The sequence below is a fragment of the Streptomyces sp. NPDC058619 genome (assembly GCF_042717785.1).
Taxonomy (GTDB): Bacteria; Actinomycetota; Actinomycetes; order Streptomycetales; family Streptomycetaceae; genus Streptomyces.
Genome location: NZ_JBHXQN010000005.1, coordinates 8,306 through 122,414, shown reverse-complemented (window position 1 = coordinate 122,414; position 114,109 = coordinate 8,306). Strand labels below are relative to the sequence as shown.

Sequence of the window (114,109 nt, the reverse complement as noted above, 5' to 3'; positions counted from 1 at the left end):
CGTGGCCGGCCGGATCGCCTTCCTGTCCGACCACGAGGGCGTCGGCAACCTGTACTCCTGCCTGCCCGACGGCACCGATCTGCGCCGCCACACCGACCACCGGGAGTTCTACGCCCGGCACGCCTCCAGTGACGGCTCCCGGATCGTCTACCAGTGCGCCGGGGACCTCTGGCTGGTGGAGTCGCTGGCCCCCGACGCGGTCCCGCGCAAGCTCCGGGTCCGGCTGGGGGGTCCCCGTGCGGGCCGGCGCAGCTACCAGGTGCCGGCCGCCAGCCACGTCGACTCGCTCTCGGTGGACGCCACCGGCCGGGCCAGCGCGGTCGTGGTGCGCGGCAGCCTGTACTGGCTGACCCACCGCGACGGGCCCGCCCGGACCATCGCCGACACCCCCGGCGTGCGGGTGCGGCTGCCGGAGATGCTCGGGAGCGGCGGGCAGGTCGCGTACGTCACCGACGCCGAGGGCGAGGACGCGGTCGAGATCGCCTACCTGCCGCGGGCCTCGGGGGAGCGGGAGCCGCGCCGGCTGGCCTCCGGAGAGCTGGGGCGCGTACTGGAGCTGCTGTCCGACCCGGACGGGGAGCGCCTCGCGATCGCCTCCAACGACGGGCGGCTGCTCCTCATCGACGCGACGGAGGAGTCCAACGGCGAGGTCACCGAGCTCATCCGGTCCGTCAACGGACCCGTCACCGACCTGGCGTTCTCCCCCGACGGGTGCTGGCTGACCTGGTCGCACCCGGGCATCGGCCGCTCGCTGCGGCAGATCAAGATGGCCCGGATCTCCGGTCCCGGCGCCCACACGGTCATCGACGTCACGAACGGCCGCTTCGAGGACGAGAGCCCGGTCTTCACCCGGGACGGCCGGTACCTCGCCTTCCTGTCGTGGCGCGGCTTCGACCCGGTGTACGACGTGCACACCGGGGACCTGTCCTTCCCCCTGGGCTGCCGCCCCTACCTGGTGCCGCTGTCCTCGGCGACCCCCTCGCCGTTCGCGTTCTCGCCCGACGGGCGGCCCGCGGCCGGCGGGCTCGACCCGCTCGACGGGGACTCGGACGCGGGCGACGGCGCGGTGACCGTGGAGGTGGAGGGGCTGGAGAGCCGGGTGACGCCGTTCCCGGTGTCGGCGTCGAAGTACTCGGCCCTGTACCCGGTCAGCGGCGGCGGGCTGGTGTGGCTGCGCTGGCCCATCTCCGGCGCGCTCGGCGAGACCTTCGCCAACCCGGCGGACACCAGCGGCAAGCCGACGCTGGAGCACTTCGACATGACGAAGGCCCGCAAGACCGAACTGGCTTCCGGGCTGGACTGGTTCGCGGTCAGCGGGGACGGCACGCGGCTCGTCGTGAACGACGACGGCGACCTGCGGGCGGTCCCGGCGACCGAGTCGGGCGACAGCGACTCGACCGTCTACCTGGACCTGCGGCGCATCCTGCACGAGGTCGACCCGGCGGCCGAGTGGCGCCAGGCCTTCGAGGAGGCCGGGCGGATCATCCGCGCGTACTTCTGGGAGCCGGGCATGTGCGGGATCGACTGGGACGGGGTGCTGCGCCAGTACCGCTCCCTGGTCGAACGGGTCGCCTCGCCCGACGAGTTCGCCGACCTGCTGCGCGAGGTCCTCGGCGAGCTGGGCACCTCGCACGCGTACGTCTCCCCCGCCCGCCGCAACGAGGGCCCCCCGCACTACCAGCGGGCGATCGGGCTGCTCGGCGCCAACCTGGTCCCCCGGGACGGCTCCTGGGTGGTCAGCCGCATCCTGCCCGGCGAGTCCTCGGACTCCAAGGCCCGCTCCCCGCTGGCCGGAACGGGCATCCGGGAGGGTGCGGAGCTCACCCACGTGGACGGCCGCCCGGTCGACCCGGTGACCGGGCCGTACCCGCTGCTCGGGGCGGCCGGCGGCACCACCGTGGAGCTGACGTTCCGGCCCGCGGAGGGCTCCGGCCGGGCCCGCCGGGTCGCCGTCGTCCCGCTCGTCGACGAGCGGCCGCTGCGCTACCAGGACTGGGTGTCCAAACGGCGCGCGGTGGTCCGGGAGATCAGCGGCGGCCGCTGCGGCTACCTCCACATCCCGGACATGGGCGGCTCGGGGTGGGCGCAGTTCAACCGCGACCTGCGGATGGAGATGTCCCGTCCGGCGCTGATCGTGGACGTGCGCGGCAACGCGGGCGGGCACATCAGCGAGTTGGTGGTGGAGAAGCTGACCCGCTCGATCCTCGGCTGGGACCTCCCGCGGGGCGCCCAGCCGGTGTCGTACGCCTCCAACGCGCCCCGCGGTCCGATCGTGGCGCTGGCCGACGAGGCGACCGCCTCGGACGGGGACATGATCACCGCGGCCGTCAAGCTGCTGGGGCTCGGCCCCGTGGTCGGCCAGCGGACCTGGGGCGGCGTGGTCGGGATGACCGGCCGGCACACCCTCGGCGACGGGACGGTGATCACGGTGCCGATGAACGCGGCGTGGTTCCCGGAGTACGGCTGGTCGGTGGAGAACCACGGCGTGGAGCCGGACCTCGCGGTCCTGCGAACCCCGCTCGACTGGGCCGAGGGCCGCCACGCGCAGCTCGACGACGCGGTGCACCTGGCGCTGGAGCTGCTGGAGCAGGACCCGGCGGCGGTGCCGCCCGGCTACACGGACGTACCGGACCTGCGCCGCCCGGAGCTGCCGCCGAGGCCGTAGGGGCGCGGGACGGCGGAGGGGACAGGCGGACACGGGGAAGGGGCGCGGCCCGCGGGCAGCGCCCCTTCCGTCGGTCGGTCCGGTCGCGCGCTACGCGCCGACGCCGTCGTCGACGGCCTCGGCGCGGCGGCGCCGCTCCGCCCGGGCGGGAATGCCCGGGGCGTCCGGCGCGCGCTGCGCCGAACCCTCCGGGGACTCGTCGCGCATCGGGACGGCTTCGGCGCCTGCGCGCTCGGCCAGTTGCCTCGCCTTCTCGTGGAACTGGTCTCTCAGGCCCATGGCGTACCTCCAGCGTGATGTCGGGGGGCTCGGGTGCGACCAGCCTGGCACGACCGGACGAACCTCGCACATCCGACATCTCACACTCAGGGGCGCGCGGCCCGCTCCTGCTCGTCCGCGGCCCCGCCGGCCCCGACGAGCCCCTTCGGGACGGAGGCCAGCCGCGGCTCGAACCGCTTCATCTCGCGCTGCCCGACAGCCGCGATGATCCCCGGCAGGTAGCCGCGCACGCCCTGCATCCCGCGCAGCCACCACTGCGCGTACACGTGCGCCGAGCGACGCTCGATGCCCGCCACGATCCGGTCGACGGCCGGCCCCAGCGGGTACGTGCGGTTCGACGGCCAGGGCAGCCGCTGGCGCAGCTCCCGCATCACGTCGTCCTGGTCGGCGCCGCGCACCATGTCGGTGTCGGTCCAAGAGAGGTAGCCGACGCCGACCTTGACGCCCTTGTAGCCGACTTCGGCGCGCAGGCAGTGGGCGAAGGCCTCGACGCCCGACTTGGAGGCGCAGTACGCCGTCATCATGGGCGCCGGGGTGATCGCGGCGAGCGAGGCGATCTGCAGGAAGTAGCCGCGGCTCTCCGTCAGGACGGGCAGGAAGGCCCGCCCGGTGACGGCCCCGCCGATCAGGTTGACCTCGATCACCCGGCGCCAGGCGTCGGGGTCGGAGTCGGCGAACGGCCCGCCGGAGGCCACGCCCGCGTTCGCGACGACGATGTCGACCTTGCCGAAGCGCTCCTTGACCTCCTGTGCGACGCGGGCCATCGCCTCGTGGTCGGTGACGTCCGCGTACCAGTGGGCGCTCTCGGTGTGCAGCCGTTCGGAGACCTCCTTGAGGGCCTCCGGCTCCAGTCCGACGAGCGCGATCTTCGCGCCGCGCGCCGAGAGCTTGCGGGCGAGGAGCTCGCCCACCCCGCGGGCGGCGCCGGTGACGACGGCGACCTGGCCTTCCAGACTCCTGCGGCTCACGGGGTCTTCTCCTTCTCTTCGGTGGGGAGGTACAGGGCGGCGAGTTCGCGCAGGGCGCGGGTGACGGCTTCCGGGGCCTCGATCGGGGTCATGTGCCCGATCCCGGTGAGCTCGGTCAGCCCCACGCAGTTCGGGAGCGCGGCGGCGAGCCCCCGGGCGTGCACCACGGGGGTGAGCCGGTCGCTCGTGCCGGCGACGACCGCGGTGGGCACGGTGAGCCGGGCGACGTCCGCGTCGAGGTCCAGCCCGGCCAGCACCTGGGACCAGTCCCGGCGGACCCCCGCGGGACAGGCGTGCACGATGCGGGCGCAGGCCTCGACCGCGTCGGGCGCGGAGCCGGGGGCCATGGTGGCGTACTTGAGGATCGCCCGGGCGACCGGCGTGACGGGCCCGAGCGGAACGCGCGAGCCCAGCACCGCGCCGGTGACACGAGTCCGCGCGCGCCCGGCGCCGAACGGCAGGACCCGCGCCTCGGCGACCAGCCGTCCGCTGCCCGTACTGCACAGCAGGGCGGCTGCGGCGTGCTCGGCGAACTCGGGCCGGCGGGCGGCCGCCATGACGGTCATCCCGCCCATGGAGTGCCCGGCGACGACCGCCCGCTCCCCGGCGGTCAGGGTGGCCTTCAGCACGGCCACCAGGTCGTCCGCGAGGGCGGTGGTGGTGCACGCGCGGGAGGCGGGACTGCGCCCGTGGCCGCGCTGGTCGTAGGCGATGACGCGGTGGTCCGTGGCCAGCTCGCGGATCTGCGCGGCCCAGAAGGCCGTGGAGCAGGTCCAGCCGTGCGCCAGCACCACGGCCGGCGCCCCCTCCTGCCCGTGCACCTCGACGTGGAGGCGGGCCCCGTCGGCGGAGACGGCCTCCAGCTCCCGCCGCGCGGCGGGCGGGGCATAGCGCCCGGTCGTGACGTGCGCCGCGCGGCTCACGCGGCCCCCTCCTCGGCGGCGGGCGCGGCGGCGGCGGGGGCGGCGGCCGGAGCCGGCGCTGGGGCCTCGGCGGCGGCCTCGGCCGCCCGGCCCGGCCGGGACGCGGCCACGCCCCCGGCCACGCCCACCGGCACCGCCATCCGCTCCCGCTCCCGCTCCCGGTCCTGGGCGCGGACGACCTCGTACTCCGCGACGTCCACGGTCCGCGTCTCCTTGCGGAACTCACCGGTCGTGCCCGGCCAGACGGTGGTGTTGCGGCCCTGGGCGTCCAGGTACCAGCTGGTGCAGCCGCCGGTGTTCCAGACCGTCCGCTCCATCCGCGCCTGGACGTGCCGGTTCCACGTGTTCACGGCGGAGGGCCGGGCCGCCAGCGCGACCTTGCCGCCCAGGCTGCTTCCGTCGAGGAGGGCAAGCTGGCGCAGGTAGTCCGCCATGTAGTTCAGCTGGGACTCGATCATCAGGATCATCGAGCTGTTCCCCAGCCCGGTGTTCGGACCGATGATCGTCATCCAGTTGGGGAAGCCCGCCGCCGTCGCACCGCGCAGCGACTGCATCCCGTCCTTCCACTCGTCCGCGAGGGTCTTGCCCTCCGCGCCGACCACCCGGTCGGCGATCGGCATGTCCGTGACGTGGAAGCCGGTGCCGAAGACGATCGCGTCGACCTCGGTCTCCGTCCCGTCGGCGGCGACCAGCACCGAGCCGCGGATCTCCTTGAGGCCGGAGGCGACCAGGTCCACGTTGGGCCGGGCCAGCGCCGGGTAGTACTCGCTGGACAGCAGGATCCGCTTGCAGCCGATCCGGTACGAGGGCGTCAGCTTGGCCCGCAGCGCCGGGTCCTTGATGGAGCGGGCCATGTTGGCCTTGGCCAGCGCCTCGACGAGCCCGAGCTGGTTCGGCCGCTTGGTGAAGGCGCTGACCTGGAGCTCCCGGATCCCCCACAGCAGCCCGCGCCGCGCCGCGCGGGTGAAGGGAAGCTGGCGGTGGAGCCACCGCTCCACGGTGGAGATCGCCCGGTCGGTGCGCGGCATCACCCACGGCGGGGTCCGCTGGAAGAGCGTGAGCCGCTCCACGTCGGGGGCGATGGCGGGCACGATCTGGATGGCGGAGGCGCCCGTGCCGATCATGGCGACGCGCTTGCCGACGAGGTCGTAGTCGTGGTCCCAGCGGGCCGAGTGGAAGACCTTCCCGGGGAACTCCGCGAGCCCCGGTATCTCCGGCATCTTCGGGTCGGACAGCGGCCCGGTGGCCGACACGACCACGTCGGCGGTCAGCTCCCCGGCGGCGGTCTCGATCTCCCAGTGCAGCTCCTCGGCGTCCCAGCGCATCATCCGCACCTCGGAGTCGAGGCGGATGTGCCGGCGCAGCCCGAAGGTGTCGGCGACGTGCTCCAGGTACTCCCGGATGGCGGGCTGCCCCGAGAAGGTCCGCGGCCAGTCCGGGTTGGGCGCGAAGGAGAAGGAGTACAGGTGCGACGGGACGTCGCACGCGCACCCCGGATAACTGTTGTCGCGCCACGTCCCGCCGACCGACCCCGCCCGTTCCAGGACGACGAAGTCCGTGATCCCCTCGCGCCGCAGCCGTACGGCGGCCCCGAGACCGCCGAAGCCCGACCCGATCACCGCCACCCGTACGTGCTCACGCCGCCCGTGCTCGCGCTCGCCCATGCCCGCCGCCTCCGCTTCATCCGCAGTGCCTTGCCAGACCATCGCAACACTGCCAGCAATCACTGGCACAATCGGGAGGGTAGAGCAGCCCCGTACTCATGGGTAGGGGTCGCGCCCGGAAAGTTACCGCCGGTACGCCATAGGCTGCGCCCGTGGCGAAGGACGAGACGGAAGCGAAGACAGTGCGCGAGTACCGCACGGAGGAACTGGCCGAGGCGGCCGGCATCCCCGTCCGCACCCTGCGCTTCTACCGCGAGCGCAAACTGCTCCCGCCGCCCCGCCGCGAGGGCCGCATCGCCTGGTACGACGAACACCACCTGGCCCGGCTGCGCACCGTCGCCGCCCTGCTGGAGCGCGGCCACACCCTCGGCGGCATCGCCGAGCTGACCGCCGCCTTCGAGAACGGCCGCGACGTCGGCCAGCTGGGTGAGCTGCTCGGCATCGGCTGGTCGGAGGAGACCCCCGTCCGCCTGACCCCCGAGGCCCTCGCCGACCACTTCGAGGGCGAGGTCACCCCGGAGAACCTGGCGGCCTCCCTCGACCTCGGCTACCTCGCGACCGACGGCGAGGAGATCGTGCACGTCAGCCGGCGGCTGCTGGACGTCTCCTCGGCCCTGGTCCGCGAGGGGATCCCGCTCTCGGCCGTCCTGGAGACCGGCCGCCGGGTCCGCGAGCACGCGGACGCGCTGGCCGCCCTGTTCACCGAGCTCATTTCGACCCACACCTCGCAGGATGCCCTCCCGCGCCTGCGCCCGCTGGCGAAGAGCGTGGTGGAGGCGGAGCTGACGATGGCGATGGACCGCCTCCTGGCCGCGTCACCGGCGCCACCGTCGTCCCCGCACCGGGATCAGACCCCGAGCTGATAGACCACGGTCACCGGCGCGTGGTCGGACCAGCGCTCCGGGTGCGTCTCGGCCCGCTCCACGAAGGCCTTCACCGCCTTCGCGGCCAGCCCCTCGGTCGCGACCTGGAGGTCGATCCGCCAGCCGGCGTCGTTGTCGAAGGCCCGGCCCCGGTAGGACCACCAGGAGTACGGCCCCTCGGCGTCGGGGTGCAGCCCGCGCACGACGTCGACGTAGCCGGCCTCCCCGTAGACCTTCCCCAGCCACTCCCGCTCCTCGGGGAGGAAACCGGCGTTCTTGCGGTTGGTCTTCCAGTTCTTGAGGTCGGCTTCCCGGTGGCAGATGTTCCAGTCGCCGCAGACGACGACCTCGCGCCCGTCGGCGGCGGCCCGCACCTTCAGCTCCTGGAGGTAGGCGAGGAACTCGCCCATGAACCGGTACTTCTCGTCCTGCTTCGCGGTCCCCGCCTCGCCCGACGGCAGGTAGAGGCTGGCGACCGTCACACCGGGGAAGTCCGCCTCGACGTACCGCCCGGAGGCGTCGAACTCGTCGCTGCCGAAGCCGACCCGCACCCGCTCCGGCTCTCGCCGGCTATAGAGCGCGACCCCGGCCCGGCCCTTGACCGCGGCGGGCGCGAAGACGGTGTGCCAGCCCTCGGGCTCCCTGGCCCCGGCGGGAATCTGCCCCTCCTCGGCCCGCACTTCCTGGAGGCAGACGACGTCGGCGTCGGAGCCGGCGAGCCACTCCACGAAGCCCTTCTTCGCGGCGGCGCGGATCCCATTCACATTCACGGAGGTCACAGTGAGCATCCCTGCACGATAGCGGGATGCTTCCGTACGATATTCGAATGTCTCACGGGATGATCCAGCTCCGCGCCGTGCCTTACGACCACCCTGACGCGGTCAAACTCAACGACCAGGTCCAGCTCGAGTACCAGGAGCGCTACCAGGGTGAGGGCGACGTCACGTTCCTCGACCCGGTGATGTTCGCCCCGCCCCGGGGCCTCTACCTCGTCGCCTACGACCTCGCGGACGCCCCGGTCGCGAGCGGCGGCTGGCGCAGCCAGGACGAGAACGACGAGGGGTACGCGGACGGCGACGCCGAGCTGAAGCGCATGTACGTCGTCCCCGAGGCCCGCGGCCTGGGCCTCGCCCGCCGCATCCTGACGGTCCTGGAGGAGGACGCCCGCGCGGCGGGCCGTACCCGGATGGTGCTGGAGACCGGCGACCAGCAGCCGGAGGCGATAGCCCTCTACCTCTCCTCGGACTACGCCCCGTCGGCGAAGTTCGGCCACTACCGCTTCCACGACTCCAGCCGCTGCATGACCAAACCGCTCACCACCCCGTCCTGACCCCCGCCAGGCCCGGCGCCGGCCCCGGCGCCTCCGCCACCGGCTCGGGGCTGGCCACAGCAGAAGGCCTGGTGCGCCCCTCCCGGCAATAAGAGCCGGGCATAACGGCGTTCGGCGCGCAAACGCCGAGATCCCGCCCGGTCTTTCGACCGGACGGGATCTCATGACGTTCCCGAGAGCTACTCGCGAACTGTCGTTTGTGGACCTGTGGGGATTTGAACCCCAGACCCCCTCGATGCGAACGAGGTGCGCTACCAGACTGCGCCACAGGCCCTTGCGACGTGTGAAACATTAGCATCCCCCCGCGGGTGCTCCAAAACCGGATTCCGGGAGCGTCCGCGCAGGTCCGCTCACTCGTTCGCGGCCCGCGGACGCTCGTCGCTCTCGTACTGGTCGAACAGTGGCGTGCGGCCCCGCTCGCGGCCGCGGGGGCGCGGGGTGGTGGGGGTCTGAGCCTGGGCCTGGGCCTGAGCCTGGGCCTGTGCCTGGGGCTTGGGCTCCGGTGCCGGGGCGGCGGGCTGGGCGCGCAGGCGCGGCTCCGTCGGTTCGGCGGTGCTGGAGCGGGTCGAGCTCCAGGCGTCCGGGGCCGCGGGGCCGGTGGCGCGCGGGGCGACCGGCGCAGTCACGTACGTCGGCAGCGGGACCGGGACCGGCTCCCAGCTGTCACCGCGGGCGGGGCCGCGCTCGCGCTCGCGCTGCTGGTCCACCCACTCGGCGTGGTCGGTCTGTTCGACGAGCGCCCTGCGGCCGGCTTCCTGCGGGGAGACCGGTGGCGCAGGGTCCGCATCGCCGCCGGCCGCGGCCTCGGGCTCGCGGCGGCGGGGGCGGTTCTCGCGCAGGTGCCGCGCCGCGGCCTCGGCGCGGCGCCGGTCCATCGTGAACTCGTAGCGGCGCCGCTCCTGGACCCGCAGGTGCACGATGTACGCGCTCAGCAGGAAGGCCGGGACGGCGGGAGCCCACAGCAGGCGCAGGCCGCCCACCGCGGCGACGATCGCGCCCAGGGTGAAGACGAGGAACAGGAGCGCGGTGGTGCGCCGGCGGCGGGCGAGGACCTGGAGGCGCTGCTCGCGCCGGGCCCGCTCGGCGCGCTGCTCGCGCTCGGCACGCTGCTCGCGCTCGGCCGCGGCGGCCGGTCTCGGCTCCGACCTGGTCGGGGGCACGACGAAGGCCCGGGCGTCGGCGTCCACGGATTCGACCTTTTCCGTGGCGGCGTCCGGGTCCGCGCGGGGCTCGGGCTCCGCCTCCTCGTCACCGCGCTCACGCAGCCCCTTGGCGTAACGGCGCTCCATTCCCGCCCGGCCGGAAAGCAGCCGAATGGCAGTGGAGAAGCGTTCCGTCGGACGGGCTTCGTTCAGCTCGTCCTGCCTCCGGAGCCACATGGGCACCAAGTAGGCGGCCCAGGCCCCGACAATGACTGCGTAGATGAGGCCGCTGCTGCTCACACCTCATACCGTAGAGGGGGCGGGCCGACGGGATCGGCCAATTGGGCCGGTGTGTCGCGCGATCTCGCTGATATCACGGACTTTTTTTGTGATTCTTCGGATCAGGTTATGGGCGAATCGGCTCAGCGACCCTTAATTCGAACAGCTATTCGGTTTTCGTGGGCGTTCGGGCCCGAGTCCCGGGGCCCGGTTCCGGGATATCTATTTCGACGGGCTCTCCGGATGGCGGGCCCGGTGCCAGCGGCGCAGCAGCCCGTCCGGAACCTCCTCCACGGTGACCGCGTACACGATGTGGTCGCGCCAGGCCCCGTCGATGTGCAGGTAGCGCGGGCGCAGCCCCTCCTCGCGCAGGCCGAGCTTCTCCACGACCCGGCGGCTCGGCCCGTTCTCCGGGCGGATGCACACCTCGATCCGGTGCAGCCCGACCCGGCCGAAGCAGTGGTCCACCGCGAGCGCGACCGCCGTCGGCATCACGCCGCGGCCCGCCACCTCGCGGTCCACCCAGTAGCCGACGTGGCCCGCGCACATCGAGCCCCAGGTGATCCCCGCGACCGTCAACTGCCCGACGAGCCGGCCCTGGTACTCGATGACGAAGGGCAGCATCCGGCCCGCGTTCGCCTCGGCCCGCAGGTGGCGCACCATCTGACGGTACGTCGGCCGCTGGACCACCGGCCCCCACGGGGCGGGCGGCGGGATGGTCGCCTCCCACGGCCGGAGCCACTCGCGGTTGCGCCGGTTGACCTCGCGCCAGGCCTTCTGGTCCCGCAGCTTTATCGGCCGGAGCGTGACGTCGCCGTCCGCCAGGACCACCGGCCAGGTCGGGCCGTTCAGCTCGTGCTCCCGGAGGGTCCCGCCGGTCTGGGGTGGTCGCCGCCGCGGATCTGGTCCACGGCGTGCAGGAGGATCCGGGACAGGACGGCGACGCCGTCCTTCACCCCGCCCGTCGAACCCGGGAGGTTGACGATCAGGGTGTGTCCGGCCACGCCCGCCAGGCCCCGCGACAGGGCCGCGGTCGGGACCTTCGCCAGGCCCTCGGCGCGGATGGCCTGCGGGATGCCCGGGATCTCGTAGTCCAGCACCCGGGCGGTGGCGTCCGGGGTGCGGTCGGTCGGCGAGATGCCGGTGCCGCCGGTGGTGAGGACGACGTCGTACCCGGCGGCCACGCCCTCGCGGAGCGCCTGCTCGACGGGGTCGCCGTCCGGGACGACGCGCGGGCCGTCCACCGCGAAGCCGAGCTCCTCCAGCGCCGCGGCGAGCAGCGGTCCGCCCCGGTCGGGGTAGACGCCCTGCGAGGCCCGGTTCGAGGCCGTGACCACCAGGGCCCGCAGCGGCGCCGGAGCGGTCTCGGGCTCGGTCTCCGCGGGCGCCTCGGGTACGGCGTGCAGGTGGCTGTGGACCTCGCCGCCGCGCGGGGCGTTCACGCGCGCGCCCAGTCGCCGGACTTGCCGCCGGTCTTCTCCTCCACCCGGACGTCCGTGATGACGGCGCCCTTGTCGACGGCCTTGACCATGTCGATGACGGTCAGCCCGGCGACCGCGACGGCGGTGAGCGCCTCCATCTCGACGCCCGTGCGGTCGGTCGTCTTCACGGTGGCCAGGATCTCGACGGCGTCGTCGGCGACCCTCAGGTCCACCGTCACGCCGGAGACGGCCAGCGGGTGGCAGAGCGGGATCAGGTCGGGGGTCTTCTTCGCGCCCATGATCCCGGCGATCCGCGCGGTGGCGAGCGCGTCGCCCTTGGGGACGCCCTCGCCGCGCAGCAGCTCGATCACCCGGGGGGAGACGAGCACCCGTCCACTGGCGCGGGCCGTCCGGGCGGTGACGTCCTTCCCGGAGACGTCGACCATCCGGGCCGCCCCGGCCTCGTCGATGTGGGTCAGCCTGCTCTGCGTACTCATAGCTCTGCGCGCCGCTTCCGTCCGGGCCCCCGGGGGGCCTGTGTGATGCAACACGCTACCCGCACCGGCCGGACTTCAGCCGAGCAGGACCACTTCCAGCTCGGCCCCGGGCTCCACCGAGGTGACGTCCTCCGGTACGACGATCAGGGAGTCGGCGTGCGCCAGCGCGGCGATCAGGTGGGAGCCCGATCCGCCGACCGGGCTGACCGTGCCGTTCTCGGCGTCGTAGGTGCCGCGCAGGAACTGGCGGCGGCCGGCCGGGGAGCCGATCGCCTTGTCGGCGGTGAGCACCGCGCGCACGCTGGGGCGGCTGACCCCGGCCTCCGGGAGGCCCATGAGCGTACGGATCGCGGGGCGCACGAACAGCTCGAAGGAGACGTAGGAGGAGACCGGGTTGCCGGGCAGCGCCAGGAGCGGGGTGTGGTCCGGGCCGATGACGCCGAAGCCCTGCGGCTTGCCGGGCTGCATGGCGAGCTTGCGGAAGTCGACGCCGGCGCCGTCGACGCCGTCCTCGCCGGTGGCGACGGAGGTCAGCGCCTCCTTCACCACGTCGTACGCGCCGACGCTGACCCCGCCGGTGGTGACGAGCAGGTCGGCGCGGATCAGCTGGTCCTCGATGGTGGAGCGCAGGGTGTCGGCGTCGTCCGCGACGGCACCGACCCGGTAGGCGATGGCGCCGGCGTCCCTGGCCGCGGCCGCGAGCGCGAAGCTGTTGGAGTCGTAGATCGTCCCGGCGGTCAGCGCCTCGCCGGGCTGGACGAGCTCGCTGCCGGTGGACAGGACGACCACGCGGGGGCGCGGCCGGACCCGGACGGTGCCCCGTCCGATCGCGGCCAGCAGGGCGATCTGCGGCGGGCCGAGGACCGTGCCGGACGCCAGGGCCAGGTCGCCGGCCTGTACGTCGCTGCCGCGCGCCCGGACGTGCGCCCGGGCCTCGGCGGCCCGGTGCACCCGTACCTCGCCGCCCGCGCCCTCGGGGGCGGAGCTGGCCGGGGTCATTCCGGAGGCGGCGCCGCCGCCCGTGCCGCCGTCGGTCCACTCGACCGGTACGACGGCTTCCGCGCCGGGCGGCAGCGGGGCGCCGGTCATGATCCGCGCGGCCTGGCCGGGGCCCACGGTGGGCAGCTCGCCGCTGCCCGCCGCGACGTCCCCGATGACCGTCAGCACCGCCGGGAACTCCTCGCTCGCACCCTGGACGTCGGCCGTGCGGACGGCGTAGCCGTCCATGGAGCTGTTGTCGAAGGGCGGGAGGGCGACGGGCACGGTGACGTCCTCGACCAGGACACAGCCCTGGGCGTCCAGCAGCTGGAGCTCGATGGGCTCCAGCGGCCGGACGGTGGCGAGGACGTCCGCGAGGTGCTCGTCCACCGACCAGAGGCGCTGCTCGCGCGGGGCCTGCCCGGTGTCCTGCGGTGCGGAACTGCTCAAGGTCCTACATCTCCTCCGTGACGTAACGGTGAAGCCAGGTGCGGAACTCCGGGCCCAGGTCCTCACGCTCGCACGCGAGGCGGACGATGGCCCGCAGGTAGTCCCCGCGGTCCCCGGTGTCGTAGCGGCGGCCCCGGAAGACCACGCCGTGCACCGGGCCGCCGATGGTCTCGTCGGCGGCCAGCTTCTGCAGGGCGTCGGTGAGCTGGATCTCCCCGCCGCGGCCCGGCTCGGTCTCCCGCAGTATGTCGAAGATCGCGGGGTTGAGGACATAGCGTCCGATGACCGCGTAGTTGCTGGGCGCGTCCGCGGCGTCCGGCTTCTCGACGAGGCCGGTGACGCGGACCACGTCCTCCTCGTCGGTGGCCTCGACGGCGGCGCAGCCGTAGAGGTGCACGTTGGCGGGGTCGACCTCCATCAGCGCGACGACGGTGCCGCCGGTGCGGCCGTAGATGTCGGCCATCTGACGGAGCAGCGGGTCGCGGGGGTCGATGAGGTCGTCGCCGAGCAGGACGGCGAAGGGCTCGCGGCCAACGTGCGGCTCGGCGCAGAGGACGGCGTGGCCGAGTCCGCGCGGGTCGCCCTGGCGGACGTAGTGCATGGTGGCCAGGTCGCTGGACTCCTGGACCTTCTTGAGCCGGTCGTCGTCACCCTTGGCGGTGAGGGCGGATTCCAGCTCGTAGTTCCGGTCGAAGTGGTCTTCCAGCGCGCGCTTGTTACGCCCCGTGATCATGAGGACGTCGTCCAGCCCGGCCGAGACGGCTTCCTCCACCACGTACTGGATGGCCGGCTTGTCCACGACCGGGAGCATTTCCTTCGGGGTCGCCTTGGTCGCCGGGAGGAACCGAGTACCGAGGCCCGCAGCCGGGATGACGGCCTTTTTGATCACGGGGTGCAACATAGTCATGGGCGGAACGATAGTGGGTCCAGCCGAACGTCAGGCCGGATCGCGGTCAGTATCATGATATATGTCCATCTTCACAAGGATATTTGAGTCACCAGTGGCAGAGAACCCACCCTCCCCCGCCGCGAAGGCCGTGCTGCGCCGAGAACTCCTCACCGCCCGCCGCGCCTTGTCCCCCGACGACCGCGCCGCCGCGGCCCGCGCGCTCGCCCGGTCCGCCCTCGCCCTGCCCGAACTGGCCGGTGCCCGTACGGTCGCGGCGTACGTCTCCGTCGGCGCCGAGCCCGGCACCCGCGAACTGCTCGACGCCCTGCGCGCCGCCGGCAAGCGGGTGCTGCTGCCCGTCCTGCTGCCCGACAACGACCTCGACTGGGGCGCGTACGGGGGCCCCGGCTCCCTCGCCGTGGCCGAGCACCCCGGGAAGATGCGGCTGCTGGAGCCGGCCGGGCCCCGGCTCGGCCCGGACGCCGTCACCGGGGCGGACGCCGTGCTGCTCCCCGGGCTGGCGGTGGACCGGCGCGGCATGCGGCTCGGCCGCGGCGGCGGCTCGTACGACCGGGTGCTGGAGCGGCTGGAGCACGCCGGGGCGCATCCCGCGCTGGTCGTGCTCCTCTACGACGACGAGGTGGTCGCGCGGGTCCCGGAGGAACCGCACGACCACCCCGTTCAGGCCGTCGCCACCCCGTCGGGGGTGCGCCGTTTCGGCTCGTGACCGCTAGGAGCCCGCGGGCTTCAGGGTCAGGGTGTCCACCGTCGCCTTGTCGACGGCGTCCTTGCCGTAGGGCCACTCCAGCAGCTCGCCCTTGGCCCACATCGTCGTCTGGTCGGTGTAGTTGCCGTTGTAGGCGTGCCCCGAGGCGCCGGTGAGGTTGATCCAGCGGGACTTGTCCAGGTCGTTGAGGTTCACGACCATCCGCATCGACGGCACCCAGGTGACCCCGTAACCGCCGGAGGCGTTCCAGCCGGTCGCGTTGACGGTGGCCTCGCCGCCGCCCAGGTTCCACGGGCCGCGGTTGAGGAGCCACTGCATGAAGCCGGGGCCCTCGGTGCCGATCGTCTGGTTCTTCAGCGTCAGCTGGTGCAGCCGGCCCCAGGTCCAGCTGGACTGGTCCTTGCCGAGCTTGGCGGTCAGCTCCCAGCGGGCGTCCTCCATGGCGCGTGCGAAGATCTCGTCGCGGTTGGTGGCCGCCGGCTCCCTGCGGGTCGCGGGCGCCGTCCACCACGGCGACTTCTCCTCCTTGACCAGCCGGCGGACCACCTCGAACCAGCGGTCGCCGCCGTCGGGCTGCGCCGATACGGCGTCCCGGGCGCCGCACTCGCGGACCGTCTCGGCCAGGTCGTCGGCCGGGCCGGTGCCGTCGCCGCGCACGTTCATGCAACTGCCCTCGATGCGCAGCTCCTTCGGCAGCTTGTCGCCGAAGGACAGCTTGAGGATGTTGCGCCAGACCGCGTTGAAGTAGGCGGCGGCCGCCGAGTCGGGCTCCTGGGTGTAGTTCCAGCCCTCCAGGAGCTTCTGGGCGGAGCGCACGTCCGGGTCGGACACCTCGATCTTGGCGAGCATCGGGGTCAGCAGCGCGGCGATCTCGCTGCTGTTGTCCATCTGCATGGTGCGCATGTCGTCGGTGGAGATCTTCCCGTTGTCCTTGATCTTCGCCTCGATGAGGTCGTTGATCCGCTGACTGCGGGCGCCGTAGCCCCAGTCCGTGGTCAGCAGGTTCGGGTACTTGCCGGCGCCGGTGCCGGTCTCCACGACGGCCTGGTTGGCGGTGACGATGTAGCCGCGGGACGGGTTGTAGTCCCAGGGCAGCTCGCCCTGCGGGATGTAGCCGGTGCCGCCGTCCTTGCCGCCCTTCCAGGCGTACTTGGAGTCCCAGCCGGCGGCGGGCATGCGGCCGTCGTTCTGGCCGCGGAGCGGGATGCGGCCCGGGGCCTGGTAGCCGATGTTGCCCTTGGTGTCGGCGTAGATCAGGTTCTGCGAGGGGACCTCGAAGTCGGCGGCCGCCTGCCGGAAGGAGGCGAAGTCCTTGGCCTTGTTGAGCTTGAAGACCGCGTCCATCGACTTGCCCGGGTCCAGGGCCGTCCAGCGCAGGGCGACGGCGTAGCCGTTGCCGCGGTCCGGGGCGGCGCTGCTGACCGGGGCGCGGGCGCCGACCGTGCCGATCTCGTCGCTGCGGTCGGAGATCAGCGGTCCGTTGTTGGTGGTGCGGACGGTGATCTTCTTGCTGGCGCCGCCGGCGACCTTGATGACCTCTTCACGGGTGGTGAAGGGGAGCACCTTGTTGTCGTAGACGTAGCCCTCGGGCTTGACCTGCTCCAGGTAGAGGTCGGTGACGTCCGCGCCGAGGTTGGTCATGCCCCAGGCGATGTCCGCGTTGTGGCCTATGACCACGCCGGGCATGCCCGAGAAGGTGTAGCCGGCCACGTCGTACTGGCACTGGGCCGAGGCCGTACGGCAGTGCAGGCCCATCTGGTACCAGACCGAGGGCAGCTGCGGGGACAGGTGCGGGTCGTTCGCGAGCAGCGGCTTGCCGGTGGTCGTGTGCGCGCCCGAGATGACCCAGGAGTTCGAGCCGATGCCGCTGCCGTTGGGGCCGAGGATCGCGGGGATCTGGTCCAGGGTCTTGGCGAGGGCGGTCAGCTGGGTGTTCAGGCCGGCGGTCGCGCCCTGGGCGGCGACGTTGCCGGAGAGGCCGGTGGCCGTGCCCGTACCGGCGCCCGCGCCCGGGGCCGTGGAGGCCTGCGAGCCGTTGGCGCCGGAGCCGCTGCCGCCGGTGCCCGAGCCGGAGCTGGCGGAGCCGCTGCCGGCGGCGCCCTGAGGGGTGTACTTGCCGTTGTCGGCCTTGCCGCCCTCGACGATCGGCTTGTTCCGGCCGAAGGGGTACGGCGGGTAGAGCTCGTCGATCTGCGCCTGCGAGAGCTTGCCGGACATCAGCGCGCGGTCGATCTCGTCCTGCATGTTGCCGCGCAGGTCCCAGGCCATCGCCTTGAGCCAGGCCACCGAGTCGACCGGCGTCCACTGCTCGGGGTGGTAGTCCCCGCTGAGCCCCAGGGCCGCGTGCTCGACGGAGAGGTCCTTGCCGGACTTCCCCTTCAGGTACGCGTTGACCCCGTCGGCGTAGGCTTGCAGGTTCTTCTTCGCCTCTTCCGAGAGCTTGGTCTCGTACTCGGCCTGCGCGACCTGGCGCCAGCCGAGCGTACGCAGGAAGGCGTCCGTCTCGACCTGGCCGGAGCCGAACATCTCCGACAGCCGGCCGGAGGTCATGTGACGGCGTACGTCCATCTCCCAGAACCGGTCCTGCGCGTGGACGAAGCCCTGCGCGCGGAAGAGGTCCGCGTCGCTGTCCGCGTAGAGCTGGGGGATGCCGTGGGCATCGCGTTTGACGTCGACGGTCCCGGCCAGGCCGGGCACGTCGAGGGAGCCGGTGGTCTGGGGGAAGGAGGCGCGCACGCTGTCCACGCCCCAGTACGCCCCGTAGCCGAGGCCCGCGAAGAGAGCCAGGACCAGAACGAGCACGATCAGACGGGCGCGTCGCCCCTTCTTCTTGGCGGGAGGAGCGGATTCGTTGGCGGGCATCGCTGTCCTTAGAGGGGCAGGGTGGTCCTGGGAGTGCTGGGAGCAACCATAGGCGCAGGACCCGGCTCGTTGATCCGCCAGGGGTCGGGCTGCCGAGGACAGGGGCGAACGGGCGTTTCACAATGTGGGTATCGCGTCAAGAGAATGTCAAAGATTAGGTAAGGTAACGAAGTACTTGCCGACGCGCCGCGGGAGTGACAATCCGCCGTGCGCTTTCAGGAAAGGGCCGCCCGCTGACTGTCCACGATCTCAATGAGCTCCTGCTGGTCTGCTCGCTCGTGCTGCTCGTCGCCGTCGCGGCGGTGCGCGTCTCCTCGCGCAGCGGCCTTCCCAGCCTGCTCATTTACCTCGGCATAGGCATCGCGATAGGCCAGGACGGCATCGGCAACGTCGTTTTCGACAACGCCGAGCTGACCCAGGTCATCGGCTATGCCGCGCTCGTCGTGATCCTCGCCGAGGGCGGTCTGGGCACCAAGTGGAAAGAGATCAAACCCGCCCTGCCGGCAGCGATCGTGCTTTCACTGGTGGGTGTCGCGGTCAGCGTGGGCGTGACCGCGGCGGGGGCGCACTATCTCGTCGGACTGGAATGGCGCCAGGCCCTGCTGATCGGCGCGGTCGTTTCCTCGACCGACGCGGCGGCCGTCTTCTCGGTCCTGCGCAAGGTCCCGCTGCCGTCGCGGATCACCGGCGTCCTGGAGGCCGAGTCCGGCTTCAACGACGCCCCCGTGGTGATCCTGGTGGTGGCCTTCGCCACCGTCGGCCCCGTGGACGAGTGGTACGTCCTCATCGGCAAGATCGCGCTGGAGCTGACGATCGGCGCGCTCATCGGCCTGACGGTCGGCTTCCTGGGCGCGTACTGCCTGCGGCACGTGGCACTGCCCGCCTCGGGCCTCTACCCGATCGCGGTGATGGCGATCGCGGTCGCGGCGTACGCGGCCGGCGCGATGGCGCACGGCTCCGGCTTCCTCGCCGTCTACCTGGCGGCCATGGTCCTGGGCAACGCCAAGCTCCCGCACTGGCCTGCCACCCGGGGCTTCGCGGACGGACTCGGCTGGATCGCTCAGATCGGCATGTTCGTCCTGCTGGGCCTGCTGGTCACCCCGCACGAACTGGTCCACGACTTCTGGCCCGCCGTGATCATCGGGCTGGTGCTCACGATGGTGGCGCGGCCGCTGGAGGTCTTCGTCAGCCTGCTGCCCTTCCGGGTGCCCTGGCAGGAGCAGGCCCTGATGTCGTGGGCCGGCCTGCGCGGCGCGGTCCCCATCATCCTGGCGACCATCCCCATGGTGTCCGGGATCGAGGGCAGCGACCGCGTCTTCAACATCGTCTTCGTGCTGGTCGTCGTCTACACCCTGGTGCAGGGGCCGACCCTGCCGTGGCTGGCGCGCGAGCTGGAGCTCGGCGACAGCGACGAGGCCGCCTCCGACCTCGGCATCGAGTCGGCGCCGCTGGAGAAGCTGCGCGGGCACCTGCTGTCGTTCGCGATCCCGCCGACCTCGCGGATGCACGGCGTCGAGGTGAGCGAGCTGCGGCTGCCGCCCGGGGCGTCGGTGACGCTGGTGGTCCGGGACGCGAAGAGCTTCGTACCGGCGCCGTCCACCGTGCTGCGGCGGGGGGACGAGCTGCTGGTGGTGGCCACCGATCCGGTCCGGGACGCGGCCGAGGCGCGGCTGCGGGCGGTGGCCAAGGGCGGCAAGCTGGCGGGCTGGCTCGGGACGGACGGCGGACCGGCGCGGCACTGAGGTCGTCCGGAACACGGCGTTCGCTGTCCGGATTCCGATGGATCCGCGTACGAGTTTGAATTAGAGCGACGTTCTAATTCGCCATTTCCGGGGGCGTGTGGGCTGTTTTGCCCGCGTTTTAGGGCCCTCTACGGGCAAAGTTTGCGTTAATCACAGGTGAAGGCCCACCCTGTCGCCGGAATCACAGGGCGTGGTAGCCGCATTCCCTGTACGATGAAGGCACACCACATCGAACCAACTCTGCCTGACGCAGAGCTGGCGCGACCGCAAAGCGGCCGTGGCACCCTCCCCGCAGTGGGCGCCCAGGTATCACTCGGTATTGCGCAAGAGGACAGCTCTCGGGGCTCCCACATGTACGGGTGCGGTCGCTCACGAGGCGGCGCATCGTCCGCAGACGGGGAGTTCTACCAGGCAGCGGAAAGGCCAGGCCGTGACATCCGCGGTCACGACCGACTCGTCCGCCCGCCCCGGCTACGGACAGCTCCTGCGCACACCCGGCGCCCTCAGCTTCCTGCTTCCCGGCTTCGCCGCCCGCCAGCCCTTCGCCATGCTGATCATCGGCATCGTCCTGCTGGTCCAGCACACCACCGGCTCGTACGGGGCCGCCGGCATCGTCGCCACCGTCACCGGTGTGTCCATGGCCCTCTTCGCCCCCCAGATGGGCAAGCTCGCCGACCGCCGCGGCCAGCGCGCCGTCCTGGTCCCCGTCGTCTTCGTGCACGCCACCGCCATCGGCGCCCTGACCGCGCTCGCCCTGCTGGGCGCGCCGATGTGGGCGCTCGCGCTGGCCGCCGTACCGGCGGGCGCCTCCGTACCGCAGGTCGGGCCGATGGTCCGGGCCCGCTGGGCCGCCAAGCTGGAGGGCTCCCCGCTGCTGCCGACCGCGGCCGCGTTCGAGTCCGTCACCGACGAGCTGACCTTCGTCGTCGGCCCGGTGCTCGCGACCTTCCTGTGCACCACGATCCACCCCTCCGCCGGCCTGATCGCCGAGGCGTCCCTGACGCTGCTCGGCGGCCTGCTGTTCGCCGCCCAGCGCGGCACCCAGCCCACGACCGCCCCGCGGCTCGCGAGCGGCCAGAAGCACGTCTCGGCGCTGTCCATCCCCGGTCTGCGCGTCCTGGTCATCGCCTTCGTGGGGATCGGCGCCGTGTTCGGCGGCATGCTGATCTCGCTCGCCGCGTTCTCCGACGAGATCGGCAACCCGGGCGCCAACGGCCTGCTGTACGGCGTCTTCGCCGGCGGCAACATGATCGCGGGCATCGCCTGCGGCACGATCGCCTGGAAGATCGGCCCGCGCCGCCGGCTGATCCTCGGCTACGTCGGCCTGACCGCCGCCGCGTCCGTCCTGTGGGCCGCGAACTCCGCGGTCCTGCTGGGCGCGCTCGGCCTGGTCGTCGGCCTGTGCATCGCCCCCGCCCTGATCACCGGCTACACGATGATCGAGCAGCTGGTCCCGGCCTCCGCCCGGACCGAGGCGTTCACCGCGCTGACCGGTGCGGTGGCCCTGGGCCAGGCCGCCGCCGTCACCGTCGCGGGCCGGCTGACCGACGCGTACGGCTCGACCGCCGGGTTCCTGGTGCCGATGGCCGCCACCGCGCTCGCGCTGGTCGTCCTGCTGTCCCTGCGGGGCAAGCTGGCGCCGAAGGCACCGAGCCGGATCGTGAACTCGTCGTCGGACGCGGCGTCCCCGAGCACGGGATCCCCGAGCGCGGCGCCGTCGAAGACGTCAGCGTCGAACACGGCGTCGTCCACGTCCCCGTCGGCCGCCCGGAACCGGGTGAACGAGCGTGGGATCGGTCACCGCGTGCCGGTGACGGTGGACTGATCGGCCGGAATACGTCACCATGGAGCGTCGTTAGCACTCATTGAGTCAGAGTGCCAGGAGGAAATTCGTGCCGACCTACCAGTACCAGTGCACCGAGTGCGGTGAGGGCCTTGAGGCCGTGCAGAAGTTCACCGATGACGCACTGACCGTGTGCCCGAGCTGTGACGGACGCCTGAAGAAGGTGTTCTCCGCGGTCGGCATCGTCTTCAAGGGCTCCGGTTTCTACCGGAACGACAGTCGCGGCTCTTCGTCGAGCAGCACCCCTGCCTCGAAGCCGGCCTCGACCCCGTCGTCCACGACGACGACCGCGGCGCCCGCTCCTGCCGCTTCGTCCTCCACGACGTCGTCAAGCTCGAGCAGCAGCTCCACCTCGGCCGCCTGACAGCTGTCGCGAGACCCCGCCGCCCACCGGGCAGCGGGGTCTTCCGCGTGCCCGGTTAGGGTGACTCCATGGTGAACGCAGAGATCGGTGTCATCGGCGGCTCGGGCTTCTACTCCTTCCTGGAGGACGTCTCCGAGGTCCGGGTGGAGACCCCGTACGGACCCCCCAGCGACTCCCTGTACGTCGGCGAGCTGGCCGGCCGCCAAGTCGCCTTCCTCCCCCGGCACGGCAGCGGCCACACCGTCCCGCCGCACAGGATCAACTACCGGGCCAACCTGTGGGCGCTGCGCTCGGTCGGCGTGCGCCAGGTGCTCGGCCCGTGCGCGGTCGGCGGCCTGCGGGCGGAGTACGGTCCGGGCACGCTGCTCGTTCCCGACCAGCTGGTCGACCGTACGAAGGCCCGGGCGCAGACGTTCTTCGACGGGGAGCCGCTGCCCGACGGCAGCGTGCCGAACGTCGTCCACACCACCTTCGCCGACCCGTACTGCCCCGTCGGCCGCTCGGTCGCCCTCGCGGCGGCCCGGGGGCGCGACTGGGAGCCGGTGGACGGCGGCACCATGGTCGTCGTCGAGGGGCCCCGCTTCTCCACGCGCGCCGAGTCCCGCTGGCACGCGGCGGCCGGCTGGTCCGTGGTCGGTATGACGGGCCACCCGGAGGCGGTCCTCGCCCGCGAGCTGGGGCTCTGCTACACCTCCATGGCGCTGGTCACGGACCTGGACGCGGGAGCCGAGACCGGGGAGGGCGTCTCCCACACGGAGGTCCTGAAGGTGTTCGGCGAGAACGTCGGCCGCCTGCGCGAGGTCCTCTTCGACGCGGTGGCGGCCATGCCGGCGACGGAGTCGCGGGCCTGCCTGTGCACGCACGCGCACGACGGCTGGGACCTGGGGATCGAGCTGCCGTAGCGGAGGGGCGGGGCCGGCCGGTTGGAGGGCGGGGCGGGGCGGTTGGAGGGCGGGGCGGGGCGGGGAGAGGCGGGACAGGGTGGGGAAACGTTTCCGCTCTCGCGGGCGGTGTCACATTCCGCGGGGCTGACCGGTCCCTCCGGGTGAAGGCCCATCGGGACCGTCCGTCCGCCCCAGGAGGCGACCGCCATGCCCCGCATCCCGCTCGCCCCGCCCCGCACCCCCGCCCTGCGCCTCGGCGCCTGGTACTCCCGTCGCACCTGCGGCAAGGTCCTCGACCCGGGCCTGGGCGTACGGGCACCACGCGCGCGTGCTGTCGGCGTACGTCGGCCTGGAGCGGCGGGCGGCGCGGTGGAACACCCTCGACTCCGGCCTCAGGCACCTCGCGGTGATGGCGGCGGCGGCCCGGATCAACTGCTCGTGGTGCATGGACTTCGGCTGCTGGGAGGGCCGGAAGCCGGGGCTCTCGCAGGAGAAGATCGAGGCGGTACCGCGGTGGCGGGAGGTCCCGGCGGTGTTCACCGGGCTGGAGCTGCTGGCCATGGGGTACGCCGAGGCCGTGACGGAGACCGAGCCGTCGGTCACCGACGAGCTGGCCGCGGATCTCATCGTCCGGCTCGGGGAGCCCGCGTTCGTCGAACTCACCGCGATGGTCGCCCTGGAGAACCGGCGCTCGCGCGTGAAGAGCGCCTTCGGCCTGACGAGCCGGGGCTTCGCGGAGGCCTGCCGGGTCCCCGGCGGACGCTGGCGCCGCCCGGGGCGCCGGGCGCCGCGTCACACCTGGGGGTGACACGGCTGTCCACAAGCCGGGGGCCGTCCACAGGCCGGAGCGGGATGCCGCCGGAGGCCGGATCGTGGGGTGGGTCCGGACGACCGGTCCGGACCCCGCAACCCACTCAGCTCGGTGGTGGTCCCCATGTCCCGTACGTCTTCGGCCTCTTCGGCCGCTTCGACTTCTCCTTCCGCGTCGGCCTCCTCGGCGGCTTCGCAGCGTTCCCCGCGTCCGGGGTTTCCGGAGCGGCTGGTGCTCTCCCCGTCGCCGGGTGCGCCGACGTGTCCCTCCACGTGTCCGCCGGCGCGCCCGGTTCCGGCCTTCCCGCCGCTGCGGGTGGGGCGGGGCGGGTACCGGCTGGGCCGGGCCGTGCGGCGCAGGCGGCGGGCCGCCGCGGCCGGGTTGGCCGTCGTCGCGGCGGCCCTGGCGGTGGGCGGCACCGAGGCACAGGCCTCGCGCGGGGCCGCGCCACCGGCGGTGAGGGCGGCGCCGGCGGCCGTGCGGCTGGTGTCGGCGCCGGTGCGCATCGCGGACGCGGCGACCGTGCGGCTCCTGCGGACCGGAGACCGGGTCGACGTGGTGGCGGCGGAGCGCGCGGGACCGCCCAGGGTGGTGGCCGCGGGGGCGCGGGTCGCCGAAGTGCCCGCCCTTGAGGAAGGTGCGGGGGACAGCGGGGCGCTGGTGGTCCTGTCCGTACCGCGGGACACGGCGCGGGCCCTCGTGGGGGCGGGCGCCACGGCGCGACTGGCGGTGACGTTGTGCTGAATCGCACAGGCGCACCGTCAAGTCGCCTTGGGGTACCACCCGATTGGACACGCCGGGCGCGGACTGCCGTAGCTTTCGGAACCGTTGGCTCCGAAATCGGCACATGTGAAGAAGGGCTCAGTCGTGAGCGAGAAGAAGAAGGAGAGCGTCCTGGCGGGCTTCAAGGCCTTCCTGATGCGCGGCAACGTGGTCGACCTGGCGGTCGCCGTGGTCATCGGCGCGGCGTTCACGAACATCGTGAACTCCATCGTCAAGGGGATCATCGGGCCGCTGGTGGGCGCGATCGGCACCAAGAACCTGGATGTCTACAAGTCGTGCCTCAAGGACCCGTGCGGCATCGACGCGAAGGGCCAGCCCACGGGTGTCGAGATCCTCTGGGGCTCGGTCCTCAACGCGGCGCTCACCTTCGTGATCACCGCGGCGGTCGTCTACTTCCTGATGGTGCTGCCGATGGCGAAGTACCTCGCCAAGGTGGAGGCGCGCCGCAAGGCCAAGGAGGGCGTCAAGGAGACCATGGAGATCACCGAGCTGGAGGTCCTCAAGGAGATCCGCGACACCCTGGTCGCCCAGCGCGCCAACGGCGGCGCCACCGGCCCCACGGAAACCGGTCCCACGGGGTCGCGCGACGCCTTCTAGGCGTACGGGCCGCCGCGGCGGCTCAGATGTGGTGCGGGGGCTTCTCGTCGAGGAAGCGGGCCAGGTCCGCCGCGCTTCCACCGGCGGGCGGCCGCTCACCCCAGCCGCGGTCGGTGTCGTCCGAGGACTGCTGGTCCAGCGGGTCCTCGAAGACAAGCCGGGGTTTCGGCCGGGGCGTGCCGCCGGTCGGCGAAGGCTCGGCCGGCTGGGGGGACTGCGGGTCGGAGACGGGGGCGGGGCTCATGCCTCCAGGGTACGGCCGCCCCCTCCCCCGGTCCCGGTCCCGGTCAGCTGGGGGCTTCGGCGCCCTTGCGGGCGTAGAACCACCAGCACACCGCGAGGCACGTGGCGTAGAAGGCGATGAAGATCCACAGGGCGTTGGTGACCGCCATCGCGGCGAACATCGCCGGGATGAAGAAGAAGCCGTAGGCCGCGATCGCCGAGGAGAAACCGGTGACGGCGCCGGACTCCATCTCCGACTGCTTGAGGGCGGCGGCCTGCGCCTCCGGTCCCTTGTCCTCGGCCTCCCGCATGTGCTGGTCCCGGAAGATCACCGGGATCTGCCGGAAGGTCGAGCCGTTGCCGAGGCCGGAGAAGGCGAAGGCCGCGAGGAAGCCGATGAAGAAGGCCCAGAAGCTGCCCTGGTCACCGCCGGACGGCAGGGCGAAGACCACCACGACCAGCGCGACGGCCATGCCCACGAAGGACAGCATGGTGACCCTGGCTCCGCCGATCTTGTCCGAGAGCCAGCCGCCGGCCCAGCGCATGAGCGCGCCGACGAACGGGCCGATCCAGGCATAGGTGGTGGCCTGGTAGCCCTGCGTCTCGAAGTTGTTCTTGATCAGCAGGGGCAGGCCCGCGGCGAAGCCGATGAAGGACCCGAAGGTGCCGACGTAGAGCCAGGTCATCAGCCAGTTGTGCTTGCGCTTGAAGATGATCTTCTGCTGGCTGAAGGGGGCCGCGGCCACCTTGAGGTCGTTCATCAGGAACCAGGCGAGCAGCGCCATGATGACCAGCAGCGGCACCCACAGGAAGGCGCCGTTCTGCAGCCAGATGTCGGTGTCCTTCTTTCCGTCGTGCTGCGGGCCGCCCGCCGGGGCGCCCAGGACGGCGGCGGTGACCACCAGCGGGGCGACCAGTTGGACCACGCTCACGCCGAGGTTGCCGAGGCCGCCGTTGAGGCCGTTGGCACTGCCCTTCTCCCGCTTGGGGAAGAAGAAGCCGATGTTCGCCATCGAGGAGGCGAAGTTCGCGCCGCCGATGCCGCAGACGGCTGCGATGAGGACCAGATCCCAGTACGGGGTGCCGGTGTCCTGGAGGGCGAAGCCGAGCCACAGCATGGGCACGACCAGGATGATCGTGCTGAACGCGGTGAACTTCCGCTCGCCGAAGATCGGCCCGATGAACGTGTACAGGATCCGGAAGGTGCCGCCGGTGATGCCGGGGATGGCGGTCAGCCAGAACAGCTGCGACTTGGAGAACCCGAAGCCGACGTCGTTCAGTTTGACCACGGTCACCGACCAGACCTGCCAGACCACGAAGCCGAGCATCAGTGCCGGGATCGAGACCCAGAGGTTGCGCTGGGCGACCTTGCGGCCGGTGGACTGCCAGAAGCCGTCGTGCTCGGGCCGCCAGTCGCCGATGGTGGCGCCGGGCTCGTAGGTCTCCGCGCGGTGCGAGCGCACCGGGTGCGGAGCGGGCGGGGGTATCGACATGGTCATCGGTCCTTCGGGTCGAGGAGCCACAGGGCGATCACGACGAGGAAGGACAGGACCAGGAATCCCGCTCCCCACCAGGCCGTGCCGGTGTTGCCCTCCATCCACTCGTTGACGGTCACGGTGAGCGCCCAGAGCTGGCCGACGACCACGGTGAGTGCCAGGACCAGACGGGCGTTGAGCTTGGAGGAACGCTCCGGCTCCTGTTCGGTGCCGGCGCCCGGGCCGGGGCCCGTGTGCCGGATCCGCGGGTCGCCGTAGCCGCTGGTGGGGCGGATCTGCGGATACCGCTCCCGCACCGGCCGGTTCAGCCGCGCCTGGGCACTGCCCGGGTGGTAGTCCGGGCGCGGAGGCAGCTGTGCGTCACTCACGTCCGCCCGCTTTCGGTCGACTTGGCGCGAGCCGCCCCGGGGCATTCCAGCTGTGCGGAGAACTCGGGGCGGGAATCGCCGAACTGCCGGCAGAGGGCGTCCTTCGCCGGCTCTCCCGACCGGGCGGTGGCGACGGCCCAGACACTGCCGTCGGCCTGCTCGGTCAGGAAGATCCTCGGGAGGGGGCGCGGCGGCGGCCCGGCCGTCACCTCGCCGGTGCGGGCGTTGAAGACGCCCTCGTGGCAGGGGCAGTACAGCTCCCCGTCCGGGCCCCGGTCCTCGCGCCAGAGCACGGCGCAGGCCAGGTGGGTGCAGACGGCGGAGTAGCCGACGAGGGAGCCGTCCTCCAGTCGTACGGCCAGGGCCCGGTCATCGTCGCCGGGGAACCGGAAGGCCACGGACTGGCCGGGCGGCAGGCGGTCGGCGACCTTCTTGGCCTCGGGCATCGACTCGCTGTCCCCGTGCCGGTGCAGGATGCCGGCGGCGACGCCGACGCCGCCGATGGCCAGGCCGCCGGAGACGGTGGCGACGATCCGCAGGTAGTCGCGGCGGGTGGTGAGGGAGTCCGCGCTGATGCGGTCGCGGAGCTGGTCGGCGGCGGCGTCGCCGTCGGGGCCCGGGCCGGTGTGCGGGGCGGGCCGTTCGGTGACGCTCATCGGACGTCCACTCCGTTGATCTCGACGACGGGCAGGCCGCCGGGGACGGGCCACTGGACCTTCTCGGCGGGGACGACCATCGCCACGCCGGTGCTGACCACCACGTCGCCGAAGACGAAGGAATCGGCGACCTGGACGCCGGGGCGTTCGGCCTGGAGCTCTTCGAGCGTTCCGTAGAAGAGGGCGCCGGTGGGGCAGACGGTGGCGCACATGGGGGCCAGGCCGTACGCGGTGCGGTCGTAGCAGAGGTTGCACTTCATCTGCAGCTTCGCCTGGAGATCGATCTTGGGGACGCCGAAGGGGCAGGCGTTGACGCAGTTGGCGCAGCCGATGCAGCGGGTGGTGTCGGCCTGCTGGACCACCCCGTCCGCGGTCACCAGGATCGCGTCGGCGGGACAGACCTCGGCGCAGGGCGCGACCGGGTCCTCGCAGTGCATGCAGACGGTCGGGAGGGAGGCGACGGACATGCCGGGATCGGTGTAGTCCAGATGGATCATCGACTTGCCGCGGTGCGAGTCGCACTCGCGGCAGGCCGAGACGCACGCCTGGCAGCCGATGCACCGACCCGGGTCGATGAAGATCGTGCGGCCCATCATGGCGGGTCAGCTCCTCTCCGCCGTGCCGCGGCCCTGGGGGGCCGTGGGCGGCAGGGGGTCGGTGCGGGAGACCTGGGTCTCCGGATAGGCCTCGTGTCCCGGGGCCGTGGGCGGCGCGGGGACCTCGTCGATCCGCTGGGCGGCCTCGATCCGGGCGGCGCAGACCTTGTACTCGGGGATCTTCGAGCGGGGGTCGAGGGCGTCGATGGTCAGGGCGTTCGCGGCCGTGGGAACGGGCCAGTGGTACGGGATGAACACGGTGTCGGGGCGGATGGCCTCGGTGACCAGCGCCGGGAAGACCTCGCTGCCGCGGCGGGTGACCACCCGGACCGGGTCGCCGTCGCGGAAGCCGTGCGAGGGGTGGACCTCAACCCACGGGCGGGGGGTCTGCTCGACGAGGGCGCCCAGGCGCCGGGTCTGGTTGCCGGAGAGGAAGTGCGCGACGGTACGGCCGGTGGTGAGGGAGAGGGGGTACTCCTCGGTGTAGGCGTCCATGGGCGGATGCCATTCCACGACCTGGAGGTGGATCTTCCCGTCGGGGTGGTAGGTCCGCCCGTCCTCGAACAGCCGCGGGGTGCCGGGGTGGTCGGTGGAGGGACAGGGCCAGGCGATCCCGCCGGTCTCCTCCAGCCGGTCGTAGGTGATGCCGTAGTAGTCGTTGACCGTGCCGGCGGAGGCGACCCGCAGCTCCTCGAAGACCTCGCGGGAGCCGGGGAAGTCGAAGTGGTGCCCGGCGCCGAGGCGCCGGGCGAGCTCGCAGATCACCCAGGTGTCGGTGCGGACCCCGGCGGGCGGCTCCTGCGCCTTGTTGTGCTTGACCACCCGGGCCTCGGCGTTCGCCATCACGCCCTCGTCCTCGGCCCAGGTCGTGACGGGGAAGACGACGTGGGCGTTGGCCGCGGTCTCGGAGAGGAAGAAGTCGAACTGGGCGTGGAACTCGGCGGTGTCGTAGCCGTCCTTGACCACCCCGTAGTTGGGGAGGGAGACGAACGGGTTGTTGCAGATGCCGATGAGGCCGCGGATCTCCCCCCGCTGCATCTGCCAGACCATCTCCATCATGGAGGTGCCGGCGCCGGGCAGTTCGGACTCCTCGATGCCCCAGATCTCGCAGATCTGGCGACGGTGCTCCGGGTTGGTGATGGAGCGGCCGCCGGGGAGGAGGTCGGACTTCTGGCCGTGTTCGCGGCCGCCCTGGCCGTTGCCCTGGCCGGTGATGGTGCCGTAGCCGGCGCCCGGTTTGCCGATGTTTCCGGTGGCCACGCACAGGTTGATGACGGAGAGGCAGTTCTCGACGCCCTGGGAGTGGTGCTCGATGCCGCGGGCGTGCCAGGCCATGGCCCGGTCGGCGGCGGCGAAGACCCGGGCGACCTGGACGATCTGCTCGGCGGGGATCCCGCAGATCTCGGCGGAGCGGGCGGGCGGGTAGGCGGCGACGGTCAGCTTGACCTCCTCCCAGCCGGTGGTGTGGGCGGCGAGGTACGCCTCGTCGGTGAGGCCTTCGGCGACGACCACGTGCAGGACGGCGTTGAAGAAGGCGGAGTCGGTGCCCGGCTTGAGGGCGACGTGGATGTCCGCGGTGCGGGCGACGGCCGTCTCGCGGGGGTCGATGACGATCAGCGAGGCGCCGTGGTCCCGCGCGCCCCACAGGTACTGGGTCATCACGGGGAAGCACTCCCCCACGTTCGACCCCGCGATGAGCAGGCAGTCGCTGAGGAGGATGTCGGAGAAGGGGTTGCCGGCCCGGTCGATGCCGAAGGCGAGCTTGTTCGCGCCGGCGGCGCTGACCATGCACAGCCGGCCGTTGTAGTCGACGTGCTTGGTCTTCAGCGCGACCCGCCCGAACTTGCCGACCAGGTAGGTCTTCTCGGAGAACAGGCTGGCGCCGCCGAGCAGGCCGAAGGCGTCGTTCCCGTACCGCTCCTGGATGCGCCGGATCTCCGAGACGGTGAAGTCGAGGGCCTCGTCCCAGGAAGCCTCCCGGAACTCCTCGTCGCGGGAGCGGCGCATCAGCGGAGCGGTCAGCCGGTCCGGGTGGTTGACCTGCTGGTAGGCGTTGATGCCCTTGGGGCACAGCCGCATCCGGTTGATGTCGTGGTTGCGGGGCTCGACGCCGAAGACCTTGCCGCCCTTGTCCACGCGCAGGTACATCCCGCACTGGACGCCGCAGAAACAGCAGTGGGTCGGGACGAGGGTCTCGCCGTTCTGGTCGGCGTGCCACCGGTCGGCGGGGATGCCGCCGGCGTCGCGGAAGTTGCGGGTGCCGGGCGGGGCGATGGAGGGGTCGATGGAGATCGGTACGGGCGCGGGCCGGGCGGCGGCCTCGGAGGGGTCCGTCGCGGTCACTTGAAGCCCTTCTTGACGTGAGTCAGGTAGGCGCTGCCGCGCAGCACCCGCTTGCAGCGGGGGCAGTACTCGGCCCAGGCGTCGAAGTCGAGCTTCAGGTCCTTCATCGTCCCGCGCAGGTTCTCGACGTACGGGGTGGTGTCGACCGGTTCGCCGCAGCGCTTGCAGGCGAAGACCTGCTCGTCCTGGCGGGCCGTGTACTTGAACAGCTGCATGCCGACGGCGGCCGGGCGCTGGACGATGTGGAAGAACTTCCCGAACGGGATGTAGATGAGGGTGAACACCACCGACACCATGTGCAGGATGGCGAGGAACTCGTATCCGCCGCCGTGCAGGAAGATCGACGAGAAGGTCAGCAGCAGCCCGGTCACCGAGATGACGATGAGGCAGATCAGCGGCAGCAGGTCGTAGGCGAAGCGCTGGCCGGTCATGGCCCCGCGGTCCTTCATCCGCCGCCACAGGAAGTACGAGGCTCCGGGGATGACGAGGACGGCGGCGACGTCCAGGCCGTGGAACATCAGCCAGCCCAGGATGCTCAGCGAGTCGAAGCCGAGGACCTTGATGCCCCAGATGCGCATCTCGTAGCCGGGCCCGGAGCCGCTCCCGGAGGTGAAGGTGAACCAGCCCCAGGTGAGCGGGAAGGTGATGAGGGCCGCGAGGATGCAGCCCCAGAAGATGAGCTGGTGGGCGGCCCAGCGGGCGCGCGAGCGGGCGCCGAGGAACTTCTGGAAGCCGAGGTAGGTGGCGATCATCTTCGGCAGGGCGGTGGGTGCCTTGCGGAAGTTGGCGGCCGAGAAGAAGCTGCCGAAGCCCTTTTTGAAGAGGCGGCGCGCGCCGGGCGCCGAGACCCAGACGGTGTACCGGTAGGCGACGCCGAAGGCCAGGAAGACGGTGGCCACGGCGTACGGCAGCAGTGCCGAGTCGAAGTCGCGCAGCAGCCGGCTGCCCAGCACGATCGCCACGACGAGCAGGAGCGAGACGACGGTGCCGGCCAGGGTGGCCCGAGCGGTGACGGACCGCCGGGGCGCGGGCGGCGCCTCGGGCGGCTCGGGCCGCTCCGGTGGCGGCGGGGCGGCGGCGAGGACTTCTGTGGGCTCGGACACAGGACCACGCTATGTGGTGCGTACAGTTTCAGCCCGTTATGCCCCTTTGAGGCTTACGCCGTACGGGGTCAGACGGCGGTCAGGCTCCGTGCCGCGAAGACGGCCTTGGCCGCGGCCACCTGCTCGGGGGTGGGCGACGGCGTGTCGTGGAGGGTGAAGGGCATGTCCAGGGCCTCCCACTTGCTCTCGCCCAGCTTGTGGAACGGCAGCACGTCGACCCGGGAGACGTTGCCGAGACCGGCCGCGAACGCGGCGACGCCCTCGACGTTCTCCCGGGCGTCCGTCAGCCCCGGCACCAGCACGAAGCGCAGGTGCACCTCCTTGCCGAGGCCAGCGAGGCGGCGGGCGAAGTCCAGCGTGGGCTCCAGCGGGCGGCCGGTCACCTTCACGTAGGTCTCCCGGTCCCAGGACTTGACGTCCAGCAGGACCAGGTCGACGTCGCGCAGCAGCGCGTCGGTGGCCCGCGCGCCGAGGAAGCCGGAGGTGTCGAGGGCGGTGTGCAGCCCGAGGTCGTTCTTCATCCGGTGCAGCAGTTCGCCCGCGAACACGGGCTGGAGCAGGGGTTCGCCGCCCGAGATGGTGGCGCCGCCGCCCGCGGCGGAGATGAAGCGGGTGTACTTGCGGGCCTCGGCGATGACGTCGTCCGCGGAGGTGCGCCTGCCGTTGCGCATCCGCAGGGTGTCGGGGTTGTGGCAGTACAGGCAGGCCAGCGGGCAGCCGGCCAGGAACGTCACGAAGCGGGTGCCGGGCCCGTCGACCCCGGTGGACAGGTCCCAGGAGTGCACCGAGCCCTCGCTCGGCCGCTGGGTCGCGGCGGCGGCCGGCGTCTGGGACGCACCGGCGGAAGCGGGTCCGGCGGCGGTCCCGGGACCGACGACGGCGGCGTTGGACTGGCCGACGGGGATGCTCGTACCGAAGAGGACGGTCATGGCAGGTGCTCCAGAGGTGATCTGGTGTCCGTTGGAATCGCGCGGCCCCGGGCCCGGCGGGGCTCTACAGGGAGCCGTGGAAGGTGCGGTTCAGCACGTCGAGCTGCTGGGCCCGCGTGAGCCGGACGAAGTTCACCGCGTAGCCGCTGACGCGGATGGTCAGCTGCGGGTGGTTCTCCGGGTGCTCCATGGCGTCCATGAGCGTGTCGCGGTTCAGCACGTTCACGTTCATGTGGAAGCCGTCGACCGCCATGTAGCCGTCCAGCACGCCCGCCAGGTTCTTGATCCGCTCCTCGGGGGTGCGGCCCAGGCCGTCGGGGGTGACGGTGTTGGTCAGCGAGATGCCGTCCTCGGCGTCCTCGTACGGGAGCTTCGCGACCGACAGCGCCGAGGTGACGTAGCCGTGGGTGTCGCGGCCGTTCATCGGGTTGGCGCCCGGGGAGAAGGGCTCGCCGGCGCGGCGTCCGTCCGGGGTGTTGCCGGTCTTCTTGCCGTAGACGACGTTCGAGGTGATGGTCAGCACCGACTGCGTGTGCTCGGCGCCGCGGTAGGTCCCGTGCTTCCGGATCTTCCTCATGAACTCCTCGACGAGCCACACCGCGATGCCGTCGACGCGGTCGTCGTTGTTGCCGTACGCCGGGTAGTCGCCCTCGACGGTGTAGTCGGTGACGAGCCCGGTCTCGTCGCGCAGGGCGCTGACCTTGGCGTACTTGATGGCGGACAGGGAGTCGGCGGCCACCGACAGGCCGGCGATGCCGCAGGCCATGGTGCGGCGCACGTCGCGGTCGTGGAGCGCCATCTCGATGCGCTCGTAGGCGTACCGGTCGTGCATGTAGTGGATGACGTTCAGGGCGTGGACGTAGGTTTCGGCGAGCCACTCCATCTGCTCGTCGAACTTCGCCATGACCTCGTCGTAGTCCAGCACCTCGGAGGTCAGGGCGCCGCTCTCGGGGCCGACCTGGGCGCCGGACTTCTCGTCCCGGCCGCCGTTGACCGCGTAGAGCAGGGTCTTGGCGAGGTTCACCCGGGCGCCGAAGAACTGCATCTGCTTGCCGACCGGCATCGCCGAGACGCAGCAGGCGATGGCGGTGTCGTCGCCGAAGCGCGGGCGCATCAGCTCGTCGGACTCGTACTGCACCGAGGAGGTGTCGACCGAGACGCGGGCGCAGAACTCCTTGAAGCCCTGCGGCAGCTGCGGCGACCAGAAGACCGTCATGTTCGGCTCGGGGGCGGGGCCGAGGTTGCAGAGGGTCTGGAGGTACCGGAAGGAGGTCCGGGTGACCAGCGGGCGGCCGTCCTCGCCCATGCCGGCGATCGACTCGGTGACCCAGGTCGGGTCGCCGGAGAACAGCTCGTCGTACTCGGGGGTGCGCAGGAAGCGGACGATGCGGAGCTTGATGATGAAGTCGTCGACCAGCTCCTGGGCCTGTTCCTCGGTGAGGAGCCCGGCCTCGATGTCGCGCTGGAGGTAGACGTCGATGAAGGTGGACGTCCGGCCCAGGGACATGGCCGCGCCGTTCTGCTCCTTCACGGCGGCCAGGTACGCGAAGTACATCCACTGGATGGCCTCGCCGCCGGTGGCGGCCGGCCCGGAGATGTCGTGGCCGTACGAGGCGGCCATCGCCTTCAGCTCGGCGAGCGCCCGGATCTGCTCCGAGAGTTCCTCGCGCAGCCGGATCGTCTCCTCCAGCGAACGGCCGCCCGCGGGAAGGGAGTTCAGGCCCTCCTTCTCCTCCTTCTTGACGGAGACGAGGCGGTCGACGCCGTAGAGGGCCACGCGGCGGTAGTCGCCGATGATCCGGCCGCGGCCGTAGGCGTCCGGCAGGCCGGTGACGACGCCGGCCTTGCGGGCGGCGCGGATCGCGGGGGTGTAGGCGTCGAAGACGCCGGGTTGTGGGTCTTGCGGTACTCGGTGAAGACCTTTTCCAGGTCCTCGGAGACCGGCTAGCCGTACGTCTCCAGGGCGCCGGCCACCATACGCCAGCCGCCGTACGGCATGATCGCGCGCTTCAGCGGGGCGTCGGTCTGGAGGCCGACGATGAGGTCCTTGTCGCGGTCGATGTAGCCGGGGGCGTGCGCGGTGATCGTCGACGGGATGTCGTGCGCGACGTCGTAGACGCCCTTCTCGCGCTCCTCCGGGAACTTGTCCTTGATCGCCTTCCACACGGCGGTGGTGCGCTCGGTGGGGCCGGCGAGGAAGGCGTCGTCACCCTCGTACGGCGTGTAGTTCTGCTGGATGAAGTCGCGGACGTCGACGGCGTCGCGCCACAGACCGCCCTTGAAGCCGTCCCAGGCCTCGCCGTTCTTCGTGGTCACCGCAGGGGTGGCAGTCATCGCCGGCACCTTCTTCAGTCGCCTCGTTGCTTGTATCCATTGCACGCCTTTTGATCGATCATTTGGCGTCGCGTTGGTCCCGAGCTGGGGCCCGAAGGTCCCGCGATTCCCGCCTTCCAGCCTCCCCTGACCGCTTGACCTGGCATTTCGGGCAGGTCAAAGGTCCCTCGTGCACTTGTGAAAGTATTCACAAGAATTCCCGGGCAGAGGTGGGGAGGACGGGAAGCCAGAACCCGGCCGCGCTCCCGCAGCGTCCAGCCGGCGCTCCCGCAGCGTCCAGCTGGGCGCTTCCGCGCCCTTGCGGGCGTAGAACCACCAGGCCACCACCACGCACGAGGCGTAGAAGGCCACGAAGCCCCACATCGCGCTCGTCACTGCGAAGTTCGCGAACATCGCCGGGATGAAGAAGAAGCCGTACGCGGCGATCGCGGCCGGGAGCTGGACGACCGAGACGCCGAGGTTGCCCAGGCCGCCGTTGATGCCGGTCGCGTTGCCCTTCTCCCGCTTCGGGTAGAAGAAGCCGATGTTCGCCAGCGAGGAGGAGAAGTTCGCGCCACCGATGCCGCACAGGGCCGCGATGGCGATCATCGTGCCGTACGGGGTGTCCGGGTTCTGCACCGCGAAGCCCAGCCACAGCAGCGGGACGATCAGCACGACCGTGGAGGCCGCCGTGAAGCGCCGCTGGCCGATCATCGGACCGATGAACGTGTAGAGGATCCGCGCGGTGCCGCCGGTGATGCCGGGGACCGCCGTCAGCCAGAACAGCTGGGACTGCGAGAAGCCGAATCCGACGTCCTTGAGGTTGGTCGCCGTGATGCTCCAGACCTGCCAGACCACGAAGGCCACGAGCAGGGCGGGCACCGCGATCCACAGGTTCCGGGTCGCGACCTTCTTACCCGTGGAGCGCCAGAAGGACGGATCCTCCGGCGTCCAGTCCGTGATGGTGCGGCCGGGGCGGTACTGCGCCGGATCGGCGAGCGACCTCTGCGCTTCCTTCGTGGCGGTACTCATTGCACTTCCTGAAGGCGAAGGGGCCTGACCTGCGAGAAAGGTCCTGACCTATCCAGACTCCGCTTCCCGGCGCGCTCGCGGCAGAGGACAACGCACCGGGGGCGACGGCCCGAAGTCCCGTCGTCCCCGGTGCGTTGGCAGGCCGCGCGCAGGGTCCTCCGCCTCCCGCGGCCTACGCCACCGGAGCCACCGTCGCGGCGGTCACGGCGGTCCGGGCCGCGCGCCTGGCCTGCTGAAAGCGGCGTTCCTGGTCTGCTGGCCGGTATGGCCTACTCACCCATGATCGCCCGCAGTCCCGACGAGGGGCACCGCGCGGCGACCCCGCTGGAGCTGTTCTTCGACCTGTGCTTCGTGGTCGCGATCGCCCAGTGCGGTGCCCGGCTGGTGCACGCGGTGGCCGAGGGCCACCCCCTGACCGGGGTGATCGGCTACTTCTTCGTCTTCTTCGGCGTGTGGTGGGCGTGGATGAACTTCACGTGGTTCGCCTCCGCCTACGACTGCGACGACGTCCCGTACCGGATCGCGACGTTGGTCCAGATCGCGGGCGTCCTCGTCTACGCGGCGGGCGTGACCCGGGCCTCCGACGACAACGACTGGACGGTGGCCGTCATCGGCTACCTGATCATGCGCGTCGCGCTGACCGCCCAGTGGCTGCGGGCCGCGGCCGGGGAGAGCGGGCCGGCCCGCAGGGCGGCCCTGACGTACGCCGCGGGACTGGTGGTCTGCCAGGCGGGCTGGGTGGCGCTGCTGTTCGCCCCCGGCGACCTGAAGCGGTGGCTGTTCCTGGTGGTGGCCGCGGCCGAGCTGCTGGTCCCGGTGGTGGCCGAGCGCGGCCACCGGACGCCGTGGCACGCGCACCACATCGTGGAGCGGTACGGCCTGTTCACCATCATCGTGCTGGGCGAGACGATCGCCGCTAGCACGGTCGCGGTGAAGTCGGCGCTCGACGAGCACGAGGCCCTGGGAGAGCTGCTGCCCATCGCGGCCGGCGGCCTGCTGATCGTCTTCGCCGCGTGGTGGATCTACTTCGCCGTCCCCATGCACCAGCGGCTGACCTCCAACCGCGAGGCCATCCCGTGGGGCTACGGCCACCTGTTGATCTTCGCCGCGGGGGCGGCGATCGGGGCGGGCATCGAGGTCGCGGTCGAGCACGCGGTCGGCAAGGCGCACATCTCCCAGGTCGCGGCGAACGCCGCCGTCACCCTCCCGTCCGCGCTGTTCCTGCTGATGGTGTGGCTGCTGCACTCCCGCTACTTCAAGCACGGCGTCGCCCAGCAGCTGACCCTGCCGCTCTCCGCCCTCGTGATCCTGGCCTGCACCTGGGCGGGCCCGTACGCCGTCCTGTACGCGGGCCTCGCCGCGACGGTAACGATCGCCGTCGGCCTGACCCTGGCCACCCGGGACAACCGCCCCGACCGCGTCGTGTTCTGACGCCGCCGCGCCGCCGCGCCGCCACTCCGGGGCCCCGGGCCCGCCGCCCCGGCGCCCGCCCCGGCGCCCGCCCCGGCAACGGCTCCGCCCCGGGCCGTCACCCCCGCGCCGCCGCGACCGTTCTCCAGCGCAGCGGAACGGCGCGACAGGAAGAGGCACGGCCATGACACTCCCGGCTCAGCGACACGGCACCGGAACGGGACCCGGTCCCGGAGGGGAACTGGCCGAGCCCGGTTTCTGGCAGCTCCCGCCGGAACACCGTCTGGCGGCCTTCGCCCGCCTCCGCGCCCTCGGCGCCCCCGTGTTCGTCCCCGAGGGGCCCGGGCACTGGGCCCTCGTACGGCACGCCCAGGTGCAGGAGGCCAGCCGCCTGCCCAAGGTGTTCGCGAGCGCCCCCGGGGTGACCACCCCCGAACCGGCCCGGTGGGTGCGCGCGCTGTTCGGGGACTCGATGGTCAATCTGGACGGCCCCGACCACGCCCAGCTCCGCAAGATCGTCCAACGGGCCTTCACGCCCCGCCTGCTGGCGGCCGCCGAGGAGGACATCCACGCGGTGGCGGCCCGGATCGTGGACGACGTGCTCGACGCACGGCCGGACGAGTTCGTCTCGGCGGTGGCCTCCCGGCTGCCCCTGGAGGTCATCTGCAACATGATGGGCATTCCGGAGCGCTACCGCGCGGAGATCGCCGACCGCGTCAACCACGCCTCCGAGCACATCGGCGTGGAACGGGGCCTGGGCGCCCGGCTGCGGATGCCGGGGCGCGGCCTGCGGGCACTGGCCCGGATGCAGCGGATGGTGGCGGGCATCGGCCGCGAGCGGCGCAAGAACCCCACTGACGACCTGATCTCGGCCCTGGTTTGCGCGAACGTCGACGGCCAGGCGCTCGGTGCCCGCCAACTCGGCGCGTTCTTCTCGCTCTTGATGGTCGCCGGGGTGGAGACCACCCGCAACGCGATCACCCACGGGCTGACCCTGCTGACCGACCATCCCGCACAACGGGACCTGCTGCTCTCGGACTTCGAGACGCACGCGGACGGCGCGGTGGACGAGATGATCCGCCACTCGACGCCGATCATCCAGTTCCGCCGGACGGTCGTCGCCGAACACACCATGGACGGGCACCTGTTCCGCCCGGGCGACAAGGTGGTCCTGTACTACGCCTCCGCCAACCGCGACGAGGCCGTCTTCCCGGACCCGGACGCCTTCGACATCACCCGCTCACCCAATCCGCACCTGGGCTTCGGCGGCGGCGGCCCGCACTTCTGCCTGGGCGCGCACCTGGCGCGGGTGGAGATGCGGGCGCTCTTCCGCGAGCTGCTGACCCGGCCGGTCGGGCTGCGCGCGGTGGGCCTGCCGGACCTGGCGGGATCGAACTTCGACAACCGGGTCCGCTCGCTCAGGTTCGCCTTCGAACGGCCCTGAGCCCGAAAGCCTTTGAACCCCGAAGGCCCTTCTACCCCGACGGCCCTTGAACCCCGCCAGCCCTTGAACCCTGAGCTCCCGGCCGCGAGACCCCCGGCCGGGACCGGCCACCGGGCAGGCTGGGGGCCCGGCGGCCGGCGGTCGGCGGCCCGTCGCAGGCGTCAGACCTGGAGGGTCTGCACCGTGATGACGCAGTGGGCGCTGCTGGTGAGCACTTCCTCGTCGCCCGCGAAGGCCTGGAGGACCTCCGCCGTCACCGGGCGTCCCGGGACCGCCTCGGGCCAGGCGCGCGTGGCGAAGAGGAAGTAGGCCTGACCGCTCTCGTTGGCCGCCGCGACCCACTCGTCGGGGGCGGTGCAGGTGGCGTTCAGCCCCGGAAGGGTCAGCGTGACCTGGTTGCCGGCCATCAGCACGATCTGGACCGCGAAGGTGCGCGAGCTGCGGGTGCCGTCCATGACCACGTCGCCGATGGGCAGGCCGATCTCCTCGAGCAGCCCGCGCGCGGCCGTCTCCCCGGCCTCCGGGCCCTCGGGGCCGTCGCCGAGCGTGTAGGCGAGGAGATACGGGATGTCGTGCCCGTCGGAGGGGTCGCCGATCCAGGCGAGCACCGAGAGGGTGCCGAGGTGGGACCGGTCGATCTCGGCTTGAGTAGAAGTCATGCGCCGCACCCTAGTGGTCCTGCGCCCGGCCCTTTCACGGCCTTTCACCCGGGCGGGCTAGACGGACCAGAAACCCCCTCCGGAATTCGCCTGCGTGTTCGTGTCCTGGTACTGGAGGCGCGCGATGGAGGCGTTTTCCGGGATTTCGAACACCACCCATCCCTCGGCCCGCTCACCCACCGCGAGGGAATCGAAGACGAGCGGTTTGCCGGTCGTCAGCTCGCCGGTGGGCACCACCGCGTGGCGCTGCCCCGCGCTGTCGTGCGCCCACATGCGTCCGAGGGCCCCGTACGAGTCCCCGCCCACGTTGACGAACGACATCGAGGCGGCCACCCAGCGCTTGCCGGCGGGCGGCGCGAAGTTCTTCTCCACGCTGACCGCCGGGTCCACGTACGCGTTCAGCACCGCCTGGAGGTGACGGCCGACCTGCTGCCCGCGCACCCGTACGGAGTCACCCACACGGGCGTCCTTCACGGCGGGCCGCCCGGGTTCCCCCTCGGCCTCCGGGGCGGCCCCGGCCCCCGGCGCCCCGTCGTCCACCGGAACGGCGGGCGCCGCGGCGGGCGCGAGCGCGGCGCCCTCGGGGGCGCGCTGGCAGGCCGTGGCACAGAACAGGAGGAGCGGGAGCAGGGCGGCGGCGAGGAGCGGGGCGGGGACGGCGGACTGGCGCATGCGGAATCCCTTCGGGGATGTATTTCGGTCAGTCTCACGCGCCCGAGCGGGCAATTGCACACACCGACACGAGTGTGCGGAGCCCGCTGCCGTCCATATGCCAGCACAATGCGTTCCGGCGGATTCCCGCCGACCGAATCCGGACCCTGTCCACAGCCGCGTCACCCTGGAGGAATTCATGCGCATTTCCGGACCCCGTCTGGCCCTGGCGGCCCTCTCCGCACTGGCCGCCGCCACCGTTCTCGCCGCCTCCGCGAGCGCGGCCCACAACGGTAATGAGATTTCCGTACAGCGCGATGCGCAGATCGGCGAACACGGCACCGTCACTCTTTCCGGCACCTACCGCTGCACCCCGCCGTCACCCATGGGGACGGTTCAGATCGCGGCCACCCTCGTCCAGGAGGGCACCAAGCTGGGCTTCGGCGGCGGCGAGGCCGACTGCGACGGCCAAGTCCACCACTGGCAGGCCACGGGCACGCTGCGCCTGACGCCCGACGTCCACCCCGGCCGGGCCGGCGCCGAGGTCCGCCTCCAGGAGATCGGCCGCTCGGGCGGGCTGCTCCCGACGCGGCTCAGCACCGTCGCGGAGGACCGCCGGGACATCGAACTGCACCCGTACCGCTGACCGGAACGGGCCCGCTCGCGGGACCGGCGGCCGCCGCTACCGGCACTCGGGCGCGACGCCCGTCATCGACATGAACGCCGTCGACTGGCACCCGGGGTCCGCGTGCGGGCGCCCCGTCGTCCAGTCCACGACCGTCGGCACGACGGCCGCCAGCAGGAGCAGCGCCAGGATGCCCGTCGCGGCTCCCTTGCTCAGCCTGCGCACGGCACGGTCCGACTCGAAGACTTCCGTTCCATGACCGCATCATCACCCCGCCCCCGGCGCCCCACAACTCGGCGTGACCGCCCGGTCACCCCGCGACCCGGGGGCTTCCCCCGGCGTCGAACTCGCACCACACCGCCTTGCCGTCGCCCCGGGACTCCACGCCCCAGTGCGTGGCCAGCGCGTCCACCAGCAGCAGTCCGCGCCCCGTCGTGGCGGCCTCGCCCGGGGTGCGCCGGCGCGGCCACACGCTGGAGCGGTCCTTGACCCACAGCCGGATCCGGCGCACCGGCTCCGGCAGCACCTCCATGGTCAGCACCGCTCCGCCGTCCGTGTGCAGCAGGGCGTTGACCAGCAGTTCACCGGCCGCCAGCTCCACGTCGTCGGCGAGCTCGGGCATGCCCCAGTCGCGCAGCGCCTGCCGCAGGGCGTAGCGGGCCTCGGAGAGCCCCTCGGGGTCGGCCTGGTGGATGTACTGGTGGATGCGCGGCGCCCGGTGCGTGCCCGGGTCGGGGGCCCGGCGCAGCACCAGCAGGGCCACGTCGTCCCCGGAGCCCCAGCGCTCCCACAGCCGGTCCAGGAGGTGGTCGGCGAGCGCCCCGGCCTCCTGCGGGCCGCTGCGCACGGCGTGCGCGAGGGACTCCATGCCCTCGGTGATGGCGGTGCCGGGCTCCTCCACCAGGCCGTCCGTGCAGAGCACCAGCGTCTCCCCGGGGACGAGGTCGAGCCGCGTCTCGGGGAACTCCTCCTGCTCGAAGTGCGTGGCCAGGCCCAGCGGCAGGCCGCCGCGCACGTTCGGCCAGCCCGTACGCCCGTCTGTGTGCCGGATCAGCGGGCCGAGGTGGCCGGCCCGGACCGCCCGTACGCCTCCGGACTCCAGGTCCACCTGCGCGTACATGCAGGTCGCGAAGCGCTCGGTGTCCAGCTCGGCCAGGAAGCGGGAGGCCCGCGCCAGCACCGTGGACGGCGGGTGGCCCTCCCCCGCGTACGCCCGCAGCGCGATCCGGAGCTGGCCCATGATGGCGGCCGCGTGCGTGTCGTGACCCTGTACGTCGCCGACCACGATGCCGACCCGGTCGCGGGGCAGGGAGATCACGTCGTACCAGTCCCCGCCGACCTCCCGCCCGCTCCACGCGGCGTGGTAGCGCACCGCGATCTCCCCGCCCGTGATCTCGGGGATCCGGCGCGGCAGCATCGCCGCCTGGAGGCCGGTGGCGAACTCCCGCTCCTGGTCGAACAGGAGCGCCCGCTGGAGCGACTGGGCCACGATGCCGGCCAGGCCCAGGCACAGGTTGCGCTCCTCCGGGCTGAACTCGGTGCGCCGCCGGTAGAAGAGCACCAGCCCGCCGATGGCCCGGGCCTGCGCGATCAGCGGCAGATAGGCGGCCGCGTCGTACCGGATCCGGCCCAGGTAGTCCCGCAGCAGGGGGAACTCCTCGCCGAGCGCGGCGAGCGAGGTGACGAACCGCGCCCTGCGGGTGAGGACCGTCTGCGACAGCGGCAGCGAGCCGTCCAGCCGGGTCATGCTGCGCTCGCCGAGGATCTCGAGGGACTCCCCGCTCATCGCGATCATCTTCATCGTGCCGCCCTCGACGAGGCCCAGGGCCAGCCCGTCCGCGCCGAGCCGCTCCAGTGCGCCGGCCCCGGTCAGCGCGGCCGTCACGTCGTCGACCGTCACCGCCCGCGACAGGGCGTCCGTGGTCCGCTGCACGATCGTCGACTGCTGGGCGCGCGCCGACTCCAGCTTGCGCAGCTGCGTCGCCTGGGCCAGTTCGGCCGTGGCGTCGCGGACGATGCCCACGATCCGGTAGGCCCGCCCGGCCGCGTCCCGGAGCACCCGGCCCTGGGTGTGCGTCCACTGGTCGCGGCCGTCCCGGCGCTGCACCGTGAAGTACGCGCCGTACGTCTCGCCGCCGCTGTCCAGGGCGGCCACCACCGTCTCGCCCAGCCGGGCGCCGTCCTCGGGCGGGATCCGTACGCCGAGCCCTTCCGGCGTGCCGTCGAACTCGGCGGGCTCCAGGTCGAAGACGGTCATCCCGGCCTCGTCCAGCGCCAGGGTCCCGTCGCCGAGGTCCCACTCGAAGCTGCCCATGCCGTTCAGCGCGAGCCGCTCGCCCGGTCCGGTCAGGGGGGACCGCCGGCGCCGCCCGGGGCTGTCTCGCTCCGCCGCTGCCAAGAGACTCACACCACCTAAAGGCCGGGCCAGCACGGCTGGGAGATCAGCCGCTCCCACTCCTCGTCAGGATGCCCCGGAAGGGTCCGCCCGGCCTCCCGCCAGCGCGTGACGAGGGACAGGTAGATCGGCGGCTGGGCGGGGTGGGCGGGCGCGGGGTCCGGGGGACGGTCGTAGCCGGCGGCCGACGCGTAGGCGGGGCGGTCGTACCCGGCGGCCGGCGCGTAGGCGGGGCGGTCGTACCCGGCGGTCGGCGCGTAGGCAGGGCGGTCGTACCCGGCGTTCCTGGCCGCAGGCTGTTCCCCGCGGCTGGCGGGGATCCGTACCCAGCCTCTGCCCTGTGCTCGCTCCCCGCTCATCGCGGACCCCTCTCACGCGGCTCTCACCGCAGGTACGTCTTCGGATGCCCGGCCGTGGCGCGGTCGGTCCGTGCGGCGCCGGTGGAGCCCGGCAGCGGACCCCCGGCACCGAGGCGCCTGCGGACTCCACCCACCAGTCTCCCCGCCGTGAAGCCCGCACCGTGCACGAATCGCATGGAAGGGCCGAATGAGGGAGCCGTCAGCAGCCCCGCGAAGAAGAGTCCGGGCCACGAGGACTCGAATCCGGCGCTCAGCTCCGGCGTCCGGCTCCGCCCCACCGTCGCCAGCGCGTCCCGCAGCCCCGCGTCGAGCAGGTCGAGCCGGTCCAGGTCAGGGATGAACCCGGTGGCCGCGATGACGTGTGCGGCGTCCAGCACCAGCGGCTCCCCGGAGGGGGAGGTCAGCTCCAGCCGGATGCGGTCGCCCACCGCCGACGCCCGGTGCAGCCGGTGCCCGAGAAGGGCCGGTACGCGCCGCTCGAACCGGTCCCGCAGCCACCAGGCGCCCGCCGGGCCCAGGGCGGTGGCCGCGATCCGCTCCCGGCTGGCGGCGGGCAGCCGGTGCACCGCCCAGGGCAGCTCCGACCACACCCAGCTGCGCCAGCCGGTGCCCAGCCCGCTGTGGGGTTCGCGCAGGGCGCGCAGCGGGGGCCGGCTCAGGGGCTGCGGCACCGTGTTCCAGTTCAGCCGGGCGCGCCGGGCCACCAGGCACGGCCGGGCGCCCTGTTCGGCCAGCAGGGCGGCGGTCTCCAGGGCCGCCTGTCCGGCGCCGAGCACGGCGACCTCGCTCCCGGCGAAGCGGGCCAGGTCCCGGTGGCCGCTGCTGTGCGAGTAGTGCGCGGGCGGCAGGTCCCGCAGCGCCAGGGGGTGGTGGACGAAGGGCATCACCCCGACCGCGAGGGCGACCGTACGGGCCAGGAGCGGCGGCCCCTCGGCCGTGTGGACGCGGAAGCCGCCGCCGTGCGGGGTCACCTCCGTGACGGTCACCTCCTCCACTTCGGGCACGGCCTGGCGGGCGAACCACATCCCGTACGCGCTGAACGTGCCGATCGGCAGCGGAGTGCCGTGCTCCGCGGCCGTTCCGCGCGTCGCGCAGTAGTCGCCGAGGGTGTGCCGCCCGTCCGGCGCGGACAGGTTGGAGGACCAGGGCTCCGACTTCAGGTACATGCCGCCGGGCATGTGGTCGCGCCAGGAGGCCATGGGCCGCCCGAGCACGCGCACGTCGAGCCCGGCGCCCGCCGCGTGCGCGGCGATCGACAGCCCGTACGGGCCCGCGCCGACCACCACGAGATCGTCCGTCCGCGTCACGGCCGTCGTCCTTCCCTCTCCACGGTCAACGGGTCACCAGCTCGTCCGGCTCGGCCGGGGCCTCCGGAGGGGCCGGCCGGGAGGCGGCCGTGCCACCGGCCGCGGCGCCCGGCTGGTCGCGGCCGCGCTGGCGGGGGGCGCGGACCACCGCGCGGGCGGTCCGGCGGCCGTGGGCGGGCACGCCGCGCAGGGCGCGCACGCCCTTGTCGGCGCCCCGGCCCAGGAAGGCGGCCAGCATCGCCAGGAACGGCAGCAGGTCGTCGGACGCGAACCAGGCCGCCTCCACCCGCCCCCGCTCCCCCTGGGGCAGCGCCCGCAGGGGCCCGCGTCCCGCAGCCCCCGCGGCCCCCGCCGTACCGGCCGCTGCCGGAGCCGGAGCCGTCGCGCCGGGCGCGGACCGCGGCCCGGCCACCACCGGCCCGGCCCGCCGGCCGTGGACCGCCTGGGCTCCCACGGCGGGCAGGACGGGAGGTACGGGGGACCCGCCCGGGGCTGCCGCGGCGGGCTTCAGGGCCCCAGGCGGCTTCGGAGCCGCGGGCGGCTTCGGGGCCGCCGGGCCCGCCGGGAGGCGGCGCGGCAGCGAACCGCCGCGCAGCGCCGCGAGCAGCGCGTAGTTCTCGGCGACGAACACGCGGCCCGGACCGCCCGAGGGCTCCGGGACCCGCTGGCCCGTCAGGTCCAGGTACATCGCCTGGACGACGTCCAGCCCGGTCGCGTCCGTGAACAGCCGGAACTGCGCCCCCGGCCGCGGGTTGAAGTCCACGAGCCGGAAGGTGCCGCGTTCGTCCCGCCGGAAGTCCAGGTCCAGGATCCCCTGGTAGCCGAGGCGTTCGGCGAGCTTCAGCCCGGCCTCCTCCACCGCCGGGTCCGGCAGCCAGCGGCCCACCGCCGTCAGGCCCGTCCGCACCGGCCAGGACAGCTCCTTGCGGCCCGACCCGGCCAGCAGCGGGCGCCCGCCGCGGGTGAAGGCCCCGTGGAAGAACCAGTCGGTGTCCGGCCCGGCCGGCAGGAAGCGCTGGAGCAGCAGCCTGCTCCCGGCCTCCGCGGAGCGCTCGTAGAGCCGGCGCGCCTCGGCGACGGTGTGCACGAGCAGGGTGCTCCGCAGTCCCCCGGCCCCCGCGGGCAGCAGCCACGGCCGGCTCCACTTGGCGATCACCGGCAGCCCCAGGCTCCACGCGGCCTCCGCCGCCTCCGCCCCGGTCGCCGGGATCACGGTCTCCGGGTGCGGGACGTCCCACCGGGCGCAGAGCCGGGACAGCTCCGCCTTGTCGGCCACCCGGGCGGGCAGGTTGTCGGGCTGATGGGGAATCCGGAAACGATCCGTCAGCCCGGACGCGATCCGGGACACGGCGATGGCGCTCAGGTCGTCCATGGCGATCAGCACGGCGGGCCGCCCGATCCGCTCGGACACCCCGGCCAGGCACTCCAGCAGCGCCTCGGGCGCCTCCGGGTCCAACCCTCCGTCAGGTCCCGCGTGCACGCTGCGCAGGTACCGCGAACGCCCCATGGGACCTCCCCCGGCCTCGACGACTGCATGGACCTCCACGCCCTTGCGGCCAAGGGATCTGACGGCGCCGAGGGTTCCGTGGTGGAACGGGTTGCGATCGAGCCTGAGCAGGACGGCGGGCACATGGTTGGTGAACGCGTGCATGGAAACGGTGTCTTTCACCTAGTCGGACCAAGCGGGGATGGTGCGCACCTGCGAATGGCCTACGCGGCGGTGACCGAACAGGCCATTCGTCAGATCTGATGTCTAACGTCTCTGGTAAGCACTCCGATTCAGGAAAGCTCGGGAGACGCCATGCCCAGACCACGCCGCCGACTGGCGAGCACCTGCATCGGTACGGTCACGGCCGGACTGCTTGCGACCGGGGCCGCGCTCGCGGCACCCGAGGAGGACCGGCACAAAAGCTCCGACATCGCCGTGGGCGCCTATCTCGACTACGGGCCGCGCGGGGTGGCCCGCATCCCGCTCCTGTCGCGCTGGCTGGGCGGCAGGGAGATCCGGGTGGGGCACACCTATCTCCCCGGCGACCAGTGGGCGGGCATCGAGGGGAACGTCTCGTTCCTCGCGGACTGGGCCGCCTGGCGGCTGGCCGACGAGGACCGGATGTTCGTCCTCAACGTGCCCATGCAGGCACGGAACGAGGAGAGGGTGCCCGACTACCAGGTGGCCCAGCTGATCCGGGCGGGCGCGGAGGGCCAGTACGACCGGCACTTCCGCAGGCTCGCCGAGAAGCTGGTGGCGCTGGACGTCCCCGACACGGTGATCGTGCTCGGCTGGGAGATGAACGGCACCACTTACACCCACCGCTGCGGGCCGGACCCGGAGGGCTGGAAGACGTACTGGAAGCGCGTCGTCAACACGATGCGGTCGGTGCCCGGACAGAAGTTCAAGTTCGATTTCGCCCCGAACCGGGGTACGGACGCGATCGGCTGGACCAGGTGCTACCCCGGTGACGACGTGGTCGACATCATCGGGATGGATTCGTACGACCAGGCTCCCGGCCGGACCTTCGACGACCAGATCACCCAGCCGTACGGGCTCCAGCATCACGTCGACTTCGCGAAGGCACACGGGAAGCGGATCTCGTACCCGGAGTGGGGCCTGTACCGCCACGGCGACAATCCGGAGTACGTGCGGCGCATGCTGAAGTGGATCGAGCAGCACAAGCCGCTCTACCACACCATCACCGACTACTGCCCGCACGGCGTGTGGCAGTGCAAGCAGAACCCGGACTCGGCGAAGGTCTTCCGCGACGCGCTGACGCCCGAGAAGCCCGGCCCGGTGATCCCGACCCCGGTGGTCCCGACGCCCGTGATCCCGACCCCGGTGGTCCCGACCCCCGTGGTTCCCACGCCGGTCGTCCCGACCCCTCAAATCCCCACCCCGCAGGTCCCGACGCCCGGCATCCCGACCCCTCAGGTGCCGACCCCCCAGGTCCCGACGCCCGAGGTGCCGCTGCCGGTCACCCCGAGCCCGCTCGTCCCGACGCCGCAGGTGCCGGGCCCGGAGGTTCCGAGCCCCGTCGCGCCGAGCCCGGCCGTCCCCTCGCCCGAGGTCCCGACGCCCGAACCCGTCCCCTCGCCGGTGGTCCCGTCGCCGGTGGTCCCGTCGCCCGCGAGCCCGGCGCCCTCGCCCGCGGCGCCGAGCCCGCTCGTCCCGACGCCCACGTCCACGTCCACGCCCACGCCCACGCCCACGCCCACGCCCACAACCGTGCCCGCGCCCCTGCCGCCCAAGCCCCAGCCCCAGCCCCAGCCGCCGAAGCCGCCGGCCAACAGCAAGCAGTGGTGCGTGCCGCTCAACTTCGGCGAGTGGCTCTCCAAGCTGGTCGGCAAGCAGTCGTTCTGCGTCCAGGTCGACTGGAACGACGACTTCCGCTTCTGGCCCTCCTAGCCGGGTCATCGCACCCGCAGGTCGTTGAGCCGCGCCCGCCAGTCCCTGGCGGCCGGCAGCGCCTCCCGGAGCGCGTCCACCGCCCGCCCGCGCCCCGCCAGCTGCGACTCGTGCAGGCGCAGCAGCGGCGCGAGCGCGGTCGTGGCCAGCAGGAACCGCTGGTTCACGACCGTCTCGGGCCGCCAGTGGTTCTTGTACGGCTCGTTGCCGCGCAGGAAGCTCACGACCGGGCGGCCGTCGGCGAGCGCCCGGCCGGTCTCGTGGCGCAGCAGCAGCGTCGCCACGTCCACCTTGCGCGTGCGCAGGTCCGGGTCGGCGCCGTAGAGGTAGCCGCCGCTCAGCCCGGCCGACAGCAGCGTGACGTTGGCCGCCACCACCTCGCCGTCGAGACGGAACTCCGTCAGCCGGCCCTCCCCGGCCCGCACCATCCGCCGGGTGGCCCGGGTCAGGTGCTCGGCGAACCGGGGCCTCAGGTGCTCGGGGGTCACCCCGCGGCCGCGCCACTGCTTCTCGTGCAGCCGCAGCAGGGTCCGTACGGCTCGGGGCACCTCCTGCTCGGTGACCTCGTGCTCCTCGATCCCGGCCGCGTCGGTCTTGCGGAGCTTGGCCCGCACCCGCTGGCCCCCGGAGGCCGGCATCCTCTTGACGAGCTCGTCGAAGGGGAGCGTCGGCAGCTCCATGCAGGTGGAGTCGGTGAGCTTGCTGCGGGCCCCGGTCCAGTGCTCGTACACGCCTTCCGCGGCGGCCCCCGGACGCACCTCGCGCAGGTCGACGACCGCGCTCCGGGCGGCCCGGTGCAGCCCGCGGGCCAGCGCCGGGACGACCTGGCCGGCGTGCTCGGCGGCCACGAGCACGTCGAAGTAGTCGGTGATGTTGCCGCCGAGCGGCACCAGCAGCGGCAGCGGCCGGTGGACGAGCATCAGCGCGGCCGCGCCGACCAGCTCCCCGTCGCGCCGTACGAGGACGATCCGCAGCCGGCCCTCCTTCCCGTACGACAGCCACCAGGAGTGCAGCCAGGCGTGGCTCTGGAAGGGGGTGGCGGTGGGGCAGCCGCGGACGAGCCGGTTCCACGGCTCCTCCAGCGCGGCGAACTGCCGGGGATCGCGGCACAGCGTCACCGCCAGGGCCCCGGCGGAGCCCGGACTCATCGCACGGACTCCTTCTCCTTGGTCTCGGCGTGGTCGCCCTGGGCCGGGAGCGTGGCGTACTCCTCGACCGCGGGCGCGCCGGCGGCGGCGGCCTGGTCCCGGCGTCCGCGCGCCGGCCGGGCCAGCAGCCACAGCCCGCCCAGCAGGCCGCCCGCGCACATCCCGACGGCGCCGCTGATCGGGGCGGACGGGGAGGCCGGGTCGGCGGGGGCCACGGCCTGGTTGAACAGCAGCAGTTGGACGCCCGTGTTCTTCGCGGCCTGATTGCTGCTCAGGGACAGTGCGTCCGCGACGGCGTTGGCGATGTCGGCGGCCTCGGCGGGGCTCTTGGAGGTCCCGGTGATGGCGATCATCGGGGACTCGGGGGAGGTCTCCGCCCGCACCTGGGTCCGCAGCCGCTGGGCGGTGATGCCCGCGCGCGGCTGGGCGTACGCGAGGGTGGAACTGCTGGTGGCGATACGGGCGTACGCCTGGGCGAAGCCCAGCGCGGTGGCCGGCTCGGTGGTGTCGTCGGGGACCGCGACGACGTAGCTGGTGGCGGCGTACTCGGGAGCCTTGAGCACCCCGTACGCACCGCCCGCGGCCAGCCCGAGCAGGGCGCAGGCGGGCAGCGGCCACCACGCGGGCGGCGGCCCGGGCCTGCGCCGGGCGCCCTTCTTCTTCTCCGAGCGGTGGTCGGACTTCTTCTGGTCGGCGGTGTCGGCCATGGGCGTGCTCGCTTCCTGGGAGGGGAGGGGAGTTCTCGGGGTCCCGGCCGTTCCCCGGCCGGGAGGGTGCGGATCAGCCGGGCCCGGGCGCGCCGGCCCCGTCCCGTCCGGAGCGGGGGCGGGCCGGGCCCGGCCCCGCCGGGGGCTGCGGCACGGGCGCCGGGGCGGCGTCGGCGCCGGGGACCGGTGCGGCCCCCGGCGTCCGGCCCGGCTGCTGCGGGGAGGCGGCGGCCGGGACCGTCCGGGCCCGGTCCGCCGGCGCGGCCAGCGCGAGGGCGTAGACGTCCAGGAGCTGCTGCGCGCTGCGGGCGATGTCGTAGCGGCGGACCACGGGCGGCGGCGGCAGCCGGCGGGCCCCCGCCTCCATGTGGCCGCGCAGGGCCGCGACCAGCTCCTCCGTGCCGGCGCCGATGCGCCGGGCGCCGGGCGCCTGGGCGGCCGGCAGGTCGTCGACGGCCGGGCAGGTCACGTGCAGCACCGGCAGGCCGGCGGCCAGCGCCTCCACCACCGCCAGGCCGAACGCCTCCTCCCGGGACGGGGAGACGAAGACGTCCATGGCGGCCAGCAGCGCCGGGATGCCCGGGGTGCGGCCGTCGGCGCTGTCGCCGAGCGGGTCCCGCTCCCCCAGCAGGTGGATGCGGCTCTGCGCGCCGAGCTCGGCGGCGAGCAGCCGCAGCGCGGCCCGCTCCGGACCGTCGCCGGCCAGCAGCAGGTGCGCCCCGGGCAGCGCCGCGACGGCCCTGACCAGGACGTCGAACCGCTTGCCCGGCACCAGCCGGCCGACGCCGCCGACCACGAAGGCCCGCTCCGGCAGCCCCGTGCGGGCCCGGGTGGAGCGCCGTACGCCCTCGTCGAAGCGGAAGCGGACGGCCTCGATGCCGTTGGGTACGACGTGCACCCGCGCGGCCGGCACCCCCCAGCCCTCCAGCCGGGCCGCCACGGTGTCCGACACCGCCACGGTCGCGGCGCCGAGGCGCTCGCTGGCCAGGTACAGCGCCCGTACGCCGCCCGACAGCGCCCGGCCCTCGATCTCGCCCTCGCCGAGGGAGTGCTCGGTGGCCACGGTCGCCCCGACCCCGGCGAGCCGGGCCGCGAGCCGCCCGTACACGCAGGCGCGGTACAGGTGCGTGTGCACGAGGTCGTACCGGCCGCGGCGGATGAACTTCACCATCCTCGGCAGCGCGCCGAGGTCCCGGTTGCCCGTCATCCCGAGGTGGACGACGCGGACCCCGTCGGCGCGCAGCCCCTCGGCGACCGGCCCGGGGTTCGTCAGCGTCAGTACGTCGCAGGGCATGGGCATGTGCCGCAGCAGCAGCCGCAGCTGCTGCTCGGCGCCGCCCACTCCGAGCCCGGTGATGATGTGGAGCGCCCTGGCCTCCCGTACGTCCTTCACCGGCGCACCCCCCGCCGGAGCTCCCGCACCTGGTGGCGCAGTTGCTTGACCCGCAGCCGCGCCCCGCCGTCGGCCTGGCTGACGTGCGTGCGGGGCATCGCGTGCGGTCCCGCGAGCCGGCCCGGGTCGATGGCGCAGGCGTAGCCGTACCCGGCGGCCCGCGTCGCGTCGACGACCCGCGCGTCGAGGTGTCCGTACGGGTAGCAGAAGCCCTCCGGCCGAGTACCGGTCAGCTCGCGCAGCAGGTCGCGGCTGCCCCGCAGCTCCTGCAGGAGCACGTCGTCGGCGGCCGCGGTGAGGTCCTGGTGGAGCAGCCCGTGCGAGCCGATCTCCTGTCCGGCGGCGGCGACTTCGCGGATGCCCTCGGCGGTGAGCAGGGTCTTGCGCGGGCCCAGCGGGTCCCACACGTTGTCGACGCCGAGCCGGCCGGGCAGCACGAAGAGGGTGGAGGTGCAGCCGTAGCGGCGCAGCAGCGGCAGGGCGCGGGTCAGGAAGTCGGTGTACCCGTCGTCGAAGGTGAGGCCGACGAGCCCGTCGCCGCGCCCGGCCGCCCGGGCCCGGAGCAGCTCCCCGACGGACACGCCGCGCAGGCCCCGGGAGCGCAGCCACAGCAGCTGGGCCTCCAGGGCGCGCGGGGTGACGGTGATCCCGTACGGGTCCTCGGCGGGGTCGGTGAACTCGGCGACCGAGTGGTACATCAGGACCCACGGCGAAGCGGCCCGTCGGGCGGGGACCGCCCCGGCGGGGGGCGCCGTGTCGGTGTCAGCGGACATTGCGGAACCTCTGCGTGAGCTGGGAGGAGAACTGGGCGATCTGGCCGGGCAGGGCGGTGACTTCGAGCGCCCGTATGGCCATGCCGGTGGCCCCGAACATGGCGGGTACGAGGAGGCAGCCGAGGGCGGCGCTGACCGTCGGGTCGGGGATCATCGGGCCGGCGATCCAGCCGGTGCCGCAGGCGGCGACGGCGGCGACGGCGAGCCGGCCGATGCTGACGGCGACCCGGCGGACGTGGATGGCGACGATCCGGGAGCCGAGGCCGGTGAGGAGGAGGACGGCGGTGGTGGTGATGCCGGCCGCGTTGGCGGCGGCGATGCCGTAGGTGCCCCACCAGCCGACGGCGAAGGCTCCGGCCACGATGTTGACGAGGAGGCCGGCGCCCATCGCGAGCGCCGGGAACCAGGTGGGCCGGGCGGTCGAGAAGAAGGGCCGGGACAGCGCGCCGACGAGGCAGTGGCCGAGGAGTCCGAGTCCGTAGACCCGCATGACGGAGGCGGTGGCGAGGGTGTCCTGGTGGGTGAAGGCGCCGCGTTCGAAGAGGACCTGGATGATCTGCGGGGCGTAGCCGATGACCAGCGCGGTGCCCATCAGGACGGCGAGGGAGGCCAGCGCCAGGTCCTGCTCCACCCGGCGGCGGGCCTTCTCGCGCTGTCCGGCGGCCATGGCCTGGGCCACCACCGGGAAGGTGACGGTGCAGATCATCAAGGACAGCACCATCGGCATCTGCGCCACCTTCTGGGCGTAGTTCAGGTGCGAGATGGCGCCGGAGGGCAGGGAGGCGGCGAGGAACCGCTCCACCAGGACCTGGGACTGCCGGAAGACCGCGAAGAAGATCACGGGTGCGATGAGGCCGAAGGCGATGAGGGTGGGCCGGTCGCGGTCGCGCTGGCTGCGCGGGGCGCGCTTGGCCCGGGCCGGTCCGAAGCCCACGTTCCGGATGAAGGCGGGCAGTTGGACGAGGACCATCAGCAGCCCGCCGACGGCGACCCCGGCGGCCGCCGCCCGCACCCCCCACAGGGCGTGCAGCGCGAGCATGGTGCCGATGATGCCGACGTTGTACGAGACGTAGATCGCGGCCGGCGGTACGAAGGACCGGTGCGCCCGCAGCGCGGCGCTGAAGTAGCCGGCGATGCCGAAGGAGAGCACGGTCAGCGCGGTCAGCCGGGTGCACTGCACGGCCAGCCCCGGATCGGGCAGGCCCGGCGCGAGGACGGCGACGACGAGCGGCGCGGCCACGATGAGCACGGAGGCGACGGCGGCGAGGAGCACGGCCAGCCGCGGCAGGGTCGCCGCCACCAGCATCCGTACGGGGTCCTGGGCGCGGGCCTCCTGGCGGGTGAGCCCGGCGCGGCCGGCGGCCCGGCGGGCCAGGGCGTGGCTGAAGGCGGGGACCATCAGCAGGGCCATGGCGTCCTCGATGAGGAGCGTCGAGGCCATCTCCGGCACGGTCCACGCGATCAGGAAGGCGTCGCTGTCGTGCCCGGCGCCGAAGAGGTGCGCGATGGTCTGGTCGCGCACGAGCCCGAACACCGCCCCGGCGGCGGTGAGCCCCGCGGTGACGGCGGCGGCCCTGGCGAGGAACCGCCCCAGCGGCGCGGGCGCGTTCCCGCCCGGCGAGGCGGGCGGGCGGGCGGGCGCGGCGGCGGCCCGGCGGGTGGCCGTGCGGACCCCCGGGGCGGCGCCGCCCGCGTAGCGCGCGGGCCCGGCGGGCGACTCGGGCGCCCCGGACGCGGCGCCGGCGCGGGTGCCGCGTCCGGTCGCGGTCCCGGCGCCGGTCGCGTCCCGTGCCACGACCCGCACGCCGCGGACGTCCCGGCGGCGGACGCCGTCCGCCGCGGCGGGCTCCCCCGGCGGGCGGGCCGGGTCGGGGCCGGCGGCCCCGTGCGGGATTCCCGGCACACGGGCGGGGCCCGCCCCGGCCGGAGGGCCGGAGGCGGGCCGCCGGGGCGTGGTGTCCGTCACCGGCCGGCCGCACCCGGAACGGCGCGCGGTCCGGCCACGGGGCCGGTGCGCCCGGCCGCGGTGTCCCGCGGGGGCAGGGCCCACCAGGCGGCCAGGCCGATGATCACCCCGGTCAGGACGGTGGACGGCCCGCCGATGTCCGCGTAGAGGAAGTCGGTCAGCTGCCACACGAGCAGGCCGACCGCGATGAGCCCGCAGTCCCGCACCGGCCCGCCGCCGGCGAGCCGTCGCAGGCCCGCCACAAGCAGCGCCGCCCAGCCGCCCAGCAGCGCGGTCAGTCCGATCAGCCCCTGCTCGCTGAGGATCAGCAGGTACATGTTGTGCGGGGAGAGCAGCGGCTGGCGGATGTACGCCTGCCCCGCGCCGGCGGTGTCGCTGCCGGAGGACAGCCCCAGCGAGGAGTGCCCGTCCCGGTGGGCGGGGAACCCCTTGAGGCCCACCCCCGCCGCCGGCCGCTCGCGCCACATCGACCCGGCGGCGGCCCACATCGTGTACCGGTCCGTCACCGACTGGTCGGGGGCGCTGGAGACCTGCGTGATGGAGGTCAGCCGCTCCGCGACCATCTCGGAGCCGACCCCGAGCCCGCCCACCAGCACCACGCCGGCCGCGGCCAGCGCGAGGAGCACCTTCAGCGCCCGCCTGATCCCGGCCAGCACCATCACCAGCACCGCCGCGCCCAGGGTCGCGATCCAGGCGCCCCGGCTGAACGACAGCACCAGCGGCAGGGCGAGCGCGAGCGCCGCGCCCGCGGCCACCCGGCGGACCGGACGGGGCAGTCCCGGCGCCAGCGCGGCGGCCGTCGCCACGATCAGCCCGTACGCCACCACGGTGGCCATGCCCATGACGTCGCCGGGGCCGAAGGTGCCCACGGCCCGGATGTCCTCGCCCTGGTACGAGGCCCCGGTGTGGGTCGCGAACTGCACGACCCCCACCGCGCCCTGGACCAGCGCCAGCACCACGAAGCACCCGGCGGCGATCCGGAACTCCCCGGCGTCGCGCACCAGCAGCACCACGGCCGCCGGCACCAGGACGAAGACCTGGAGGTAGCGCACGAAGCCCGGCAGGGCGGCGTACGGGTCGCCCGCCGTCACCGTCGCCACCGCGAGCCCCACGGCGGGCATCCCGAGGACCAGTACGCCCAGCGGGCTCAGCTCCCGCACCCGCCCGCGCAGCGCCTGGACCGCGCAGACGAACACCAGCAGCAGCGAGGCGGCGTCGGCCGGCCCCACCTTGCCGGAGGCGGTCGCGTCGCCGGCCGGGAGCGGGGCGAGCAGGAACAGCACGGTCGCGGCGAGCGGCAGCAGCGGCCAGTGCCGGCGCAGCAGGCCCGGCACCTCGGACCGCACGCCGTCGAGGGATACGGCGAGGCTCATCAGCTGCCCCCCAGCCGGAAGCGGAAGAAGGAGGCCGCGGTGCGGGCGAGGATCCACAGGTCCTGCCACAGCGACCAGGTGTCGATGTAGTGGTTGTCGAAGCGGGCCCGGTCCTCGATGGAGGTGTCCCCGCGCAGACCGTTGATCTGGGCGAGGCCGGTGATGCCGACCGGCATCCGGTGGCGGGCCTCGTAGCCGGGGTGCACGGTGGAGAACTTCGCGACGAAGAAGGGCCGTTCGGGCCGCGGGCCGACCAGGCTCATGTCACCGCGCACGACGTTCCACAGCTGCGGCAGCTCGTCCAGCGAGGACTTGCGCAGGAAGGAGCCGACCGGGCTCATCCGGCGGTCCCCGGCGACCGTCCAGCGGGTGGCGGACTCGTGCGCGTCGGCGCGCAGGGTGCGGAACTTCAGCAGGGTGAAGGGGCGCCCGTACAGGCCGACCCGCTCCTGCCTGAAGATCACCCCGGGGCCGTCGCAGGTCCGTACGGCCAGCGCGCACAGCACCATCACGGGCGCGGCGGCGACCATGGCGAGCAGGGCGAGCGCGGCGTCGATGCCGCGCTTGGCCCAGCGCTCCAGGGGCCGCGCGGGACGCGGCAGCAGCGGCTGGACGGCGTACCCCCACAGCTGGTCGGCGGGGTGCGCCACCCGCATGCCGGTGACCTTGGCGGTCCCGGCCGGGTCGGCGAGCCAGAGCCGGCAGCCGTGGTCGTGGAAGAGGCGGACCAGCGAGGCGGTGCGCTCGTCGGCCTCCGGCGGGCGGGTGAACACCGCGTGCCGCACCGAGTTCTGGATGACGGCGCGGCGTACGTCCTCGTGGGTGGCGAGGACGGGCAGGGGGCCGGCCTCCGCTCCGTCCCCGGGGGCGGTGTCGGCGAGGCCGACGGGGCGCAGCCCGTACTCGGGGCGGCCGTTCAGGGCGGCGGCCACCGCGCCCGCCCCGGCGCCGGGGCCGACGACGAGCGCCGAGTCGGGCCTGCGGACGGCGGTGCGGCGCCGGAGCTGGTTGACGAGCCCGCGGCCCGCGCACGCCAGGACGACCTGGAGGCAGACGGCGGTCAGCAGCGCGGCCCAGCCCAGGGCCCGGCCCGGGGCCACGGCGGCGACGACCGCGGCGGTCCCGGCCCACAGGACGGCGGAACGCCCGGCGAGCGCGGGGAGTTCGAGGAGGGCGGAGGGCGCGAGGCGCGGCCGGTACAGCCCGGCCTGAGCGTGCAGCGCGGCCAGCAGCACGGCGGCGGGCACGACCGCGGCGGCAGGCAGCGCCGCCGTCCCCGACGGGGCGGCCGCGGGCAGGGCCGCCGCGGTGAGGACGGCGGCGAGCGCGTCGGCGGTGAGCAGCGGGAGCACCCCGTCCCGGCGGCGGACCCGCTGTGGTCGCAGGGCGGGCCGCGCCTGGCCGGCCTTGGGCCCGCGCGGGGGGTGGATGGCGGCCCGGGAACGGCGGACGGCGGTGGTTCCGGCGGCCGCGCCGCCGTGCCCCGTGCCGCCCTGCCCGGTGTGCCGGGCGGGTGCGCTGTCCATCGTCATCGGCTGATGCGCTCCTGGTTCAAGGGCCGGGGCCTGCCCAGCAGTTCGTGGTACAGGCCGGTGACCGCGTCCGTGGTCCGCTGCACGTCGAATTCGGTCCGGGCGTGCTGCCGGGCCTGCTCGCCGAGTTCGGCTAGCAGGCGCGGTTCGGCGAGCAGCCGTCCCAGGGCCTTGGCCAGGGCCGTCGGGTCCTCCGGCGGCACCAGGCACAGCCGTCCCTGGCCGGACGGCAGGCTCTCCCGGGCTCCGCTGACGTCCGAGACCAGGACCGGGCGGCCGCAGGCCATGGCTTCGAGCGGGGCGAGCGCCATGCCTTCCCACCGCGACGGCAGTACAACGAGATCGGCGGCCCGAAGCCACGGTCGGATGTCGGGGGCGGGGCCCGCGAAGAGGACTCCGGGCGGCGCGGTGCGGCGCAGCCGTTCGGCGTCGGGGCCGTCCCCGACGAGGGCGAGCCGGGCCCCGGGGACCGTGCCCAGCACCTCCGGCCAGGCCCGCAGCAGGACGTCCTGGCCCTTCTGCGGGCAGATCCGGCCGACGCAGACGACGAGCGGCCCGTCGCCCTGGAAGGCGGGGGGCAGGGGCAGTTCGGAGCGCGCGCCGGCGCGGACGAGGTCGGCGTCGGGTCCGCCCGGACCGAAGTGGCCGAGGTCGACGCCGTTGCGGACCACCGACCAGTGGGCGGTGATCCCCTCGGACTCCCCGGCGCGGCGTTCGGCCTCGCTGACGCAGAGCACCCGGTCGGCCCAGCGGGCCCCGTACCGCTCCCAGCGCAGGGCGAGCGCGCCGGTGGCCCCGCCGACGGCGTCGAAGGACCAGGCGTGGGGCTGGAAGACGGTGGGTACGGATCCCCGCGCGGCGAGCCGGCCGGCCAGTCCGGCCTTGGCGCTGTGCGCGTGCAGCAGGTCGGGGCGGACGCGGTGGAGCAGCCGCCGGGCGCCGATCACCTCGGCGGGCAGTCCGGGCCCGGGGGCCCGCCCGGCGCGCCAGGGCAGGACCTGCGCACCGGCGTCCCGGGCCGCGCCGGCGAGGAAGCCGCCGGGCGGGCAGCCGACGACGGCGCGCAGGCCGCCGGCGGTCTGCGCGCGGACGAGGTCGACGACGACGCGGGCGACCCCGCCGTCGACGGGCTGGACGAGGTGGAGGACGGTCGGCAGCTGCGCTGCCAATGGCTGTGTGGGCACGTGGAGTGGTCCCCTGGGTTCAGCGGCGCGCGTCTGTCTGTACGAAGAGCACACCGAGGAAATGACCCTGACTTTCGCCCGTGAACCTGAAGATCAGACTGCGGGCGCCACCGGACAGTGCGGGACTCAGGTCGAACACGTCCGCGTCATATCCGAGGTTATTCATATGTTCGGGCTGTCGCACGAACGAGTGATGTCCGAATTCCGTGATCGTGGAATTCATAACATCATTAAAAGGATTTTCTGAATCACTGAGATTGACCCTCCGGCCGCTGTCCGCCGTCACGGTGAGCGAGTCCCCGAGGACACCGCGGTCCCCGTCGTACCCGACCACGCCGACCCGCCCCGCCGAGCCGGGCGGCGCGTCCAGGCCCTCGACCTCGACGGTCCCGTCGCCGGCCCGGGCGGCCAGCGCCTCGAAGCCGTCCCACAGCGAGATCCGGCGCACCGGCTCCTGCGGGTGCTCGTAGGCGACGACCAGCGTCCAGCCGCCCCAGGCCCCGACCTCGGAGTGGCCCATGGCGATGTTGAGCTGGGCCACCGTCCACATCCCCGCGCCGCCCTTGCGGACCAGCGGGGTCACGTCCGCGCTGGCCTGGTAGGCGTCGCTGCCGGCGTCCACGCGGTGGCCCATCACCGTGTCGGCGAGGACCTCCTTGTACGCGCCGCCCGGCTCGGCGACCAGCACCCGGCCGTTGTCCTGCGGCGGCTTCTGCTCGCCGACGCGCAGGTTGCCGCCCCAGTAGAGGCGGGCGTACGAGACCTTGGCGCCCTGGGGCACCTTGAGCTCGGCCCGGGTGGAGTTGTAGGTGTCGGGGTCCTTGTCGACCTCGCTGTAGAACATCTCGAAGTCACCGTTGACCCCGGCCGCGCCCCGCTTGACCTCGGCGCACGGCTCCGCGTCCGGGGACTCCTCCCGGCGGCAGCCGATGCCCGAGTTGGAGGCCCGCACCAGCCCGCCGTGCTGCACGGCCTGGTAACGCTCGGTGAACGGAACCCGGGCCAGCTCCCTGGGAGCGGGAGCACCCGGAGCGGTGGCCGCGGCCACCGCCGGACCGTGTACGGAAAGTGCGAGGCAGGACAGCAGACCGAGCGTGCCGAGGATTCTGCGGGAGGAACCCATGACCCTGTCTCCATTTTCGATCAAGGGGACAAAACAGGAGTGAACTTTGTCAGAAATCAGGCTGGAAATCACGTCGGACTCGCCTGTACGGCCTTTTGGGCGATGGCACACACCCTCAAAGCGGGCGGGTCGTTATCGCATGCACCATTGTTCGAACGAAAAGGAAAAGCGGAGAGGAAGAAGGCACCGGCACAGGGCGCGGCGCGGCCGGCCCCGACACGGCCCCGCCGGCCGGCGGCACGGAGGCCGTCCCCCGCGCCCGGCGTCCCCGGCGCGACACCGGGCGCCCGTGCCCCCGGACGGCGGCCCACCCCGTCACCCCGCCACCGCCCCGAGAACACACATGGCGGATCCGGGCACCCGTTTCCCCCGCCGGATCCCTCCCCGTTCGGCGGCGCCGGCGTCAACGCCCGGGCACCGGAACGTCAACCGCGCTGCCCGAAACGTCGGCATCCGGGTGAATCCACGCAACCCAAACAGGGTCCGGCCCGTTGATCCGAGTGCTCCAGTACCGGGCAATCCTGCAAAAAAGGGACGACAATGATCAAGAAGATGATGGCCACGGCAGCGGTTGCGGCCTCGGTCGTGGGCATGGGTGCCGCCATGGCGCCGCAGGCGATGGCCATCGGGAACGACAACGGCGTCAACACCTCGAACGGCAACAACGCCGCGCAGATCTACGGCAACCAGGCCACCTACGGCAACATGAGCCCGCAGATGGCGCTGATCCAGGGCTCGTTCAACAAGCCCTGCATCGCCCTCCCCGCGAAGGCCAACGTGCAGTCCGTGCTGGCCCTGGTCAACGTCGGCGTCCAGGACATCCCCGTCCTGTCCAGCCCGCAGAACCAGCAGTGCACCGAGAACTCCACCCAGGCCAAGGGCGACGAGGCCCTCTCGCACATCCTCAGCAACATCCCGGTCCTGTCGGGCAACGTCTCCTCCGGCAGCTGACCGAGGTCCGCGCCAGCGAGGCCGCCGCACCTTCGGGTCGCGGCGGCCTCGCCGCATGTAGGACCCGGGCCGACCGCCCGCGCGAGTGGCGACCCATATCCCCCGGCCGCCCGAATTCGGGCCGCGCAACGGGGTGAATTACCGAACCGTCGCCAAAACCATGCGGTTTCTTTTCCCGAACCCGCTCGTTGTTAATTCTGCAGTGGATACGCCTCTGCGGGAAAGGATCGAAATCAAATGACGTACAAGAAGGCACTCGTGCTGACCGCCGGCGTTCTGATGGCCGCCGGTGCCGCCTCCCCCGCCATGGCCGACGCCGACGCCAAGGGCGCGGCCGTGGGTTCCCCCGGCGTCCTGTCGGGCAACCTGCTCCAGGTCCCGGTGCACGTCCCGGTCAACGTCTGCGGCAACACCGTCAACGTGATCGCGCTGCTGAACCCCGCGTTCGGCAACACCTGCGTCAACGCCTGACGAAGCGCCTGCGCCCGCGAGGGCGAACCTCCTCGGGGTGGCCTCGGAGTGCACGGCGGTGCACTCCGAGGCCACCTTCGATTCAGCACCGGCAGCAGCGCCGGTAGACAGGGAAGGACCCATGCGACAGGTACTGAGCCGACAGGTACTGGGCAAGGGGATGCTCACGGCGGCAGCCGCGTCGAGCCTGCTGTCGATCGCGACCGGCGCGGCCTACGCGCACCAGGGAGCGGCCGCCGAGGCCTCGCACTCGCCGGGCGTGCTGTCCGGCAACAGCGTCTCGGTACCGATCACCTTCGCCCCGAACGTGTGCGGCAACAGCGTGGACGGCGGTGCGGCGCTCAACCCGGCGATGGGGAACCGGTGCGTCACCACCACCGGCGCCGACTCCGACCACGACTACGCGCGCCACCTGAGCCCGGAGAACGCCGAGGCCCTTGAGCGCTACCTCGACGAGCGCGACGCCCGGCACGCGGTGCCGGAGCAGCGCCACGAGGAGCCGCGCCACGAGGGCCCCCGGCACGCGGCCCCGCGGTACGAGACCCCGCAGTACGAAGCCCCGCAGTACGAAGCCCCGCGGCACACAGAGCCGAGCCGGCCCGGCCCCCGGCACGCGGCCCCGCGCCACGAGGAGCCGGAGCACCAGGGCGGCTACGGCGGCCCCGGCGGGGAACGGGCGGAGGAGGAGTGCGACGACCACCCCGGGTCCGCGCCGCCCCCGCCCGCGCACCACGCCCCGCCGGCCCCCGGGCAGCCGGGGCCGGAGCCCGTCGGGGAGCACCCGGCCCCGCAGCCGCCGCCGGTCCACGAGGCGCCCGCCCCGCTGCCGGCTCCGGAGGCGCAGACTCCCGTACCGCTTCCCGCGCCGCTCCCGGGCCCCGTCGAGGAGGCGCCGCCGGTCACGCTCCCGGCGCCGGAGCCCGCACCGGTCCCGGCCCCCGAACCGGCGCGGGTGACCGCTCCCGTCCTGGCGGAGACCGGCGCGGGCCAGCCCGCGGCGGCGGCCGCCCTCGCCTCGGCCCTGATCCTGGGCGGCGCCATTCTGTACCGGCGGTCCCGGCTCTCCTGAGCGGCGATACCGGCAATCAGAAGAAATATCGGCCGGAGAATCCCTCGTCGGATTCTCCGGCCGTTGTCGTGTACCCGCGCGACCGCGTTTCCGCAGCGGCGGGGAATCGTTAGCCAGAGCGAAAGCGGCGCGACGGTCGCCGCTGACACCTCTGTCCATGAAAGAAGAGGATTTCGATAATGAAGCTCACGAAGATCGCCGCAGTCGTCGTCGGCTCCGTCGCCGCCCTCGGCGCCTCCGCTCCCGCCTTCGCGGCCGAGGCCCCCGCCGCGATGCCCCCCATGAGCCTGACCGGCGGGGTGACGGAGACCCTGAACGCCGTGGGCCCGGTCTCCGAGTCCCTCCCGCAGACCGTGGGCAACGGGCTGGCCGAGCAGGGCGACCACGTCAACCAGGTCGTGGGCACGGTCCAGAAGGTCAACAAGGCCCGCAACGACGTTCCCGGCGAGGTCCTCGGCCTGGCGAACGGCGCCACCAAGTCGAACCCGATGCTCGGCGGCGTGACCCTCAACGGCGGCAACAGCTGACGCGTCCCGGCTGAACACCCGCCGACATGACTGTGGGCGCCACCGGCAAGGCCGGGGCGCCCACAGGCGATTGGTGCGGCTGACGTCAGTCGTTGACGCAGGCGTTGCCGAACGCGGGGTTCAGCAGGCCGATCACGTTCACGGAGTTGCCGCAGACGTTGACCGGGACGTGCACCGGAACCTGGACCAGGTTGCCGGACAGAACGCCGGGGGAACCCACGGCCGCGCCCTTGGCCGAGGAGTCGGCGGAGGCGGCACCGGCGGCACCGGCCACGGCGAGACCGGCGGTGGCCATGACCAGGGCGGCCTTCTTGGCAGAGTTCATGGGAAGTGCACCTTCTGTTCGATGTTCTGCCCCGATCCCGGGGCTCACACCGAGCGAAACGCTTCAGCTTCCCAGACGACACGGTTCCGCACGCGATCAGACCGGTTCAGCCCAACGATCGCACCCCCGTGCGAGGTTCCGGCCGCGTTCCCCCGCCCTGGGGGACGCCGGGGGATCTAGGGGAGGGCGGGGAGGGCGGGGAGGGCGGGCACCAGGTCCGCCGGCAGCGCGGGCGCTCCGGTGGCCGGCGGCAGCGGCGGCACCTCCACCGGGGGCAGCGCGGGCACTCCGGTGGCCGGCGGCAGCGGCGGCACCTCCACCGGGGGCAGCTTGATGTCGGGGAGTCCCGGCAGGCCCGGTACGGCCGGCAGGGCGGGGAGCTTCGGCAGCTCGATCGGCGGGATCTTCACCCCGGCGGGCAACAGGCCCTCCAGGGACTTGAGGAGGTCCGCGATGGTCTTGGAGAGACCGGCGAGGAGGTCGTCGATCGGACCGGCCGCGGCCCGCCCCTCGATCGTCTCGATCTTCTGCTGGACGGCCGCGACCCGCTTCGTGAGCTCGGCGGAGCCGGAACCGTCCGCGGCGACCGCAGGGGCGGCTGCGCCGGACAGTATGACGACGGCGACGGCCGACGGGACGAGGAGGCGGGCGCGGGACGACTTCGTGCGGTGCATGGGTGTTCCTTCTCCTGGTGGCACAGAAGCGGACCCGAGCGATCCGCCTCTTTACCCACCGTGCGAACACCTCGTACGGAGCGCAACAGGAGCGCCGTCCGGTGCTGGCTGCGTACGGGCTTCGCGCAGGCGTCCGGAGGCGCCTCACCCGGGCCGGGGAAAAGTCCGGCGCGGACAGACCGTTTGAGTGAAGCAACGGAACCAACCCCCCGGCGGGGCAGTTGACCAGGGCGCTCCACTAGCGGGCACTCGTGCGACAGAAGGATCAAGATGTTCAAGAAGTTCATGACCGCCGCCGCGGTCTCCGCCGTTGCCGTCGGCGCGGGCGCTGCTGCTGCGGCCCCGGCCATGGCCATCGGCAACGACAACGGCGTCAACACCGTCAACGGCAACGGTGCCCAGCAGATCTACGGCAACCAGAAGACCGCGGGTGACATGAGCCCGCAGCTCGGCCTGGTCCAGGGCACGCTGAACAAGCCCTGCATCGGCCTGCCGGCCAAGGTCAACGCCCAGTCGCTGGTGGCGCTGCTCAACATCGGTGTCCAGGACGTCAACGTCCTGTCCAACCCGCAGAACCAGCAGTGCACCGAGAACTCCACCCAGGCCAAGGGCGACGAGCCGCTCTCGCACATCCTCAGCAACATCCCGGTCCTCTCGGGCAACGCGTCCGTCGGCAGCTGACCTCCGCCGCCCCCCGCGTGAGGTGACGAGGGCCCCGGCAGCGTCCAGCTGCCGGGGCCCTCGTGCGCGTCCGTCCGGTCAGGAGGTCCAGAAGTCCCACCACCGCGTGAGGATCAGCATGCCGATGACGCCGGTGTGCAGCGCGGGCGGGGCCCAGCCGAATTCGGTGAAGAACTCCCGCAGCGGACCGGGGGCGGGGAGCAGGCCGGTGCTGACGGTGTGCGCGGTGACCGCCCAGAACATGAGCAGGGTCGCCACCCAGGCCAGGCAGCACCAGAGGCAGAGCGCGTTGATCTCGTAGAGCGACTGGACCATCAGCCAGGTGCAGAACCCGACGCCGAAGAGCGTGCCGGCGTTCAGTCCCAGCCAGAACCAGCCGCGGTAGCGGGCGCCCGCCAGCAGGCCGGCGCCGACGCACACCACGACGGCGTACGTGACCAGGCCCAGCATCGGGTTGGGGAAGCCGAAGGCGGCCGCCTGGTCGCTCTTCATCACGCTGCCGCAGGAGACGACGGGGTTGAGGCTGCAGGCGGGCTTGAAGTCCGGGTCCTCCAGCAGCAGGAACTTGTCGAGGGTGATCACCCAGGAGGCCAGAACCCCGGCGGCCCCGGTGAGGACCAGCAGCCAGGCCAACCCCCGTGGCCCCGCTTCCGGTCCGCCTTCGGGTCGCGTGCGGGGCTGTTCCTGCCGGCGGGGGGCGCCCACTGTATTCGTTGCCATGCGGTCCATAGTCCCGCGCTCTCTACCAGAACGGCGCTAATCATGCGCATCCGTACGGAAGTTGACCTGAAGGTGTGGCGGAAACCCCTGATGCTTCCCGGACGTTTTACCGAACCCCGGACGTGATGTCAGAGCCAGGGGCTACGTTGAGCTTCCGCGAAGTCACAAGCTGCGACGGCCTGGAGACCCACCTTGAGCGATCCGTACGAGACAACCGAGGCCCACCTCGATCGACTCCTGGGCCGCGCCCTCAACTCCTTCGACCTGCCGGACAGGCTGGTCGGGCGCCTCGGGACGGCGCTCGCCCACAGCTCTTCGCTCTACACCACCCACCACAGCCCGGCAACCGGGCTCTGGCGGGAGAGCCACCGGCACACCTACCTGCTGGCCGACGGCGGGTCGGCCTCACTGTGGGAGCTGGTGTACCGGCAGGAGGGTGACCGGACGGTCCGGCACGAGGTGTTCGCGAGCAAGGCGGAGACCTGCCTGGCCGTGTCCCGGCTGTTCGGGGAGACCCCCGCCGACGCGGCGCTGGACCCGGCGCTGCTGCCCGGCGACGAGGAGCCGGACGACGACATCGCGGTGTTCAGCGCCCTGTTCGCGGCCTCGCCGCCGGTGCGGCGCCCCCGGGACTACGCGCCGGAGGAGTCCGCCGACCACGCCCGGCGGGTGCTGCGCCGCGCGGAGAACGCGGACCGGCCCGGCGAGGAGGTCGCGGCCCGGCTGCGTTCGGCGTTCGCGCACCAGATCACCCAGGCGTTCGGCGCCCGCCAGTGCCTCCTCGACGGGCGGGACGCCGGCTTCAGCCTGTACGAGCACGCCTTCGTGCTGCTCGACGGGACCGAGGTCAGCCTGTGGGAGGTCGAGCACACGGCGACGCCGGACGGCCGGCACATGTGCGAGGTGTACGAGACCGAGGCGGTCGCCCGCGGAGCCATGGAACTCCGCGCCCGGGTCCGCTGACGCCGGGCCGCCCGGCCGCGGGGCCCAGCGGCCGCGGGGCGGTCAGCGCGCCGCGCGCCCGTCGCACCGCTCGGACAGGACGAGGTCCAGCGGGAGCGCCCCGGTGACGCGGGGCGCGGTGGGGTCGAGGTCCGAGGGGGTCGGCATGGCGCTGCCCGGGAGCTGTACCGCGGCGGCTCCGTGGGCCAGGGCCGAGGCGAGGGCGGCCGGGCCGCTGCCGCCCGCGATCAGGAACCCGGCCAGGGAGGCGTCGCCGGCTCCGACGTTGCTGCGGACCGCGGCGGCCCGGGCCGTGCCGTAGTACGTGCCCTCCGCGCAGGCCAGCAGCTGGCCGTCCGCGCCGAGGGAGGCGAGGACCGCGCCCGCGCCCAGCGAGCGGAGCTCCTCGGCCGCCTTGACGACGTCACCGAGAGTGGACAGGGGCCGCCCGACGGCTTCGGCGAGCTCCTGCGCGTTCGGCTTGACGACGTCCGGGCGGGCCGGCAGGGCCGCGCGCAGGGCCGGGCCCGAGGTGTCGAGGGCGACCCGGGCGCCGGCCTGGTGGGCGCGGGCGACCAGGTCGGCGTACCACCCGGTGTCGAGGCCGCGCGGGAGGCTGCCGCAGCAGGCGATCCAGGCGGCGCCCCCGGAGCCGGTGCGGACGGTCTCCAGGAGGAGCGCGGACTCCGCAGGCGAGAGTTCCGGGCCCGGTGTGTTGATCTTGGTGAGGGTGCCGTCGGGTTCGGCGACCGCGATGTTCGAGCGGGTCTCGCCGGCGATCGAGACGGCCGTGACGTCCACGCCCTGCGCCGTGAGGAGTTCGGCCAGCAGGCTGCCGGGGGCTCCGCCGAGCGGGAGGACCGCCGTCGTACGGACGCCCGCGGCGGCCACCGCGCGGGAGACGTTGACGCCCTTGCCCCCGGGGTCGACCCGGTCACCTGTGGCGCGGAGCACCTGGCCGCGGCCCAGCGAGGGGACCTCGTAGGTCCGGTCGAGGGAGGGGTTGGGGGTGACGGTGAGGATCATACGAGCACAACTTCCGTACCGGCGGCCTCGATAGCCGCCTGCTGGGCGGGGGCGAGCCCCGTGTCCGTGATGAGGAGGTCGACGTCCGCGAAGGAGCCGAAGCGGGCGAAGTGCTCCTGGCCGGCCTTCGCCGAGTCGGCGAGGAGGACGACGCGGCGCGCGGCGCCGATCGCGGCGCGCTTGACCGCCGCCTCGGCGAGGTCGGGGGTGGTCAGGCCGCCGTCGGCACAGAAGCCGTTCGTCGCGAGGAACAGGACGTCGGCGCGGATCTCGGCGTACGCGCGCAGCGCCCACGCGTCGACGGCGGCGCGGGTGCGGTGCCGGACGCGGCCGCCGACGAGGTGGAGGTCGATGCCGGTGTGGTCGGCGAGCCGGGCGGCGACGGGCAGGGCGTGGGTGACGACAGTGAGGGCGACGTCCACCGGAATGCCGGCGGCGAGGCGGGCGACGGTGCTGCCGGCGTCCAGGACGACGCTGCCGCCGTCGGGGAGCTCGGCGAGGGCGGCGGCCGCGATGCGGTCCTTCTCCTCGGCGGCGGTGGCCTCGCGCTCGGTGAGGTCGGGCTCCAGATCGAGGTCGAGGCGGCCGGCCGGGATGGCGCCCCCGTGCACCCGGCGGACGAGCCCGGCCCGGTCGAGGGCCTTCAGATCGCGGCGCACGGTCTCGGCGGTGACCTGGAACCGGTCGGCGAGGGAGAGCACGTCGACCCGTCCGGCCTCGCGGGCGAGGCGGAGGATCTCCTGGTGGCGCTCCGGTGCGTACATGTGGCTTTGCGTCCGTTCTGTGCCCGATTTTGTGGCTTCCTCTCCACCGTACGGCCGAATTCGGCGGAAGGCAAAGAGAAACGGACATGCCCGCCAACAGAGGCGGGCATGTCCGTACACGGGGCGGAGCAGGCTCAGGCGGCCGGGACCTTGTCCGGCTCCGGCGCCCGGTGCTCGCCGCCGCCTTCGCGCTCCTCCACCGGGACCGCCTTGCGGGGCAGCATGAACATCACCGCGAAGATCACGACCAAGACGGCCACGACCCACCACAGCGCACCGCGGAACGCCTCGACGTAGGGCGGGCCGAAGGCCAGGTCGTCGTCGATCAGGCCGAAGAAGACCACGGAGGTCAGGCCGAGGCCCAGCGCGTTGCCCATCTGGCCGGTGGTGTTGATCAGCCCTGAGGCCGAGCCGGCGTGCTCGCGCGGCACCTCGGACAGCACGGTGTCGGTCAGCGGGGCCACGATCAGGCCCATGCCGACGCCCATGACGACGAGCGGGGCGGCCATCTGCCAGGAGGCGATCCCCATGCCGTAGTGCTGCGACTCCCAGATGTAGAGGAGCAGGCCCGCGGCCATGGTCAGCGCACCGGCCTGGAGCACCTTGCGGCCGAAGCGCGGGACGAGCTTCTGCACCGAGATGCCCGCGGCGGCCGAGACGGCGATGGAGAAGGGGATGCCGGTGGTGCCGGCGCGCAGGGCGCTCCAGCCGAGGCCCATCTGCATGTACAGCGTCCACACCAGGAAGAAGATGCCGGTCGCGATGCCGAAGGTCAGCTGGACGGCGATGCCGCCCGCGAAGCTCTTGACCTTGAAGAGGGAGAGCTCGACGAGCGGCGAGCCGTCCTTCTTGATCTTGTACTTCTCGTAGGCGATGAAGCCCGCGAAGACGAACGGCGCCAGGCCCATGCAGACGAAGCCCCACACCGGCCAGTCGTTCTCCCGGCCCTGGGTCAGCGGGAAGATCAGCATGACCAGCGCGAGGGTGGCGAGGACGACGCCGACGAGGTCCAGGCGCAGGGCCTGGGGGGCCTTGGACTCGGTGATGAACTTGCGTCCGAGGATCACGCCGGCGATGCCGACGGGCAGGTTGATCAGGAAGATCGGGCGCCATTCGAGGCCGAAGAGGTTCCACTGGGTGAGCAGCGCGCCGAGCATCGGGCCCGAGACGGCGCCGAGGCCCACGATCGCGCCGAACAGGCCGAAGACCTTGCCGCGCTCGTGGGGCGGGAAGGTGACGTGGATGATCGCCAGGACCTGCGGGACCATCAGGGCCGCCATCGCGCCCTGGAGCAGGCGGGAGGAGACCAGCATGGCGGGGTTGGCGGCGATGCCGCAGAGCAGCGAGGCGGCGGTGAAGCCGGCGATGCCGACGAGGAAGAGGCGCCGGCGGCCGTAGATGTCACCGAGACGGCCGCCGGTGATCAGGCCCGCGGCGAAGGCGAGGGCGTATCCGGCGGTGATCCACTGGATCGCGCTCGTGGAGGCGCCGAGGTCCTGGCGCATGCTGGGTATGGCGATGTTGACGATCGTGACGTCGACCAGGTCCATGAAGGCCGCGGTCATCACGATGGCGAGCGCCAGCCAGCGGCGGCGGTCGGCGGCGGACGGGCCGCCCTCCCGCGCATGGGCGTCCAGGGGGGCGGCGCCCGGGTCCGGGCCCGGGTCCTGTGCTGGTACCGCGGCTGTGGTCCGCTCTTCTCGTACGGGCCCGTTCTTTCTTTCGGGCGATGTCTTGGACGTCTCGGTGCTCATGGAGAGAAACCTAGACGGCATGTAGGTCAGGCCGTGTCCTATTTCGCTGGCAGCCTTGATCCCATGACCGACACCCCGGCACGGCTCCTGTCCCTGCTGTCCCTGCTCCAGACTCCGCGCGAATGGCCCGGCAGCGAGCTGGCGGTCCGGCTCCGGGTGAGCGCCCGGACGATCCGACGCGACATCGAGCGGCTGCGGGACCTCGGGTACCCCGTGGAGGCCACGCTCGGCGCGGAGGGCGGCTACCGGCTGGTGGCGGGGGCGGCGATGCCGCCGCTGCTGCTGGACGACGAGGAGGCGGTGGCGATCGCGGTGGGGCTGCGGGCGGGGGCCGGGCATGCGATCGAGGGGGTCGAGGAGGCCTCCGTACGGGCCCTGGCGAAGCTGGAGCAGGTACTGCCCTCGCGGCTGCGGCGGCGGGTGAGCGCGCTGCAGTCGGCCACGGTCGCGCTGACGCGGGGGGACGGGGCGAGCGTGGACCCGCGGACGCTGACGACGATGGCGTCGGCGGTGGCGGGACCGGAGCGGCTGCGGTTCGCGTACCGGGCGGGCGACGGGGTGCGGTCGCGGCGGGTGGTGGAGCCGTACCGGCTGGTGAGCACGGGGAGCCGGTGGTACCTGATCGCCTACGACCTGGAGCGCGAGGACTGGCGGACCTTCCGGGTGGACCGGGTGGCGGAGCCGTGCGCCACGGGGGCCCGGTTCGCACCGCGGGAGCTGCCGATGGACGCGGAGGAGTTCGTGCGGCGGGGGCTGCGGGGCGGGGGGACGTACGCGGTGGAGGTGACGTTCGCGGCGGTGCCGGAGGCGCTGCCGGACTGGCTCCGGGAGGCGGCGGTTCCGGGGACGGGGCGGTCGGCCGGAGGGTCGGAGGCCGGGTCCCCGGGGGCCGGAGGGTCGGAGGCCGGGGCGGGTACGCGGGTGCGGTTCGAGAGCGGGGACGCGCCGGAGTGGCTGGCGGCCCGGCTGGCCCTGACGGGGGTGCCGTTCACGGTGCACGCACCGGAGGCGCTGGCGGCGGGCGCGCTGGCACTGGGCGCGCGGCTGGCGGGGGCGGCGTAGACAGGGGGGAGCCCCGGCACCTGGGGGGGGTTAGGTGCCGGGGCTCGTCTTGGGGGGCGGCGGCCCGGTCAGGCCACGGCGTCGAAGCCGGTGTCGCGTGCCATCCGCTTCAGCTCCAGGAGCGCGTGCTTCTCGATCTGGCGGATCCGCTCGCGGGTCAGGCCGTGCTGCTTGCCCACTTCAGTCAGCGTACGCTCCCGGCCGTCGTCGATGCCGTAACGCATCTTGATAATCGACGCGGTGCGCTGGTCGAGCTTGCCGAGCAGGTCCTCCAGCTCCTCGCTGCGCAGCAGCGAGAGCACGGACTGCTCGGGCGAGATCGCCGAGGTGTCCTCCAGGAGGTCGCCGAACTGCGTGTCGCCGTCGTCGTCGACCGCCATGTTCAGGCTGACCGGGTCCCGCGCCCAGTCCAGGACGTCGCCGACCCGCTTCTCCGTGGTGTCCAGCTCGGCGGCGATCTCCGCGTGCTCCGGGTCGCGGCCGTTCTCGCGGTTGAACTCGCGCTGGACGCGGCGGATCCGGCCGAGCTCCTCGACCAGGTGGACGGGGAGGCGGATGGTGCGGGACTGGTCGGCGATGGAGCGGGTGATGGCCTGCCGGATCCACCACGTGGCGTACGTGGAGAACTTGAAGCCCTTGGCGTAGTCGAACTTCTCGACGGCGCGGACCAGGCCGGCGTTGCCCTCCTGGACGAGGTCGAGGAGGGGGAGGCCGCTGCGCGGGTAGCGTCGGGCGACGGCCACCACGAGGCGCAGGTTCGAGCGGATGAAGACTTCCTTGGCGCGCTCGCCTTCGGCGGCCAGCGCCTCCAGCTCTTCGCGCGAGGGCGAGCGGCCCCCGCGTTCTATGACGCCGTCGAGGATCTGCCGGGCGTACACGCCCGCCTCGATGATCTGGGAGAGCTCCACTTCCTTGGCTGCGTCGAGCAGCGGGGTGCGCGCGATCTCGTCCAGGTACATGCCGACCAGGTCGCGGTCTGCGATCTCCCCGCCCACGGCGCGGGCGCTGCTCGTGGACTGACGACGGGCGACGGCGCGGGTTGCCATGCGTGCTCCCTTGCGATGAGTGTCGGTCGCGGTGCGGCTGCTGGACGTGCCGTCGGTGCCGGCGGTGCGTCCCCGGACACTCTCCCGAGTGCCCGCTTCCGAAGGAAACAACGACTGGAATCGGGACAGAATTCCCACGTTGCGCCCTCTATTCCGAGATCTTGCAGTATCCTGCCCCGCCGCGAGATGGGACGGGATGCCGACAAAATCCGAAGAGGTGCAGGTCAGGCCCGGAACGCGGGCCGATCTGGAAGGACGCGCGACTCCGGACGGCCAGATCACCCGTGAGACCGCCGTCACATGCGATACGGCCGTATGCATTCCGGAACAGCGCCGCCCGTGGCTGCACTCCCGTCCTGAAGGACGGCCCGGGCCGGGTTCTGGTTGCCTGCACAGGCGATCGAATGACCGCTTACGTGACGCGTCGGGCCTTTCGTCCCACACCGGACAGGAGGCGGCGGACCGGCAGTGACCGCATCATGCGGGACCGCACCCGCAAGACGGCGCGCGTGCGCCCGCACCGGTGTTCCCGTCTACGTCCTCGCCGACGACTTCTGACCGACCCCGACCGGGAGCAGGCCGTGCACGGCGGCGAGGTGCGGACGGCCTACGGCACTGCGGCCACCGTCCCCAGCGGGCCGGCCCAGGGGTTCGCCATCGGGCCGGAGATCACCGGCGGCCCGCGCGCCGGGACTAGCCGAACTGCAGGGAGCGCTTCGAGAGGCCCATCCAGAAGCCGTCCACCGGGTCGCGGCGGCGGGCGAGGTCGCCGGCGGCCTCCGCGGCGCCGAGGGTGACGAACAGCGGGGCGAAGTGTTCCGTACGGGGATGGGCCAGGCGGCCCGACGGGGACTTGGCCTCGAAGTCGAGCAGGGCGTCCAGGTCTCCGGCCGCCAGCGCCTCATGGCCCCACGCGTCGAACTCCGCCGACCATGCGGGGACGCCGGGGCCGGTGTGCCGCAGCGCGGCCAGGTTGTGCGTGAAGAAGCCGCTGCCGACGATGAGGACGCCCTCGTCGCGCAGGGGGGCCAGCTTGCGGCCGATGTCCATCAGGCGGCGCGGGTCCAGGGTCGGCATGGAGACCTGGAGCACCGGTATGTCGGCCTCGGGGAACATCTCCACGAGCGGTACGTACGCCCCGTGGTCGAGGCCGCGGTCGGGGATGTCCTGGACCGGGGTGCCGGGGGCGCGCAGCAGCTTGCGTACGGAGGCGGCGAGCTCCGGGGCGCCGGGGGCCTCGTAGCGGACCTGGTAGTAGTGCTCGGGGAAGCCCCAGAAGTCGTAGACGAGCGGAACCCGCTCGGTGGCGCCGAGGGCGAGCGGGGCCTCTTCCCAGTGCGCGGAGACCATCAGGACCGCCGTCGGGCGGGGCAGGGACGCGGACCAGGCGGCCAGCTCGCCCGGCCAGAGCGGGTCGTCCGCCAGGGGCGGGGCGCCGTGGCTCAGGTAGAGGGCCGGCATGCGCGGACGGGTCGTGCTCACAGGGGTCTCCTCCGTCGTACGGGGCCGCGGAAACAGACTGACCCCGCTTGGTTCAAATTTGAACCAAGCGGGGTTCTCAGTCATTCCCGGAGCGGTGGGCCCGTCAGTGGGCGATCACCGGGACCTTGAACTCGGCGTCCTCGGCGGAGCCGGAACCGGAGGTCACCGGGCCGCCCGCGCCGGGCCGGCCGGTGGTGATCAGGGTGACGGCGATGGCCGAGCTGGCGACCAGGATGCCGACTGCCCACCAGATGGCGGAGGAGTAGCCCTCGACCATGGCCTGCGCCTGGATCAGCTGGGCGGCCGGACCGCCCGCCGCGGCCTCGGCCGCGTGGTCGGTCAGGTAGGCCGTGGTCGCCGAGGCGGCGATGGTGTTCAGCAGGGCGGTGCCGATGGCGCCGCCGACCTGCTGGGAGGTGTTGACCATCGCGGAGGCGACGCCGGCGTCGGCCGGGTTCACCCCGTGCGTGGCCAGGGACATGGCCGGCATGAACGCCGTGCCCATGCCGAGGCCGAGCAGCAGCTGCGCGGGCAGGATGAGCGCCGGGTACGAGGACCCGACCTCCAGCTGGGTCAGCAGCAGCATGCCGGTGGCGGCGACCAGGAAGCCGGGGCCCATCAGCAGGCGCGGCGGGACCCGGGTCATCAGGCGGGCGCCGATCTGGGTGGAGCCCGTGATCATGCCCGCGATCATCGGCAGGAAGGCGAAGCCGGTCTTGACGGGCGAGAAGCCCTTCACGACCTGGAGGTAGTACGTGAGGAAGAGGAACAGGCCGAACATCGAGATGACGGCCAGGCCGAGGGAGAGGTAGACACCGCCGCGGTTGCGCTCCAGCAGGACGCGCAGCGGCAGCAGCGGGGACCGGACCTTGGACTCGGTGAAGACGAAGGACGCCAGCAGCACGGCCGAGCCGATGAACAGGCCGATGGTCAGCGGGTCCGACCAGCCCTCGGACTCGGCGCGGGTGAAGCCGTACACCAGGGCGACGAGGCCGAGCGTGGACAGGACCACGCCGGGGATGTCGAGGGGCGCGCGGTTGCGGGAGCCGGCGGGCTCGCGGATGACGAGCCAGGCGCCCACGGCGGCGACGATCGCGAACGGGATGTTCACGAAGAAGGTCCAGCGCCAGTTGAGGTACTCGGTGAGGACGCCGCCGAGGATCAGGCCGACGGCGCCGCCGCCGCCCGCGATGGCACCGTAGATGCCGAAGGCCTTGGCACGCTCCTTGGCGTCGGTGAACATGACCGCCAGCAGGGAGAGCGCGGCCGGGGCGAGCAGTGCGCCGAAGGCACCCTGGAGCGCGCGGGCACCCAGCATCATGGCCTCGCCGTTGGCGGCGCCGCCGAGCGCGGAGGCCAGGGCGAAGCCGATGAGGCCGACGACGAAGGCGTTCTTGCGGCCCCACTTGTCGGCGATGCGGCCGCCGAAGAGGAGGAGCCCGCCGAAGGCCAGCGCGTACGCGGTGATGACCCACTGGCGGTTGCCGTCCGAGATGCCGAGATCGGTCTGGGCTGAGGGCAGGGCGATGTTCACGATGGTCGCGTCGAGGACGACCATCAGCTGGGCCAGGGCTATGAAGACGAGTGCCTTCCAGCGGCTGGGATCGGCAGGCGGCGCGGGCGCCGCGGCTGTTTTGGACATGGGGGTACCCACTTCACTGTGCGGAATGACTGAAAAAGGCTAGTTCGGGAGCGTGGAGGGCGTCACGTGGTTTTCCGCCTCAGGTCCTCCAGCGTGGCCGCCGAGCCCGGCAGCACGGAGTGGGCCGGAGCGCGCAGTCCGTCGAGGAACAGCTGGATGTGACGGTGGACGAAGCGGTCGACGTCGTGGCAGGCGGTGCCGGGGAGGGGGCGGCTGAGCTGGGAGAGGGCCATCGTCAGATCGCCGACGCCGATGTCCGTGCGGAGCAGGCCGGCGGCCTGGCCGGTGCGCAGCATGGTCTCGACGGCCGCCTCCAAGGCGTCGCGCGCCGCGAGGAGTTCGGGGTGGTCGTGGTCGAAGTCGCCGGCGAGCATCGGGCACAGGGCGCCGATCCGCTCGTCGGCGGCGGCGTGCGTGAAGCGGCAGAGCGCGGCGAAGGCGTCGGGCTCTTCGGCCAGGGAGGCCTCGGCCCGGGCGGTGACGCGGTCCATGACGAACAGGACGACGTGGTGGACCAGGTCGGCCCGGTCGGGGAAGTGCCGGTAGAGGGTGGCGTTGCCGATGCCGGCCCGGCGGGCGACCTCGTCGAAGGGGGCGCCGGGGCCGAACTCGACGAAGACCTCGCGGGCCGCGGTCAGGATGCGCTCGCGGTTGCGGACGGCGTCGGCGCGCGGGCGCGGGACCCCGTCCGCGCGGGGCGTCCGGGGCGCGGCGGGGGCGACGGGCGCGGGCGTGCGGGCCGCGGGGGGCGCGGGGGTGCCGGCGCATCCGGAGGTGTCGGCTCCGGGGCCGGCTCCAATCGTGCACCCGGCCACGACCCCCGGGACGACGGCTGTCGGGGCTTCGGCTGTCGAGGGCAGGGCCGTCGGGGGCGGGGCCGTCGGGGGCGGGGCCGTCGGGGCCGCGGCGGGCGGGGGCAAGGTCGTCCGGGGCGCCAGGGTCGCCGTTGCCGCCGCAGCCGGCCGCGCCGTCGGCGCGTCCAGGGTCACCGTCGCCGGGGCGGGGCGCGGCGCCGGGGCGGTGGTAATGCGCTTCATTCCGGGGCCTCCCTGGCACGGTCACGCGTACGCCCACCAAACGGGGAGCGCGTCCCCACTTCGCGGGACTCACGTACAAACGGGGATCGGGTCCCCACTTATTTCACTCCCCCGCGTGACCTGGGCCACAAGCCGTTCCACGTTCGGCCTCTCCCGACGCGCGGGCGCGCCGCGGCCGTCGGAGGGTGGGCGAACAGAGCGCAGTCCGGACCCGGCCGGCTGCCGCGGACCCGAAGGCGAGCTCCATGCCGCAGACCCGCCACCGGATACGCAGACCACGCCGCACCAGCGCGTTCATCGGCCTCACCGCGCTGGCCCTCGGCGTCACTGCGACCGCGAGCGCGGGGATGTCCAGTCGGAGCCATTCGGCGGCCGGGCCCGTGGCCACCAGCATCGAGTCGGCGCTCGCGCCGTGCCGGATCGCGGGCACGATGGGCGTGCAGATGTCCGAGGGCCTGCCGACCCCGCCCGGGTACTCCCGCTCCACCGGCGAGGTCCGCGCACTGAACCTGATGATCGACTTCCCCGACGCCAAGGGCGAGGGCACGGCGCTGGACCGGCTGGCGGAGTTCTTCCCGCAGACCTCGACCTGGTTCCGCACCAGCTCGTACGGGCGGCTCAGCTACCAGGCCGAGGCCCCGATAAAGAGCTGGCTGCGGATGCCGATGCCGTTCGCCGCGTACGGGATCGAGCGGGGCTCGCCGTACGAGCCGGGCTACCGGCAGCTCGTCGAGCACATCGCGAAGGCCGCCGACTCCGAGGTGGACTTCAGCCGGTACGACCTGGTCAACATCCTGGTCACACCGAACGCCGGGCCGTCCGCCCTGGACACCGTCCTGTCGGTGACCTTCTCGGGCAACGGCGAGGCGCCGGCCGCCGACGGGGTCCCGCTCGCCAACACGTCCTTCGTGTACAGCCGCCAGGACGACGGCTCCGGCACCTACCGGGAGACCGGCTACCGGGTCCTCCCGCACGAGAACGGGCACGTCTTCGGCCTGCCCGACCTGTACACCTCCGACGGCGGCGGCACCGTCGGCCACTGGGACATCATGAGCGAGGACTGGGGGGCCAACAACGACCTGCTGGGCTGGCACAAGTGGAAGCTGGGCTGGCTGGACAGCACGCAGATCAGCTGCGCGGCGAAGTCGGGCGTCAGCGACCACACCCTGTCCCCACTGGCGGTGGAGGGCGGCACGAAGCTGGCGTTCGTCCCGCTGTCCGAGAGCGCCGGGTACGCGGTGGAGGTGCGTACGCAGGCCGGGAACGACGAGGCCGTGTGCAAGCCGGGCGTCCTCATCTACAAGGTGGACTCCGACGTGGACACCGGCCGCGGCCCGGTGACGGTGTCGGACAGCACCACCGCGAGCGGCGGCTGCACCCGGCGGCCCAACGTGCACGCGGAGCTGTCGGACGCGCCGTTCCGGCCGGGCGAGACGTTCACGGACGACAAGGCGGGCATCAGCGTCTCGGTGGTGGGCGAGCTGCGCAACGGGAGCTACCAGGTCCGGATCATCCGCCCCTGAGGCCGCGGGCGGCGACAGGACGGGCGACGCAGTGGGCGCACCGGGCCGTCCGGGCCGACGCGGGTCGGAAGGCCTGTACGGCGGACGCGCCGCACCGGTTGTGCGTCAACAGCCCTGGCTGGTACGGGACATCGCGGGTGTACGGCGTCATCCGGGGTCGGAACACGGGCCGGTCGCGGCGGACCCCGCCAGGCGGCATCGGGCGTGACGCGCGTCACATGCAACGCATCGGGCCGAGCGGACACTACTCGGTGTGGACCAGCACCTGTTCGCGGAAATCTACGAGGCGCACGCCCGGGCGGTGTACGCGCATGCCGTCCGCATGACGTCCGACCGCGCCGGCGCGGAGGACATCGTCTCCCTCACCTTCCTTGAAGCGTGGCGGCTGCGCGACACCCTCGACGGAGTGACGAGCCAGCGGGCGTGGCTGCTCGGGGTCGCCACCAATGTCATACGCAACACCCGCAGGGCCGCGCGGCGGCACGGAGCGGCGATGAACCGCCTGCCCGGGCCGGAGGCCGTTCCGGATCCGGCGGACGCGGTGGTGTCCCGTATCGCGGACACGGCGAGGGCGTCGGCCACGCTGGCCGCCCTGGACCGGCTGCGGCGGGCCGACCGCGAGGTCATCGTCCTGTCCGTGTGGGGCGGCCTCAGTCACGCCGAGGTGGCCGAGGCCTGCGGTACCGGAGAAGCCACCGTCCGCTCCCGGCTGTCACGGGCGCGCAGCCGCCTTCGCAGGCTGACCACGGCCGTCCTGGCCGCGGAGTCGGGCACGCAGTCGGGCACGGAGTCGGCAGCGGGGTCGGCCGTGCCGCAGGCCGCGGGGCGCGTGTCCACGTCCCGCACCGCACGGGAGGGGAACCTGTGAACGCCGCCGATGACGCACGGCTCGCACCGGCCGAAGACGACGGGCTCGTCCAGCGCCTGCCCGGGCTCTCCGACGCGGAACTGCCCTTCGGCGGCCATCGCCGGATCAAGGAGCACCTGATGCGCGAGACGGCGCGGGCCGGGCAGGACTCCCCCCGGCGCTCCAGGCGCCCTCTGGCGCTCTCCCTCGTGGCAGCGGCGGCGGCGTGCGCCGTGGCGGTCGTCCTCGCCCTCGGGGGGAACGGTCCCGGCGAACGGCCCGGAGCCGTCCGGTCCGAGCCCGCGGCCGTACGGCTGCTGGACCGCGTCGCCCTGGCGGCGGCGGCCTCGCCCGTCCCGGCGGTGCGCGACGGGCAGTTCATGTACACGAGGACGGTCGGACACTCCACCTCCCTGACCGAAGTCGAGGGCGGGGGGATGGAAGCGGCCCCCACCGACGAGTCGGCCGAGCGCTGGCTGTCCGTCGACGGTTCGGCCGGCATGGTGGTGCGGACCGCGACCGGAACCGACAGGCACCCGCCGGACGGCCCGCCGAGCCTCAACGGGCCCACCTACCGGTTTCTCGAAACGCTGCCGACCGACACCGACGAGCTGCTGGAGTTGATCTACGCGGACACGCGGCTGAACCACGGATCGGGCTCGGGCTCGACCACCGGACCCGACCAGCAGGCCTTCGTCGCGATCGGTGACCTGCTCCGGACGATCGAGGCACCGCCCGGCCTGAGTGCGGCGCTCTACCGCGCGGCGGCCCGCATCCCCGGTGTCGTCCTGGTTCCCGAGGCGAGGGACGCCACCGGCCGGACCGGTGTCGCGGTCGCCCGCGTCCACCGGGGCGAGCGCACCGAGTGGATCTTCGACGAGGAGAGCCTGCGGCTCCTGGGGGCGCGCACCGTCGTGCTTGAGGACAGCTCCTGGGGCAAGGCCGGAACGGTCGTGACCTCCGTGGCGATCGTCGCGCGGGGCGTCACCGACCGCCCCGGACAGCCGCCGCGGCCCTGACGGCACGTCCGGGCCCCGGACCGGCGCCCACCGCCTCCACGACGAGATCGGCGGCGCCCTGGCCCTCGCGCAGCACCGCATCGGGCTCGGCGAGGACGATCCCGAGGGCGCCGCCGCCCACCTGGCCGCGGCGAAGCGGGCCCTGGACGAGGCCGCCCGCGAGAACCGGACCCTGATCGGCTCGCTGCACCGGAGCTCCCGCACTCCGCCGATCCGCGAGTCGCTGCTGCGCTGGCTCGCCGACGCGGCGCCGCACGCCCCGGTCACCGTGAAGGTGACGGGCGACGAGACCGCGGCCTGCGAACGCTGGCGCCGCGAGCTGTCGTTCGTCCTGCGCGAGGCGGTGCGCAACTGCCTGGCGCACGCCGGGGCCGAGCGGATCGAGGTCACCGTACGGACCACGCGGCGCTGGATGTACGCCCGGGTCCAGGACGACGGCGCCGGCTTCGCCGTGGAAGCCGGCCCGGGCCGCACCCAGCGGGAGCCGGGTACCGGAAACGGCCTGCGGTCGATGCGGGGCCGCATCGAGGACCTGGGCGGGCGGCTGCGCGTCGAGAGCGCCGTGGGCGAGGGCACGCGCGTGGAGATCCGCCTCCCGTTCGGCACCCGCGGGTAGCCCGGGCCGCCGCGGAACCGCCGCGGCCTCAGAGGCTGCGGGCGGTGATGTCGCCGTGGGCGGTGGTGGCGCGGATGGTGAGGGCGGGGATGCCGTCGGCGTTGCCGAGGGCGTTGTGGATGCGGCCGTGGGCGGTGCCGGCGTCGAGGGAGGCGGAGACTCCGCGGGCGGCGCCGACCGTGATCCCGCCGGACTGGGTGGTCAGTTCGACGGCGCCGTGGACGGCTTCGGTGATGTGGATGTCGCCCTGCTGGGTGCTGATCTCGGCGGGGCCGCCGAGGCGGCCGACGGCGATGTCGCCGGCGAGGAGGGTGAGGCGGGCGGCCGCGGTCTCGTCGAGCTTGACGGAGCCGTGGGCGCCTTCGAAGGCGACGTCGCCGAGGCGTCCGACGCCGCGGAACTCCGCGCTGGCCGCCTTCGCCTCGACGCGGGAGCCGGCGGGGACCCGGACGGTCACCTCGACGGAGCCGGAGTTGCCCACGATCCGGTTCTTCGCCGGTACGGTCCCGATCCGCAGGACGCCGTCGGCGTACGCGACGGTGGTCTGCTCGGCGGCCTTCACGTCGCGGGTCTTGGCGGCGTCCGCGGGCAGCACCTCGACCGTGGTGTCGGCCCGGTCGGCGGCGATGAACCGCACGCGCCCGGCAGGGATGTCGAGGACGGCGGTGACGGGGGCGGTGGTGTCGAACGTCTGCATGCTGCGCACCTGCCTGCTCGTTGTTTCTGACATCGCAAACGCTACGTTGCATTCAAGCTCCTCTCAATGCACGCATTGCAAGCCAACCTCATAATCCCAGCTCAACCCCGGCATTTCATTGCAATGACGCTGCGCACGAATGCAACAGCCACCCACACCACGTTGCAATGAGTCGACGGTGAACGCTACAGTGGAGGCATCGGGGACGCACTTAGGGAGATCACGGTGCCGGGAGGCAGACTCACCCAGCAGGAACGCCAACAGATCGCGCTGGGGGTGGCCGACGGCCTCGCCTACGCGGAGATCGCCAGACGCCTCGACCGCCCCACCTCGACGGTCACGCGCGAGGTGATGCGCAACGGCGGCCCCAGCGCCTACCGCGCCGACCTCGCCCACCGCGCCACCGAGCGCCGCGCCCACCGGCGTACGCAAGCCCCGCCCCGCGACCCGCAGGCACCCCCGCAGCCCCACGGACGCGACGCCGATGCCGTGCGCGCGTACGAGGACAAGCTCACCACCGTCCTCATGGAGGCGGGCACGCCCAAGATGATGGCCCGCGTCCTGACCTGCCTCTACACCACCGACGCGGGCAGCCTCACCGCGTCCGAACTGGTCGGGCGCCTCCAGGTCAGCCCGGCGTCCATCTCCAAGGCGGTGGCGTTCCTGGAGGGCCAGGGCCTCGTCCGCCGGGAACGCGCCGAGGGCCGGCGCGAGCGTTACGTGGTCGATGACGACGTCTGGTACCAGGCGATGATCGCCAGCGCCCGGGCCAACGCCCGGATCATCGAGACCGCGCAGCAGGGCGTCGGCATCCTCGGCCCCGACACCCCCGCCGCCGGCCGCCTGGAGAACATCGCCCGCTTCCTCGACTTCGTCTCCGAAGGCATCGTCCGCGCCGCGGAGCAGGCCCGCGACGTCCTCCACACGAAACCCGGGACACCCCCCGACGACGCCGCTCCGCCCGCCTGACCCGACCCCGCCGCGCACCCGCCCGACGACGCCGTTCCGGCGGCGACAACCGAGCCGCGGCGCCCCGCCCCCATCCGCTACGCTGTCCCTGAGCTGCCCCAGCGGCAGCCCCCGCCTTCGTTCGCCTTCGTGGGGCTTGACGGAAACCCCAAACGCCCAGGTCAGAGGCATGCTGCGGAAGCTGCCGAAAACGCTCCGTTCCCCTTCTCGGAACGCTCAGCGCATCGCTGCAGCTCAGAAGCCCACCCCAGGCCGGAGATGAGATCGTCCTGGATCGCCCGTTGCGCGACGCGCGCCGGGCTTGAAAGCATTGACGTCTTCAGGGGATCCCGCACGATCCGAGCACGTGGGCTCAGGCCGCCCGTGTCAGGCAGGTCAGAGCTGCGAAAACCGGCTCACATTGCTCCTACCTCGCCTGCCCAAGCATGATCAAATGGCGTCATGGTGTGGGATGAGTGGGAAAAGGCGAAGGGCGATGTGGCCGGCGCGAGCCAGGTGTCGACGCGCCTCAACCAGCTGGCCAGCGGACCTGGCGGCGGTCAGAACAGCCTGGTCGTACACCAGGATGACCTGGGCGAAGTGGGGCACGAGGCGTTCCTGCTGCATGGGCAACTGCAGAAGCAGGCCGACATCGCCGGCGCCGGTGCCGACGGTTCAGGAAGCGGCTCCACGATGCAGGCCGCAGCATCTTTGAAGACGGCCGGCTTCTCACTCGGCGGCGAGCTGGAGACCACCGTGAGCGTGTGGACCTCTCAAGTGAAGACGGTCCTGCAGGCATGCGCCCACATCTCGAACCACCTGGACTACTCCAAGAAGGCGCACGCCGCGGACGACGAGGCCATCGCGGCCTCGCTCCGCAACCGCGACGGCTCGGCCGTGTCCGTCTCCCGTATCGACGAGTACCTCAAGTAGGGAGCACGGCATGGACTACTCGGACCTCATGGAACTGGACCTCACGAAGTTGGGATCCGCCGTTCAGGACTGGAAGCGCACGGCCGACGCTCTGCAGAGCCTGGGGGGACAGGCGCGCGACGGGGCAAAGGCCAAAGCCGAGAAGGCTCGCTGGGAAGGCGTGAACGCCGGTGTGACCCGCGCCTTCGTCGGCAAGACGGTCAAGGAGATAGAGGACCTCCACACGGAAGCCAAGAGCATCTTCAGCGTCCTCCAGGACGCCCACTCCGAACTGGTGGCCATCCAGCAGCAGGCGAAGAACGTGACCGCCGACGCCAAGGAGGCAGGCTTCAACGTCCGTGTGGGGCAAGGCGGAGCGGTGACGATCGAGGATGCCTTGGTCTGCGAGGTGGACGGTCCCGGCCAGCGCAAGCAGGACCTCATGCGCTGGTACGCCGACACCCTGAGCGGAGTGGTGAGCCATGCGGCCGAGGTCGATGCCGCTGCCGTACGCGCTTTGCGCGGCAGCCACGGCGCGGATCCGCACAACGCCGGCCATGCGACGTACACCTCCCTCGACCAGGAGATGCTCCCGCGAGCACTGAAACTGGCCGGGCTCGGCGAGGAGGCCGACACCAAACAGCGGAAGGAGCTGCAGCGGCTCTGGCAGTCACTCGGGCCCGAGGCTCGGGCCCAGCTGTGGACCCAGCACCGGGACGACCTTCTTGCTGCCGGCCTGCTTCGGCCTCAGGTCAAGCAGGTCGCCGCGGACGACGGCGCCGGCCCGTACGACCTCAAATCGCCAGGAATATCGGACTACTGGAAAGAGATCCAGGCCAACGGCATCTCGAACTCCGGCGACTTCATGGGCAAGACCGACGCGGCCCGACACATGGATCACTACCTCAACGGCAGCGGCAAGACGCTCGATCTGGACGTCGACCGCATGCTGGCCGACGACCCGGCGCTCCGGGACGAGGTGGCACGGATCCGGGCCGCAGAGCAGGACGAGTGGCGGCAGCAGGCACTGGAAGCGTTCGAGAAGTCAGGCGGCAAGCCCGTCGCCATCCCCGTGGAATCCAGCAGTAGTGGATACGAGCACGAAAAGGGGCCGGACGGCACGAACAACTGGTACCTGGCCGTAGGCAGCGGCATGACCAACACGACCGGGGTGGTCACCGCCGTCCCCGGACCCGACGGGAAGCCGCAGGTCAGCATCGACTACCAGGTCAACGTGTGGGACCGGTACAACTGGGACCCGGGCAAGGCCACGCCGATCGGACCGACCACTGTCACCGACGCCGACATGGCTCGTATGCACACAACAGGACTGGCCAGGGAGTTCGACATGCGAGGAAGCAGCTCGGTACAGCAGCACGATCTGTCGGCAGGAGGGTCCTGGCCCGCACCCGAGGACACCGGGCGGGACGGCACCCGCACGGACATCGGCCGTAACTCGGCCGCCCGATGATCCGCGCGCGACGCCCAGGGCGCGCCCCGGCGCTTGCCATGGCGACGGTGCTGCTCGGCGCCCTCGCCGCCGGATGCTCCGGGGCGTCCGGCGGTAGCGGCAGGGAAGGCGGCCGCTCGGCGGACCCGGGGACGTCCGACTGGGTCGAGGGGGCCACCGCTGAGTCCATCGCCCGGACCCTGCACGTGGAGGTCCCCTCTGCAGCGACTCAAACCGCGGCGGCGCACCGCAGGGGGTTCCAGGACGACGGGTTGATCCTGTCCTTCGTCCTGCCTGCGGAAGCTGTGGAGCCCTTCCTCACCCAGCTGAAGCCGGAGCAGCCCCTCAGACTGCGCGAGCAGCCCTTTGCCGCCGAGGCGACACCAGCCACGCCGTTCGCCCGCCTGGGGCTGCCGGAACCGGATTCGCTTCCCAAGGTCAGGGAGGGGCAGGTGTGCGCTCCCTGCAAGGGCGACCTGAACTGGCTCAAGGTCGCGGTGGCGCAGATCGACGAACGGAGCAGCCGCGTCTACCTGAGAGGGGTCGACTGACGCCCGAAAAAGCTGCGGTGCGGTCTGACACCCAGCCGTCCGCGGAGACAGCGGCATTGCAAGCACACGTCAACCGGTCGCGCCCCGGCAGGGGGAAGGTCGGTCCAGTCGCCTTCGCCGCCAGGGCGCTGGCCCATCAGAACCCCCAGGCCCCGCGCCCCCGGCAATGCATGCGACCACTCCCAGCACAATCCAGGCAGCTCACATCACGCAAGCGATGTCTGGCACTCCTCGCACCGCCTGATCGCCTGCCGTGTGATGTTTCCCTCGGTCGCGGTCGCCGGATGGCTACTGCTCAACCGGTGCCACAGCCCGGCCGGAGGTGTGGGGATCCATCCCCAGCGCGGGGCAGTCACCAGTTCCTCGGTCAGATGGGTGCAGGCCCCGGGAATGTGCGCGTACTGCGTCGGTGAGATCAGAATCGTGTCCGCAGGGAAACGTCGCCACTCCTGCCGGGGCGAGGGCGCTGGGCGGGCTTTTGGCGCGGATCCGTCGGGCGGGCACGCACAGCCCAGTCCGATGATGAAGTCGCAGCGCTCGCAACGCCATTCCTTCACGGCCCCGCCCCACCCTCACGTCGTACCGGTGTCCACACGGTAGACGATCTTCCCGTCGAACTCCGCGAACCCCAGCGACTTGTAGAAGGCGCGCGCGCCGGGGTTGTCGTGGTCCGTCATCCACTCGACCCGACTGCATCCGGGACGAGCGGCGGCCAGGGTACGGAGCTCGTCCATGAGGCGGGCGCCGACGCCCTGGCGGCGGAGGGTGCCGCGGACATAGAGCTCTTTCAGGAAGAGAGAGTGGGAGGAGCCGGCCGCCGGCCAGAGGAAGGAGTAGGCGGCGAGCCCGACGAGATCACCAGCCTCGTCCTCGACCAAGAGAGCGGACGCCAACGGCGGGGAGCCGAAGAGCGCCTCCTCCACCTGGGAGCGGCGCTCCTCGAGTGGCTGGATCTCGGTCGATCCGTAGAACCGTTCGATCTCCTCGATCAGATCGGCCACTGCCACAGTGTCGCGCCTTTCGGCGGGGCGGATCGTCACGGTCATCGACATCTCCTGTCGCTCTTTCATCGCTTCACTCGTTCGTTTCAATACGTGATCCTGGCGTGGCGGCACGGCTCGTGGCTACGGGGGCGTCAGTGCCTGAGGAGCCCAGCCGTGCTGGCGCAGGGAGCCCTGAACATGCCGGATGAGGTACTCCAGATCCGCGCAGTAGACCGAGGGGTTTCGGTAGCCGCGGTCGGTGCTGAAGCGGTGCGGTAGATAGCCCCCACCGCACACCTCCACCAGAGGACAGCTCTGGCACTGATCGGCGAGCGCGGCCTTCCCGTTCTGCCGGTGCAGGAGCTTCGGATGGTGAAGGACCTCATTGAAGGACTGGCTGAAGACGTCGCATCCCAGCCAGGAGGCGCCTTCCTCGACGGACCGCAGGGTGTCCACGCCCTCGATCGTGCCGTCCGACTCGATCACGATGCTCGTCGGCGGGGCCAGACCGAGGGACTCCACCGAACCATGCACTCCGGAGCTCAGCGCCACGATGTCCTCCAGCATCCGCACGCTGTGCCGCTGATCCGGCCGGGCGAGCCAAGCGTCGTAGACGCGGCTCATCCACAACCCGTACTCGGGCACACTCGGGTCGTCGCGATGCGGCGGCTCGTCGTGCGTCCCGTGCGGCAGGCCGAAGTCGATCACAGGCGGCTCGAACGACGCCAGGTAGTCGTGGACCTCGACCGGGTCGTTGGCCAGGTCGACGACGGCGAGCAGCCCTGCAAACAGGTGCGGCCGGGAACGCAGGAGTTCGATACCTCGTACGGCCGAGGCGGCGCTCGATCGCGAGGCGTGTGTCAGCCGATGCCGGTCATTCGCAGTCGGCGGTCCGTCGAGGCTGACGCCCACGACGACCTCGTACCGCTCGAAGAGGTCCAGCCACGGCTCCGTGAGGAGCGTCCCGTTGGTCTGAAGCTCGAAACGGACCGCCACACCGGCCGGAACACCCTCCCGTACGGCGCCGAGCAGGTCTGCCATGTGCCGGAGGCCGGCGAGCAACGGCTCACCGCCGTGCAGTACGACGTGCACACCCCGATGGCCGTGTGCCGCAGCGTGCTCACCGATCCGCCGCCCCGCAGCCTGGGCCACGTCCGCACTCATCCGGGCAGGCAGATGCCGCCACGCCTGGTCAGCGGAGTTGAAGACGTAGCAGTAGTCGCAGTCGATGTTGCAGCGATTGGCAACCTTGAGGATGAACGACCGAAAGGGGGCGACGTCCGCGCGCGGTGTCATCGAGCGGAACGACTCAAAGAGGCCAGGTCCAGATCAGCGATGCCTGGTGACCACCCTCGCCGGCGTGGTTTGACGCCGTCTGCTCGGCCGCCAGCCGCTGCCGTACGCGGACGGCGACACGATCCAGGACGGCCGAACCGTTGATGGACTCCGCGACGACGGGCGCCGGAGCATGCGGTGCGGGAACGGGCGTACGTGACGGCATTCGACGCTCCTCGGGGCAGTGCAACGGCGATTGAGGTGGCAGACCAGCCCGCAAGGTAGCAGCGCCGCTACCCTCGGCGACATATCGAATCCGGCCACGTGCCCCGCTACTCGGCCTGCGACGCAATGAGCCGCTCGACGACATCTGCCGCCCCGCCGATGCCCAACCGTCGGTACACATCGCGCGCTTCACGCAGCGCCCCTTCGCCCCGCGCCCGTTCGCCGGCCGTCCAGTCGCAACGGCCGATCCCCTCCAAAGCCCGTGCCTCTTCAAGCGGGCAGCGGATGTCGCGGGCCAGCCCCAGCGCCTGCTCGAAGAGTCCGCGGGCGGCAGCCCAGTCACCGGAGGAATGCAGCAGCGTCCCCCAGTGGTTCAGGACCTCCGCCTCACCGCACCGGTCGCCGAGCTCTCGGAGGATGTCCAGACTCCGCCGGAACAACTCGACGGCACCGTCCCGCTCGCCGGCGACCCCGCGCGCCGCACCCAGCTCGCCCAGAGCGGCGGCTTCGCCACCACGGCTGCCGAGATCGCGGTACGAGCCCAGGGCGTCGTCCAACAGACGGATCGCCTCCGTGACGTTCCCGTCCATGCGGTCCAGTACCCCGAGGTGGCGAACGCTGTTCGTGCGGCCGAACCGTTCGCCGAGCTCGGTGAAGTACTCCAGTGCCTGGGTGTGAGCCTCCCGCGCTCCGGTGGGATCGCCGGTCAGGCGCCGTACGACTCCGAGCTCGTTGAGGGCGTATGCCTGGTGGACCCGGTCGTCGAGTTCCTGGTAGATGTCGAATGCCTCACGGTGGCGCTGCCCAGCCAGCTGATACTCGCCCAGGAGACTGTGCACGACGCCAAGGTCCCGCAGTGAGTTGGCCTCTCCGTACCGGTCGCCCAGCTCCCGGTAGATCGCCAGCGCTTCGGTCTGTGCCGCCACCGCTGTGTCGAGCTGGCTGGCCTGCCGGCGCACCATGCCGAGGTCCGCGAGCGCGTTCGCCTGGCCGAGACGGTCGCCGACTTCCCGATAGAGCGCGAGGGCCTCGGTCTGCGCCTGGGCAGAGGCATCGTTGTCCGCGGTCATGTACCAGACGATGCCCACCTGGTTCAGAGCGTCAGCCTTGCCTCGCTTCTCGCCGACCGCCTCGTACTCCGTCACCGCTTCGTTCAGTGCCTCAATGGCCTCGGGGTAGGCCGCCATGAAGCGCCGGACGACTCCGAGCTCGGCCAGCGCGTTGGCCAGCGCCCGCCGGTCGCCGGTGTGCCGGGCGGCCTCGGCGGCGGTCCGGTGGAGGCCTACGGCTTGGTCCCAGGGCCCGGCCTGCCGCAGGAAGGGCGCCATCGCCGCAGCCATGTGGATCACCAACTCGTGCAGCGCGAGGTCGTTCGCCCTTCGGATGCAAGCCAGAACGTTGGCCCGCTCGTCCTCCAGCCAGCCCAGAGCCGCCGTACGTGAATCGATGGGCGGGGTCTCGACCTGGGCGGCGCCGTCCGGAGAATTCGGTGTGGACGCGCCGCTGCGGGCAATGTGTCTGTTCGCGACAGCGAGGGCGGCCAAGTAGTAGGAGCACACGCGCTGAACGGCATGAACAGGGGTCATGCTGCCTCCCTCGTCGGCGAGACCGCGGGCATAGTCGCGTAGGAGGTCGTGAAGCCGGAACCGGCTTCCCGGGTGTTCCTCGATCAGATGGGCGTCGTAGAGCGTGTCGAGTCCCTCGCGTGCCGCCGCCACCGAGACCGAGCCGAGCGCGGCCCCGGAGAAGGCATCGAGCTCGGTTCCAGGGTAGAGGCCGAGACACCGGAAGAAGTGCTGCCGCTCAGGTGTCAGGTCCTGGTAGGACAGACTGAACGTCGCGGCGACCGCGCGCTCACCAGCTCGGAGCTCTCCCAGCCGGTCCCCGGCAGTAACCAGACGCGCGCGGAGATCCTCGGCGCTCCACGACGGGCGATGGCGCAGCCGCGCGGCGAGCAACGACACCCCGAGTGGCAGGTATCCACACAGCTCCACCAACTGCTCGAGGACGGACCGATCGAGCGACTCCACCGATCGCCCGCTGAGGCGTACGAACAGGTCGACCGCATGCTCCGCCGGCAACGCCTCCACTGGCAGGACCACCTCCTCGTACGCAGCCAACCGCTTCCGGCTCGTCACCAGCACGAGACAGTCGCTCCCGCCGGGGAGCAGGGGCTCCAGCTGGCGATAGCTGGACGCGTTGTCGAGGATGAGCAGTGCCTTCTTGTTCGCGAGCTGGCTCCGCCACATGGCCGCCCTCGCCTCGGTGACCGCACCCAGGTCGTCGCCGACAGGGATCCGCTGCGCCGGCACTCCGGTCGCCGCCAGCAACGATGCGAGCGCTTCCGTGGCCTGTACGGGGGGCCTTCCTGTCGTGTGCCCGTTGAGATTCACGAAGAGCTGGCCGTCCGGGAACCGCTCCGACAGCACATGTCCTGCGTGTACGGCGAACGTCGTCTTCCCGACTCCTGGCATTCCATCGATCACATGCACAGGCAGCGCCTCGCCGCTCTCCTGCGAGTTCCGTACGGACCGCACCAGCGCCTCGAGCTCGGCGGTCCGGTCGGTGAACGCGGTGGTGTCGCGCGGCAGGGACCGCAGCACGAGGGCAGCACCCGGAGGTACCGCCCCTTCCTGTGGCTGAGGCGTCGGCGCAGCGCGGCGTTCCGGCGCCCCCGACTCCGATAGCGCGGCAAGCAGCACCGCCAGCCCGACCATGGCCCCGCCGAGCAAAGCGAACGAGAACCAGCCATGCCGCTGCAACCACCCCAGCCACCCGGGCCACTGCGACTCGGACACGGCGTTGGTGACGAGCCCCACGAGCATGGTCGTAACGGCTCCGCCGGCGGCCACGACGGCGACGGAAATCCCCCGCCGGAGCCTCATACGTGGGTCGTCTTGACGGAGCAGGGAGTGGTCCGTTCGGGCTGGCCGCCTGTGGCGCGGCACAGCTTTCCAGCTGTAGCTCTGGTCACGAACGCAACCCCCGAATCCGACGCCCTATCGCGCATAAGCGGACCAGCTCTCACGGACCCTGGTCAAGGTCAGCTCCCCGCCACACACCGGCTCGTATCAGCCAACCTGTGCGTGCCTTCTAAGTCGGGCGCGCCGACGCCCCTTTCACGGAGCCGGCCAGATGACCAGGTGAACGTGCTGCTGATCGCCAGCGGAGAGTGATCCTCGGCAATGGGTGTGTAGTCAGCCCTGGTAGCGTCGCCAAACGCTTGATCACGGGCGCCCCTGAGGGGCCACAGGCGTCTGACCCGCTCGACTTCACTCCCAACCCCGCGGAATCACCTGCTTCTGCTTCGCCTGCTCCAGCAGGCGCAGGCGAGAACTGAACGACGGCTACTGGTGATTGCTCACCCCGGAGGAGCCGAAGGCCGTGTGCGCGTTCTCGCCGCCCCAGCCGGTCGGGCTGCGCCAGATGACATTGACACGGAAGACGTCGCGAATCGTGTCTACAGACCAGTCTTCGGCAGGCGGTTCGGAGAGGACAAGGTAGAGACCGTCGGCCGGCGCGGGCAGCGTGTGGTTGATCTCGAGCAGGCGGGTCGCGCCCGATCGCAGGTCCACATAGGTGGAGCAGCCTGCGCCCAGGGCCTCGTAGAGGAAAAGACCGTGCTGGGTGACGCAGCTGACGTCGACGACCGAGGAGTCGGCCGGCTGGAGGTCCGCCCAGAGAAGTGATGCCTTCAGCGCATGACGGACCGCCTCGTGCTTCTTGCACGTACGGTCGGCCCCGGCAGCCGCTTCCAGCGCGCGGAGGAAACCATCCTTCGTGGTCGCAGCCGGTGTTGCGGCGGCGGTGTCCGCGGTGGTCATCTGCACCTCTTCCTTCTGGTCTGGTTGCTTCGGGGCGACGGGGATCGCGCCGTCAGAGTTCGACTTCGTCGCCATGCTGAAGCGCTCCTGGAGCTCTTGCCGTGCTTCAGCGAGGGGCCCTGCCCAGCCGGAAGCATCCAGCCCCTCCGCGAACCGACCTGCGTCGAAAGTGCCCTCCTTGAGCGCACGGTTGGTCGTCGCGGCAAGGTCTCGAAGAACTCCGAGTCGCTCTCTGTCCGGATCACCGAACAGGTGAAACACGTCGACCCAGTCAGCCTGGTCCCGACGAAGGATGCGGTTGGCCATGCCCTGGAGTTCGGAGAGGCGGCCGCGGGCCTCGGGAACGTCGCCGTCGCTGCCGGTCAGCTCTCCCAGCACATCCAGCGCCGCGAGATAGCGCCCCGCCATCCGCTCCGAGACGGGCGACCGGCCACGCTGATCGGCGGTGAGCACCGTCTGACTCGTGTCGTTCGCGAACACCCAGCAGTCCAGCTCGTCACCCCGGCGCGGGGGAACCGAGCCCTGGCGGACGGTGAGCACGAGCGGCCGACCGATCACCGGAGACAGCGGCCTGACCTTGTACCGACCGCCAGAGACGTGGCCCACGACCTCGACCCGGACATCGCTGCCGATCCGGGGAAGGCTTTCCGCCGCGCCCGCCGGCCGGACGTCCGGTGCCGCGGGTTCGGCGTCGTCCGCGGAGGAGGTGAGCGCCTCCGGCAACGCGGCGGTGTGCAGGACCGTCAGGCTCTGGGTGCTGCGGGTGAGGGCCACGTACAGCTGACGCAGCCCGGCCGGACCACGGTCGGCGATCGTCGCGGGCTCGACGACCAGGACGTGGTCGTACTCCATTCCCTTGGCCTGCGCGGCAGCCAGTACGGACACGGCATCGCGATCACGCTCGGCGATGTCGCCACGCTCGTGGATCCGGTGGCTGATGGCGTCCAGCCAGTCGGAGTCGTCGGGGACGATGACGGCAACGGAGCGGGGGTTGTTGCCATCGCTGGTGCGCACCAGTCGTGCCACGTGGGCGACGGTGTCGTCGAGCAGCTTCCATGGTTCGGTCGCCACGGTCCGCACGGCGTCCACGCCCGCCTCACGGACAGCCTGTGGATAAGGCAGGGACGGGGCGACCACTCGAGCGAGAGGGGCGACGAACTCCATGATCTCGGCGGGGACGCGGTAGCTGGTAGTGAGCTGAGCCACGCTCCAGTCGCCGTGGTCGGAAAGGAGTGCGCCGAGCAGGTCCCAGCTCGTCGGGATGTGGGCGCCCGTCGCCTGCGCGAGGTCGCCCAGGACGGTCATGGAGCCGCCCACGGCACAGCGCCGCCGCAGGGAGCGGGCCTGCATGGGCGTGAGGTCCTGGGCCTCGTCGACAACGATGTGGCCGTATCGCGGTGGGGTCTCGCCGCTGATCAGCACGCGAAGCTCTTCGAGGCAGACGTGGTCGTCGAGGGTCCACGGATCGGCGTCGGCGCTGGCAGCGCGGGCCCGCAACACGGCTGCCTGCTCGTCCTCGTCGAGGATGCCGTCGGCGCAGTCCCGCAGGAGGTCGGCCGAGTCGTAGAGGCTACGCAGGGCCTCCCGGGGGCCGGGGGACGGCCAGACACGTTCGACGAGGCGCTCGACCCGGCGGTTGCGTTCCAGGTCGCGGCGGATCGTGCCGGCCTGTCCGCGGCGCGGTGCGACATCGGCGAGCTCTTGGAGAAGCCGGTCGACGAACAGGCCGCGGAAGCGGTCCCGCCGCTCCCGGAAGGGCCCGCCGCCGGCGTGAGCCTGGTCGAGGAGGGCGAGGACCTCGGACTTCGGCACGCGGAGGGTCGTACTGCCGGCGGTGACGACGACCCCGGGCTCGTCGCCCTCGTAGGAGGGGGCGACGGTGAGGGCGTCCAGGGCCTCGGGACGGTAGTCGCTCTCGACCCGGCGCCGCAGTACGGCCGCCATGCCTTCCCCTGACTTCGCCAGACGCGCCTTCGGGGAGTCCACACCGAGGGTCTCGCCCTCCCACAGGCGGTCCAGCTGGACGGCGTTGACGTCCCGGGTGCCGAGGGTGGGGAGGACCTGGCCGACGTAGTCGAGGAACCGTTGGTGAGGGCCGATGACGAGGATGTCCTGGGCCGTGAAGTGCTCGTTGTTGACGAGCCAGGTCACCCGGTGGAGACCGACCGCCGACTTGCCGGTACCGGGGCCGCCCTGCACGACGAGGATGTCCGAGGGCGAGCCGGTGACCAGCGCCATCTGGTCACGGCGGATGGTCTCGACGATGTCCCTCATCCGGCCGCCGCGCGACCGCTGGAGCTCCCGCAGGAGGAAGTCGTCCGGCTGGGGTGCCTTCAGCCGCTGCCGTCGTACGACATCGCCGAGGGTGGGGGCCGACGTACGCTCCGGGGCGGGGGACGCGTCCGCCTCCTCCGCCATGCTGTCGTCGGCGGCCTGGCGGGGCGCCGGTACGTCGGCGGACTCGGGTACGCCGACGGGCTCGGGTACGGGTACGGGAGCGGGTGCCGCCGGGAAGATCTCGTCGAAGTAGCCCTCGACGATGCGCTCTACGCAGCGGAGCTGCCGGCGCAGGACCACCTCGCCCGGGCTCTCGGGCCGGGTCTCGATCCAGGTCTTCGCCTGGGGGCTGGTCCACGGCAGCACCACCAGCTCGTGCGAGGCGTCGTGCACGCTGCGGCGCCCGATGTACCACGGTCGGGGCTCTCCGCCCGGGTCCTCCGGGGCGTCGACGCGGGAGAAGACCAGCGCCTCGTCGCCCAGTCCTCCGTAGGCCTCGGCCCGCGCCTCCGCTTCGGCCCGGTTGGCGATCCCGTCCTTGCCGCTCGCCGAGGCGGTGGCCGCCGAGGTGCCGCTCAGTTCGGCCAGTTTCGTGGTGTAGCAGTCATACGCGTGGTCCACCGCCCGCTGCTCGCCGGCGAGGGTCTCGTCCCGAGTGGTGGTGCTCATGTGCGTCCTCCCTGCGGTGCCGGGGGACACCGCCACGGGCATGTGCCCGTACCCCGTGAAACAACTATCAGAAAACGGACGGTGACGAACGATCAGTTGCCGAGTTCCCGGACGAGACCGCCGGCCTCGGCCCGCCAGACCCGCACCTGGTCGTACGTGGGTCCGAGCTCGTACAGGTGGTAGTGGCACCCCAGACTCAGCTGGGACCAGAGGGCCTTCGCCCGCCGGGCCGTTTCGGCCGGCGCGACGGAGTGCAGGAGGAGCAGCTTGGCGCGCCCCGTGGTGCGGGGCAGACCGGGCATCACGGCGTCCAGCACCCGGTCGACGCAGAGCTCCAGCGCGGTCCGCAGCGCGAGGCAGGCGCCGCGATGCCGGCCGGCGGTGGTGGCGTCGGCGAGTTCGCCGTCGAGGAGGCGGTCGGCCGTCAGCAGCAGGCCTTCGACGGACGCGGGAACAGGGGTGGTCATGCGGTCACCTCCGGCTTGCGGATCTTCTGCGCCAGGTTCTCCACGTCCGAGACGAAGCGGTGCGGGTCGGGGATCGAGGCGCCGCTGGAGTGGGACCCCTTCTGGCACTGCTGGATCAGCGACCATGCCGGGCTTCCGTAGCGGCGAAGCACCTCCCCCGTGACGCCGGCACCGCGCGTCACGTCGCCGAAGAGGGCGAAGGCCGCGACCTCCTGGAACCTTTCCGCGCTGTCGATCGCGGTCTGAAGGTCGTGCTCCGAGCCGCCAGTGCGGTGGTGGCGGATCCAGGCGGCCTCCAGGAACGCGTTCTCAAGGGCGATCCGGCACAGGCCGGGCAGCACGTGGCTGTACGTCTCGGGGGGAAGCCCCGGAGTGGCGGCGATGGCCCGGGCGTCGCCGATGGCCTGCGCGACCGGGTCGTCGACGCAGTCGACCTTCACCCGGGACCCCTCGCCACGCGTCACCTGGAAGACCGTGACCGGCAGCTCCTGGTCGGTGAACGCCTTCTGCAGACGGGGGTCGTGGGTGAAGACGAGGATCTGCCGGTGCCGCCCCATCTCGTGCAGCACCTGGGCGAGTCCGTGCACCTTGGTCGGGTCCATGGACTGCACGGGGTCGTCGATGACGAGGAAGCCGAACGGGCTGTCCGCGGTCGTGGCCCTCGGCAGGAAGAGGGAGAGCGCGAGGGAGTGCAGCTCCCCCTGGCTCATGACGTCGAGCGCGGGGGCGTCCTGGCCGTCGACGGAGGCCGCCATGACGAGCTTGCGGACGTTCGCCTTCTCGCTGCCCTTCAGGCTCACGGCAGTGAGGTCGACATTGCTCTCCTGCCGCAGGCGCTCCCAGATGGCCTGCGTGGCGACGGTGAAGCGCTCCATGCGCTGCTCCCGCAGCTCGGTGGAGAGGTCCTTGAGCCACTTCACCGCCTTGCGGAGGTCGCCCAGGAGAGGCTTGTCCCGCTCGGTCTCGCGCGCCTTGTCCGCCCAGGCGGCGAGCCGGGCGACGAGCGCACGCCACCGCTCGTCGCGCTCCTCCAGCTCGTGGGCCGCGTGCCTCCTGACGGTGTCGCAGGCGTCGACGAGGACCGTGGCGGCTTCTTCGGCGCTCCTGGCGAGCTCGGCGGGGTCGGTGATCTGCCGGCAGTCGGTCCACACCTGCCACGGGGCGGCCAGTGCAACGGGGATCCGCCGGGGGTTCTCGATGAGGTTCTGGAGGTTCCGCTTGCCGGTCCGGACGGCGGCGTGCCCGTCCTCGGCGATCTTCGCCTCGTGGCGCAGCTCCGCCACCTGTCGGGAGGCGCGGTCGTACCACTCCCGTCCGAGGACCCGTTCCGTTCCGCACGTCGGGCAGACGTCGTCGTCGGGGTGCCGGTCGGCTTGGGCGAGGGCCTTCTCCAGCAGATCGGCGCGCAGCCGGGCGTTCTCGGCGTCGGTGCCGTGAAGGTCCTCCACGTCGGCGAGGGCGATCCGCAGCCGCCGGACGGCCTCCTCGACTTCCGCGAGGTCGGGCCCCTGCACCCCGGCCTCGCTCCGGAGCTCGGCGAGCCGGCTGTCGTCGGCCGGGGGGAGACCGGCGACGAGCGCGTCGATGGTGTCGAGGTCCAGGACGCCCGGGGTGTCCACGGCGAGCAGGGCCCGTACGGCGCGGTCGTCGTCCTCCAGGGTGTAGAGGGCGTCCTTCAGGCCGGGCAGGGCCTCCCTCGTCTCCTTCGCGACGGCAGCGAGGGCCTTCTCCCGCGCGCTCAGCCGGTTGGTCGCGGTGGAGAGCAGCTCCATGCCGAGGATGGTGGCGATCGCGTCGTACCGCTCGGACGGCTTGCCGGTGAGCATGAGGTCGAGGTCGGTGTACGAGAGGAACGGCCGGTGGTCGGCGAGGGCCGTGTCCCAGCCGGCCTCGGCCACGGGGACGGTCCCGTGACCCGGGCGCTTGAAGGTCGCTTCGGAGCTGCCGAACTCCTGGCTCGTCCAGGTGCGGGTGAGGGTGCTGTTGCCGGTGTCGTTCTCCATCGCGAGCTTGAGCTCGATCTTGGGGCTGTCGGCGTTGTGGAGGTTGTACCAGTGACCGCCGCGCGTGGCGTCCTGGCCAGGCCGGTGGGCCCGGGTGCCGGTGAAGCCGACCTCGATGGCGTCGGCGAGGCTGGACTTGCCGGAACCGTTGCGGCCCACGACGAGGTTGACGCCCGGGCGGGGGCTGAGGCTCAGCCGGGCACGAGGCCCGATGCCGCGGAAGCCGTTGACGGCGAGGGAGCCGAGGTAGATCCGGCCGCCCGGGGAGGTTCCACGGGTCTCGTTCTCGCCCAGCGCCTCCTTCAGCAGCGCCTTCACGGACTCGGGGAGTGCCGCCTCGCCCAGACGGGTCCGTACCAGATCGGCCAGGGGCGGGGGCTGGTCGGCGGGGTTCGGCCGAGCGGGGTCGGTGGGTTCGTCCGCGTTGCGCTGGAACTGTTCCGTCACGGTCATGTGCGTCTCCCGGGGGCCGGATGCTCGTTCGGAGGGTGGGGCGGACACCGGCACGCGGTTGGTGCGGATGGCGCCCCGGCGTTCGCGTCGGGGGTCCACAGTGCGGTTGCGCAGTTAGCTCACGCTTCCACTCGGAACCATGACTAGATAAGCATGACACTGAAAGCACCGTCAAACGGCTTGACGAATTTGACGACTGTTGTAGTGTGTTAACCGTCCCTGCCCGACTGGCCCGAGAGGTGCGGAGCCCCACGCCATGCCCCAGCAGCCACCAGCCCGACCGGCGCCCTCAGCGCATGTGACGGCCGCCGAGATCTCCCGTATCGCAGGGGTCACGCGCGCCACCGTCAGCAACTGGCGCCGCCGCCACGACGACTTTCCGGCTCCCAGCGCAGGCACGGAATCCAGCCCGCTCTACGACCTGCCGGCCGTCCAGGCATGGCTGCGGGACCGCGGGCACACCTCCACCGCCTCGCCGACCGAGGAACTGCGTACGGCGCTCCGGCTGCTGGGACCCGGCTCGGGAGTGGCCGCGCGACTGTTCCCGCTGGCGGCCGGCGCGTCCCGCCGCACCCCGGAGGAGCTGGCCGAACTCGCCGCCCTGCCCGACGACCGGTTGATCGCCCGAGCGGAGAAGACCGCGCGCGAGCTTCCGGCCGCCGTGCCCGAGGCCGAGCCGGTCCGCTACGGTCCGGACGACGCGGACGCGGTCCGCGCGCTGCTGGGTTGCGTCCGTGAGGCGGGGCCGCAGGCCGCCGTCGACGTCCTCGCCGAACGCGAACTGGACGAGGGCGCCGTCAGCGGCGTCTACCAGACCCCGGAGGGCCTGGCCCTGCTCATGGCACGGCTCCTGCCCGCCGACGCGTCCCGCGTCCTCGACCCCGCCTGCGGCAGCGGCACTCTCCTGGCTGCCGCCGCCCGGCAGGGCGCGCGGGAGCTGTTCGGGCAGGACTCGCTCCCCGTCCAGGGCCGGCGCACCGCGGTCCGGCTGCTGCTGGCCGCACCCGAAGCCGAGACGGCGATCCGCGTCGGCGACAGCCTGCGCGACGACGCCTTTCCCGACGTCACCGTGGACGCCGTCCTGTGCAACCCGCCGTTCGGCGACCGGGACTGGGGTCACGACGAGCTGGCCTACGACCCGAGGTGGGCGTACGGACTTCCGCCGCGCTTCGAGTCCGAACTGGCCTGGGTGCAGCACGCCCTCGCGCACCTGGAGCCCGGGGGCCACGCGGTCATGCTGCTGCCGCCCGCGCTCGCCTTCCGCTCCTCCGGCCGCCGCGTCCGCGCGGAACTCATCCGCGCCGGGGCCCTGCGCGCCGTCGTCTCGCTTCCGGCCCGTGCCGCGTATCCGCTCCACATCGGCCTGCAGATCTGGGTGTTCCAACGCCCCGAGCCGGGCGGCACGGACCGTACGACGGTGCTGTTCGTCGACGGGGAGGGCGAGCAGCGGGACGGCGCCCCGGGCACAGCGACCGCCACCGACACGGCCACGGCCGACGCCGGCACCCGTGGCGGCTCACGCCCCCGCCGCTCCGGCTCGTCCTCCTCCGCCGCCTCTTCCTCCGCCGCCTCCTTCGACTGGGTGGGGCTGACCGACCGGGTCCTCGGCCAGTGGACCGCGTTCACCGCCGCACCCGACGCCTACGCCGACGAGCCCGGCGTCGCCCGCGCGGTTCCGCTCGTCGACCTCCTCGACGACGTCGTGGACGTCACCCCGGCCCGCCATGTCCGGGCGACCGCGGGCGACATCGACCCGGCGGCCCTGGCCAGCCGCGTTGACGATCTGTACGGGCAACTGGCCAAGCAGGTCACCGCGCTGGCGGCCGCCTCCGCCAACCGCGGGTGGCAGCCGTCCGGGGCCTCGGCCCGCGAGTGGCGTACGGCGACCGTCTCCGACCTGGCACGCGGCGGAGCCCTGACCGTGCTGCGGGCGGCGGCGCCCGGCACACGGGGCTCCAAGGGCTCCGACGCCCCCTCCGTGGAGCGGCCAGTACTCGCCGCCCGCGACATCGCGGCCGGAAACCCGCCGTCCGGCACGGCTGGCGACATCAACTCGGACGCCGCGCAACCCGTAGCCGCCGGGGACGTCCTCGTACGCGGCGTCGCGAACGGCGGCAACGCGGCGGCGATGACCCGGGTGGCGGACGACCGGGACGCCGGCGCCCTGTTGGGTCAGCACATCCACCTCCTGCGCCCCGACCCGGCCCGCCTCGACCCGTGGTTCCTGGCCGGGTTCCTCGGTGCCGAGGACAACATCGCCTCCGCGTCGACCGGCAGCACCCTCGTGCACGTCACACCAGGGCGCCTGCGCGTACCGCTGCTGCCCCTGGAGGAACAGCGGCGCTATGGGGAGGCCTTCCGCCGCGTGCACGAACTGCGCGCGGCCGCCCGCCGAACCGCCGCCCTCGCCGCCGACACCGCGGCCACCCTCACCACCGGCCTGACCGCCGGCGTACTCCTGCCACCAGCCGGGCCGGGCAGCCCGGGCAGCCGTTCTGTCTGAAACGCCCCACGAGTCCCACCGCACACGACCACACTGAATCCCAGCCGTCCCACGCCCGGACGGTGTTCTTCGGAAGGAAGCCGGGACCTCTTGAACAGCAGCAAGCACACGGAGCTGGCGAACCACGCCTGGTCCGTCGCCGATCTCCTGCGCGGTGACTACCGACAGTCCGACTACGGCAAGGTCATCCTGCCGTTCACCGTGCTGCGCCGCCTGGAATGCGTCCTGGAGCCGACGCGCGAGAAGGTGGTCGAGACCGTTGCCAGGTTCGCCGGCCAGGACATCGACACCGGCCACTTCCTGCGCAGGGCCTCGGGGCACTCCTTCTACAACAAGAGCGACCTCACTCTGCGAAAGATCGCGGCGGACCCGCAGAACGCGGCAAAGAACCTGCAGATCTACGTCGGTGCCTTCTCCGACAACGCCCGCGAGGTCCTCGACAAATACGAGTTCAACCAGCAGGTCAGGAAGCTCGACAGCGCGAACCTGCTCTACCAGGTCATCGGCAGGTTCACCGACCTCGACCTGCACCCCGATGTCGTGCCCAACCACAACATGGGCTACATCTTCGAGGAGCTGATCCGCCGCTTCGCCGAGCAGTCGAACGAGACCGCAGGTGAGCACTTCACCCCGCGCGAGGTCATCAAGCTGATGGTCGAGCTCCTCGTCGCCCCCGACGCCGACGTCCTCACCATGCCGGGTGCCGTCCGTACGGTTCTCGACCCTGCTTGTGGCACGGGCGGCATGCTCAGCGCGATGGACGACTACATCGAGTCGCGGAACGAGCACGCCACGGTCGAGGTGTACGGCCAGGAGCTCAACCCCGAGTCCTGGGCGATCTGCCGCTCCGACCTGATGATCAAGGGGCAGGATCCCGACAACATCGCCTTCGGCAACTCCTTCTCCGACGATGGTCACGCGCGGCGCAAGTTCGACTACATTCTCGCCAACCCGCCGTTCGGCGTGGAGTGGAAGAAGGTCAAGGAAGCAGTCGAGTACGAGCACAACACGCTCGGCGACGCCGGCCGCTTCGGAGCGGGCCTGCCCCGTATCAACGACGGTTCACTCCTCTTCCTCCAGCACATGCTCTCGAAGATGAAGCCGGTGGACGTCAACGGCGGGGGCGGTTCCCGCATCGCCATCGTCTTCAACGGCTCCCCGCTGTTCTCGGGCGCGGCCGAGTCCGGCGAGTCCAACATCCGCCGCTGGATCCTGGAGAACGACTGGTTGGAGGCCATCGTCGCCCTCCCGGATCAGCTCTTCTACAACACTGGCATCTCGACGTACTTCTGGATCCTCACCAACCGTAAGAACGCCGACCACAAGGGCAAGGTCGTCCTGCTCGACGCGCGCGACCAGTGGCAGAAGATGCGCAAATCGCTCGGCGACAAGCGCAAGGAACTCGGCGACGGTACGAAGGGCCGCCCCAACCACATCGGCGACATCACCCGGCTGTACGCGGAGGCCGTCCAGGTCGCCAAGGATCCCGAGCACCCGCTGCACGGCAAGGTCAAGATCTTCGCTAACGAGGACTTCGGCTACCAGCGCATCACCGTCGAACGACCGCTGAAGCTGCGCTTCGAGGTCACGGAGGAGACCCTGTCCACGCTGGCGGAGGCCAAGCCGGTGGCCAAGCTGGAGCGGAGCGAGGAGTTCGTGGCGGCGGTGCGTACGCTGCTCGGCTCGTCCTGGACGACGAAGTCCGACGCGTTCGTCGCACTCAAGGACGCGGTGGTCGCGGCCGGCCTGACGTGGCCCTCGGGGGCGCCGTTCGCGAAGGCGGTACGAGAGACGATCGGCGTCCGGGACCCGGAGGGCGAGGTCCAGAAGATCAAGGGTGCGGCTGAGCCGGACACGGACCTGCGCGACTACGAGAACGTTCCGCTGGGCGAGGACGTCGAGGACTACCTCAAGCGCGAGGTGCATCCGCACATGCCGGACGCGTGGATCGACCACACGAAGACGAAGATCGGCTACGAGATCCCGTTCACGCGGCACTTCTACGTGTACAAGCCGCCGAGGCCGCTGGCGGAGATCGACGCGGAGCTGAAGGCTCTGGAGACGGAGATTCAGGTCCTGCTCGGGGAAGTGACCCGGTGAACACCTCAGCCGTCACATCGCCTTTCCCCAAACCCTCTGACACCTACGAACTTGTACGCCTCGGATATGTCGCGCGCTTGCAGAACGGACTGACTGTCGATGCCAAACGGGACGTAACAGGTGACGTCGTCACCAATCCGTACTTGCGTGTCGCCAATGTCCAAGCAGGGAGCCTCGACCTCAAATCGGTCACCGAGATCACCGTGCCTCGAAGTGTGGCCCGACGCAGCACACTTCGTCCAGGTGACGTGCTTATGACCGAAGGAGGGGACTTGGACAAGCTGGGCCGTGGGACGGTCTGGCAGGGCGAACTTGACCAGTGCCTGCACCAGAACCACATCTTCGCTGTCCGCCCCGATCCACAGCGACTCAGCGGCCGCTTCCTCGCCTACGTGACCCAGTCTCTTTACGCCCGCCACTATTTCGAGAGCACCGGCACGAGAACCACAAACCTGGCCTCCACCAATAGCAGCAAGATCCAGAGTTTCCCTCTGCCGCTTCCGCCTCTGGAGGAGCAGCGCCGCATCGCCGACTTCCTCGACGCCGAGACCACCCGAATCGGCATGCTGGCGCGACTTCGTTCGCGAAGCCTTGATCTCCTGAGTGAGCAGGCGGTCGCCCGGATGGACTCTGCCGTTCGAGGGGACTCAACCGGCCAAACTAGGCAGGCCGAGTATTCACCAATGGGTCAGATTCCTGCTCACTGGCGTGAAGGGAGACTGCGGTCAGTCGATTGCGACGTCCAGACTGGCCCCTTCGGGAGCCAGTTGCACGCTGAAGACTATGTTGCCGACGGATGGCCCGTGATCAACCCAGCCAATATCACGCCGTCTGGACTGGCGGCTGATAACCATGTGACTGTCAATAGCGAGACTCGCGAACGGCTGGCACGGCACATTCTCCAGGTGGGCGATGTCGTCTTCGGACGCCGCGGAGAACTCGGTCGTGCGGGCGTGGTATCGGCCGAACAGGGTGGTTGGGTATGCGGAACAGGATCGCTCCGCGTGCGATTCCGTGAGCATGCATTTCATTCGGGATACCTCCGCCGCTACCTGACCATCCCTGCAGTACGTCACTACTTCCAACTGCATGCAATTGGAAGCACGATGGCCAATCTGAACACCTCCATCCTGCTGAACATGCCGCTCCTTCTACCGGAGATCCGAGACCAGGTTTCCATCGCTCAAGCCTGCGATGAGATTGAGGAGGAGACGGCCGCCCGCGTGACACTGGTGAAGCGTCAGCTCGCTCTGCTCGCCGAACGCCGCCAAGCCCTCATCACCGCCGCCGTAACCGGCCAGTTCGACGTCTCCACCGCCAGCGGACGCAACGCAACGGACGGAGTGAGCGCGTCGCCATGAGCCCCATCCACACGGAATCCGCCTTCGGCGACGCCATCGTCGCCGCCATGGTCGAGCGCGGCTGGCGTGAGGCGCGGCCGCAGGACTACCGGGCCGACCTCGGCCTGGACACCAACGAACTCTTCACCTTCATCGGGGCAACCCAGCCCGACGAGTGGAGCGAGCTGCTCACCGTGTACGGCAGCGACCCGAACGAGGCGCAGCGCGGGTTCGCCGGTCGTCTCGACCAGGCCATCGCCACCAACGGGCTCCTCGATGTCCTCCGCAACGGCGTCAAGGACCGGGGCGTCCTGCTCCGCGTCGCCTACTTCAAGCCGAACCTCGTCGCCCACGACTCGGTGCTCGACGGCTACCGAGCCAACCGCCTCACCGTTGTCCGCGAACTCGTATACGCGACGAAGCAAGCCGACTGGGGCAACAAGCTCGACCTCACTCTCTTCCTCAACGGAATCCCCGTCGCCACGGCCGAGCTGAAGAACCCGCTGACCAAGCAAGGGGTGGAGCAGGCCAAGGAGCAGTACCGCACCGACCGCGACCCCACCGAGCTGATCTTCACGCGCCGCGTCGTCACGAACTTCGCCGTCGACCCGGACCTGGTCTTCGTCGCCACCCAGCTCAAGGGCAAGAACACCCGCTTCCTGCCGTTCAACACCGGGTCCAACGGCCCCGGTCAGCCCGGCGGGGCCGGCAACCCGGCCCCCACCGCCTACGGCACGTACGCGACCTCCTACCTCTGGGAGCAGGTCTGGCGGCCGGACAACTGGCTGGACCTGCTCCAGCGGTTCGTGCACCTGCACAAGAGCAAGACGCCCGGCGGCGGCTCCACCAAGACGATGGTCTTCCCGCGGTTCCAGCAGTGGGACGCGGTCAAGAAGCTCACCGCGCACGCCGCAACGCACGGCGCGGGCCACGACTACCTGGTCATGGCCTCGGCCGGCTCGGGCAAGTCGAACACCATCGGCTGGCTCGCTCACCGCCTCAGCGACCTGCACACCCCGACCGACCCGCGCGTACTTGACCCCGAGGCCATCGCCAAGAGCCTCAAGCCGGGCGTGCCGGTCTTCGACAAGGTCATCGTCATCACCGACCGCCGCAACCTGGACGCGCAGCTCCGGGAAACGGTCGGCAACTTCGAGCAGACCGCCGGCCTGGTCGTGAAGATCGACGAGAAGTACGGGGCAAAGGGCGAGCAGCTCGCGAAGGCCCTCTCCCGCGACACCGGGAAGATCGTCACCGTCACGCTGCACTCCTTCCCGGCGCTGCTCGACTACCTCCAGCGCAACCCCACGGAGATCCAGGGCAGCAGCTTCGCGATCATCGTGGACGAGGCGCACTCCTCACAGTCCGGCGACGCCGCCACCGCCGTACGGTCCGCGCTGCGCGACCTCGGCCTGGACTCCGACTCGGACGACGCGGGCGCGACCACGGTCAAAGCCCCGGCCGCCGCAACCCTCGACGAGCAGCTCAAGAAGAGGGCCGAGCAGCGGTCCCGCGCCGCGAACCTCTCCTACTTCGCGTTCACCGCCACGCCGAAGGCCAAGACCCTGGAACTGTTCGGCACGCTCCAGGACATCGACGGCAAGGCTGCCTACCGCCCCTTCCACACGTATTCCATGCGGCAGGCGATCGAGGAGGGCTTCATCCTCGACCCGCTGCGGAACTACGTCACGTACAACACGTACTGGAAGCTGGTGAACCAGAACCCCGACGAGCGGGAGGTCGACCCGTCGAAGGCGAACGGCCTGCTCGCCCGGTACGCGCTCACCCATGACTCGACGGTCGCCCAGCACGCCCAAGTGATCGTGGAGCACTTCGTGGCGCACAGCCGGGGCCGTCTCGGCGGCCGGGCCAAGTCCATGGTGGTGACCGCCTCCCGGCAGTCCGCCGTGCAGATGGCGCGCGCGATCAAGAGCTACCTCAAGGACCGGGACTACGACACCAAGTACCCCGACCTCGGCGTCCTCGTCGCCTTCTCCGGCTCGCTCACGATCGACGGTGAGGAGACCACCGAGCCGAAGGAGAACGGCGGGCTGTCGGAGAGCGCGCTGCCGAAGGCGTTCGCGTACACACGTGCCGACGACAAGGCCGCCCGGGCTGGCGGTGCGGGCCAGCGCGAGTACCGGATCCTGGTCGTGGCGGAGAAGTACCAGACCGGGTTCGACCAGCCGCTGCTGACGACGATGTACGTCAACAAGTCACTGACCGGCATCTCCGCCGTCCAGACCCTGTCCCGGCTGAACCGGACCGCCGAGCGCAAGACCCAGGCGGACCTGGCGGTCCTGGACTTCGTCAACGACGCCAACGACATACAGGACGCCTTCCGCCCGTACTTCGAGGAGGCGAACACCCTCCCCTCCGACCCCAACCTGCTCTACACCGCGCAGAGCCGGGTCATGCAGGCGGCGATCCTGTCCGGGCAGGAGATGGACGAGTTCGCCGCCGCATACTTCGCCGCCAAGGAGAAGGCGGCAGGCTCACAGTCCAAGTGGGAAAAGCTGCACGCCGAGCTGTACCGGCGGCTCTCCCCCGCCGTCGCCCGCTTCACGCCCCTGCTCGAAAGCGAGGACACGGACGACCAGGAGACCGCGGAGGAATTCCGCGCGGCCCTCAACGACTACGTCAGGAAGTACGGCTTCCTCGCGCAGATCGTCCCCTACCAGGACGCCGAGTTGGAGCGGCTGCACCTCTACGGCCGCTACCTCCTCAACCGGCTGCCACGCCGGGCGGACGGCGGCGTGGACATAGGCGAGATCGACCTCAGCCACATGCGGGTGGAGAAGACCGGCGAGTACGACGTCTCCCTCACTTCCGAGGGGCCGACGACGATGCAGGGCTTCGGTGACGGCACGGGCGGTGCCAAGGAAGCGGAGAAGTCACTGCTCTCGAAGTTGATCGACGACTTCAACGAACGCTTCGGCACCGAGTTCACCGAGCAGGACGTGATTCGACCGTTCGAGGAGGCCAAAGCCGACCCGAAGGTGCGGGCAGCGGCCGTCGTCAACGACGAGGAGAACTTCGGCCTCGTCTTCGACAACGTATTCGCGGACAAGATGGCCGACCACATCGACACCATCGCGGGCATGGGCCGCCAGTACTTCGGCCCCGACAAGGGCTTCAAGTCCAGTCTGGACCGCAGTGCCCGCAAGGCCGCCTGGCGGATGATCCGCCGCGAAGAGGGCCTGGACGACGACGTCTGATGTGTACGTACGCCCCGGCCGGGGCGCCCTGTGGAGGAAGACCTAGGCCCCTGCACGGCGTCGCCGTGCTCACCCCACTACCCCTCAACTGCGAAAGCCACTTCAGGAGCGGGCAATGGACAACGCGATTCAGCTGATCAGCGACGGTGATGGATTGGCAGTCATCGGGAGTCCGACGGATGTCGAACGCTTCCTCGCCTCGGAGGGGCTGCCGTCGAAGGACCTCGGACCAGGACGGCTCAAGTCCGTCTTCGACACCGGGGCTGCAGTCGCGCAGGCAGGTTCGGAGATCGCCGGCAACTCCGGTCGCTGGGTGAAGCTGACCACGGAGTCCGCGCAGCGTCTCAAGAAGTTCGGGCTGATGGAGACCAAGACGCCAGGCGTCAGCCATGCGATGTTGGGCAAACCCGGATCAATCAAGTCATGGCTCCAGATCGAGAAGGGGGCCGGCTCCTTTCTGACCAACCCGGCGCGTCTGGCCGGTGCCGCGGGGATTATGGCGCAGCTCGCGATGCAGCAGACCATGGACGAGATCACCGACTACCTCGCCGCGATCGACGAGAAGGTCGACGACGTGCTCCACGCCCAGAAGGACGCTGCGTTGGCCCGCATGATCGGCATGGACCTCGTGATCGAGGAGACCATGACCATCCGAGAGCAGGTGGGCCGGGTCTCCGACGTCACGTGGTCAAAGGTGCAGGCCGCGCCGGCGACGATCGCAGAGACCCAGGCGTACGCATTGCGTCAACTCGATGCACTCGCGGAGAAGGTGGAGCGCAAGAGCGAGTCCAAGATCGGCGATCTCGCCACGGCGGCCAACGAAGCCGAGTCCAAGGCTCAGGAGTGGCTCGCCGTTCTGGCTCGTTGTTTCCAACTTCAGGACGCGATCGCCGTGCTCGAACTCGACCGAGTGCTGGACGCGGCTCCGGAGGAGCTGGACCGGCATCGCCTCGGGCTTCGGGCTGCCCGACAGAACCGGCTGGATCTCATCTCGCGGAGCACCGAGCGTCTGGTGGCCCGGATGAATGCGGCTGCTGCCACCGCCAACGCGAAAGTGCTGCTGCACCCGACCAAGTCCCCGGCCATAGTCCAGTCGAGCAACCATGTCGCAATGGGCGTCTATGACTTTCACGGGCGGCTCGGAATTGAGTCCGGCCGCCGGTCATCGGATGCGAGACGATGGGTGCACGCGGCCGCGGAGGCGAGGGACAAGGCGCTCGAGACAGGAGCAAAGGGCGTCGGTGCCGCCAGAAGCCTCGGCAACGAGACCCTCGACCGGGCCGGCTCGATGAAGGGGAAGGTCTCCAGCGGGATCGCCGAGCTGGCGCGCCGTCGGCGCGGGAACGAGGAGGAACGCGACCAGGAAGGCTGAGCCTGATCCGTCGGTCGGCCCCCGGATCTCCGGAGTGGTGGCGTTCTTTGTCTCAGCCAACCGTGCAGGACGCGGGTGCCGGTCCCAGCGGTCGGTGGCCCCGTGGCCCCTTGCGCACCGTGACCGCTGGACGGCGGATCACCCCTGCGGCCACACTTGTCCCCTGACCGTGACTGTTCATCACGCACACCGGGGGCAAGGTGCCGCAGGAGGCGATCTCCGACCGTTACGAGCTCCTGGAGGAGCTCAGCCACGGCGGCATGGGCGATGTGTGGCGCGGCTACGACGCCGTGCTCGACCGACCCGTCGCCGTGAAGCTCATCCGGCAGGCTTCGGTCACCTCCCCACAGCTGGCCGAGGAGTTCGCCAAGCGCTTCCGCCGCGAGGCCCGCATCACCGCGCGCATCCAGCACCCCGGCGTGCCGCAGGTGTACGACGCGGTGCTCGACGCGTCGTACGAGCGGCTGTTCCTGGTGATGGAGCTCGTCGACGGTGTACCCCTGTCCGCCTACCTGGACCCCGGCCGACCGCTGCCGGTCAGCTGGGCGGCCGGCGTCGCCGCGCAGGTCGCGACCGTACTGTCGTACGCGCACGACGTCCCGGTGATCCACCGCGACCTCAAGCCGGGCAACATCCTCGTCGCACGCGACGGCACCGTGAAGGTCCTCGACTTCGGCATCGCCGCGATCCTGCGCACCGACGTCACCAAACTGACCGCCACCGGCAGCCCCATCGGCACCCACCAGTACATGTCGCCCGAGCAGGTCCGCGGCGGCCGCATCACCCCGCAGACCGATTTGTACGCGCTGGGCTGTGTGCTGCACGAACTCCTCAGCGGACAACTCGCGTTCGAGGCGGAGAGCGAGTACCTGCTGATGTACCAGCACGTCAACGCCGCCCCCACCCCGCTGCGACAGCTGCGGCCCGACGTCCCCGAGGCACTGGAGGAGCTGGTCCTGCATCTGCTGCGCAAGGCGCCCGAGGCGCGTCCCGCCGACACGCAGGAGGTGTACGCGCGGCTGCTGCCGTTCCTGCCGCCTCCGGGCCAGGAACCCGGCACGACGGACGTCGGGCCGGCCGGCGCGCCCGACCCGACGGGCGTCTTCCGTCGTCCTTTCGCGCCCCGCGCCCGCGCCCAGGCGCTCGCACCTGATGGTTTGCCGCCCACGGCCGTCCTCCCGGGGGCCCGGCCGGTGCTCGTTCCCGCCCAACTACGCGAGGACATCAAGGCGGCGTACGCCCATTCCGACGCCCTGTTGGAGGAGGAGCGGTTCGCTCAGGCCGCCGAGGTGCTCGGCGAGATCATCGAGCCCGCGGCCCTCGCCCTCGGCTCCGAGAGCAAGGCCGTTCTGGCGCTGCGCCGCCAGCGAGCGGCAATCCGCCTCCTCGGCGGCGACTACCGGGCCGCCCTGCCCGAGTTCGAGGCCCTCGCCGACGCCTACGCCCGCATCGCCGGGCCCACGGGCGAGCAGTCCCGCGCCTGCCGCGCCCAGGCGGCCCGGTGCCGCGCCGAACTGGGCCAGGTCACCGACGCGCTGGCCGCGCTCCAGGGCGTGCTGAACGTGGTGCGGGCCGTCGACAGTGACGTGAGCGAGGAAGCGGTGGAGCTGCGGCACAACATCGGGATGCTGCTGCTCGCCCAGGGCCAAGCCGCCGAAGCCAGGCAGGTCCTCGAACCGCTCCATCAGGACATGTGCATGGTGTTCGGCCCCGACGACGAGATGACCGTCGAGATTGCCGCGGCGCTGGCCCTGATCCGCCTGGACCTCGACGGCGACGCTGCCGGGTAACCCGCTCGTACACCTCGCAGGCTCGGCTGGAGTCACTGAAGCAGGCCAAGGACCCGCACATCCGCACCATCTCCCGGTTCTTCATGCCGTGCGGCTCATCCCGGCGGCAGCCACGCTTGCTCAGTTCGGTGCATGCCGACCGGTACTGCCAGTCGGTGAGGAGCCCCAAGTCGTGCATGCGGTAGGTGAGTGCCATCGCGGAGACCTTCCAGATGCTCTTGGCCCGGATGATCTGATCAACGTGGGCGCCGGAGGGCATGTGGCCGAGGACGCTCGACGCCGGCATCAGGAACGCGCTCGCGAAGTCGTTGGCCTGGCGCTCGGCCTCAGGGCCCGAGCATTCCTTGTCGCTCCCGTGCATCACGAGGTGGCCGAGCTCGTGGGCAGCGTCGAAGCGCCCGCGCTCCACCGACTTCATGGTGTTGAGGAAGACGAAGGGAGTGCCGTTGCGCCAGACGGCGAAGGCATCCACTTCCGCGTAGTCAGGGGCAAGGGAGAAGACGCGGACCCCGTGGGCTTCGAGCAGGTGCACCATGTTGGGTGCGGGCGCGACGCCCAGGTCCCAGCGGGTGCGGACCACTGCGGCCGCGGTCTCCGGGTCCGGCTTGCTCAGTGTGGGAACGTCCGCTGCCGGCAGGCGGAAACGCTCGTCGATCCAGTCGTAGAGCAGCGCGCCCAGGGTGCCTGCCGAACGGGCGGCGTCCAGGGTCCGCGCCGAGGTCTTGCTCCGCGCACGCCACGAGATACCTTCCGCTGGGAGCTCGTCCAGCTCAGGCCCTTCGAAGAAGCACTCCGGGAAGTCCAGCGCCTTCGCGATACGGGCCGTGGTGGTGCGGCGAGGCGCGGTGCGGCCCGTTCTCGTAGTTGGACAGGCTCTGCAGCGAGACACCCGACTGCTCGGAGAGCTCGGCGAGCGTCATCCCCCGGCGCTTACGGGCCAGCGTGATACGGGACGGGGTCACCATGGTGGGGCTGCCTCAGTGATCGGTGGTGCGTGGTGGGGCGGCGGTTCTCCGTCACCCCACCCTACGGGCCTCAGCGGAAATCGATCGGGATGTCGATCTCGCCAGGTCCATCTTCGTCCAAAGGTTCGATTCCGTCCATCTCGAGGACGGGAAGCGAGATGCGGCGTTTCCACTTCACGACGAACCCCCGCTCGAGCTTCTCGGGCAGGGAGAGCTCACAGTAGATCTTCATGACGTCCCCGGCCTGGACCCGGTACGAGACGAGGAACCACTTCTGCAGGGTTGCCGCCTCCTCCGCACCCAGCCGGGCCTTGTCAGGCCCGGGGGGAAACCGAGAAAAGTTGAAGCTGGACGTTGTTCCCCTGGCAGCTGAGCGGTCGGCCAGTGGGGCCGGTCCGCCACACGCCCTACCCGTCCTGTCGCAGGTCAGCGACCTTCCGCAACCTCCAGGGAGGCGCTGTGGCTTATGGGGGCGCATCCGCCGAGCACGATCCGCTAGGCTGTCTGCGGTCAGTCGGCTACTCGGCACGTGCGGGAGAAGGTGTCCACTCGGACATCTCTCCTACGGCGCCGCGACACCAGCTGACCAGGTCGTTTGGCTCGCCAGGGTGGCGAACCCCACTGGGGTTTCCTCCACGGTTTCCGTCAAGCCCCCGCCTTCGTAGCTCAGGGGATAGAGCACGGCTCTCCTAAAGCCGGTGTCGCAGGTTCGAATCCTGCCGAGGGCACGATCCGAGGACCCCCAGCCGCACATCGGCTGGGGGTCTTCGTCGTCATGTGGTTACATGGCCCGCGTGTCGCGTGACGCCGTCCACTGAGCTGTGGGCCGGGCGGTGGTTGGGCAGGCACCTGTACGTGAAGGACCGGGCCCATGGGCTTCCACGCCACCGGCTACGGGTGATTCCCCTCGGTTGTTCCGCTGCCATCGCACGCACACACACCGTGAGGACCCACACTCCGTGTCACCCGCTTCGTTCGCCTCGTTCAACCAGTCCGTCATCGACGAGTTCAGGGCCAACTCCGGCCGCGTCGGGGGGCCCTTCGAAGGCTCCGAGCTCGTCCTGCTCACCACCACCGGCGCCCGGTCCGGGAAGCCGCACACCGTCCCCCTCGGCTTCGTACGGCAGGAGGCGGCCGACGGCGGGCACCTGCTCGTCGTCGGGTCAGCGGCCGGCGCCGACCGGCATCCCGCCTGGTACCACAACCTGCTCGCGCACCCCCTCGTCGAGGTCGAGACCGGCACCGACACGTACGAGGCCGTCGCCGTGCCCGCCGAAGGGGCCCGGCGGGAGGCCCTGTTCGCCCACGTCGTCCGCGAGGAGCCCGGATACGGCGCCTACCAGGAGCAGACCGCGCGGCTCCTGCCCGTCGTCGCCCTCCAGCGGACCCACGAGGTCCCGCCGTCCGGGGAGACGGGGATCGCCGGGAAGCTGCTGGAGGTGCACGGCTGGCTGCGGGCCCAGCTGGCCCACGTACGGGAGGAGTCCCGCGGCGGCGGTCCGGCCTCGCTCGGGCTGCAACTGCGCCAGCACTGCCTGGCGTTCTGCCGGTCGCTGGAGTTCCACCACACGGGCGAGGACGCCGGGCTGTTCCCGTTCCTCGCCGAACGCCACCCGGAGATGCGGGAGTTCTTCCTGCGGATCGCCGAGGACCACCGCACCATCGCCCGGCTCCAGGAGGATCTCGTACGGGCGCTGGACGGGCCGGACGACGCGTTCAGCGGGCGCGTGGAACGGCTGAGCCGGGAGCTGGAGGCCCATCTCGACCGGGAGGAGGCGCAGTTGCTCCCGGTACTGCGGGCTCTGGAAGGCTGAGGCGGGCCTCGGCGCCGCCCTCCGCGCGGTTGCGGAACGACAGGGGCGGCGCCGAGGGCCCGGGCCTGGCCCACGGCGATCGTCAGGCCCAGGCCACCGTGACGGGCGTCGCGCCGTGCTTGTGCGCGTTCAGGACGAGGTTGCCGATGATCCGTTCCAGCCGACGGCGGTTCGTGTCCGTCTCCAGCCGCGTTCCGGCGGCCACCACGAGCGCCGTGTCGGTGGCGGAGGCGCGTCCTGCCCCCCCCCTCGCGGAGGTGCGTCCTGCCCCCCCCTCGCGGGGGCGCGGGTCAACCGGGCCTGCGTCAGCTCAGTCCCCGGCTGCGCTCGCCGATGCGGTCACCCTGTGGAGTGCCGGCCCGCTTGAGGGCCGCCTTCGTGTGTGCTCCGCCCTTGACCTTGCTCCGGAGCGGGCCCTCGAAGCCGTGGCCCTGCGCCCGCGGCACCTGGACATGCTCCTGCGCCTTCGCGATGGCGGCCTGGACGTCCTGCATCTGCTCTTTGCTCATCCCGTCGTCAACTCCCTCGGGAAGCACCCAATCGGACTACTGGGATCGTATGCACATATACCGGCCGACGCACCCGGGCCGGAAGCAAAGAATGCGGGATCAAGGACCGCGCGGCCCGCTCGGGACCCCGCCCCGGAATCAGGGGCCGCGCGGCGGGGCCGGGTGCCCCAGGGCCTTCTGCACGAGCTCGTCCGGACAGGGCGTCCCCCGGGGGAGCTGGTACTTCGCCGTCACCCGGTACTCCCCCGGCCCCGGCGCCAGCAGCTCCGTCCACACGTCGCCCGACGGGTCCGGGGCCGCCTTGAACAGACACCCGGCCGCGTTCGCGTACTCCTTCGGCAGCCCGGTCGCGCCGCCGCCCCGCGCCTTCGAGGCGAAGGTCTCCAGCGGCGGTACCACGGCCCTGCCGTCCGCGCCCACCAGGCCCAGCCACGGGGAGTGCGGGACCCGCACCAGGACCCGACCCGCCTGCCGCACGTTCACCACGAGCTGGTCGGCGCCCGCCCGCACCACGCGGGCCGGGCCGGACACCAGGGCGGTCGGCGCCTGGACCTTGAACAGCTGCCAGTTCGCGTCGCCCCACACCTGCTGGAGGTACGGCAGCCCGGCGCGCACCAGCCGCGCCTCGTCCTTGCCGCCCTCGTCGGGCCGGTCGGCCGGCAGCACCACGTAGTGCACGGCCCAGCGGTCCAGCCACTCCCGGTAGCTCACGTCGTTGAGGGTGTCGTCGTAGAAGAGCGGGTTGCGCTCCAGGTCGGCCTGCCGGTTCCAGCCGCGCGCGAGGTTCACGTACGAGGGGAACGCCGACGACTCGCGGTGGCTGCTCGCCGGGACCACCTCGACCCGGCCGCGGTCGGCGCCCACCTTCTCCAGCTGGTCGACGAGCGGGGCCAGCTCACGGTTCCAGGCGGCCAGCGGGGTGGTGCGGATGATGTCCGTGACGCTGTTGGTGGTGATCCAGCCGGTCAGCCCGGCGAACGCCAGCAGCACCGCGTACCAGCGCCGCGAGCGCGGCGCGTAGTACGGGAGGGCCGCGAGCAGCACGGCGCCACCGAACAGCATGATCATCCGGGTCACGTTGGAACCGACCTGGGAGTCGACCGCCCAGGTCAGGAAGGTGCCGAAGGCGTAGACGGCCGCCGCGACACGGACGGTCTTCCAGCGCTTCGGCACGAGCACGCACACCGCCACCGCGAACACGAACGGCAGCCAGGCCGAGCCCAGCCGCATCGGCTGCGTCCCGGAGAACGGGAACAGCCAGGCCGACAGCCCGACCACGGCCACCGGCGCCAGCCCCAGCGCGTACGCACCCGGGCGCCGCCGGGTCAGGAACAGGGCGGCCGCCACCACCCCCAGGAACAGCCCGGCGACCGGGCTGGAGGCGGTGGCCAGCCCCGCCAGCGGGGCCGCCACGGCGGCCTTCGCCCAGCGGCGCCGCGACCACTTGCGGGGCCAGCAGAACACGGCGGCGACCGCGGCGAGCGCGAACATCGCGCCGAGGCCGAAGGTGACCCGGCCCGACAGGGCGTTGCAGAGCAGCCCGTACACCCCGGCGAGCGCGGGCCACAGCGGCTCCCGCACGGAGCCGCGGCAGCGGGTCAGTATCAGCGCGAGCAGCCCGGCCGAGACCGTGCCGGCGATCATCATCGTGGTGCGCACGCCGAGCACGTGCATGAGGTACGGCGAGACCACGCTGTACGAGACGGGGTGCATGCCGCCGTACCAGGCGAGGTTGTACGCGGAGTCGGGGTGGCGCCCGACGAACTCGGCCCAGGCGTCCTGCGCGGCGAGGTCGCCGCCGCTGTTGGCGAAGCTGAAGAACCACAGGACGTGCAGCAGTCCGGCGAGGACGGTGGCGACCGCCACCGGGTGGCGGCGCGCCCAGTCGAGACCGGGACCGCCCCGGCCGCCGGACTCCGGCGGAGCCGGGGCCTGCGCGGCGGCGGTCTCCGCCGAGGCGGGGTGCGCGGCGACGGGGTGCGCGGCGACGGGGTGCGCGGCGGCGTCCTCCGCGGCGGCCGAGTGCGCGGCGGCGGTCTCCGCCGAGGCGGGGTGCGCGGCGACGGGGTGCGCGGCGACGGGGTGCGCGGCGGCGTCCTCCGCGGCGGCCGAGTGCGC

General features: G+C 72.0%; 98 protein-coding genes, 2 tRNA genes and 2 pseudogenes (1 of these 102 only partly in view). 38 read left to right on the top strand and 64 right to left on the bottom strand.

The genetic code is table 11. From position 1 onward, the window contains the following. Positions 1-2,665, top strand: partial view of a S41 family peptidase gene (locus ACFWTC_RS07555; RefSeq protein ID WP_384027199.1) — the 3' portion only. 617 nt of this gene lie to the left of the window's left edge; 2,665 of the gene's 3,282 nt are visible here — the last part of the coding sequence; the start codon falls outside the window, past its left edge; it ends in the stop codon at positions 2,663-2,665. Positions 2,666-2,755: 90 nt separating this feature from the next. Here ACFWTC_RS07555 and ACFWTC_RS07550 read toward each other — a convergent pair whose 3' ends face one another. The 4 genes from ACFWTC_RS07550 to ACFWTC_RS07535 form a co-directional block, all read right to left on the bottom strand. After that, on the bottom strand, positions 2,756-2,944 hold the full coding sequence (locus tag ACFWTC_RS07550; protein ID WP_383922039.1) for a hypothetical protein: 189 nt from the start codon (positions 2,942-2,944) through the stop codon (positions 2,756-2,758). Positions 2,945-3,030: 86 nt separating this feature from the next. Next, positions 3,031-3,912, bottom strand: a complete 882-nt coding sequence (locus tag ACFWTC_RS07545; RefSeq protein WP_383922036.1) for an SDR family oxidoreductase — start codon at positions 3,910-3,912, stop codon at positions 3,031-3,033. Next, positions 3,909-4,835 (bottom strand): alpha/beta fold hydrolase, encoded by a 927-nt coding sequence (locus ACFWTC_RS07540; RefSeq protein WP_383922034.1) that lies wholly within the window; start codon positions 4,833-4,835, stop codon positions 3,909-3,911. The genes ACFWTC_RS07545 and ACFWTC_RS07540 overlap by 4 nt, the downstream gene beginning before the upstream one ends. Then, complete coding sequence (locus tag ACFWTC_RS07535) at positions 4,832-6,499, bottom strand: flavin-containing monooxygenase (protein WP_384027263.1); 1,668 nt, start codon at positions 6,497-6,499, stop codon at positions 4,832-4,834. The genes ACFWTC_RS07540 and ACFWTC_RS07535 overlap by 4 nt, the downstream gene beginning before the upstream one ends. Before the next feature lie 152 nt (positions 6,500-6,651). Between ACFWTC_RS07535 and ACFWTC_RS07530 the strand changes: the two genes are divergently transcribed. Beyond that, positions 6,652-7,362: a MerR family transcriptional regulator gene (locus tag ACFWTC_RS07530; protein WP_383922028.1), complete on the top strand. Its 711-nt coding sequence runs from the start codon at positions 6,652-6,654 to the stop codon at positions 7,360-7,362. On the opposite strand, the gene ACFWTC_RS07525 is transcribed toward ACFWTC_RS07530, so the two are convergent. Next, positions 7,347-8,150 (bottom strand): exodeoxyribonuclease III, encoded by an 804-nt coding sequence (locus ACFWTC_RS07525; protein ID WP_384027201.1) that lies wholly within the window; start codon positions 8,148-8,150, stop codon positions 7,347-7,349. The two genes, ACFWTC_RS07530 and ACFWTC_RS07525, sit on opposite strands and share 16 nt — an antisense overlap. A gap of 38 nt (positions 8,151-8,188) precedes the next feature. Between ACFWTC_RS07525 and ACFWTC_RS07520 the strand changes: the two genes are divergently transcribed. After that, positions 8,189-8,692, top strand: coding sequence for a GNAT family N-acetyltransferase (locus ACFWTC_RS07520; RefSeq protein ID WP_383922022.1), 504 nt, complete (start codon positions 8,189-8,191; stop codon positions 8,690-8,692). Between the two features lie 200 nt (positions 8,693-8,892). Here the strand turns inward: ACFWTC_RS07520 and ACFWTC_RS07515 are convergent. From ACFWTC_RS07515 to galU, 7 genes are all read right to left on the bottom strand, one after another. Further along, positions 8,893-8,966, bottom strand: a tRNA-Ala gene (locus ACFWTC_RS07515). A 76-nt stretch (positions 8,967-9,042) separates the two neighbouring features. Further along, entirely contained in the window at positions 9,043-10,134 is a 1,092-nt protein-coding gene (locus tag ACFWTC_RS07510) for a hypothetical protein (protein WP_384027203.1), read from the bottom strand. A gap of 201 nt (positions 10,135-10,335) precedes the next feature. Then, positions 10,336-10,944: a GNAT family N-acetyltransferase gene (locus ACFWTC_RS07505; protein ID WP_383922015.1), complete on the bottom strand. Its 609-nt coding sequence runs from the start codon at positions 10,942-10,944 to the stop codon at positions 10,336-10,338. Positions 10,945-10,961: 17 nt separating this feature from the next. Beyond that, a complete protein-coding gene (locus ACFWTC_RS07500; protein WP_384027265.1) occupies positions 10,962-11,519 on the bottom strand; it encodes a molybdenum cofactor biosynthesis protein B in 558 nt (185 codons plus the stop codon). 32 nt (positions 11,520-11,551) lie between these two features. After that, complete coding sequence (moaC, locus tag ACFWTC_RS07495; protein WP_383922013.1) at positions 11,552-12,031, bottom strand: cyclic pyranopterin monophosphate synthase MoaC; 480 nt, start codon at positions 12,029-12,031, stop codon at positions 11,552-11,554. Between the two features lie 75 nt (positions 12,032-12,106). Further along, positions 12,107-13,459: a gephyrin-like molybdotransferase Glp gene (gene glp / locus ACFWTC_RS07490; RefSeq protein ID WP_383922010.1), complete on the bottom strand. Its 1,353-nt coding sequence runs from the start codon at positions 13,457-13,459 to the stop codon at positions 12,107-12,109. 4 nt (positions 13,460-13,463) lie between these two features. Then, positions 13,464-14,366 (bottom strand): UTP--glucose-1-phosphate uridylyltransferase GalU, encoded by a 903-nt coding sequence (galU, locus tag ACFWTC_RS07485; protein ID WP_383922007.1) that lies wholly within the window; start codon positions 14,364-14,366, stop codon positions 13,464-13,466. A 94-nt stretch (positions 14,367-14,460) separates the two neighbouring features. Here galU and ACFWTC_RS07480 point away from each other — a divergent pair, with 94 nt between their 5' ends. Further along, the gene (locus ACFWTC_RS07480; RefSeq protein WP_383922004.1) at positions 14,461-15,075 is read left to right on the top strand and encodes a 5-formyltetrahydrofolate cyclo-ligase; all 615 of its coding nucleotides are present in this window, start codon (positions 14,461-14,463) and stop codon (positions 15,073-15,075) included. Between the two features lie 3 nt (positions 15,076-15,078). Here ACFWTC_RS07480 and ACFWTC_RS07475 read toward each other — a convergent pair whose 3' ends face one another. Further along, positions 15,079-17,937 (bottom strand): penicillin acylase family protein, encoded by a 2,859-nt coding sequence (locus ACFWTC_RS07475; protein ID WP_384027205.1) that lies wholly within the window; start codon positions 17,935-17,937, stop codon positions 15,079-15,081. A gap of 194 nt (positions 17,938-18,131) precedes the next feature. Between ACFWTC_RS07475 and ACFWTC_RS07470 the strand changes: the two genes are divergently transcribed. From ACFWTC_RS07470 to mscL, 7 genes are all read left to right on the top strand, one after another. Next, positions 18,132-19,679 (top strand): potassium/proton antiporter, encoded by a 1,548-nt coding sequence (locus ACFWTC_RS07470; RefSeq protein ID WP_383921999.1) that lies wholly within the window; start codon positions 18,132-18,134, stop codon positions 19,677-19,679. A 430-nt stretch (positions 19,680-20,109) separates the two neighbouring features. Beyond that, positions 20,110-21,504, top strand: a complete 1,395-nt coding sequence (locus ACFWTC_RS07465) for an MFS transporter (RefSeq protein ID WP_384027207.1) — start codon at positions 20,110-20,112, stop codon at positions 21,502-21,504. A gap of 67 nt (positions 21,505-21,571) precedes the next feature. Further along, positions 21,572-21,886 carry an FmdB family zinc ribbon protein gene (locus ACFWTC_RS07460; RefSeq protein WP_384027209.1) on the top strand — a complete coding sequence of 105 codons (315 nt, stop codon included), beginning with the start codon at positions 21,572-21,574 and terminating at the stop codon, positions 21,884-21,886. Between the two features lie 68 nt (positions 21,887-21,954). Continuing rightward, positions 21,955-22,788: an S-methyl-5'-thioadenosine phosphorylase gene (locus ACFWTC_RS07455; protein ID WP_384027210.1), complete on the top strand. Its 834-nt coding sequence runs from the start codon at positions 21,955-21,957 to the stop codon at positions 22,786-22,788. 310 nt (positions 22,789-23,098) lie between these two features. Next, a complete protein-coding gene (locus ACFWTC_RS07450) occupies positions 23,099-23,578 on the top strand; it encodes a carboxymuconolactone decarboxylase family protein (protein WP_383921988.1) in 480 nt (159 codons plus the stop codon). Between the two features lie 126 nt (positions 23,579-23,704). Beyond that, on the top strand, positions 23,705-24,325 hold the full coding sequence (locus ACFWTC_RS07445; protein WP_383921985.1) for a hypothetical protein: 621 nt from the start codon (positions 23,705-23,707) through the stop codon (positions 24,323-24,325). Positions 24,326-24,448: 123 nt separating this feature from the next. Beyond that, a complete protein-coding gene (gene mscL, locus ACFWTC_RS07440) occupies positions 24,449-24,961 on the top strand; it encodes a large conductance mechanosensitive channel protein MscL (RefSeq protein ID WP_383921983.1) in 513 nt (170 codons plus the stop codon). 22 nt (positions 24,962-24,983) lie between these two features. Here mscL and ACFWTC_RS07435 read toward each other — a convergent pair whose 3' ends face one another. The 10 genes and pseudogenes from ACFWTC_RS07435 to ACFWTC_RS07390 all read right to left on the bottom strand — a co-directional run bounded on the left by ACFWTC_RS07435 (position 24,984) and on the right by ACFWTC_RS07390 (position 36,019). After that, positions 24,984-25,205 carry a hypothetical protein gene (locus tag ACFWTC_RS07435; RefSeq protein ID WP_383921980.1) on the bottom strand — a complete coding sequence of 74 codons (222 nt, stop codon included), beginning with the start codon at positions 25,203-25,205 and terminating at the stop codon, positions 24,984-24,986. A gap of 43 nt (positions 25,206-25,248) precedes the next feature. Continuing rightward, positions 25,249-26,676: a NarK family nitrate/nitrite MFS transporter gene (locus ACFWTC_RS07430; RefSeq protein WP_384027212.1), complete on the bottom strand. Its 1,428-nt coding sequence runs from the start codon at positions 26,674-26,676 to the stop codon at positions 25,249-25,251. 2 nt (positions 26,677-26,678) lie between these two features. After that, positions 26,679-27,092 carry a hypothetical protein gene (locus ACFWTC_RS07425; protein ID WP_383921971.1) on the bottom strand — a complete coding sequence of 138 codons (414 nt, stop codon included), beginning with the start codon at positions 27,090-27,092 and terminating at the stop codon, positions 26,679-26,681. Then, positions 27,044-27,703: a ubiquinol-cytochrome c reductase iron-sulfur subunit gene (locus ACFWTC_RS07420; RefSeq protein WP_383921968.1), complete on the bottom strand. Its 660-nt coding sequence runs from the start codon at positions 27,701-27,703 to the stop codon at positions 27,044-27,046. The genes ACFWTC_RS07425 and ACFWTC_RS07420 overlap by 49 nt, the downstream gene beginning before the upstream one ends. Continuing rightward, positions 27,700-28,299 (bottom strand): 4Fe-4S dicluster domain-containing protein, encoded by a 600-nt coding sequence (locus tag ACFWTC_RS07415; protein ID WP_351272459.1) that lies wholly within the window; start codon positions 28,297-28,299, stop codon positions 27,700-27,702. Before ACFWTC_RS07415 ends, ACFWTC_RS07420 begins: the two co-directional genes overlap by 4 nt. Before the next feature lie 6 nt (positions 28,300-28,305). Next, positions 28,306-30,642, bottom strand: coding sequence for a molybdopterin oxidoreductase family protein (locus tag ACFWTC_RS07410; protein WP_383921965.1), 2,337 nt, complete (start codon positions 30,640-30,642; stop codon positions 28,306-28,308). Further along, complete coding sequence (locus ACFWTC_RS07405) at positions 30,639-31,745, bottom strand: MFS transporter (protein WP_383921962.1); 1,107 nt, start codon at positions 31,743-31,745, stop codon at positions 30,639-30,641. Before ACFWTC_RS07405 ends, ACFWTC_RS07410 begins: the two co-directional genes overlap by 4 nt. 68 nt (positions 31,746-31,813) lie before the next feature. Next, positions 31,814-32,674, bottom strand: a complete 861-nt coding sequence (gene pflA, locus ACFWTC_RS07400; RefSeq protein WP_384027214.1) for a pyruvate formate-lyase-activating protein — start codon at positions 32,672-32,674, stop codon at positions 31,814-31,816. A gap of 64 nt (positions 32,675-32,738) precedes the next feature. Further along, positions 32,739-35,008, bottom strand: a pseudogene (gene pflB / locus ACFWTC_RS07395) (formate C-acetyltransferase). 156 nt (positions 35,009-35,164) lie between these two features. Continuing rightward, on the bottom strand, positions 35,165-36,019 hold the full coding sequence (locus tag ACFWTC_RS07390; protein WP_384027216.1) for an MFS transporter: 855 nt from the start codon (positions 36,017-36,019) through the stop codon (positions 35,165-35,167). A gap of 264 nt (positions 36,020-36,283) precedes the next feature. Here ACFWTC_RS07390 and ACFWTC_RS07385 point away from each other — a divergent pair, with 264 nt between their 5' ends. Both ACFWTC_RS07385 and ACFWTC_RS07380 read left to right on the top strand, forming a co-directional pair. Then, entirely contained in the window at positions 36,284-37,450 is a 1,167-nt protein-coding gene (locus ACFWTC_RS07385) for a low temperature requirement protein A (protein WP_383921954.1), read from the top strand. Positions 37,451-37,613: 163 nt separating this feature from the next. Then, the gene (locus ACFWTC_RS07380; RefSeq protein WP_383921951.1) at positions 37,614-38,873 is read left to right on the top strand and encodes a cytochrome P450; all 1,260 of its coding nucleotides are present in this window, start codon (positions 37,614-37,616) and stop codon (positions 38,871-38,873) included. Positions 38,874-39,034: 161 nt separating this feature from the next. Here the strand turns inward: ACFWTC_RS07380 and ACFWTC_RS07375 are convergent, their stop codons facing one another. Both ACFWTC_RS07375 and ACFWTC_RS07370 read right to left on the bottom strand, forming a co-directional pair. Beyond that, positions 39,035-39,532: a DUF5949 family protein gene (locus ACFWTC_RS07375; RefSeq protein WP_383921948.1), complete on the bottom strand. Its 498-nt coding sequence runs from the start codon at positions 39,530-39,532 to the stop codon at positions 39,035-39,037. A gap of 57 nt (positions 39,533-39,589) precedes the next feature. After that, a complete protein-coding gene (locus tag ACFWTC_RS07370) occupies positions 39,590-40,204 on the bottom strand; it encodes a DUF4352 domain-containing protein (protein ID WP_384027218.1) in 615 nt (204 codons plus the stop codon). A gap of 178 nt (positions 40,205-40,382) precedes the next feature. Here ACFWTC_RS07370 and ACFWTC_RS07365 point away from each other — a divergent pair, with 178 nt between their 5' ends. Beyond that, positions 40,383-40,829: a DUF6299 family protein gene (locus ACFWTC_RS07365; protein WP_383921942.1), complete on the top strand. Its 447-nt coding sequence runs from the start codon at positions 40,383-40,385 to the stop codon at positions 40,827-40,829. Between the two features lie 36 nt (positions 40,830-40,865). Here the strand turns inward: ACFWTC_RS07365 and ACFWTC_RS07360 are convergent, their stop codons facing one another. The 5 genes from ACFWTC_RS07360 to ACFWTC_RS07340 all read right to left on the bottom strand — a co-directional run bounded on the left by ACFWTC_RS07360 (position 40,866) and on the right by ACFWTC_RS07340 (position 46,520). Next, entirely contained in the window at positions 40,866-41,033 is a 168-nt protein-coding gene (locus ACFWTC_RS07360; RefSeq protein WP_384027220.1) for a hypothetical protein, read from the bottom strand. A gap of 85 nt (positions 41,034-41,118) precedes the next feature. Beyond that, positions 41,119-43,215 carry a SpoIIE family protein phosphatase gene (locus tag ACFWTC_RS07355; protein WP_383921937.1) on the bottom strand — a complete coding sequence of 699 codons (2,097 nt, stop codon included), beginning with the start codon at positions 43,213-43,215 and terminating at the stop codon, positions 41,119-41,121. Positions 43,216-43,220: 5 nt separating this feature from the next. Then, positions 43,221-43,562 carry a hypothetical protein gene (locus ACFWTC_RS07350; RefSeq protein ID WP_383921934.1) on the bottom strand — a complete coding sequence of 114 codons (342 nt, stop codon included), beginning with the start codon at positions 43,560-43,562 and terminating at the stop codon, positions 43,221-43,223. A 23-nt stretch (positions 43,563-43,585) separates the two neighbouring features. Then, positions 43,586-44,869: an NAD(P)-binding domain-containing protein gene (locus ACFWTC_RS07345; RefSeq protein WP_383921931.1), complete on the bottom strand. Its 1,284-nt coding sequence runs from the start codon at positions 44,867-44,869 to the stop codon at positions 43,586-43,588. 25 nt (positions 44,870-44,894) lie between these two features. Further along, entirely contained in the window at positions 44,895-46,520 is a 1,626-nt protein-coding gene (locus ACFWTC_RS07340; RefSeq protein WP_384027222.1) for an ATP-grasp domain-containing protein, read from the bottom strand. A 150-nt stretch (positions 46,521-46,670) separates the two neighbouring features. Here ACFWTC_RS07340 and ACFWTC_RS07335 point away from each other — a divergent pair, with 150 nt between their 5' ends. Next, positions 46,671-48,269, top strand: a complete 1,599-nt coding sequence (locus ACFWTC_RS07335; RefSeq protein ID WP_384027223.1) for a glycosyl hydrolase — start codon at positions 46,671-46,673, stop codon at positions 48,267-48,269. 5 nt (positions 48,270-48,274) lie between these two features. Here ACFWTC_RS07335 and ACFWTC_RS07330 read toward each other — a convergent pair whose 3' ends face one another. The 9 genes from ACFWTC_RS07330 to ACFWTC_RS07290 form a co-directional block, all read right to left on the bottom strand. Continuing rightward, the gene (locus tag ACFWTC_RS07330) at positions 48,275-49,417 is read right to left on the bottom strand and encodes a GNAT family N-acetyltransferase (RefSeq protein WP_383921920.1); all 1,143 of its coding nucleotides are present in this window, start codon (positions 49,415-49,417) and stop codon (positions 48,275-48,277) included. Then, positions 49,414-50,124 carry a lipopolysaccharide biosynthesis protein gene (locus ACFWTC_RS07325; protein ID WP_383921917.1) on the bottom strand — a complete coding sequence of 237 codons (711 nt, stop codon included), beginning with the start codon at positions 50,122-50,124 and terminating at the stop codon, positions 49,414-49,416. Before ACFWTC_RS07325 ends, ACFWTC_RS07330 begins: the two co-directional genes overlap by 4 nt. Before the next feature lie 73 nt (positions 50,125-50,197). Beyond that, positions 50,198-51,517 carry a glycosyltransferase gene (locus tag ACFWTC_RS07320; RefSeq protein ID WP_383921914.1) on the bottom strand — a complete coding sequence of 440 codons (1,320 nt, stop codon included), beginning with the start codon at positions 51,515-51,517 and terminating at the stop codon, positions 50,198-50,200. Beyond that, complete coding sequence (locus ACFWTC_RS07315) at positions 51,514-52,290, bottom strand: polysaccharide deacetylase family protein (protein ID WP_383921911.1); 777 nt, start codon at positions 52,288-52,290, stop codon at positions 51,514-51,516. Before ACFWTC_RS07315 ends, ACFWTC_RS07320 begins: the two co-directional genes overlap by 4 nt. Continuing rightward, complete coding sequence (locus ACFWTC_RS07310) at positions 52,280-54,256, bottom strand: lipid II flippase MurJ (RefSeq protein WP_384027225.1); 1,977 nt, start codon at positions 54,254-54,256, stop codon at positions 52,280-52,282. The genes ACFWTC_RS07315 and ACFWTC_RS07310 overlap by 11 nt, the downstream gene beginning before the upstream one ends. Beyond that, positions 54,253-55,629, bottom strand: a complete 1,377-nt coding sequence (locus ACFWTC_RS07305) for an O-antigen ligase family protein (protein WP_383923072.1) — start codon at positions 55,627-55,629, stop codon at positions 54,253-54,255. The genes ACFWTC_RS07310 and ACFWTC_RS07305 overlap by 4 nt, the downstream gene beginning before the upstream one ends. Continuing rightward, complete coding sequence (locus tag ACFWTC_RS07300) at positions 55,629-57,161, bottom strand: exopolysaccharide biosynthesis polyprenyl glycosylphosphotransferase (protein ID WP_384027227.1); 1,533 nt, start codon at positions 57,159-57,161, stop codon at positions 55,629-55,631. The genes ACFWTC_RS07305 and ACFWTC_RS07300 overlap by 1 nt, the downstream gene beginning before the upstream one ends. Next, a complete protein-coding gene (locus ACFWTC_RS07295; protein ID WP_383923067.1) occupies positions 57,158-58,345 on the bottom strand; it encodes a glycosyltransferase in 1,188 nt (395 codons plus the stop codon). Before ACFWTC_RS07295 ends, ACFWTC_RS07300 begins: the two co-directional genes overlap by 4 nt. Positions 58,346-58,364: 19 nt before the next feature. After that, a complete protein-coding gene (locus ACFWTC_RS07290) occupies positions 58,365-59,468 on the bottom strand; it encodes a DUF3344 domain-containing protein (RefSeq protein ID WP_384027229.1) in 1,104 nt (367 codons plus the stop codon). Positions 59,469-60,008: 540 nt separating this feature from the next. On the opposite strand from ACFWTC_RS07290, the gene ACFWTC_RS07285 reads away from it, so the two are divergent. The 4 genes from ACFWTC_RS07285 (at position 60,009) to ACFWTC_RS07270 (ending at position 62,486) form a co-directional block, all read left to right on the top strand. Continuing rightward, a complete protein-coding gene (locus ACFWTC_RS07285; protein ID WP_267721697.1) occupies positions 60,009-60,419 on the top strand; it encodes a rodlin in 411 nt (136 codons plus the stop codon). 237 nt (positions 60,420-60,656) lie between these two features. Continuing rightward, complete coding sequence (locus tag ACFWTC_RS07280) at positions 60,657-60,890, top strand: chaplin (protein WP_383923061.1); 234 nt, start codon at positions 60,657-60,659, stop codon at positions 60,888-60,890. Between the two features lie 121 nt (positions 60,891-61,011). Then, on the top strand, positions 61,012-61,959 hold the full coding sequence (locus ACFWTC_RS07275) for a chaplin (RefSeq protein WP_383923058.1): 948 nt from the start codon (positions 61,012-61,014) through the stop codon (positions 61,957-61,959). A 179-nt stretch (positions 61,960-62,138) separates the two neighbouring features. Further along, the gene (locus ACFWTC_RS07270; RefSeq protein WP_383923055.1) at positions 62,139-62,486 is read left to right on the top strand and encodes a hypothetical protein; all 348 of its coding nucleotides are present in this window, start codon (positions 62,139-62,141) and stop codon (positions 62,484-62,486) included. 85 nt (positions 62,487-62,571) lie between these two features. On the opposite strand, the gene ACFWTC_RS07265 is transcribed toward ACFWTC_RS07270, so the two are convergent. Together ACFWTC_RS07265 and ACFWTC_RS07260 are read right to left on the bottom strand one after the other, a co-directional pair. After that, positions 62,572-62,811 carry a chaplin gene (locus ACFWTC_RS07265; protein ID WP_383923053.1) on the bottom strand — a complete coding sequence of 80 codons (240 nt, stop codon included), beginning with the start codon at positions 62,809-62,811 and terminating at the stop codon, positions 62,572-62,574. Between the two features lie 176 nt (positions 62,812-62,987). Further along, the gene (locus ACFWTC_RS07260; protein WP_384027231.1) at positions 62,988-63,485 is read right to left on the bottom strand and encodes a hypothetical protein; all 498 of its coding nucleotides are present in this window, start codon (positions 63,483-63,485) and stop codon (positions 62,988-62,990) included. Between the two features lie 270 nt (positions 63,486-63,755). Here ACFWTC_RS07260 and ACFWTC_RS07255 point away from each other — a divergent pair, with 270 nt between their 5' ends. Beyond that, positions 63,756-64,166: a rodlin gene (locus tag ACFWTC_RS07255; RefSeq protein WP_383923047.1), complete on the top strand. Its 411-nt coding sequence runs from the start codon at positions 63,756-63,758 to the stop codon at positions 64,164-64,166. Between the two features lie 78 nt (positions 64,167-64,244). Here ACFWTC_RS07255 and ACFWTC_RS07250 read toward each other — a convergent pair whose 3' ends face one another. Beyond that, positions 64,245-64,886: a vitamin K epoxide reductase family protein gene (locus ACFWTC_RS07250; RefSeq protein WP_383923045.1), complete on the bottom strand. Its 642-nt coding sequence runs from the start codon at positions 64,884-64,886 to the stop codon at positions 64,245-64,247. Between the two features lie 192 nt (positions 64,887-65,078). Between ACFWTC_RS07250 and ACFWTC_RS07245 the strand changes: the two genes are divergently transcribed. Next, positions 65,079-65,849, top strand: a complete 771-nt coding sequence (locus tag ACFWTC_RS07245; protein ID WP_383923043.1) for a DUF6227 family protein — start codon at positions 65,079-65,081, stop codon at positions 65,847-65,849. Positions 65,850-65,891: 42 nt separating this feature from the next. On the opposite strand, the gene pfkB is transcribed toward ACFWTC_RS07245, so the two are convergent. From pfkB to ACFWTC_RS07230, 3 genes are all read right to left on the bottom strand, one after another. Continuing rightward, positions 65,892-66,854, bottom strand: a complete 963-nt coding sequence (gene pfkB, locus ACFWTC_RS07240; protein ID WP_383923040.1) for a 1-phosphofructokinase — start codon at positions 66,852-66,854, stop codon at positions 65,892-65,894. Further along, a complete protein-coding gene (locus ACFWTC_RS07235; protein WP_383923037.1) occupies positions 66,851-67,618 on the bottom strand; it encodes a DeoR/GlpR family DNA-binding transcription regulator in 768 nt (255 codons plus the stop codon). Before ACFWTC_RS07235 ends, pfkB begins: the two co-directional genes overlap by 4 nt. Positions 67,619-67,752: 134 nt before the next feature. Continuing rightward, positions 67,753-69,372 (bottom strand): MFS transporter, encoded by a 1,620-nt coding sequence (locus ACFWTC_RS07230; protein ID WP_384027233.1) that lies wholly within the window; start codon positions 69,370-69,372, stop codon positions 67,753-67,755. Between the two features lie 63 nt (positions 69,373-69,435). On the opposite strand from ACFWTC_RS07230, the gene ACFWTC_RS07225 reads away from it, so the two are divergent. Then, positions 69,436-70,434 (top strand): helix-turn-helix transcriptional regulator, encoded by a 999-nt coding sequence (locus tag ACFWTC_RS07225; protein ID WP_383923032.1) that lies wholly within the window; start codon positions 69,436-69,438, stop codon positions 70,432-70,434. Between the two features lie 68 nt (positions 70,435-70,502). On the opposite strand, the gene ACFWTC_RS07220 is transcribed toward ACFWTC_RS07225, so the two are convergent. The 4 genes from ACFWTC_RS07220 to ACFWTC_RS07205 all read right to left on the bottom strand — a co-directional run bounded on the left by ACFWTC_RS07220 (position 70,503) and on the right by ACFWTC_RS07205 (position 75,404). After that, the gene (locus tag ACFWTC_RS07220; RefSeq protein WP_383923030.1) at positions 70,503-71,480 is read right to left on the bottom strand and encodes an RNA polymerase sigma factor RpoD/SigA; all 978 of its coding nucleotides are present in this window, start codon (positions 71,478-71,480) and stop codon (positions 70,503-70,505) included. Positions 71,481-72,173: 693 nt separating this feature from the next. Then, positions 72,174-72,941 carry a dioxygenase gene (locus tag ACFWTC_RS07215; RefSeq protein WP_384027266.1) on the bottom strand — a complete coding sequence of 256 codons (768 nt, stop codon included), beginning with the start codon at positions 72,939-72,941 and terminating at the stop codon, positions 72,174-72,176. A gap of 124 nt (positions 72,942-73,065) precedes the next feature. Beyond that, the gene (locus ACFWTC_RS07210; protein ID WP_384027235.1) at positions 73,066-74,604 is read right to left on the bottom strand and encodes an MFS transporter; all 1,539 of its coding nucleotides are present in this window, start codon (positions 74,602-74,604) and stop codon (positions 73,066-73,068) included. 62 nt (positions 74,605-74,666) lie between these two features. Beyond that, positions 74,667-75,404, bottom strand: coding sequence for a TetR/AcrR family transcriptional regulator (locus ACFWTC_RS07205; RefSeq protein WP_383923078.1), 738 nt, complete (start codon positions 75,402-75,404; stop codon positions 74,667-74,669). A gap of 482 nt (positions 75,405-75,886) precedes the next feature. On the opposite strand from ACFWTC_RS07205, the gene ACFWTC_RS07200 reads away from it, so the two are divergent. From ACFWTC_RS07200 to ACFWTC_RS07190, 3 genes are all read left to right on the top strand, one after another. Further along, complete coding sequence (locus ACFWTC_RS07200; RefSeq protein WP_384027237.1) at positions 75,887-77,164, top strand: M6 family metalloprotease domain-containing protein; 1,278 nt, start codon at positions 75,887-75,889, stop codon at positions 77,162-77,164. A gap of 253 nt (positions 77,165-77,417) precedes the next feature. Then, positions 77,418-78,032, top strand: a complete 615-nt coding sequence (locus tag ACFWTC_RS07195) for an RNA polymerase sigma factor (protein WP_384027239.1) — start codon at positions 77,418-77,420, stop codon at positions 78,030-78,032. After that, positions 78,029-79,030 (top strand): CU044_5270 family protein, encoded by a 1,002-nt coding sequence (locus ACFWTC_RS07190; protein WP_384027241.1) that lies wholly within the window; start codon positions 78,029-78,031, stop codon positions 79,028-79,030. The genes ACFWTC_RS07195 and ACFWTC_RS07190 overlap by 4 nt, the downstream gene beginning before the upstream one ends. Here the strand turns inward: ACFWTC_RS07190 and ACFWTC_RS07185 are convergent. Further along, positions 78,996-79,220 carry a hypothetical protein gene (locus tag ACFWTC_RS07185; RefSeq protein ID WP_384027242.1) on the bottom strand — a complete coding sequence of 75 codons (225 nt, stop codon included), beginning with the start codon at positions 79,218-79,220 and terminating at the stop codon, positions 78,996-78,998. The genes ACFWTC_RS07190 and ACFWTC_RS07185 overlap by 35 nt on opposite strands. Positions 79,221-79,298: 78 nt before the next feature. On the opposite strand from ACFWTC_RS07185, the gene ACFWTC_RS07180 reads away from it, so the two are divergent. Further along, the gene (locus tag ACFWTC_RS07180; RefSeq protein WP_384074104.1) at positions 79,299-79,646 is read left to right on the top strand and encodes a sensor histidine kinase; all 348 of its coding nucleotides are present in this window, start codon (positions 79,299-79,301) and stop codon (positions 79,644-79,646) included. A 28-nt stretch (positions 79,647-79,674) separates the two neighbouring features. On the opposite strand, the gene ACFWTC_RS07175 is transcribed toward ACFWTC_RS07180, so the two are convergent. Then, positions 79,675-80,343 (bottom strand): DUF4097 family beta strand repeat-containing protein, encoded by a 669-nt coding sequence (locus ACFWTC_RS07175; protein WP_383923075.1) that lies wholly within the window; start codon positions 80,341-80,343, stop codon positions 79,675-79,677. 225 nt (positions 80,344-80,568) lie between these two features. Here ACFWTC_RS07175 and ACFWTC_RS07170 point away from each other — a divergent pair, with 225 nt between their 5' ends. From ACFWTC_RS07170 to ACFWTC_RS07155, 4 genes are all read left to right on the top strand, one after another. Beyond that, on the top strand, positions 80,569-81,312 hold the full coding sequence (locus ACFWTC_RS07170) for a helix-turn-helix domain-containing protein (RefSeq protein WP_383923010.1): 744 nt from the start codon (positions 80,569-80,571) through the stop codon (positions 81,310-81,312). Positions 81,313-81,753: 441 nt separating this feature from the next. Further along, complete coding sequence (locus ACFWTC_RS07165; protein ID WP_384027246.1) at positions 81,754-82,224, top strand: hypothetical protein; 471 nt, start codon at positions 81,754-81,756, stop codon at positions 82,222-82,224. A gap of 28 nt (positions 82,225-82,252) precedes the next feature. Next, a complete protein-coding gene (locus ACFWTC_RS07160) occupies positions 82,253-83,674 on the top strand; it encodes a hypothetical protein (protein WP_384074101.1) in 1,422 nt (473 codons plus the stop codon). Between the two features lie 38 nt (positions 83,675-83,712). Continuing rightward, positions 83,713-84,204, top strand: a complete 492-nt coding sequence (locus ACFWTC_RS07155; RefSeq protein WP_384027250.1) for a hypothetical protein — start codon at positions 83,713-83,715, stop codon at positions 84,202-84,204. A gap of 572 nt (positions 84,205-84,776) precedes the next feature. On the opposite strand, the gene haaN is transcribed toward ACFWTC_RS07155, so the two are convergent. From haaN to ACFWTC_RS07120, 7 genes are all read right to left on the bottom strand, one after another. Next, entirely contained in the window at positions 84,777-85,250 is a 474-nt protein-coding gene (gene haaN / locus ACFWTC_RS07150) for a cyclophane-containing RiPP N-acetyltransferase HaaN (protein ID WP_266947844.1), read from the bottom strand. Positions 85,251-85,328: 78 nt separating this feature from the next. Next, positions 85,329-86,483: an FxsB family cyclophane-forming radical SAM/SPASM peptide maturase gene (locus tag ACFWTC_RS07145; RefSeq protein ID WP_384027251.1), complete on the bottom strand. Its 1,155-nt coding sequence runs from the start codon at positions 86,481-86,483 to the stop codon at positions 85,329-85,331. Positions 86,484-86,496: 13 nt separating this feature from the next. Beyond that, positions 86,497-86,688, bottom strand: coding sequence for a HaaA family cyclophane-containing RiPP peptide (haaA, locus tag ACFWTC_RS07140; RefSeq protein ID WP_384027253.1), 192 nt, complete (start codon positions 86,686-86,688; stop codon positions 86,497-86,499). Positions 86,689-86,794: 106 nt separating this feature from the next. Next, the gene (haaT, locus tag ACFWTC_RS07135; RefSeq protein ID WP_384074098.1) at positions 86,795-89,572 is read right to left on the bottom strand and encodes a cyclophane-containing RiPP biosynthesis TPR protein HaaT; all 2,778 of its coding nucleotides are present in this window, start codon (positions 89,570-89,572) and stop codon (positions 86,795-86,797) included. 462 nt (positions 89,573-90,034) lie between these two features. Continuing rightward, a complete protein-coding gene (locus tag ACFWTC_RS07130) occupies positions 90,035-93,457 on the bottom strand; it encodes an ATP-binding domain-containing protein (RefSeq protein WP_384028547.1) in 3,423 nt (1,140 codons plus the stop codon). 92 nt (positions 93,458-93,549) lie between these two features. Then, positions 93,550-93,924 carry a hypothetical protein gene (locus ACFWTC_RS07125; protein WP_384028545.1) on the bottom strand — a complete coding sequence of 125 codons (375 nt, stop codon included), beginning with the start codon at positions 93,922-93,924 and terminating at the stop codon, positions 93,550-93,552. Further along, a complete protein-coding gene (locus ACFWTC_RS07120; protein ID WP_384028543.1) occupies positions 93,921-96,380 on the bottom strand; it encodes an AAA family ATPase in 2,460 nt (819 codons plus the stop codon). The genes ACFWTC_RS07125 and ACFWTC_RS07120 overlap by 4 nt, the downstream gene beginning before the upstream one ends. Positions 96,381-96,678: 298 nt before the next feature. On the opposite strand from ACFWTC_RS07120, the gene ACFWTC_RS07115 reads away from it, so the two are divergent. The 6 genes from ACFWTC_RS07115 (at position 96,679) to ACFWTC_RS07090 (ending at position 108,703) form a co-directional block, all read left to right on the top strand. Next, the gene (locus tag ACFWTC_RS07115) at positions 96,679-98,883 is read left to right on the top strand and encodes an N-6 DNA methylase (protein ID WP_383922983.1); all 2,205 of its coding nucleotides are present in this window, start codon (positions 96,679-96,681) and stop codon (positions 98,881-98,883) included. A gap of 90 nt (positions 98,884-98,973) precedes the next feature. Beyond that, on the top strand, positions 98,974-100,983 hold the full coding sequence (locus ACFWTC_RS07110) for an N-6 DNA methylase (protein WP_383922980.1): 2,010 nt from the start codon (positions 98,974-98,976) through the stop codon (positions 100,981-100,983). Further along, positions 100,980-102,344, top strand: a complete 1,365-nt coding sequence (locus ACFWTC_RS07105) for a restriction endonuclease subunit S (RefSeq protein WP_383922977.1) — start codon at positions 100,980-100,982, stop codon at positions 102,342-102,344. Before ACFWTC_RS07110 ends, ACFWTC_RS07105 begins: the two co-directional genes overlap by 4 nt. Continuing rightward, positions 102,341-105,541 carry a type I restriction endonuclease subunit R gene (locus ACFWTC_RS07100; protein ID WP_383922974.1) on the top strand — a complete coding sequence of 1,067 codons (3,201 nt, stop codon included), beginning with the start codon at positions 102,341-102,343 and terminating at the stop codon, positions 105,539-105,541. Before ACFWTC_RS07105 ends, ACFWTC_RS07100 begins: the two co-directional genes overlap by 4 nt. A gap of 115 nt (positions 105,542-105,656) precedes the next feature. Beyond that, positions 105,657-106,913: a hypothetical protein gene (locus ACFWTC_RS07095; protein ID WP_383922971.1), complete on the top strand. Its 1,257-nt coding sequence runs from the start codon at positions 105,657-105,659 to the stop codon at positions 106,911-106,913. Between the two features lie 200 nt (positions 106,914-107,113). Then, on the top strand, positions 107,114-108,703 hold the full coding sequence (locus ACFWTC_RS07090) for a protein kinase (protein WP_384028541.1): 1,590 nt from the start codon (positions 107,114-107,116) through the stop codon (positions 108,701-108,703). Positions 108,704-108,938: 235 nt separating this feature from the next. Here ACFWTC_RS07090 and ACFWTC_RS07085 read toward each other — a convergent pair. The 3 genes and pseudogenes from ACFWTC_RS07085 to ACFWTC_RS07075 all read right to left on the bottom strand — a co-directional run. Next, positions 108,939-109,238: pseudogene (locus tag ACFWTC_RS07085) on the bottom strand (ImmA/IrrE family metallo-endopeptidase); the annotation flags it as partial. Positions 109,239-109,473: 235 nt separating this feature from the next. Next, entirely contained in the window at positions 109,474-109,623 is a 150-nt protein-coding gene (locus ACFWTC_RS07080) for a helix-turn-helix domain-containing protein (protein ID WP_383922965.1), read from the bottom strand. Between the two features lie 115 nt (positions 109,624-109,738). Then, on the bottom strand, positions 109,739-109,900 hold the full coding sequence (locus ACFWTC_RS07075; protein WP_383922962.1) for a hypothetical protein: 162 nt from the start codon (positions 109,898-109,900) through the stop codon (positions 109,739-109,741). 423 nt (positions 109,901-110,323) lie between these two features. Between ACFWTC_RS07075 and ACFWTC_RS07070 the strand changes: the two genes are divergently transcribed. Together ACFWTC_RS07070 and ACFWTC_RS07065 are read left to right on the top strand one after the other, a co-directional pair. After that, positions 110,324-110,396: transfer RNA gene (locus tag ACFWTC_RS07070), tRNA-Arg, on the top strand. A 231-nt stretch (positions 110,397-110,627) separates the two neighbouring features. Then, positions 110,628-111,482, top strand: coding sequence for a nitroreductase/quinone reductase family protein (locus ACFWTC_RS07065; RefSeq protein WP_383922960.1), 855 nt, complete (start codon positions 110,628-110,630; stop codon positions 111,480-111,482). A gap of 82 nt (positions 111,483-111,564) precedes the next feature. On the opposite strand, the gene ACFWTC_RS07060 is transcribed toward ACFWTC_RS07065, so the two are convergent. The 3 genes from ACFWTC_RS07060 to ACFWTC_RS07050 all read right to left on the bottom strand — a co-directional run. Further along, positions 111,565-111,687, bottom strand: coding sequence for a hypothetical protein (locus tag ACFWTC_RS07060; protein ID WP_384028539.1), 123 nt, complete (start codon positions 111,685-111,687; stop codon positions 111,565-111,567). A 100-nt stretch (positions 111,688-111,787) separates the two neighbouring features. After that, the gene (locus ACFWTC_RS07055) at positions 111,788-111,991 is read right to left on the bottom strand and encodes a hypothetical protein (protein WP_383922954.1); all 204 of its coding nucleotides are present in this window, start codon (positions 111,989-111,991) and stop codon (positions 111,788-111,790) included. 138 nt (positions 111,992-112,129) lie between these two features. Beyond that, positions 112,130-114,109, bottom strand: a 1,980-nt coding sequence (locus ACFWTC_RS07050) for an MFS transporter (protein ID WP_384074094.1), incomplete at its 5' end; no start/stop codon positions are given.

What these genes read in the sequence shown, in the direction of transcription:
- ACFWTC_RS07550 (WP_383922039.1), bottom strand. Translation starts at nt 2,944, where the DNA reads ATGGGCCTGAGAGACCAGTTCCACGAGAAGGCGAGGCAACTGGCCGAG.
- ACFWTC_RS07535 (WP_384027263.1), bottom strand. Translation starts at nt 6,499, where the DNA reads ATGGGCGAGCGCGAGCACGGGCGGCGTGAGCACGTACGGGTGGCGGTG.
- ACFWTC_RS07525 (WP_384027201.1), bottom strand. Translation starts at nt 8,150, where the DNA reads ATGCTCACTGTGACCTCCGTGAATGTGAATGGGATCCGCGCCGCCGCG.
- ACFWTC_RS07520 (WP_383922022.1), top strand. Translation starts at nt 8,189, where the DNA reads ATGTCTCACGGGATGATCCAGCTCCGCGCCGTGCCTTACGACCACCCT.
- moaC (WP_383922013.1), bottom strand. Translation starts at nt 12,031, where the DNA reads ATGAGTACGCAGAGCAGGCTGACCCACATCGACGAGGCCGGGGCGGCC.
- galU (WP_383922007.1), bottom strand. Translation starts at nt 14,366, where the DNA reads ATGACTATGTTGCACCCCGTGATCAAAAAGGCCGTCATCCCGGCTGCG.
- ACFWTC_RS07475 (WP_384027205.1), bottom strand. Translation starts at nt 17,937, where the DNA reads ATGCCCGCCAACGAATCCGCTCCTCCCGCCAAGAAGAAGGGGCGACGC.
- ACFWTC_RS07455 (WP_384027210.1), top strand. Translation starts at nt 21,955, where the DNA reads ATGGTGAACGCAGAGATCGGTGTCATCGGCGGCTCGGGCTTCTACTCC.
- ACFWTC_RS07445 (WP_383921985.1), top strand. Translation starts at nt 23,705, where the DNA reads ATGTCCCGTACGTCTTCGGCCTCTTCGGCCGCTTCGACTTCTCCTTCC.
- ACFWTC_RS07435 (WP_383921980.1), bottom strand. Translation starts at nt 25,205, where the DNA reads ATGAGCCCCGCCCCCGTCTCCGACCCGCAGTCCCCCCAGCCGGCCGAG.
- ACFWTC_RS07430 (WP_384027212.1), bottom strand. Translation starts at nt 26,676, where the DNA reads ATGTCGATACCCCCGCCCGCTCCGCACCCGGTGCGCTCGCACCGCGCG.
- ACFWTC_RS07425 (WP_383921971.1), bottom strand. Translation starts at nt 27,092, where the DNA reads ATGCCCCGGGGCGGCTCGCGCCAAGTCGACCGAAAGCGGGCGGACGTG.
- ACFWTC_RS07420 (WP_383921968.1), bottom strand. Translation starts at nt 27,703, where the DNA reads ATGAGCGTCACCGAACGGCCCGCCCCGCACACCGGCCCGGGCCCCGAC.
- ACFWTC_RS07415 (WP_351272459.1), bottom strand. Translation starts at nt 28,299, where the DNA reads ATGATGGGCCGCACGATCTTCATCGACCCGGGTCGGTGCATCGGCTGC.
- pflA (WP_384027214.1), bottom strand. Translation starts at nt 32,674, where the DNA reads ATGACCGTCCTCTTCGGTACGAGCATCCCCGTCGGCCAGTCCAACGCC.
- ACFWTC_RS07390 (WP_384027216.1), bottom strand. Translation starts at nt 36,019, where the DNA reads ATGAGTACCGCCACGAAGGAAGCGCAGAGGTCGCTCGCCGATCCGGCG.
- ACFWTC_RS07385 (WP_383921954.1), top strand. Translation starts at nt 36,284, where the DNA reads ATGGCCTACTCACCCATGATCGCCCGCAGTCCCGACGAGGGGCACCGC.
- ACFWTC_RS07380 (WP_383921951.1), top strand. Translation starts at nt 37,614, where the DNA reads ATGACACTCCCGGCTCAGCGACACGGCACCGGAACGGGACCCGGTCCC.
- ACFWTC_RS07375 (WP_383921948.1), bottom strand. Translation starts at nt 39,532, where the DNA reads ATGACTTCTACTCAAGCCGAGATCGACCGGTCCCACCTCGGCACCCTC.
- ACFWTC_RS07370 (WP_384027218.1), bottom strand. Translation starts at nt 40,204, where the DNA reads ATGCGCCAGTCCGCCGTCCCCGCCCCGCTCCTCGCCGCCGCCCTGCTC.
- ACFWTC_RS07365 (WP_383921942.1), top strand. Translation starts at nt 40,383, where the DNA reads ATGCGCATTTCCGGACCCCGTCTGGCCCTGGCGGCCCTCTCCGCACTG.
- ACFWTC_RS07350 (WP_383921934.1), bottom strand. Translation starts at nt 43,562, where the DNA reads ATGAGCGGGGAGCGAGCACAGGGCAGAGGCTGGGTACGGATCCCCGCC.
- ACFWTC_RS07340 (WP_384027222.1), bottom strand. Translation starts at nt 46,520, where the DNA reads ATGCACGCGTTCACCAACCATGTGCCCGCCGTCCTGCTCAGGCTCGAT.
- ACFWTC_RS07335 (WP_384027223.1), top strand. Translation starts at nt 46,671, where the DNA reads ATGCCCAGACCACGCCGCCGACTGGCGAGCACCTGCATCGGTACGGTC.
- ACFWTC_RS07330 (WP_383921920.1), bottom strand. Translation starts at nt 49,417, where the DNA reads ATGAGTCCGGGCTCCGCCGGGGCCCTGGCGGTGACGCTGTGCCGCGAT.
- ACFWTC_RS07325 (WP_383921917.1), bottom strand. Translation starts at nt 50,124, where the DNA reads ATGGCCGACACCGCCGACCAGAAGAAGTCCGACCACCGCTCGGAGAAG.
- ACFWTC_RS07315 (WP_383921911.1), bottom strand. Translation starts at nt 52,290, where the DNA reads ATGTCCGCTGACACCGACACGGCGCCCCCCGCCGGGGCGGTCCCCGCC.
- ACFWTC_RS07305 (WP_383923072.1), bottom strand. Translation starts at nt 55,629, where the DNA reads ATGAGCCTCGCCGTATCCCTCGACGGCGTGCGGTCCGAGGTGCCGGGC.
- ACFWTC_RS07300 (WP_384027227.1), bottom strand. Translation starts at nt 57,161, where the DNA reads ATGACGATGGACAGCGCACCCGCCCGGCACACCGGGCAGGGCGGCACG.
- ACFWTC_RS07290 (WP_384027229.1), bottom strand. Translation starts at nt 59,468, where the DNA reads ATGGGTTCCTCCCGCAGAATCCTCGGCACGCTCGGTCTGCTGTCCTGC.
- ACFWTC_RS07285 (WP_267721697.1), top strand. Translation starts at nt 60,009, where the DNA reads ATGATCAAGAAGATGATGGCCACGGCAGCGGTTGCGGCCTCGGTCGTG.
- ACFWTC_RS07280 (WP_383923061.1), top strand. Translation starts at nt 60,657, where the DNA reads ATGACGTACAAGAAGGCACTCGTGCTGACCGCCGGCGTTCTGATGGCC.
- ACFWTC_RS07275 (WP_383923058.1), top strand. Translation starts at nt 61,012, where the DNA reads ATGCGACAGGTACTGAGCCGACAGGTACTGGGCAAGGGGATGCTCACG.
- ACFWTC_RS07270 (WP_383923055.1), top strand. Translation starts at nt 62,139, where the DNA reads ATGAAGCTCACGAAGATCGCCGCAGTCGTCGTCGGCTCCGTCGCCGCC.
- ACFWTC_RS07265 (WP_383923053.1), bottom strand. Translation starts at nt 62,811, where the DNA reads ATGAACTCTGCCAAGAAGGCCGCCCTGGTCATGGCCACCGCCGGTCTC.
- ACFWTC_RS07260 (WP_384027231.1), bottom strand. Translation starts at nt 63,485, where the DNA reads ATGCACCGCACGAAGTCGTCCCGCGCCCGCCTCCTCGTCCCGTCGGCC.
- ACFWTC_RS07255 (WP_383923047.1), top strand. Translation starts at nt 63,756, where the DNA reads ATGTTCAAGAAGTTCATGACCGCCGCCGCGGTCTCCGCCGTTGCCGTC.
- ACFWTC_RS07250 (WP_383923045.1), bottom strand. Translation starts at nt 64,886, where the DNA reads ATGGCAACGAATACAGTGGGCGCCCCCCGCCGGCAGGAACAGCCCCGC.
- pfkB (WP_383923040.1), bottom strand. Translation starts at nt 66,854, where the DNA reads ATGATCCTCACCGTCACCCCCAACCCCTCCCTCGACCGGACCTACGAG.
- ACFWTC_RS07235 (WP_383923037.1), bottom strand. Translation starts at nt 67,618, where the DNA reads ATGTACGCACCGGAGCGCCACCAGGAGATCCTCCGCCTCGCCCGCGAG.
- ACFWTC_RS07230 (WP_384027233.1), bottom strand. Translation starts at nt 69,372, where the DNA reads ATGAGCACCGAGACGTCCAAGACATCGCCCGAAAGAAAGAACGGGCCC.
- ACFWTC_RS07225 (WP_383923032.1), top strand. Translation starts at nt 69,436, where the DNA reads ATGACCGACACCCCGGCACGGCTCCTGTCCCTGCTGTCCCTGCTCCAG.
- ACFWTC_RS07220 (WP_383923030.1), bottom strand. Translation starts at nt 71,480, where the DNA reads ATGGCAACCCGCGCCGTCGCCCGTCGTCAGTCCACGAGCAGCGCCCGC.
- ACFWTC_RS07215 (WP_384027266.1), bottom strand. Translation starts at nt 72,941, where the DNA reads ATGCCGGCCCTCTACCTGAGCCACGGCGCCCCGCCCCTGGCGGACGAC.
- ACFWTC_RS07210 (WP_384027235.1), bottom strand. Translation starts at nt 74,604, where the DNA reads ATGTCCAAAACAGCCGCGGCGCCCGCGCCGCCTGCCGATCCCAGCCGC.
- ACFWTC_RS07200 (WP_384027237.1), top strand. Translation starts at nt 75,887, where the DNA reads ATGCCGCAGACCCGCCACCGGATACGCAGACCACGCCGCACCAGCGCG.
- ACFWTC_RS07175 (WP_383923075.1), bottom strand. Translation starts at nt 80,343, where the DNA reads ATGCAGACGTTCGACACCACCGCCCCCGTCACCGCCGTCCTCGACATC.
- ACFWTC_RS07165 (WP_384027246.1), top strand. Translation starts at nt 81,754, where the DNA reads ATGGTGTGGGATGAGTGGGAAAAGGCGAAGGGCGATGTGGCCGGCGCG.
- ACFWTC_RS07160 (WP_384074101.1), top strand. Translation starts at nt 82,253, where the DNA reads ATGGAACTGGACCTCACGAAGTTGGGATCCGCCGTTCAGGACTGGAAG.
- ACFWTC_RS07155 (WP_384027250.1), top strand. Translation starts at nt 83,713, where the DNA reads ATGGCGACGGTGCTGCTCGGCGCCCTCGCCGCCGGATGCTCCGGGGCG.
- haaN (WP_266947844.1), bottom strand. Translation starts at nt 85,250, where the DNA reads ATGACCGTGACGATCCGCCCCGCCGAAAGGCGCGACACTGTGGCAGTG.
- ACFWTC_RS07145 (WP_384027251.1), bottom strand. Translation starts at nt 86,483, where the DNA reads ATGACACCGCGCGCGGACGTCGCCCCCTTTCGGTCGTTCATCCTCAAG.
- haaA (WP_384027253.1), bottom strand. Translation starts at nt 86,688, where the DNA reads ATGCCGTCACGTACGCCCGTTCCCGCACCGCATGCTCCGGCGCCCGTC.
- haaT (WP_384074098.1), bottom strand. Translation starts at nt 89,572, where the DNA reads ATGAGGCTCCGGCGGGGGATTTCCGTCGCCGTCGTGGCCGCCGGCGGA.
- ACFWTC_RS07130 (WP_384028547.1), bottom strand. Translation starts at nt 93,457, where the DNA reads ATGAGCACCACCACTCGGGACGAGACCCTCGCCGGCGAGCAGCGGGCG.
- ACFWTC_RS07125 (WP_384028545.1), bottom strand. Translation starts at nt 93,924, where the DNA reads ATGACCACCCCTGTTCCCGCGTCCGTCGAAGGCCTGCTGCTGACGGCC.
- ACFWTC_RS07120 (WP_384028543.1), bottom strand. Translation starts at nt 96,380, where the DNA reads ATGACCGTGACGGAACAGTTCCAGCGCAACGCGGACGAACCCACCGAC.
- ACFWTC_RS07100 (WP_383922974.1), top strand. Translation starts at nt 102,341, where the DNA reads ATGAGCCCCATCCACACGGAATCCGCCTTCGGCGACGCCATCGTCGCC.
- ACFWTC_RS07095 (WP_383922971.1), top strand. Translation starts at nt 105,657, where the DNA reads ATGGACAACGCGATTCAGCTGATCAGCGACGGTGATGGATTGGCAGTC.
- ACFWTC_RS07080 (WP_383922965.1), bottom strand. Translation starts at nt 109,623, where the DNA reads ATGACGCTCGCCGAGCTCTCCGAGCAGTCGGGTGTCTCGCTGCAGAGC.
- ACFWTC_RS07075 (WP_383922962.1), bottom strand. Translation starts at nt 109,900, where the DNA reads ATGAAGATCTACTGTGAGCTCTCCCTGCCCGAGAAGCTCGAGCGGGGG.
- ACFWTC_RS07055 (WP_383922954.1), bottom strand. Translation starts at nt 111,991, where the DNA reads ATGAGCAAAGAGCAGATGCAGGACGTCCAGGCCGCCATCGCGAAGGCG.